Origin of the sequence: Vibrio sp. 10N.286.55.E10 (genome assembly GCF_002872555.1) — a bacterium.
Lineage (GTDB): Bacteria > Pseudomonadota > Gammaproteobacteria > Enterobacterales > Vibrionaceae > Vibrio > Vibrio crassostreae.
The window spans coordinates 1-115343 of sequence record NZ_MCSD01000018.1; the positions used below are offsets into that span (position 1 = coordinate 1).

The window sequence follows — 115343 nt, forward strand, 5'->3', positions numbered from 1 at the left end:
GCGTTTAATCAATTGAACGTCGGCGATAAAGTCGAAGAGACCTTCACTGTATCGTCTATTGATGGCACAACGTCAACGATCAAAGTGACGATTAACGGCACTAATGATGCCCCCGTCATTAATGCTCAATCTCACTCCGTTGTTGAAGGAGGTAGCCTCTTAAATGGACAAATGGTTGGGCACGACATTGATACAGGTGCGACATTGATTTACAGTGCACCGCAGGTTGATGGCTTAGTTCTTAACCCTGATGGTAGCTACAGTTTTGACCCCAATCATGCCAGCTACCTGTCGTTAGCATCGGGAACAACAAAAACACTCACAATTCCTGTAACCTTGACCGATGAACACCACGCTAGCAACACCCAAAACCTTTCGATCACAATAACAGGTGCCAATAACTCTGCGACGATCAGCGGTGTTAGCACAGGTGATGTCGATGAAGGACATGGCAGTTATGGCGATAGGTCACCAGACTATGCTCATCCTGGCATGGCGAAACTAGGGCAAGATGCAATAACTGCTGATGGCAAGTTGGATATAGTTGATCCTGATAGTGGTGAAGCCCAATTTGACCCTAAAGGCGGCGCTTGGAATAACTCCTACCATGGCCAATATGGCCACTTATTATTAAACAGTGATGGAACTTGGCATTACGATGTAACAGTGGGAGGTAGTGATTGGGTTGGTAATAAAAAAACAACGATTGGCACCACTATAGATCAACTTGGTGAAGGGCAAACTTTAACCGACACCATCACTATACAATCTAAAGATGGCACAACTCACGACATCGTAATTACTATTCATGGAGACAATGATAGACCTTACTGCTCTTCAGAAGTACAACTCAACTCTGGCAAAGAAGACACTTCGCAAACACTCACAACGAAAGAACTTCTTTCGAATACCATAGATGTAGATAACAACGATGCTGGCATACTTTCTATCGCTAACCTTCATTCTAACCATGGTTCTATCCGCGACAATCATGACGATACTTACACCTTCACACCTGCCAAGGATTATAACGGTCAGGTTCACTTCACTTATGATGTGAAAGATGCACATGGTGGGGTAACTGCTACTGGTGCAAATATGAATCTGCAAGGTGTAGCAGATAAAGCGTTAATTGGTGGACAACATGTTGGAGATATTACTGAAGACCATCTTACCCCACACCTAGCTCAACTGACTGTTCAGGGCCATTTAACTGTGGTGGACCCAGATGGTGGAGAGGCTCACTTTACCTCTGTAACAAAGATTGATGACCCCTACAATACAAATCACGATGGGCTTATTCTCTCTCCCAGCGGCGCTTGGCATTATGGTGTAAATAATTATTTAGTCCAACATATGGCAGAAGGAGAGACAAAGGATATTGTCTATGAAGTTTCAACAGTAGATGGAACCAAACAGCTCATTACGATTACCCTTCATGGAACAAATGACAACCCAGAACTGCTCTTTTCTGGCTACGGTAATCTAAGTGGCGGACCATCTCCTATCACAACAGATGAAGATAAAGCCATAACCATCTCCGTGGATCGTTTTATGTCAGCGAAAGATATTGACCATGGTGATACATTGCATCTTGAGCAATTGCATGTCGATCATGGAACTGCTGTTTTGTCACCTGATGGTAAGAGTGTTATATACACGCCAGAAAAAGACTTCAATGGGCAGGTCACCTTTACCTATGCAATTATGGATAATCATAATGCACAAGCGATAGATACTGGTACGGGAAAAGCCGCACTATCGGGAATGATACTCACGGTAAATGCTGTGGATGATGTAGCTGTAATAACAGGTACCGACACCGGTAGTGTGACCGAAGATATCGACCCATATACACCTGTAAGTTGGCTGCCAAATATGATTCATACCACAGGGCAGCTAAGTATTAGTGATCCAGACACAGGTGAAGATCATTTTGACTTTAAAAGCTTTATCAAAGTAGCATCTCACCCTGAATGGGCCCCTTATCAAAGCCAGCTGGGGGGTAAGTTAAGCATCGATAAAAATGGCAGTTGGGAATATGTCATTGATACAACTAAGCCCAATATCCAAGTATTAGGCGATGGCGAGAGTTTAGTTGATCGGGTGCTTATTCATTCAAGTGATGGCACCCAACACACGATTGAAGTCACTATCCATGGTACAAACGATGCCCCAGTCGTAACACAAGCAACACTGCTTCCTGCTGGCGTTGAAGATACACGCATGACCTTGACCGCTTCGCAACTGCTCGCCAATGCAATAGATATCGACAACAATGATGTGGGTTTATTGACGGTGGCTAACTTGAATGTTGATCACGGTTCCGTTCATCTTAACCCTGACGGCACGTACACCTTCACACCTGCCAAGGATTATAACGGTCAGGTTCACTTCACTTATGATGTAAAAGATGCGCACGGCGGTGTTACGCATACCGGAGCGAGTACGACACTTGCGGCAGTCGATGACAAAACCATTATTTCTGGCATTGATCATGGTGTTGCAACTGAAGATGTAGCCACTCTTGTTTATACGAATTCCCATATTATGGATGCTGTAGATTGGCAAGCGCTACAAGTTACTGATGTAGACAGCCCTAATACTCAAGTCACTGTCGAATTTGCAGGCAAACAATACACATGGAATATAGGCAGTGACCTAGATGTTACGACTCCCTATGGCAAATTCCAGTTCCATACTATCGCAAGTGGATCTCACAAAGGTGAGCATTCTTGGAGTTATATTGGCGACAATTATAATGTTCACGTTCAAGAATTAAAGCATGGTGAATCATTAACCGAATCTATAAAGCTAATAGCAACCGACGGTACTGAGTTTCCTATTACGGTTAAGGTAAACGGCACAGAGGATGGGATCATAATCGATTCCAAGTCAGAACTTGGCCATGTCGTAGAAAATGCCCAAACAGGTGCTTCAGTTTCCGGCAACGTAATAGCCCACGATGTCGACCTTCACGATACGGTGAGTTGGACACAAACACCAACAGCAGGCCTTAATGGCCAGTATGGTACGTTCCACCTAAGTGCAGATGGACAATGGCATTATGACGTTGACCAAAGTAAAGCTACAAAATTAGGAGACGGTGACGAGTATTGGGAACACTTTACAGTTGAGGCAGTATCTACTGATGGTAGCCATGTATCGAAAAGCGTATCGGTTGTTGTACATGGCAATAATGATGCACCAACCGTTAGTGGTGAGGTCTCTTTACCTTCAGGTAAGGAAGATACTTCAATACATATTACACAAGCTGAATTAATCGCTAATGCGACAGATGTTGATACTAACGATAGAGGTTGGTTACACGTTGAAAACTTGACTGCAGACCACGGTAGCTTGGTATCAAATTCAGATGGCAGTTTTACCTTTAACCCCGACCCTAATTATAACGGACAAGTGCACTTCACTTATGATGTTACTGATAGACACAGTGGCTCGGTGTCTACTTCAGCTTCTATTATGTTAACAGCGGTAAATGATGCGGCGATAATTAGCGGTGACACTTATGTTGTCTCAACGGAAGACCATATTATTCCTCATAATGATGATGCTACTTATTTTCCTCAAAGAGTTCAGGGACAGTTAACAAGTAATGATGTTGATAGAGGCGAAGCCAATCAATTTCTACAAAGTACTCTGACAGGAGCTTATGGCCATTTAATAATCCATAAAGATGGAAGTTGGTTTTATGAGCCTGCACCTTCCAAAATTGGTTTTTTCAATAGGCTCGGAGCTCAAGACCATATCACTGAAATTTTTACCGTACATGGTATTGACAGTACACCTCAGCAGGTTCAGATACAGATTAATGGGAGTAATGACAAAGCCACAATAACGGATGTAATCGTAACTGCAGTCGGGAATATGAGTCACACAGCTGTAACTGAAGACAACTCGATTGACATCAATCATAATAATTTAGAAACCTATGGCCTTGTTACAGTTCGCGATGCTGATAATAAGGGGACAATCCATTCTGAAGAGGAACTCAAGGCTGAAACGGTGACAACAGTCCATGGTGGCATTTTTACCGTGTCAGGTCACGATTGGAAGTATAGTATTGATAAGGATGCTTCAGTCGTTCAGCAGCTCGGAAGTGGCGAACAGTTAGTTGAAAGGCATATCGTGACTTCCTTAGATGGTACTGCTACCCATGAGGTGACTGTTACGATAACCGGAACCAACGATGCACCGGTTCTCGGTGTCAACCAAGCATCATCGACTACAGGTACATTAACAGAGACTGATGTGGATGTTACTGACTCTCATACCTTCTCTGTCGTGAGTTCTGCGGGGCAATTCGGTTCACTGTCCGTCGATCCAAATACTGGTGACTACATCTACACACCAAATACGTCTATCACAGGAATGAGTTATAACTCTGCCACCAACTCCTATCATGGTGTGGACGTGTTTGAAGTAAAAGTCAGCGACGGCCATACTGAAGATTCGAAATTCATCACCTTTGATGCCTCGGGACATGTCACCATGTCACCAACGGGTGGTCTAGTCATATCAACGACGGTACCTCAACAACCTACGGTAACCGCGACGCAACCAACCTTGTCTTCAGGCACTAACGTCGCGCCAACGAATACGGTGACTCTGGATCTTGCATCAACAAGCGATTCTGGTTCATCAAACACCGACAACCTGACCAATGACACGACCCCAACGATTACCGGACATACTGATATTCCGTATTCACAAGTGACGATTTACGATGGTTCAACACCGGTTGGACACGCGGTGTCAGATGCTTCTGGCCAATATAGTGTTGCAGTAAGCGGCTTATCGGAGGGCGATCATAATCTATCCGCCAAAACACTGGCCCCTTCGTCAGTGCTACCGGCTACCTCTTCGCTTCTTTCCGTCCACATAGATACACAAGTACACGTCGGTATTCAAACAGACCCAATTACTGCCGATAATGTGGTTAATGCTCAAGAATCCAACAGCTCCATTGACATCACCGGATCCGTTTCTGGCGATTATAATGCAGGCGACATTGTGACTTTAGATGTAAATGGGACACAGCATACTGGCGTGGTCGATGCAAAAGGACACTATTCAATTGCCGTCCCTGGCAGTGAACTCATTGCTGATGCTGACCAAAAAATAGAGGCATCAGTAGCGGTAACAGATACCGCAGGTAATAGCGCTCATGCCACTGCAGATGTTACTTACCAAGTCGATACACAGGTTAGCGTTCCTACGATTACCTTTGAAAACGCAGGGGCAGACAACTTATACAGCAAAGCTGAAATCGCCCGAGGACAGGCAAACACGATCACAGCAACCGTTACGCCTCCTGGTGATGCCAAAATCGGTGAGCATCTTGTCGTTAACGGTCAGGATCATGTATTAGATGCTCATACTCTACAGCACGGAATACAAATTGAAGTTCACCCGGGTTCTAATGTACAAGCAACAATGACTGACGAACACGGTAATACCGCAGGTAGCCAAGGTTTTGCTGCAAGCGCTATTCCTGAACCGATCATTGTCAGACCGCCATCAGGAAGCCACCAAGTGTCTGGCACACTTGGGGTACCACCACTGTTACCATCTTTAACTCCGGTACCAACAGCACAAAGCGGTTGGCGAATCCATTTACCGAATGGACAGTATGTAACAAGCCATCAAGGACAATATGGAACTTTAACCATTGATCCTCAAACAGGCCAATTGCATTACCAAGAGCAAGCTCAAGTTCACACCGGACCACATGGCAGCACTTCAGGTATCGGTCAACATGAAGATAAATTTGAAGTGGCACTGCAAGGGACAAATCAAGATGAAGTAGTCGCCCACGTGAATATCCAGATACTCAGTCATGGTCCAGGAGGTAGTGGTAAGCTGACAATTGGAACCGAGGTGGTTGATATGACGATCACTCCTGTCGTCCATACATCACACCCTGCTCCACCGCCGCCAACTCCAGTTCAACATGATGAACCAGATATGACTTCCCAGTCGGATGTTATGGTCACGCAAAGCGATGACATTTATCTAGATTTAACCCAGCAGACCCATCAAGAACCAGATCAGAAAACCAGTCATCATGGTGCAGCCGCTTATCTGGATGCCCTAGGCATCAGCCCCGATGCGACATCGACAACGGTTCACGATCAGCCAGCGGATATGGACATCGTGCTTGCACAAGTCGACCAACAACATACGGTAGATTACGATCAAGCGCATTTAGATATGTCGGATGCACTTGAACACCATGATACAACCAATAACCATAACCAAGATGATGAACACCATCATCACAACGACGTAGATGGACTACCAGACATAGATCCAAATAACTAATGGTTGGTAGTTGGTCATTAGTGAAGTAAAACAAAAGGGAGCACGCTATGTGCTCCCTTTTTAATAGTTGTTTCTTGTATCATTCTGAACAAAGAGACGATTGTGATTCTTTGAGTTACCTTTCACCAAATGCAACACTGATATTGGTATAAATTGGCTTCCAAAGATATTGGAACACCGACTTCTCGCCCGTCGTGATATCTACCTCCCCCGTCATACCCGGCAGAATTGAAAAGCTCTCAGGATTATCACGGAAGTACGGCGTTTCAACCGATACCACAACCTCATAGTAAATCTCGCCTCGCTCGCTTTGACTGGTGGTTGGTGAAATACTTTCCACCTCACCTTTCAGCGCCCCAAAGCGACTGTAATCAAACGCGTCAATCTTGATTCGAGTCGGCTGCCCTACACTCACAAAACCAATATCTCTTGGCGATAAACGAGCTTTAAAGTCAGCTTTCCCACCAACAGGAACGATTTCAACCACAGTGCCACCTGGCTGAATAACACCACCGTTTTGGGTGCTTGGCAGGCTTTGCACCAAGCCTTGTAGCGGTGACACCAACATAGTGTTCGTCAATTTAGCCTGGCTTGAACGAACTCTGGCATTCAATGCTGATAAGTCAGATACTGCTTTAGAACGATCGTCGCTGACTTTCGCCTTCGCCTCTGCTAAAAGCTGTTCAATTTTTTGCTCTGTACTGTCTGCTTGCTTGATTAACACAGCTTTCTTACCACGAGCTTCTTCGATTTTCTGCTCTATGCTGGCCAGCTTTTGGCGCATTTCAAGCACACGTAAGCGTGAAATGTTGCCCGATTTATAACCCTTTTCTAGTATATTCAACTCTTGCTTAGTCGCATTTAGCTCTTTCTCATAACTCGGCAAGGCCTTTTCTACACTCCGAAGTTGCTCTGCAATTTGCTCGCTCTCTTTCTCAAGCACCACACGTTTTTGGAAGTAGAGGGCTTTCTGCGCGTTCAGTTGAGCTTTTTGTTGGCTAACAATCTCAGGATAATCGACCTCGAACTCAGCAAGGTTAGGCTCGCGTTGCTCAAGCAACGCATTCATACGTTCCACACTGGCTAGAAGCGTCACTTGTTGAGACTTCAATTCTTCAAGAGCGGTACGTTGGAAAGTGGCATCAAACTCAACAAGTGGCTGACCTTTCTCAACCAACTGACCTTCTTTAACGAGAATTTGCTTTAATTTACCGCCAATCGCGCTTTGTAGTACCTGTTTTTCGCCTTCAGGAATCACAGCGCCTTTGGCTTTTGCAATTTCATCAACTTGAGTGACTACAGACCAAGTGGCAAAAGCAATAACACATAAGGCAACCGACCATGTCGCCAATGCCAATGTACGAGCCGTATTTTGTGATTCAACAAGTTCACCGTAGCGCTTGCCCTTCTCGATAGATTGTTTAGTCATTAGCGACTCCTTGCTTAGACTCTGATTGTTCTTGTTGGGCTGCATTTTGTTGAGCAGACGCCTCTTTTCCTTGGGAAGCTTGAGGTTCTGAAGACTGCTCCGGCTCTAATGGACCGGCATAAACCACTGTACCTTCATTTAATACCACCACTTTATCGGCAAGCTTGATTAAATCCGGGTCGTGGGACGTGTAGATCACCGTTGCTTTTCCTTTTTTCGACTGCACAAACTCACCAAATATACGTTTAGCATTTGGGTGAGCATCAGGCACAGGATTATCCATTAAGAACATTGGGTAGTCATAAACCAGCGCTTTCGCGTCAATGAGGATCTGCGCGACGCTGCCAGACAACATGTCAAAAAGACTGTCCGGCTGAATACTGCTGATGGAAGTATCGAGCCCGCCTGATAATGTCTCGAACCAACGCTTTCCGCCGACCATTTCAATCGCAGAGATCATTTTCTGATCTTCGACTTTATGACCGTCGTTTAGCCACTCTCGAATACTCAGCGTAAGCAAATCAGGATAAGCTGCTCGAATGAAACACCAGTGGCGATAGAGCTGCGGGTCGTATTGAACGAGGTTAACGCCTTCAAGCTCGACCATGCCATTTTGGATAGGTTGTAAACCAGACAATACTTCGATCAAGGTTGATTTACCGCTTCCTGAAGGGCCAGTAATCGCAACAATTTCACCCGCTTCAATATCAAAGCTCACACCATTCAAAGCGGGGCGACTCTGTTTAGGATAACGCAGTGTCACTTGGTCTAATTTCAAGTTAGGCGCTACCACAGGTAACGGGTGATGCTGGTAACTGAATTCACGCTCGGACGGCTGAGACAAGATACGGTTCACTTGCAATTTGGATTGATTAAAGCTGTTAAAACGCATCGCACTGTTTGCCAACACCTGAGCGGGACCCGTCACTTTAGATATCAACATCATTGAAGCAATCAAACCACCGGGTGTCATCACTTGTTCGAAAATAAGTCCAATACCTAAGCCCATGACAGCCAATGTTGAGCCCACTCCGATAAAGTAATAAATAGAGGTGTAACGACTTTGCAGAACTGCTTGATTGAACGTCACTGTAGAGGCAAGCAGATTGGCCTTTTGAAAACGTTGGATCCAGTGCTCTGAAAACCCAGCACTGCGAATAAAGGCAAGTTTGGATGACAGTTCATTGGTCATGTTTTGACGATTCGTACCTGCTACCGTCGATTGCATTGAGCACTTACTACTCGAACGTATCGCACGTTTAGCTAATAGGTAATACAGAACCAAAGAGACGATCGGAACCAGCACTAACCACCCGCCTAACACACCAATTGCGAGTACAAAGATTAGAATGAATGGCAGATCAAACAACGCATTTCCTAATGGTCCTGATAGCACACCTGAAATACGCTCCGACAACATCACTTGGTTTTGCTGACTAGAAGATGCTGTTTGCTGATTTTGAGCATAGCTATTTCTTAGCAGACGCTGCACGAGGGATTGGGATATCTCACGACTCACTCGGTTGGACACTGAAGCAAATACTCGGCTACGCAATGTCCTTAACCAACCCATCATTACAAACAACAACGCCGCGCCAATGGCGATACCTTGCAGCTCATGCCCTGCATCACCACCAATCACATGGTCATAGATCGACATCGTGATGAATGGAACAGCAAGTGCAAATAAGTTAGTGATAAAACTGACCAACAGCAATTTAGGAATGATATGACGAAACGCATGTAACCGTTCGCCAACCCAATCAGGAGAAGCTTTCTCTAGTGGTGGGCCTTCGATAACAATGCAAAACTGTGGTATATCGGCAATGTCTTCATTGGCATCAAAAGCAATAAACTGTTTCGATTCTATATGACCAGAGACCAGCTCATGTTCACCAAGTACCAGTAAGACCAATTTATGTTCACCAACTTCATCTAGGTTGGCAACCAAGCGATAAGGCAGTGCAAGCCTGTCGAACAAGGCAAACATATCGTCTATTGATTCAATGCCATTCTCATCGACCCATTGATGTGCGAACAATTGGATATTCGCATTCACTTCCAACTGCTTGAGGACGGAAAGACTCTCGGTTTCTAAATGGTTCATCACCTCTTGTCGACCATCCGTATCTGCACGGTTGCTAGCATCTAAACGATTCATACGACGGCCTCCTGATTGATCTCACTTTGTTCGGTAATAGCTCGACTTTTCACTGTAATTATTCGATTAGCTAAATCTCGAAGTTTCAAATGGTAGCTCACCATCAGTATCGTGCGCCCTGCCGTCACTTCTTCTTCCAACACCTGAGCTAGATTTCCAAGAGCGTCTAAATCAAGTGAAGAATCAGGCCTTTCTAACATGATTATGGGTTTATCACTTGCCAATTGAGCCGCGATATTGAGCATTTTCACGTTACCCATACTCAACAAAGAAGCACTCGTATGGCCAATTTGTGTCTCGAGCCCATCGGGTAATCGAGTAATCTCTTTGGTTAAACCCAAACGCTTTGCATAGTCACTGGCGCTTTGCGTTTTCTCAGGGTCAAAGCCACATAAGTTATCAAGAATGGTCCCCGACACCAGTTGTCCTTTAACGCCACAGTAGGCTGCAATGTTGCTTACCGATGCGATTGAAACGGCAGCTCCGTTAATGAAGCACTCACCCGCTTTTAGATCATCAATACCTGCAATCGACGACAATAAATGACTGTTGGTGTGGCGATCCTCACTCTCTAACAATACCAACTCACCTTTATTCAGTGTGACATCTGCATAAGCAAGTTCACCGTATCTTTCGACGGTCGCTTGCTTAATTTCCAGCGTCTCAAAGTCAGATAAAGGGGTCTCAGGTTGCTCAGAATCTGAAAACTCAGATAGTGACAAGTCATTCAATTTTTCTATTGCCTGATTGGCACTGTGTATTGAATTAAGCTTGATTCGAACCCCAACCAGTGCACTCAAAGGCGCAACCGCTCTGCCCGATAAGATAGAACATGCCGCCAACCCACCTGTGGTTAACTGACCATCCAACACCCACAAGCTCCCCGTAATCACCAGTAAAACTGACGTCGCTAATGCAGCAAGCTGAATACATTCTTGGGCGAAGGCGTTCTGTTCTTCTTCTCTCGCTTTAGACTGAGAGCGAACATTATTGAGGGATTTGAACTGATTGAAGATTCGAGACTCAACGGCCTGGCGTTTGATTCCCTGAATGGTTTGGCTTAGTAAAATCAAGAACGCTTTTCGCTCCTGCTCATCTTGGGAAGCCTCTTCACTTAAGCTTTTAACGCGAATAGAAGATAACCAAACGATTCCAAGAGTAATCAGCCAAACTGCCAAAGGTATCGCCACCAGCTCACCACCGATGTAAGCCACCAAGCCCAAGAAGATCAATGCAAAAGGCAAATCAATAAAGCCTGCAATCACACCACCGGAATACCAATCTTTGACTTTTGATACTGAGCCCAGCCCCTCTTCCACGCCGCCAACACCAATGTGGCGAAGATGGCCTGATGAAGCCATTGTTACTCTTTCAACCAAGGTTTGATAGGTCGCTTTCTCGGTATTGCTGGCCGCGGCTGACAAAAGCCAAGTACGCACAAACCGGATTAATGCTTCCATGGCAACAGCCAACGCTGCACCCGCCAACAACAAAGTGGCAGTACCGTAACTTTGGTTAGGTAAAATACGATCGTAAATTTGTAAAACCGTTAACGGAACGGCGAGAGAGAGAAGATTTATGAGTAAAGAAGGCAGTAGGACTTTCCCCACCACCCCTTTGTTTTTCATTGAACTTGCGGGCATACACAATCCTTATCCATGCTTATGAAATAAGATTGGTACACCATGTTGAGTATTGCAAGGTAACGGACTGATTTAACGTGTTTTTCAATATAAATATGACACAGATCTTTCTACACAAATCTGTGGCTATACCCGTACCTTAAAAACGCACCTTACAAATGCTCGTTACAAGTGCTCCTTACAAACAATTGTCGTAATCCGTTATCGCCTGCTTTAACTTTGAAAAGTCTGGGTTACATAAATACGGTTTCAGCGCTTCAAATTTATCTGAGGGCCACTCGTATATTTTGAATGAAATGAGCTCGTCAATAACGGACTCATCAAAGCGGTATTTGACGACTTTAGCTGGAGAACCACCGACAAGGCTGTAGGGTGCGACGTCTTTAGTCACCACACTATTCGCTGCAACTACAGCGCCTTCGCCAATCGTCACACCGGGCATCACCATCGCTCGCATGCCTAACCACACCCCATCTTCAATGTGAGTATCGCCTTTGCCAATGTAGGCGTCGTCGATAACATCCACAAATGGATACAGTGAAAACCAATCAACTCTGTGTGTATGGTTGCCGCCCATTAAAATCACAACCTCTGCGCCAATACAGACATAATCACCGATATGGAGTTCGTCGATTTCCCATCGAGGCTCCCACTGGCGGCTGACTTCGTCGCCGTGTAAATAACGCACTACCGATTGTTCAAAACCGTTATCCCAGTAATCGCTGTAATAACTGTGTTGACCTTTTACATGAATATTGGGGTTGGTTACGACTTCATGCAACAACTCGAATTTGGACCAATGCTTCTTTTGCATTTTTACCTCTGAATGATCTATTTAGTTTTATTCGTTAACTATCAAAATGTTCGACGATGCAAATCCAAGGTGCACAAACTAGCACCCCCATAAACACAGGGTTCACCGGGATAAATAGTGAGTATCACGCTTAAATCATAGCAATGCCGCTAAAACTAAAGAGGCGTCAGTGGATTCGAGGTTGCTTAAGAAGAGGAAGTAGTTTCAAAGTTTGCTCAGTTTTTATCGATAACTTGGTTGGATAATTTACAGGTGTAGTGTATCTGTTTAATCGCACCCATTTGACAGTCAGATGTGATTAATAAGGTTTCAAATTTCGTTTCATAGAATACGGAATGAATAGAGCCTGTGCGATTACACAGGATCAAACATAGGCTCGGCTATAAATTTCGGCTCACGCTTGGAGCTAGGTTCAGCGATTACATACGAGCAAGCTGTACTTTTCTGTCTTTATTCACGACACAGAAGTTGCCACGCTTAGTTCGGCATTTTGAACATCTTTCGCACTCAACAGGGCTTCTGTCCCCTTCTTTCCAACGCTTTACCAAATGTGGTTCAGAAAGCAGCGGCCTTGAAAGCGCGAAATATTCAATACCTGTGTTGTTTGCAATCGCTTCGATAGCATCAAAATCCGTTAGACCACCAACCGTGATAACTGGGATATTAACGTCTTGGCTGATCGCATGACCATATTCGTGGAAGTAGCCTTCAGCTTGAATAGTAAAACCATCGTGCGACTCGCCAATCATAGTGTCTGCCTTGCCATGAATATTACCTGATACGACAATGCCATCAACGCCGACTTGTTCAAGCTTTTTACAAACTAAGCGCGTTTCGTCGAAGGTGACACCACCTTCAAAAAACTCCGAAGCTGTAAGCTTAACCAAGATAGGGAAATCATCACCCACCAGCTTGCGCGTCGCAGTATAGATCTCTAACAGAAATCTCATGCGATTCTCTAGGCTACCGCCGTATTCATCTTCACGTTGGTTGTAATAAGGGCTTAAAAATTGATTAATCAGGTAAGTGTGAGCAGCATGAATCTCAACACCATCAAAGCCTGATTTTTGTGCTCTCAATGACGCTTGAGCAAAGGCATCAACAATGTAGTCAATCTCGCGTTTGGTCATCGCTTTGCCTAGTGTTTGAGTTCCTTTTTCTGGAACCTCACTTGGTGCGTAGATCACTCGCTCGCCAAGATCATGCGTGGTCTTTGTGCCACCGTATGCCAATTGCATGACGATTTTAGAGTCATTGTCATGAACCAATTGAGTGAGCTTTTGATACTCTTCAATGAATGAGTCGTTATACATGCCCATCATGCCCGCATTCGGCTTTTCTTCTTCAACGATGTTCGCGTAACCCGTCACGATCAGGCCGACTTCACCTTGAGCCAACTCTTCGTAGATAGCGTACAGTTTATCTGTCATATGCCCGTCTTCGGTGGCCATATTTTCCCACGTTGCACTTCTCATGAAGCGGTTCTTTAGTGTCATCTTGCCAATGTGGGTTTCTGTAAACAAAGTGCTCAAGTGTCTTCCTCTCAAAATCGTATTGCGCGAGTTACCCATTAAGCATGGGCACTGATTCAGGCGGATACTACAGAGAATAAACTAGGGAAAACTTAATCTAGATTAAGAGAGCGCCACTCTCATCTGAGAAAAAGGCAGAAAGAGACAGCAAAAGAATAGAAAGGCAGGAATTAGAGAGAACAAAGGAAGCAAACAAAAGCCGCTTAGTTTAGCTAAACGACTTCAGGGATTTATAAGCTTATAGCTTTATAGCTTGAAGGCTTTACTAAAAATCAGACTTAACAGCGTTATCCATATTGAACCGTAGGATCAACACACTGATAGATCTGCCCAATGCTCGCTTCATTGGTTAACAAGGCTTCAATAAGGCGCGCCACTTCTTGTCTGTAAATCACACCATGAACTTCGACTTGCTGGGACAGCTCACCGTTGCCAGTCTCCTCGCCGTCTAACAAGCCACCCGGACGTAAGATGGTGTAATCCAGAGAACTCGAGGTTAGCCAAGCTTCGGCCAACGACTTTTCACGAACCGCTGCGCCAAACCCTTTTCGAGATCGCTCCGACAAATACTGCCAAGAGTCACCACAACCTAACGACGTTACCAGCACAAATCGAGCAATACCATTGGCTTCAAGCGCATCAGTCAGATGTCGGTGTCCAATGTAATCAACGGGAATGTCAGCTCTGAAGCTGCCCATACTAGAAACGACCAGTGTCGATTTAGGTAACTGAGCGACCACAGATTCAACCTGTTCTTTATCGGTAGCATCACAACGCAGTGTGGTGATACCAAGTTCAGCCAAGCGCGTGTTCTTCTCTAGGTTTCTCGCAATCGCTATTACTTGATAATCTTGTTTGTGAAAATGCTCAACAATTGCAGCACCCAGCCCACTTCCTGCTCCCCATACAACGACCGTACTCATAAAAAACCTCATAATATTCATGTTGTAGTGATACTAACCAGACAATTTAAACCGTTCCTTTATCGAGATCAACAAATGAGAATAAGTCTCAATATTGTTTTTATTTTTTTGCTGGCTCTCACTAATCCGCTCAAAAGCACGTCCACTTATCATAATTAGACATTGGTTAATTGAATTGCCCAAACATGTCTACTAAAGTAATTTTAATACAATGACTTAGTCTCGGTGGTTATGAAAAAAGAACGCATTCAATACTCTTTCGACGTGTGGTTATTTATTCCTGATGAAGACAAACTCATCATGAATGATGAAGACGTGATCATCGACAATCGCTTGTCCAAGCTACTCAACTTTTTCTGCCAAAATCCTAAGATCGTATTCTCACGAGATGAGCTGATTAATGAAGTCTGGAATGGCTCAATCTTGACGGATCAGGTGATCACGCAAGCTATTTTTGAACTGCGCAAAATACTCAAAGCGGCTGAACGACATTCAATGGGACACATCATCACCGTGCCCAAACGCGGTTATAAACTCGATGTTGATGTCCACAAAACCATCTTAGTACCTGCAAGTGTCACCACAAATACCGTATCAGTTACAGACATGAATCATGCACCTAATGCTTTTGGTTCCTTTCCTTCAACTCAATCAGACGCACCAGATACATCGCCAGTTTTGGATGAGGATAAAAAACAACAAGTCGAACCAAAAGCAGAATCGGTTACTGGTGAGAACCTAATAAGCAATCAAGGCTCAGAGGCCAAAACCGTACTCGAAGAATCTGAAGAGAGTTCAATCGATGCAACCTCAGAAAAACCTGCTTCACAAGAACCTATTCAGCCTGTTGATCAGCAACCTAGCGCTTCGAGACCTAGCGATTCGAGCTATGTCGATCCAAGCCATACCGATTCGAGTACAGCACAGTCCGTTCAACAGTCACCTGTAAATAAAACAGCTAACGACAAACAAGCGCCTATCGCAGAAAATAAACCTCAGAAAAGAACGTCTCGTGCTGTTATGTTTGGGGGCGCTATAGTTATTGCGCTTGGACTTATTTGGTGGACGTTAAAACCGACCAGCCCTACATCGGACGCCTTCGATTTGAGCAGTTTAAATACCGCCGCTAATGAATCAAACCAACCACTCGCTGACTCAAATCAATCAACGGAACAAAATCGTCTTAATCAAACAGTAGACAGTCAAAACCTAGATGCCCACAAAGCACACGAATCTGTGCACTACTTATCTTTAGAACCTAGATATATCTACGTAAGTATCGATGACAACTTGAAGACGGATGCCTTTAAACGTGGGATCATTCATAAATTAATGAGCTACTTGACCACCTATCGCGATTTTCGTGTCGTAGTCGATGAAACCTTGGTGCCGAATTCAGCCAACGTGATCAGTTTCAAGAGTGAAATTGATGGCGACAGAGAATACCTTGATATCACCTACTTCAACCGAATTTCTAATTTCAGACACCTAGGTCGAGATTACCTGATTGACCCGGCTTCACTCCACACGACCATGCGTTCAATGCTCGATGATCTATTGGATTCATTTAATTTGGATATTCAAAAATCGATATTGAAGCAGCAAATCTCTGAGTTACCCAAACAAGAAGAAGCCTTAAAGCTCACCCTTGAAGCGCTCGGGCTCACCTTCATGACGTTAGACAGAACCGACACCTTGTCTAAGATCGCCCAAGCCAATGAGCTAGAACCCGACAACCACTTCGTTATGTCGAACCGTTACATGTATGAGCTTGCCGACATTTTTATAATGAGATCGAAGAATAAGAATAAGAATAAGCAGGTTGAAGCGCTCAATAAGAAATTCAAAAAACAGTTACTCAATGCTCAGAACAATGCTAACTCTTATCGAGTCTATGACGCGTTAGCAGCCTACTTCCTCACTGAAGATAACCCTGACCAAGCCGAATACTATCTAAGCTTGATTCCGAGGAATGAATACAGTGTGATGTCTATGATTATCTTGGCAAAAATTGAAGAATCTCAAGGCAACCCTTCAATGGCGGAAGAGTACTACTATGAAGCGATATTAGAATCTGGCCACCCTGTGGTTTTGAAAGTCGCTCAAACGTTGTTTTTCAAAAGTAACATCACCGAGATTGAATCCAAATTGGGTATCAATCAATGATTAACAGCTCTTAACTATTGGCTGTTAACTATTAACTATTGGCCGTTAGCTATTAATATAGAAAACACACCGCTTACTCAGGCGGTGTGTTTTTGGGTTCTCACAGAAATCGTTAATCGCTCAATCGTTGATAAAAAAGCGATAACCGCTATAAGGCATTGGTTAGCAGAATACCCACACCAATCCTTTCACTGTTGTAGTCATAATCAATCAAGCTTTCTCCATAGCCTTTGTAGTACTGGACATACCCTTGAAGCCGGCCATACAGAGGAAAGCTGAGTGATGTCTGTATTCCACCATACCCGGTTTGAAAGTTGTAGCGACCCAATGCTGAAACCTCAAAACCATCCCATTTGTAAGCGCCAGACAATTCATAGTGACCCAAATAGTCTTGAATATCAGGGTTGTCATCGCTACTGCTCGACTCAGGAATTCGGTACCAAGGCTGGAAATAAACCGCAAAGTCATCTTCGGTATACCCTAGCCCAACATAAGCGCGGTTCCAGCTACGACTAAGCTCTGCCGTTCGTCCGTTAGATTCATGCTCTAAACCCAAACGCGAAAACCAAACACCATCAGCTGACTCGATGTTCAAAGGCGTTTCGTAAAAGATCTCTGGGCGATAGTTAGTCTCTCTAAATGGTGCCGAGATATCAGAAGAGTACGCCTGCCAAAATGATTTGAGCGTAAAACCAAAATAGATTTTGTCCGCTTGATTAAAAACACCATCATCAACCACTGGAATTTTTAAACTTAACTGCAGTTTGATCTCTTCATCGCTGAGGTCATCCGCTTTACCTCCGAATCGCTCATCCCCATAGGGCTGTGTATTCACGTTGGTCATATGAGTCACTGGCAAAATATAGTTCAAACGATAAGGCGTTATAACAAACGGGTTATCTTCAGTTGTGTACTCCATCTTCAATCGCGGGACTTTAGACTCCAGTGCACTTTCGCTGATGGAGTCTAAACCGTCTTCGCTGGTTTCACCCGACAACTTATTCTCGGGTGTTTTGTTTGATGTAACGGCTTCTTGGGATGCGCATTGCTGCTTTAACCACTCAATACTTTGTTGATTGGTTGCTTTGGCCAATGAAGACAAAATACATTGCTCATAGCTTGCTCGTTCATCAACACCGCTAGTATTGGCATACGCTGAAGCATTCACAGCGAGGCCGATAACCAGTAGAGCAAGCGTGTTTTTGTGTCCAGCTAGCCTTTCACCAACCCCAAGGCGTTTACTAGCGCTGTTCTGTTTACGAGATCGCATGACTCTACCCTTGGTCTTTATCTTGGTAAGTCACTTCAAACGCAAAGTCGACCGCTTGCTGAGTAATTTGCTCAACGTTTTTATCAAGCATCTCGATGGTGATTTCTGATTTGTCGTTCTCAAGTACGCCATTATCGTTCACGACGAAAATACGGCGACCAATGAGCTGAGATGAATCATGATCTTTCAGATCCACACTCGCCAATATACGAATAGAGCGATCACGAGTACCTGCCGCGTATTTTACAGCGCCGATAACCGAACCTACTGGGATAAACTCAGTCACACGCATGTCTTCAGGAATGTCATTGATATCATATAACTTCACGCTAATATCAAGCTCCTTGTTCTCCAAAACTACGTTCTTGTAGCCCTGTAATTTCTCAGCCAACTTCTCATCCATTTTCTTATGGATCTGTGCTTTAAATTGAGACTGAACCTCCTTTGATACATGCTGATCAACACCCGAGCTTTTCATGCTAACGGTTGTAAATTCAAATTGATTAAAGTGAAGTGACGCGCTGTCTTTCGCTATCCAAGAAACGCCTTTCCTATCATCATCAAACTGGCTATCAATAAAATAATGGTTTGAGTCGACGCTCTGGATTTCTTGTTTATCTGGCATGTTGCTTGAACAGCCAGCAGTGAATAAAACGAACAATGGGAATAGGTAATGTAGTTTCATGTGAACCTCTAGTTTTCTAAATTTTGAGTGCACGAATCCCTGAGCGATAAGGCTCATAAAATGGGACTCGTGTTGATTAAACTTCTATGTGTATTGGCCGCGTAACGTTAGCAGCCAGATAACGGACTAAACTTCTTGCTCTTGCCCGCGGTGATCCGCAGCCAAGTAGGTATATATCGTTGGTACCACGAACAGGGTGAATAATGTGCCCACCGACATACCCACCGTGATGACCAAACCAATCGAGAAACGGCTTTGAGCACCGGCTCCGCTTGCAATGAGCAGTGGTACAACACCAACAACCATGGCTGCGGTTGTCATCAATACTGGTCTCATTCGAACGGTAGCCGAACGAATGGCCGCTTCACGTCGGCTGCATTTCAATTCCTGTTGCATTTGGTTTGCAAACTCCACAATCAAAATACCGTGCTTACTAATCAAGCCTATCAAGGTCACCAGCCCCACTTCGGTGTATATGTTGAGCGTATCAATGCCTAAATACAGTGGCATCAGGGCGCCAAAGATAGACAATGGAACACTGGTTAATACCACTAGTGGGTCTCGCAAACTTTCAAATTGAGCAGCCAGAACCAAGTAAATAATCACAAGAGCAAGGAAGAACGTCGTAACCAGTGAAGAGCCTTCTTGTAGGAACTGTCTCAATTGGCCTGAAGTGTCTGTCGTATAAGACTTAGGCAATATCTTCGCCGCCCCTTCTTCCATCACTTTATAGGCTTCCCCGATACTGATTCCCGGCATCATTTTCGCTTCAATCATGGCGCTGTTAAGCTGTTGAAACTGATCCACTTTCGATGGCTGCACTGATTGGCTAATTTCAATCAATGATGCCAGCGGTACCATCTCATTGGTGTTAGAGCGCACGTGGTAGTTCTTCAAATCATTCCAAGAGTTACGGTTCTCGTTAGGTACCTGAGTGATAACTTGGTAGCTGCGCTGATCCATCGAGAAGTAATTCACGAAGCCTTCACTGATAAAGCGAGACAACACGGTACCGATGTCTTGTGCGTTCACGTTCATCTGAGCCGCTTTATCGCGGTCGATGCGAATCTCTACTTGTGGCTTATTAAAATTCAGGTCGTTTTGCACATAGATGAACTTGCCACTCTTCTGCGCGTACTCTTTCAGTTTTTCAGCGTACTGATAGAGTTCTTGATAAGAACCCGTTGGCGTTTTCAGAACCATTTGGAATGGCAAGCCTTGCGGTGTACCTGGTAAATCTGGTGGAGAGAAGGTATACACCTGCAAGCCCGGTAATACAGAACTCTCTTTTTCGAAACGTTGCATTACTTCTTTTGCCGTTGCGTCACGCGAATCCCAATCTTTCAATACACCCAAACCAAAGAACGCATTGTTGTTCATGTAACCGTTATCTAGCATGGTCATTTCGACTTCATCGTTCTTGCTGATAGAGTCAATAAGAGCCGGAGTAAAGTGGCGAATGTAATCGGTATTCGCTTGTGCAGGACCTTGCCCCATCACAATCATCACGCCCTGATCTTCTTCAGGTGCCAGTTCAGATGAAGTATTCATAAACATGAACACCAGACTGATCATTAACGTTCCTACCACTGGCCAAATATAAACACGGTTGTTCAACACATGTTCGAGCACTTTTCGGTAGCGCTCTGTTACGCCTTCAATCACTGCATCGATCTTCTTAACCAGTTTTCCGTCGAGAACCGATTTATTAAGCAGTTTTGAACACATCATCGGCGTTAGCGTTAAGGCGATGAAACCCGAAATTAGTACTGAACCCGCCAAAGTGAATGCGAACTCAGTAAACAGCTTACCGGTGAGTCCTCCCATGAAACCAATCGGCGCATACACTGCGGCCAATGTAATGGTCATCGCGATAACCGAGCCTGCAATTTCACGAGCACTGTCTATAGCAGCCTTAATTGGGCTGGTACCATCTTCTAAGTGACGAAAGGTGTTTTCCACAACAACGATGGCATCATCAACCACCAGCGATATTGCTAATACCATGGCAAGCAGCGTCAACAGGTTAATACTGAAGCCCATGCTCAACATGAAGAACATAGAGCCAATCAATGACAAAGGAATCGTTACAAGTGGTATCAACATCGCTCGCATTGAGCCCAAAAAGGCGAAGATAACGATGACTACGATCAGTGCGGCTTCGATTAAGGTTTTTGCTACTTCATCAATTGAGGTTTCGATAAACTTAGTCGAGTCATAGATTACATCCGCTTTAATACCTTCAGGTAAGCCTGCTTGGATCTGTGGAAGCAATTCGTAAATGCCTTCAACAACGGTCAATGGGTTAGATGTTGCCGTATTACTGATCGCCGTTGATACGGTAGTCACACCATTGAATTCAACGTCTGAGTCATAGTTTGCTGCGCCTAGTTCAACCGTCGCCACATCTTTTAAGTGCACCAGTTGCCCGTCATGCGCTTTCAAAGCCATGTTCTTGAAATCGTCTACCGAACTTGAATCGGTATGAGCGTTAATATCAACTTCGATATAAGGGTTTTGCAACTTGCCCGCCGCACTCACAATGTTATTTGCACGAAGCGCGTTTTGAACATCTTCAGCCGTCAGACCATATGAAGCCAGTCGTTGAGGGTTCAGCCAGATTCGCATTGCAAAATCTTCTTGCCCCAATATGTCGACCTTTGACACCCCTTCAACAGTAGAGAAAGTCGGCTTAACCACACGGCTCACATAGTCCGAGACTTGCTCCGTCTTCAATGTGTCACTCGAAAATGAAACATATAAGATCGGCGATTGAGACGTCGATTTAAGAATGCTCGGGTCCAATACACCCGACGGCAGCTTATATTTCACTTGCTGCACGAGAGACAAAATTTCGGTCAAAGCACTATCCGACGGATACCCTAGCTTCAAATAAACGGTAATCACGGACTTACCCAGAGCACTATCCGATGTCATGTAATCAATGCCCGCTGTTTGAGCAATTTCTGCCTGCAGTGGCTGCGTCACATACCCTTGAACGCTGGATGCACTGGCACCTGGATAATTCGTTGTAATGGTAATAACGCCCGTTTCAATTTCTGGATATTGGCGCACTTGCAGTGAGGTAAAAGCTTTAAGACCTAACACCAACAGTACAAGGCTTAATACCGTAGCCAAAACTGGACGTTTGATAAATACATCAGTAAATGTCATGGGAGTTTCCTAGTTACTTTGCTTAGTACTTTTATCAGTAATCAACGGATGTTGGTTATTAACCAGAACCCATCCACTATTCTTGAGTTGGTGTTGGTTTGAAGTCACAACAACATCCCCCTCTTTCAAGCCCGAAACCACACCAACATAACCGCCTTGTTTGGGGCCGACTTCAACAGTGCGCTGCACAACCTTGTACTCGTAAAATGGTGATGCATCGTTGCTCGAATGTTCGCTGGCCTTTTTAGTCGACGTATCCAACACAAACACGGTGTTTCCGTATAAGGTGTAACTGATCGCAACAGAAGGTACTGCCACGATAGTGTCCGATTCTGATGTGATTAACGTAGCGTCGACATACATACCCGCCTCTAACGGCACGGCTTGGTTAGCCATGGCTCTCAATTCGATATTGTGCGTGTTGCTGTCTGAGCTCGGTTCAATGGCAGAAATCGTGCCGTGAAAGACTTCGTCGTTCGTTGCTTCTGAATAAAATTGTAAATCTTGCCCTACCTTCACATCGTGTAAATAAAGCTCTGGAATAGAGAAATCGACATATTGCTTTGATTTGTCTTCCAGCTCGACAATCGCTGTGCTTGAATTAATAAAGTCACCCACATCGATATTACGAATCCCAACGCTGCCAGAAAATGGCGCTTTCACTTTCATGTAGTCAATTTGCGTAGCAATATATTCCAGCTTTGCACCTTCAGCATTAAATTGAGCTTGTAGCTTATCAACCGAGTTTTTTGAAACACTGTTATTTCTAAGGAGCAATTTATTTCTCATCAATTCGACTCTAACCAATTCAACTTTGGATAGCTGGCTCTTATAGTTGGACTTCAATAACGCATCATCCAATTTAACAAGAACATCACCCTTATTTACTTGCTGACCTGAAGTAAAGAGAATTTCTTTTACTTGGCCTGACATTTGGCTCGTCACATCAATAGATTGATTAGAATGAATGTTACCAATGACTTTTAAACTTTTATCCCAAGTATCTTGATTTACTTTTTCCGTTGTTACAGATATAGCTGGCAATTTAAAATTAGCGACCTTCTCTTTGATCATTTCACCTTTTACATAATGAAAGCCAAATACAAAAGACAGTAATATAAAAAGAGCTGACCCGACAATAACGCCTTTATACTTACTCATGTGTTCACCTTGTTTTTTAAGTCTGGTCATTCTATCTATCGACACTGCCAATAAATCAAACTCATATAACATCCACCCAATCTTATATAAAATAAAAATCAAACCTTAAAAATCAAACACTTAATATAAAAATACCAATCGGCACTCAATTTTTGTTTTATTGCTATTTTATTTGAACATGATTTATCTATTTTCTCGATCGATATAATTCTCATCGTTCCTTAAAAAATAAACGAGTTAACTATGTCGAATCAAATTAATCACACTAAAGTCGCTATTAAAGAAAAGATGAAACGTATATATGGAGAAGATGTTACCCATAAACATAATAAAGACCATTTAGAATATAGAGAACATCAACCCTCTCATTCTGGTCAACATGGTGGCGACCCAGAAGGTCATAAGCATTTAGTCAATCACCATTCTGATGGTCATCATGATAAACATCACAAAGATAAAATGCATGACCATAAAAAATCATCGCGACTTCATCATAAAAAGTAGAAGACTGGATGAAGTTCAGATTATTAAAAATAAAGCATTAGATCAGTTCATCAACCAAATGTTTATTAATGCTTAATCAAACGTTAAACCAAATTAAAAAATGAAATAGCGAGTCAATGATGATGCTATTTCATTCAAGGATTACTATGTCATTTATTATTGAACAACTTAGAGACTATCCGTTTATAGCGCTCTTTTTATCACTCGGTCTCGGTTACTTAATTGGTAAAATTAAAATCGGTAAGTTTGAATTAGGTGGAATCGCAGGTTCACTGCTTGTTGCTGTAGCACTTGGTCAGATCGGCGGTATCACGATCTCTAACGAAGTAAAAAGCATCTTCTTTGCTTTATTTATTTTTATGGTGGGTTACAACGGCGGTCCGCAGTTTTTCTCGTCATTCCGCCTTTCATCGCTAACACGCTTATTCGCTTCGTTTGTGATGACGTTTGTAGGATTAATCACGGTTGTGTTGCTATCTAAATGGGCAGGACTAGATAAAGGTTTAGCGGCGGGCCTTGCGGCTGGTGGCTTAACACAATCGGCAATCATAGGTACTGCAGGTAATGCTATCGATCAGCTGAACCTAGCGCCAGATGTCACCTCAACGCTTAAAACAAACGTGGCTGTGGGTTACTCAATCACCTACATCTTCGGCTCTCTTGGTCCGATTCTAATGATGTCACTCATTCCAATGGTAATGGGTTGGAACATAACCAAAGAAGCGAAGAAGCTTACGGAAAAAATGGGCGCAGGCAGCAAGCAGCTAAACGAGGGTGAATTCTCTGCATTGAACCGCGTATCTTCTCGTGCTTATCAAGTGACCGCGAACTCTATGTTTGTTGGAAAAAGTGTTGTCGAGTTAGAAGAAGCATTCGATGCCGACCTCACAATTGAAGCTATTTACCGCTCACACGAAGACACAGAATCAACGTTAGATTTGGCGAAGAACCCTATTTTAGCGGCGGATGACAAAGTTTACCTTACTGGTCTGACTCAGGCATTTCCTAAAGTGACCTCGCTGGGTGTCGAACTCGGTGAATTTAGTGAAGAAAGCAATGTTGTCCAAACACAACAGAAGGTCGTACTCACGAATAAGAAACTAGCGGGTATTACGCTACGTAAGCTTCACGATGAAACGAACGCACGTATACGTCGTGGTGTTTATATCACTCAGCTATCACGCATGGGCCATGATATTTCGACATTGCCAGAAACTGAACTGCACATTGGTGACGAAATCACCTTAGTTGGACAAAAAGAAGACATAGCTAAAGTCATCAAAAAAATTGGCTACAACAGCCCACTGCCTAGTGTTACTGACTTCGTAACAATGTCTTTCGGCATGGTGCTTGGCTATCTGATTGGCGAGATTGGTTTCACTATCGGTGGTTCTCATATCGCTCTAGGTTCAGGTTTAGGTTGTCTGGTTTCCGGCTTACTTGTGGGCTACTTAAGAATGCGTACACCTCGTTTAGGCAGTGTTAACCATGGCGCAGCCAACTTTATGCAGACATTCGGCCTTGCAGTATTTGTTGCGGTTGTTGGTATTAATGCAGGCGCTCCAGCGCTGACGGCAATCAAAGAGAATGGCGTAACGCTCTTACTGCTAGGTGTGTTGGTCACTCTAATTCCTCAAGTACTGACGTTCCTATTCAACTACTACGTACTCAAAATCAAAAATCCAGTAGAAGCGCTAGCGGTTATCGCGGGTAGTCGCAGTGCAAACCCTGCATTCGCATCGCTACTAGAAAAAACACAAAACAGCACACCAGTACCGAGTTTCACGATGACTTATGCGGTTGCCAATATCTTCCTCACCTTATGGGGTCCGATCATCATCAACCTAATTACCAAAATTTCGTAATCAACACCGAATCAGCCAATTGATGATTCAACTTATTCATTAACGATTTAACACAGTAGCTAGCCAAGCAGGCTAGCTGCTCAAAGAAATTAACTCATTTATATATCCAAAAAACTTGGATCTTAAACAAATTTAAAGAGAAACGACTATGAAACGCACAGATGAAAAACGCCTAGAAACACTAAGCCCATTCGAAGTAAAAAACACACTGATCGACCTTGCTCAGCATTCACATGAGAAAACTATGATCAACGCTGGTCGTGGTAACCCAAACTGGGTCGCGACAGCGCCACGTGAAGCCTTTTTCCAATTAGGTATGTTTGCACTAGAAGAATCAAAATCGAATTTCTCAGGGTATGAAGGCTTTGGTGGAATGGGAGTTCAACAAGATATTAGCCTGCGCTTTCTTCAGTTTTGTGAAAAATACGAAGACCAAGAAGGTGTGCAATTCCTCATTGAAGCCTTCCAGTTTATTACGGATCAATATCAGGTAGACGGTGATGCGCTTATTTATGAATGGGTTGAGGGGATTCTAGGTAACAACTACCCAGTGCCTGATCGCATGCTCAAATATTCGGAACTCATTGCTCGTAAATACATCGAGCAAGAAATGGCAGGCTGTCAGCCGCTACCTGCTGGCAAATTTGACTTGTTTGCAGTTGAAGGTGGTACCGCAGCAATGGTCTACATCTTCAATACATTGAAGAGCAACCGCTTATTAAACAAAGGCGACACGATTGCGATTGGCGCACCAATTTTCACGCCTTACATCGAGATGCCAGAGCTTGAAGATTATTCACTAAACAAAGTGGAAATCATGGCAACAGAAGAGTCGGCGTGGCAGATTCCTGATTCAGAATTAGAAAAGTTAAACGATCCAAGCGTAAAAGCGTTCTTCTTAGTGAATCCAAGTAACCCAGCATCAGTAAGATTAAGTGACGAGACGCTCTTGAAGATCGCAGAAATTGCTAACCGTCGTCCTGAACTCATCCTACTGACTGATGATGTTTATGGCACCTTTGCAGATAACTTCACTTCGTTAGCGATGCTTGCTCCGAAGAACACAATTCTAGTGTATTCGTACTCTAAGTATTTTGGTGCTACTGGCTGGCGTTTAGGCGTAATTGGCGTTCACGAAGACAGTAACTTCGACCGCATGATTGCAGATCTCCCGGAGCAAACCAGAGACACATTAACAGCACGATACCAAGGCATCTCCCTTGAACCGAGTAAGATTAAATTTATTGACCGTTTGGTGGCTGACAGCCGTGCTGTCGCACTGAATCATACTGCTGGCCTTTCAACACCTCAGCAAATCCAGATGACGATGTTCTCGTTGTTGTCATTGATGCAAGGTGGTGAAGAATATAAGCGCTTGGCTAAGCAGATTGTGCGTCGTCGATACAATACTTTGATGCAGAAAAACCTAGCAACGCCAATCATTGCTGAAGGCGATAAAACAGGTGCGTTTTATTATGTAGAGATTGACCTGAAAGAAATCGCTCAAACAGTTCACAGCGAGGGCTTCTTCTCTTGGTTAGAAGAAACCTACGAACCGCTAGACTTCTTGGTTCGCCTTGCAGAAGAGCATGGTGTGATTGTCATGCCGGGCGCAGGGTTTGATGCTCCAACATGGTCACTACGTGTGTCTCTCGCGAACTTAGAAGAAGAGCAATACGCCAACATCACGAAAGCGATGAATGAGGTAATGCAAAGCTACGTAGAGCGCTACCAAGCGACTTGCTAACATCGAACAACAGCTAAAAAGCTCATAGAGAAATGATAAAAGCTGAGTGTAAGTTCACCGACTTAGGTTGGCCTACACTCAGCTTTTTTATTTATGGGGAAACGAGTTGAAGCTTAGTTGAACTCATAGGTGTAAGAAGCACCGACACTGTTATTTTCACCGAAATCGTCCTCAGCAAAAATAGTGAAGAAGTTGAATGATTGAGCATCACTCAATTTGTAGCTTGCGCCGACGCCAGCCCAATAGCCGGAGTAATCATCAGACCCCATTGAACCGCCACCGAAGCCCATGATAGACCATTCATCCGTAATCGTTTTTAAACCAAACGCACCAATGTAGCCACCGTGTGTTGAACTCGGCATCAATACATAGTCAGAGCCAACGTTATCATCATCGAACACCGCCACTTCACCATCGTTATAGCTGTAGCCAGCCATCGGGAAGATTTGCCATCCAAACGGCTCAATATCAAAATAACTCAACGGAACAAATGTCCCGATACTGTAGTTATTCTTATAAGCATCGTTGTCGTATTCAGAGCGGCTAAAGTTGAAATTGACGATGCCCAAAGGTAATAACCATGAACCACCCACTCGCCACTCTTCGCCGTCCGCGTTGACACGAGCATTGATCATTCGAGCTTCATCAAGCCCGATAGAGCCTGAGAACTTAAGCTCTTCGTTATAAGCAACGCCGGCTTTGGTCACGATTTTAGTCGGATCATCTGGATGCTTCTCTTCAGCCAAAGCATCCGTTGAACCCAGTATTACCGAAGTAACAATTAATAAATTACGTAATGTCATTAGAATGTCGCGCTAACGCCAACAAAGTGAATGCGGCCATCGAAAGAACCATTCAACAAGTTCACCTGTGAACCTGCCAAGTTTCGGTTCATATCAACTGAACCTAAATCTGCGTATTCATAGAAAACGTCAATTAAGATATCATCCCAATAGGTAGATGCTCCTACCGAGTAGCGGTATTGCTCGCCCACTGGAAGGTCAACCCATTGCATTGAAGGATCGTCTTGTGGTGACGTTTCGTAAGAGAAGCCTGCTTTTAAGCGCCAATCAGAGTTAAGTTGGTAATCCGCACCTACTGCAAACTTCCATACATCATCCCAATCACGTTCGATTGGAACGCCGCCTAAGTCAGTTGCTCCGAAATCTAATACCGTTTCGTCCCAAGCACTCCAGCGGTGGAATTGAACGCTTGCCAAGAGATCAAGTTGAGAATTCAATGCATAACTTGCACTGAAGTCAATGATTTCAGGAAGAGCAATATCTGTAGACAAAGAGTTAGCAACATTACCTAAACCTTTCACTTCGTTATTAAACTCGTGTTCTAGCTTAGAGCGATAACTGGCACCTAACTTGAGTTTATCTGTAGGCGTGTACATTACACCTAGGTTATACCCGTAAGCCCAATCAGTATCTTGCTTAGCTGTAAACCCAGAAGTCGACTGCTCGAATGCAGCCCAACTCAATTGAACGCCAGCACCCACTGACCACTGATCATTCAGCTTATAACTCAGTGATGGGTTCACTTGCATTGCGGTCAGGGTAATGTCTTCTAGAAGTGCAGCACCCGCCCAATCACTGCCGTAATCAAGGCTTGAACCACCAACAGCACCCAGCGCAATACCAAGGTGTAATTTGTCTGTGACTTGGTGAGCATGGAAGGCACCAAATGAAGGCATGACTGAATGAGCTTTGCCGTCTGGATTACCATCGTTGTCTTGATATTTCATCTCAAGATCGAACGCCATGGTGTTGATGGTCGTTTTGCTCTCGCCCATGTGAGACATAGTGGCAGGGTTAGTCCATATCGCAGCAGCAGAGCGAGTATAAACACCGTCACCAGCACCAGTAGTACCAGCATTGGCAACGACCGCTTCTTGCAAAAACAGGCCACTTGCGAAAGCATTTAAGCTAGTAAAAATTGCGGTGGCAGCTATAGAGTAAGTAAAAGTTTTGTTCATCAGATTGCTCATTTAGCCTTAGACATTAAATTGTTCTAAGGTTACCGCAAAGCCTCATAAACAAAGGGAATATCCATTATTCCTGTACAAACGCTATTTAAACTTTCTGGCGACGTATGGTCGTGGGTTATCTCGATGAATTTCACGTTGAGCAGCAATCGCTCGGTTCTTACCCAAAGCGACCTTTATCTGATACCAAGTCTCGTAGAACACAGCCATGCCTGGGCTTGACCACCAAGTCTTGTTATAGAGTTTCTTATTAGCAGCGACAACATCTGGCGACCGATTCGCACATTCCAGAGCCAAAGCATAAGCTTCAGCGTAAGGGTCTTCGGCAATCTTGGTCACCAATCCATATTCTTTCGCGGTTTCGCAGTCGATCACTTTGGCCGTCATCGCCATTTCTAGGGTGTGATCTTTTCGCATCAGCTCTCGAAATGCGATGGCGCCTCCCATATCAGGAATCAAGCCCCACTTTGCTTCCAATATTGAGAAGTTCGCATCAGGGCTAGCAATCCTAAAATCACCACCACTGACTAATTGCAGACCACCTCCCCAACAACGACCATGAATCGCAAAAATGACAGGGCATGGAATATCTCGCCAACCCAATGAAAAACGTTGTGCAGCATTAGGCAATGTCGGTAACCATTTAAACAGCAGCTTCATCGCCCCAGATTTACTGGTTAAAAGGGACTTAACATCAAGCCCTGAACAAAAATCAGGCCCCTCGCCCTTCACTATTACAGCACGAATCTCAGTGTTCTTTTTCAGCTGAGTCACCATGTTATTCACGCCTTGGAACATTGCCATATCAATAGCATTGAGCTTATCGGGTCGATTCAACACAACCGTCGCAATTTGGTTTTCATCGATAGAACAAGTAATACGATCGAGGTTTGGCATGGCGGCTACCTTATCAGTGGTCAGACCTTTAGATTATACATTTTATTAACATATGCCAAACTTGCACATTAAGAAGCGAGACCTGCGTTGCTTAACTCCCCCCCTTTACACAAACGACTCCTACAAAAAAAGCAGTGATGGATCGCTCCATTCACTGCTTTTTATTCGTAGCTTTGGTTGCCAATAGCTTTGATTACCAGTGGTTTTAGGACATTAGCAGAACCTATGCTGTTCGAGATTTCAGTAATAAGAATATGAAATAACTGCCACCAATAATGGAAACTAACGTCCCTGCCGCAAGTTGCGCTGGGAACACCACCACTTGCCCTAACCAATCAGCAAATAACATCAATGCCGCACCAATCAAAAACGATAGAATGATCTGTTCACGAACCAAACGAGCACCAACCATCACCGCGATATGTGGAGCCAATAGACCAACAAAGGCGACCGGCCCCATGGTGGTTGTGACCATCGAACATAACACCGCGACAATACACAACAGAGCCACGTAAGCGATGTTGATGTTCAGCCCTCTGGCACTCGCGAACTGTCGTCCAGTCGCAATTAAGGTCACCCAACGACTCAACAGCAGAGCAACACCAATACAAGCCGTTATCACGACAGCCATTATAGTGGCAGACTCAGGCTCCACACGGTAGGTAGACCCTGCTAACCAAGCCAATAATGTGTATTTCCCCTCACCCACTCGTGTTAAAGAGAATTGCACCAAAGCTTCCAATACCGCGGTCAGCGAGATACCTGTCAGAATTAGAATAGACGGAGCAAACTGATGCTTCTTGCCAAGGAACAGCAATAAACAAAGCGCAATCGCACTACCTAAAAATGCAACCCACGGGCTTAGTGAGTGAATCGAATAGCCCATGAATAAGCTACTGAAAATCAACGCCAGAACTGCACCCGCCGACACACCAAGAATGTCTGGGCTTGCGAGCGGGTTGTAGACCAATCTTTGTAAAATCACACCCGCCACCGCTAAGCCGCCACCAGCGAATATCGCGGTTAACATTCTCGGCCAACGAATAGACCATTCAAATGCGTCTGGGATAACAAAGTAGCCCATATCAGAAGAAGGCTGTGACAATGCACTCAACGCCAACAACCCGAAAATCATTGTGCCCAACAAGAAGTAAGCCAAAGATGAAATAGACTTCGGACCTTTAGGCATTGAGAAAAACAACTGATCTTGAGCAGACATTTGCTTTCTCGCAATAATGATCAACGCAGGAGCACCAATCACTGCGGTTGCCGTCCCTGTTGGAATCATGTCCAAAGACCATTGCGCCAAGAAGATCGCCAAGCTGTCGGTGACACAAAGTAATAGCGCGCCTAATACACAACTCGCGATGAGTTCAGATTTAGCCTTTAGAAAACCTAGATGCCTAGCGATGTTCGGAGCAATCAAGCCGATAAAGCTGATCACGCCCACTGAGGTAATCGACACTGAAACCAACCAAACGCCGATTGCCATTAGCACAAAGAAGGTCGTGCCAATATTGAGCCCGCGCGCCGCAGCCCCTTCAGTGCCGATGGAAAGCAAAGTCAGAACTCGCGGAGCTAAGAAGAATATGGCAAAAATCGGCAACAGCTTAGGCATCAACCAAAGCACTTGTTCCCAGCCATTTTGCCCTAGGTCGCCCGCTCCCCATACAAACAGATTCTGTGCGTACTGGTCGTTGAGTAGAATAATCGCCGTTGCAAATGCCCCTAGCAATAAGTTGACCGCCATACCCGCCAATACAATCGGTAAACCGCTCATATTTTTAATGCCAACAATGGAGACAATCAGACCCATAGCAAGCAGCGCGCCTATCAGCGCAAACCAAACCGAATATTGAGCAACCAACATTGGCGCGACCACGTTCAGAATGACCAGACCAAGCCACGCCCCTGATGATGTACCGAGTGTAAGTGGAGACATCATGCGGTTCTGCGTTAACTGTTGGAACAAACTACCGATAGTGCCAAGTGTTCCACCAACCAAAATCGCCATCACTAAACGAGGTAAGTTGACATAAATTAATGCCATCAACTCGAATGAATCGTCGACCATTTTATTGAATGTAACGATGTCACTGATCTGTGAGACTTGCTGAAACAACTCACCGATAGGGCCAAATTCAGACTGGCCTAACCATAAATGAATAAGGGCGGCGATAAATAACACCGCCCCCATCATCAAACCACTGGATTTCATTACTGCTCCGCTAACGTCAACAACGATTGCGCCATCGCTTCTGCGTTATACAAAATCGACATAGCACCGCCGTAGCTCCAACTTGCTGCTACAGGGCTAAATTGACCATTACGAACGAAAGGCATGCTCTTCCAAACCGGAGAACGATCTAACTTGTCTTGATATGGGAAAGGTTCGAAGTAAAGCGCAATACCACCCTTAACATTCTTAAGCTCGGTCATACGCTTTTGACTGATGCCCCACTGACTCGCAGGAAGATCCATCGCATTTTCAAAGCCTAGCTGCTCAAGCGCATATTGCGGAATCGAGTTATCACCGTATATGTAAACCGAAGTCGTGCTCGCAAAACGGAAAGAGGTCACTTTCGGCTTGTCGCCCGGATACGCTTTATCTAGTTCAGCTTTTAAAACCTCAAGACGTTCGTCCATCGCAGCCAGTTTGTCGTTCGCTTGCTCTTCTTTACCAAGCAATTGGCCTATCTTCTTGAAGTTATCGATAGCCGCCGCCGCATTGCTATGCTGTTCACTGTACGTCTGGTAGTAAAGCACGGGCGCAATTTCAGAAAGTCGTTCCTGAAGATCTTTCTGAGGAGAAGCGATAAGAATCACATCAGGATTTAGCTTCTTCAAAGCAGAGAAATTAGGCTCAGTTCGAGTGCCAATATCGGCCACGCCTTCTGGAATCGCAGGTTGAACAACCCAATCTGTATAGCCAGCGATATCAGGCACTGCCACTGGTGTTACACCGAGTTCAATCACTTGTTCAGCAATGTCCCAGTTCAGCGCAGCCACTCTAACAGGCTGAACTTCAAGGGTTTTAACACCCTCACTGTCTTCAACTTGAAAGTTGGCCATCGCTTGAGCTGATAACAACAAGCTCAATGAGACAATGAACGAACTCACTTTAGGAAAACGAGAAGTAAAATAGTTGGCTTTCATATAATCACTGTCACTTTTTAATTGTTTATTTAACGACAAAAGCAGCCTACACAGGCTGCTTAGATTTATGTATTCAAATGAATTAGAACTCGTAGTTAACGCTGAGCTCTACAGACTGCTCAGCACCGAACCAACAGTTCGATTGGTCGTAACAGGTGTAGTACTCTTCATTAAACAGGTTGTTAACCATCAAATTAGCCGTTGCACCAGATAGTGTGTCGCTTGCCTCACCTAAGTCGTAACCCATAGAGATATCAACGACAGTGTAAGACGGCACTTTCCCTTGAGTATTGGTTGCATCCATCTCCATGTCACCCATGTAACGAGCGCCAGCACTCCAACGCGTACCTGCTAAAGCACCACCGTACACATAGTAATTACTCCACAAATTCGCAGCGTGTGTAGGTACGTAGATTGGTGTCGTTCCTTCAAGGTCAGGGTTTGCATCTTCCGTTACTTCCATATCGACGTATGTATAGCTCGCGTTCACATCCCAATCTTCCGTGACAAACCATCGGCCTTCAAGCTCCAAACCTTGCGAGCGCACCTCGCCTAGCTGAATCTTAGAACGGTATGTAGGATCTGATGGATCAGCAGCAATTGAGTCTTTCTTAGTAATATGGAAATAGGAAGCCGTAACCTGTTGCGACATATCTGGAGACAAGTATTTAATACCCAGCTCGACCTGTTCACCTAGCTGAGGTTTTAAAGAGTTGCCATTAATATCAGTACCTGCCGCTGGCTCAAAGCTCGTCGCGTAACTTACAAACGGAGAAATACCATTATCTAGCTCATACAAGGCACCTACACGATAAGAGAACTGGTTATGTTCAGCTTCTTCTTTTCCATCATAAGTTGGGTAAGAGCTATTTTTATCATCGCTCGCCTTGAACATGTCGTAACGACCACCAGCAAGTAGAACAAGCGCGTCGTAGCGTACTTGGTCTTGGAAATATAGTCCTAGCTGCTCGGTCGTAATGTCGTGAGATTCACGGTAGTTCTCTTGAAGCTGACTTTTATCCAAAAGGTCAGTTTTCGGATTGTAAGCATCAAACCCATAGAAGCCCGCATTCGCAGTGAATTCTTTGTACAGAGAATCACCTGTTAGCTTTAGGTAGTCGACACCGAATAGTAAATTATGCTCTAAGCCACTAATTTCTAGGCGACCTGAAACTTGGTTATCGATAACAAAACTCTGTGAATCCTCATCCGTACTGTAAGCATTTCGAATTAAACTGCCTGTCGCAGGGTTGAAATTAGTCGCGGTGTGGTAAGTATTCTCCTGGTACAGAGATGCATCGGTATAGCGAGCGTTCTGAAGAAAAGTCCAATTATCGTTGATTTGATGATTGATCTTATAGCCTAACATCAAGACTTCACGTTCAAAGGTACTCCAGTTCTTGTCACCCATGGAGACAGATGGATCACTTGCCTTCAGCACTTCAAGCGGCATTGCGGAGTTAGTACCCATTGACGGATCATTTTGATAGTAAAAGTTGAAGTTAATAAGTGTTCTATCAGAGACCTGCCAATCTAGTGAAGGAGCAATCACATAGCGCTCTTCTTCGGCGTGATCGACTTGGCTGTCTTGTTTACGAGCGAGTGCTACCAAGCGGTAAGAAAAGTCACTGTCCCCCAATTGACCTGTTGTATCAATTGACGCTTCCATAAGGTTTCTTGAGCCAGTAGATACTCCTACTTTTGTAGCCCCGTCTTCTTGCGGCGTCTTTGCAATCATGTTGACCATACCACCCGGTGGCATAGCTCCATACAACACAGACGTAGGGCCTTTAAACACTTCAACTTGCTGAATCGCAATAGGGTCTATTTGAGGTTGTAAGTTCCAACCAGTAAGGAACGGAAGTACCAAACCATCGTAGTAGCTTTGGTTATTACTAAAGCCACGAATCGAGAACGTATCGTACATCGTTACTGATGCGCCCTTCTGCTCGGTTACAACACCCGGCGCGTATCTAAGCGCTTGGTTGAGGGACTTCACACCTCGTTGATCTAACTGTTCTTCATCAATAACGGTAATACCTTGAGGCGTCTCTTCTGGCTCAAGTGCCGATTTTGTTGCGGTATTACGATAGGCTTTCCCCATAATCGTGACAGTTTCGATATTCGAGTCTGCCGCTGTAACGGTTTCTTCCGCCAACGCTTGCGCTGAAAATGCAGTGAGCAACGCTACTGCCAATGATGAATACTTAAAACGAGTGTGAGTGGTCATGATTCCCTCGGTACCAATGCTTAACATAAATAATAATAAATCTCATTTGCATTGTATGTATCTAGAGATGGGATAATTAACAATTTGGTGCAAATTAAAAAAGAACTTGGCCTAATTTTAATAAAAATCGGCCAATTGCTGATTAAAAACACAATTGACCTTATTCAGTGGGAGGTTTATAGAAAGAGGTTTCGTGGGGATATGATTACGATTTAATAATAGGAACCCAGTACTCCATTTCAGCATCTGATGCATGGGCTTGATAGCCAAATGGGTACACTTCGAGTTCATAGCCATCGACACCACGATAACCAGAACTCGGCAGCCAGTTAAGCACAAACCAGCTCAAGGTATGTCGCAAGTTTTCAATCGGCCCACAATGCTTAACCACAGCATAAGTTTGCTTAGGGATGGTCAGCACCTTCAATTTATCGGATATGATGCTTGGTAATTGCGGGATGGAAATTCCGTCGTGAAGCTCAACACCGGCCCAATAGTGGATGTTGGTGCCATCAAAACAAGACTGAGTAAGATCAACGACGCCAATAAACTGAAGCACATTATCATTTGGAATCGTAACTTCCTGTTCCAAGCGAGACCAAAGTTGAGGGACTTTCTCTGCAAAATCTTGTGTTAGTGAAAACAAGCCGCTGATTTCTGATGTTATGCCTTTAACAAGGAAAGACTCTCTTTCGTCAATACGAACTTCAACAAAACTCAGAGCGCCTTTTTCTTCTGCGCTGACAGTTTCAGACACTTGTATCGGCTTTCTTAGCCCTACTCTTTTGCCCGCTTTTCTATATTGGCTTGGGCTTGCCCCAAACATCTGCTTAAAGGAACGACTAAAACTAATTTCTGAATTGAACCCAAGCCCGAGTGCAACATCGATGACACGCTCTCTTCCATCAAGTAGCTCTTCTGCTGCCTGACTCAGTTTTAGCTCTCTCACATAGTTAGCCACAGTAAGCCCCGTTTCGGCTTGAAACACTCTTTGCAGTTGCCAGCGAGACCAACAGCTTTGCTTTGCAATATCTTCTAGAGATAACGCAGAGCTAAGGTTCGCATGGATATAAGCTAGAACGCGGCTGATACGGTCAAATGCAGGAGTGTTCATAGTCACGCTTTTATAATCTCGATAGTGGTAACAATTAAGTCGATACAGGAATACTTTTTAACATTTAAAGCGACTTTTATCACTTAATAATGGCCAAGGCGCACTCAATTTATAAATCTTTTAAACCAAGAGTTCTCTGAAGAGATGCACCATTTTGTATGGTTATCGTCAATGAGGTTCGCTATGATAACGCAACTGATTCTCATTTAATGGTTTAAAATGCTTTCCCAGCTGCACAATATTGCCACTCGTCGCAGAGCCCCCTCCCTGCACCAGAAAATCTTCGCTTACTCAAAACAAATAACGCCTTATCTAAGCGGAAGTTATGGCTCTCTGAGCAGCAAAAGCATCGCAATGACAAACGATAAGAGCCATATCGAGATCAAACGTGTTTACGATGGATTAGCGGAAAATCACACAGAAGCAGGCAAAGCTTATTGGTTAACCCGAACTTGGGATCTAGTTTGTTGGCAACCTATCTATGTGACCTTCGTTTCTATCTACGGCCTTCACTCGCTGCCTGATATTAAGAATATCGGTCAGTTTAGGTACAAAGAGTTCGTCACAGGATACCGATTCTTTAATGGTGATCATCAACACGGCTCACCTGAGGAATTGATACCTAAAGCGGGCGAAGCCATACTTGCACTTACTGAGTTTTATCGCAGCCAAATAAGTGAATGGACACGCATCCGCCCAGGCTTTACTAACCATTTGCTGGCGGATCTACTGTTAGGCAGTTTGATCAAATTGCAGCAGCATGAACCGAGCCTGACCAACGACTACATCACAGCACAAGCTAAGCTTTGGTTAGAAGCATGCCAATTACCTGAAAGTCACTTAGACAGCCTCAAGGTCGATGCCGATTCAGGAATGCTTAAACTGATTAGAGTCAGCTGTTGCTTAGTTTACAAATGCGATTCGGGAAAGTATTGCGACGATTGTCCAAGACACCCCGATAACAAAAAAGCAGCACAATAACACCCTCTATTTTTAAAGGCCAATAACGCTCATTTGATTCCATTGAGTCGCTTTATTGGTCTAGACACAGGACTGACATGTTTCAGCTTTCAAACATCAAAATTGTTCGTGATGAACGAACCATTCTCTCAATTGAAGACCTTGCGATTCCGACCAATGAACTGACTGTCGTTCTTGGCCATAATGGTTCAGGTAAATCTACACTCGTTAATTTGCTATCAGGGCAGATGTCACCGGATCATGGTAGCGTTGAACTGGACGGCACTTCTCTTTCTTCACTAAAAAGCAAAGACTTAGCCAAGAAGATTGCGTATTTGCCACAAAAGCTCCCTGCTTCTGCTGGCTTAACGGTGGAAGAGCTGGTTCGTTTAGGGCGTTTCCCATGGAGAGGCGCGTTAGGTCGTTGGAATTCAGAAGATAAGTCGATCATCCGACAAGCAATGGAAAGAACCGGTGTTACTGAATTCTCACAAGCATTAGCGGATGACTTATCTGGTGGTGAACGTCAACGAGCGTGGGTCTCTATGTTGCTGGCTCAACAGTCACCGGTATTGATCCTTGATGAACCGACTTCTGCATTGGATGTTCATCACCAATTCCAACTGATGAGTTTATTGTCTGAACTGAACAAAAATGAAAACGTTGGCGTTATCGTGATTCTGCACGACTTGAACCTTGCACTGCGCTACGCGACGCACATCGTTGCTCTGAAGAAAGGTCAGATTGCATTTGAAGGCAGCGCCGATAAGTTACTCGATGAACAGGCTTTGTCTGCACTGTATGAGTCCCCAATTCGACTTATCGATCATCCAGTTCCAGCTAAGACAGCTGCAAGCGAAAAGGTCGCCGTTGTCTGCGAGTAACCCGAAGAATCAAAGTTAAGTGAATGAGGTACTCATTCTTTGGATAACTCACCAGCATAACGAGTGAAAACAGAGTAAATGTTTCCTTAAACTTAAATCAACACAAGCTACACTAATACCACCTCATGAAATCAAGAGACTTCAATGAACACTTATCACCGCATTCTATGCTCTGCTTTGGCACTTGTTGTGTCCAGTCCTATTGCCTCAACGGCGGCCTTCGCCTGGCAAGCTGAGAAGATCACAGACGGTCTCGTAATCCCATGGGGCCTAGCTTATGTCGATGACGACTCTATGCTTCTCACAGAAAAAGCCGGCGTTATTAAACACGTTAATTTGAAAACAGGTGACCAAAGCACACTATTCAGGCTGCCTGATGTTTGGGCAAAAGGTCAAGGCGGCGCTCTAGATATTACGTTTTCACCCTTTGAAGAAGACAAACTCTATGTGACGTATAGCAAAGACATCGACGATGAAGGCGTAACCACACTCGCTTCCGCTGATTACAAAAATGGTGAAGTGTCTAATTGGCAAGATGTGTTTGTTTCGAAGTCGAGAACCGATACTGGGCGTCACTTCGGGAGCCGCATTACGTTTGACGATAGCCACCTTTACTTTTCTATTGGCGACCGAGGGGATCGAGATAACGGCCAAAACACCATGACGCACGCAGGTTCAATATTACGATTAAATGCCGATGGAAGCACGCCAAGCGACAACCCTTTCACAGATAACGACAAGGTTCTCGACGAGGTTTGGAGTTTCGGTCACCGCAACCCGCAAGGGCTTTTCTATGATTTCCCAAGTCAAAAGCTTTGGTCTATAGAACACGGTCCGCGTGGCGGTGATGAAATTAACTTAATAAAAGCAGGAGCTAACTACGGATGGCCAGTCACATCACACGGTAAGGAGTATTGGGGCCCTATCAGCGTTGGCGAATCTGAAACCAAAGAAGGCATAGAAGCGCCTAAAAAGGTCTATGTTCCTTCAATCGCTCCGGGCAGTTTGATCGTCTACCAAGGTAACAAGTACCCAGAATTACAAGGCAAGCTGTTGGCAGGGGCACTAAAACTTACCCACATCAATATCGTCACAGTTAACGGGCAAGGTGAGGCAATCGAGGAAGAACGCATTTTAGAGGACTTAGGCGAAAGGATAAGAGACATCGAAACTTCACCAAACGGAGACATCTTCTTCAGCACCGATAATGGTAATCTATACCGCTTGAAAAAGTAGTGGCGACACCGATACAAACAGACGATATTTGATAATGATTTTATAAATAAAGCCGTTAAATACAGGCCCTCAAGTCAATTTAACGGCTTTCTTATCACAAAGTAGAATGTGCCAAAACAGTGCAACCACTCTAATTTTGTCATCAAATTCACCTAGGTTTTTCACAAAAACGACAAGAAATCACCATACAACTGTAACTCCATGATATTTAAGGAATGCAAAGTTTGACTACCCCCAAGTTTCTGCAACCTTTCACTATGGATTCGATTGACTATCCCCTGATTTGATTTAGACTCCATTTCGGCTAGAAAGAAAGTTCTTTGTATATAAACATTTCGTTGGATTACTAGTAACCCCGTTGTGTTGTACGCAATAGCAATAAACTTTTCCACGCTATCAGTGCCACAATTGGCTCACTATAAAAATTAATTTTAGGGATAACATCATGTCTAACACAGTTACTGGTACAGTAAAATGGTTCAACGAAACTAAAGGCTTCGGTTTCATTCAACAAGAAAACGGTCCAGACGTATTCGCACACTTCTCTGCAATCACTGGCGAAGGTTTCAAAACTCTTGCTGAAGGCCAAAAAGTTGAGTTCGTAGTATCTCAAGGTCAAAAAGGCCCACAAGCTGACAGCATCAAAGTACTTTAATTTAGTATTTTAAAGCTTTCTAAAAATAGCCAGCCTCTGCTGGCTATTTTTTTACCCGCTATTCAGAGATTTAAGGTAATATTCCCCTTCACTATTTCTACCTAAGACACCCTCTCAATGGCTCTTAAACCGACAATCTATAAGTTTCGTATCTCTTTAACTGATATGAATCGCGACTATTACGACTCTTTTAATCTAACGGTTGCACAACACCCTTCGGAAACAGAACAGCGAATGATGGCTCGAATCATGGCTTTCTGTATCAATGCCTCTCCTGAACTTGAGTTCACCAAAGGGTTGTCTAGCATTGAAGAACCCGATTTATGGCAGAAGTCGTTAGATGATCAAATCCTAGAATGGGTTGATGTCGGCGAACCCGATCCAGAGCGTGTTAAGAAGGCAACTCGTCTATCGAAATCAGTTCGCGTATTCAGCTTCAACACTAAATCAAATGTTTGGTGGGAACAGAACAAAGGCAAATTCGGTTATCTAAAAGCTCAAATCGTTCGTCTAGACAACGATGGTATTGAGCAGCTTGCAGCGATGACACAACGCACGATGGATCTTTCTGTCATGTTGACAGGCAACTCTGCTTTCGTTAATAGCGATACACAATCAGCAGAAGTCACATGGGAAGAGCTGCAGAGTAATGACTGAGCTTCCAACCAGTAATCAGCAAAAGCTTGAAGCAAACCAACAAGCTAAAACCAGACTTCACGTTTGTTTGAAGGAGTCTGGCTTAGACTCAGTAACTGCGATTGCGACAGGTTTTGAGAAAGAGCTAACGTCTTTTATTGACGAAAATCATGCCCTGTTTAAACACGCTTGCGAGAACAAACCGGACAACTCTGCACGTCAGACGTTGCTTGGTCTGCTAACTAAAGTACATATCGATGTAAGCTATCGCTTTGAAAGTAATAAAGAAGCGAATGAGGCGATGCAAAATGTATTCGATAATACAGTGGGCACTGAACATAGCGACAAGTTTCAAAACTCTAACGCCCAACAGTTAAAACTAGTCACGCATTTGTGGTTATTCATTCAAGGACGACTAGGAATGGATTACAGCCTAGCCAATGATCATGCTGCTGCGACCGCAACATTACTGTCTCGCCTTTCGAGAAATACTGATGACGAGATTCGAGTCGAGTTCATGGGCAGCTTTTATGATGGCTTGAACCTCTATCAAGCTGAGAACAAACCATCAGGTTTTGTTCATCGCTTTAAGCGTTTGTTTAATCTTACTTAAGCATTCCACCAGCAGTTGTTTCTAGTTACGCTCTATATTTTCGATAGAGCGTACTTTTCCTCTTCAGCCCCAAAAGATTCCCTATTACGCTCGTTCCTCGCTTTAGGGAATGACGAATATGACTGAGTCGCTCACTCTGCAAGATCGGCAGCGCGTGCTTCTAAAAGGCTGACAATAGAATACAAACTGAACCTCCACCCTCGTATTTTCCCTTATGAGCAAACCGATCTTCTCCGTCATCCCCAAGAAGGAGGAACGACTGAATCGGGGATCTCATACAAAATCAGAAAACAGCGCAGACAAACAGATTCCTTACTCGCTCCTTCTTCACTCTCGGTAATGACAACATTCGCAGTCATGCAGTTAACTTTATTACAGGCACAAAAAAGCCCCGCAGGAAGCGAGGCTTAGAATATTTTTAACGAACATCAATTTACAGAGGCTAAATCGCGTCCATCAAATAACGCAACGTATTAACGTAGGCCGTGTAAGAATTCGTGGCGCGTTGCTGGGTTTGATCTGAAGATACCACCCAATGCGGTTGTCGTCGTTTCGCTAGTTGCGTCCATTACACCACGTGATTTCACGCAGTAGTGAACCGCATCCATGGTTACAGCAACATCATCGGTTTCTAATAGCGTTTGCAATGCAACAAGGATCTGCTGTGTCATGCGCTCTTGAACTTGCGGGCGCTGAGCAAAGAATCGAACAATACGGTTAATCTTTGAAAGGCCGATGATTTTCCCACGCGGGATATAAGCGACCGCTGTTTTACCATCAATCGTCACTAAGTGGTGCTCACAAGTACTGGTCACGGTAATATCTTTTACACGTACCATCTCACGAACGCCCATCTTGTTTTCAATTACCGTAATTTTAGGGAAATTGGCGTAATCCAAACCAGAGAAAATTTCATCCACGTACATTTTAGCAATACGTTGTGGTGTTTCTTCCAAACTATCGTCTGTAAGATCAAGTTCAAGGAGAGTTAGAATCTCACGCATATGGTGTTCGATTCGTTCCTTTTTCTCTTCTCGGCTAACCTGATTAGGACGCATTGGTGTCTCTAATCCGCGGCTTGCTAGCGCATCTTTAACCAACTTCGCTGATTCGCTAAGACCTGACATTGAACTTCCTCTTTTATTGCCCCTTCTGGATGGCAAACAAGGATACTCGGAATTTTGAATAAATACACCCATATTTTAAGGGAGGTCATTATTTACGGGGGTTAAACTATGCTAAAGTGGCTGCAATTTCGTTGGTAAATAGTATTAATTTGATCATTATTGAATCACTGCTGCCAACCACCAAATCAAAATAATAACGACCAAAGGATTTCAATTATGGGCTGTTGCGACGCTCCCGGCTTAATGCCAATTGAAGAAGCACTAGACAAGCTGCTATCACCAATCAAACCAATCCAAACGACTTTATCTCTGCCTCTTGCTGAAGCATTAGGTTATGTCCTTGCTGAAGATATTCTTTCCCCTATTTTCGTACCTCCCTTTGACAACTCAGCAATGGACGGCTATGCACTGCGCTTAGCAGACCTTGAAAACGGTAAAATGCTGCCTTTAGCGGGTAAGTCTTTTGCAGGTCAACCTTTTGAAGGTGAATGGCCAGCAAATACCTGTATTCGCATTATGACTGGCGCAAAGATCCCGGAAGGGTGCGACGCCGTAATCATGCAAGAAAACACGGTTGAAACTGACGCTGTCATTGAGATTCAACAAGACGACATCAAGCTGAACAATAACATTCGTCCTACTGGTGATGACATCAAGCAGGGTGATATCGTACTTAGCCGCGGTGAACGTTTAACACCTCGTGATATTCCAATGATTGCTTCACTGGGTGTAAGCCACGTTACAGTACTACACAAGCCTAAAGTCGCGTTCTTCTCTACTGGCGATGAACTAAAACCATTAGGCCAGCCTCTTGAAGACGGTCAGATCTACGACAGCAACCGCTACGGCATTAAACCGCTGATTGAAGCGTTTGGTTGTGAAGCTATCGACCTAGGTATCATCCCAGATTGCCCTGCAACGCTTAAAGAGACGTTCGAGAAAGCACAGCAAATAGCAGACGTGGTTGTGACTTCTGGTGGCGTAAGCGTTGGCGAAGCTGATTACACGAAAGACATTCTTGAAGAACTGGGGCAAATCGGTTTTTGGAAACTTGCAATCAAACCCGGTAAACCGTTCGCATTTGGTGAGTTGGATAACGCGTGGTTCTGTGGCCTACCGGGTAACCCAGTATCAGCGATGATGACGATGTACGTACTGGTTCAACCTATGCTGGCTAAGCTTGCGGGTCATACCGCGTGGACAGCACCAGAATCTATTCCTGCTATCACCAAGTCTGCATTCAAAAAAGGCCCAGGCCGTACTGATTACCAACGTGGCATCTACTCGATTGAAAACGGTCAGTTTGTCGTAGAAACAACCGGTAACCAAAGCTCTGGCGCTTTCCGCTCAATGAGTTTAGCAAACTGCTTTGTGGTACTAGAGCGCGAACGCGGTCGTGTTGAAGTTGGTGAAACGGTTCAGATCCAACTGTTTAACTCGACGCTTTACTAACGAGGCTCACTGATGGAAATACTGTCTGACACAGAGATGCTTCGCTACAACCGCCAAATCATCCTTAAGCAGTTTGATTTTGAAGGCCAAGAAGCGCTAAAGCAGAGCTCAATCTTAGTATTAGGGGCTGGAGGCTTAGGTTGTGCCTCTGCTCAATACCTTGCGACCGCGGGGATTGGTAAGCTGACACTGATCGACGATGATATTGTCGAGCTTTCAAACTTACAGCGACAAGTCCTTCACGCCGATGCTGACATTGGTAAGAAGAAAGTCGATTCTGCCGCTGAGTCGCTGCAGGTATTGAACCCTCATCTGACAATTGAAACTGTCGACCACAGGCTTGATGATCAAGCGCTTGCAAAGTTGATTGAAACTCACTCTCTTGTTCTTGATGCCAGTGACAACGTCGAAACACGTAATCAGTTGAACCGCCTATGTTACGCATCGAAAACACCATTAGTCTCTGGTGCTGCGATTCGAATGGAAGGTCAGATTAGCGTATTCACTTATCAAGACGCCGACGCGCCGTGTTATCAGTGCTTGAGTGCTCTATTCGGCAACGCCGCACTAAGCTGTGTTGAAGCGGGTGTAATGGCACCTGTTGTTGGCATGGTAGGCGCGGCGCAAGCTCTAGAAGCGATTAAGGTGATTGCTAAATTCGGGCAACCAAAGCAAGGCAAGCTTTTGATACTCGATGCGATGTCGCACAGCTGGCGTGAGATGAATTTGATGAAAATGCCTAATTGCTCGGTGTGTGGATAGACTAAACCATCCTCCTCTTATCGAGAGCCTAAGCCTTGACTATAAGTCAGGGCTTTTGTATTCCTGAAGTTTAGCTTCTACTCAGGGTTATCAATTTGAAATAATTATTAAGGGATTAGTTTCATTTGAATTCTCATTTTGAGAAAACAACAAGAACTTGAATTATCAAAAATAAAAACATATAAAATCATAAGCTTAAAAATGGCACATTACTTGACTAAGTATCTAGACCTTCCATCACAAGGATGTAGATATGAGAATTACAACGTTAAGTTTGCTATTAAGCGCGCCACTGGTCGCCAACGCAGCGCCATTCGATACTTGCCCGAGTAAGGCATACCTCTTTCAATCCACCCCTGTGGAAGTTTGGGGCGTTAACCTAGTGACTGGTTCAACGACCCTTCTCGAAGACGACACGGGGATGAACGCTAACATCAATGGTGTCGGTTTCGACTTCGAAGACAGATACATCTACGGTTATGACACCACTAACAAGCGCTTGGTGCGCCTAGGCAAGGATTTCCAAGCAGAAGTCATCAACACCAGTGGACTGCCGACAGACCATACCTTCTATGTGGGTGACGTTTACGATCATGTTTACTACCTGTACCGCACTGGTAAAGGGCTCTTCACGGTTGATCTATCACCTTTGGATTCTGATCCAAATGCGACAGTTACCGTTAACAAAATCGCAGGCAGCCCAGCAACAGTGAAATTAACTGATTTCGCTTTCCACCCAAGCGATGGCTCTCTATATGGTATCGATAATAACTCTGGTGGCTTATACAGCTTCAACCCTACAACTGGTGCCGAAACCTATATCGGCGACACCGGCGAGTTAGGTACGTTCGGTGCTGGCTATTTTGATGTCAATGGCTACTACTACGTATCGCGAAATCAAGACGGTAAAATTTACCGTATCAACCTGTCTCCAGACAACGCTGCCAATATCGCGGCAGGTATTGTTCCAGCCGTTGAATTTGTTTCGAATGGCCCAGCTTCTGGTCAAAACGATGGTGCTCGTTGTGCCAACGCACCTGTTGTTGATGAAGATTCAAACATCGACTTCGGTGACGCGCCAGACAGCTACCTAACTCTACTAGCGAGTAATGGTCCTCGACATGAACTCGATGGTGTCACATGGTTAGGGACAGATGCACCAGATGCAGATCTGGATGGATACGTTTCTCCACAATCGGATGAAAGCGTCGGCATTGATGACGAATGGACGAATGGTGGTATCGGCTTCGTAACCGCACTTGAAGCTGGCCTCGATTCGAAAGTAATTATTGAAGCTTCAACAACGGGCTATCTTTCAGCTTGGATAGATTGGAACCAAGACGGCAGCTTCGACGGCGCCAACGAACAAGTCTTTACCGATTACTTATTGGCGGCCGGTGAGAACGACTTATTCTTAAATGTCGATATTAATGCCTTAACGGGTACCACTTGGGCTCGATTCAGATTCAGCCAACAAACTAACCTGAGCTACTTTGGTGGTTCTACCTCTGGTGAGGTGGTCGATATTCAAGTCGATGTTCTTAATGATGGCGCAACGGCTCGTTACTTCCCAAGTGCTTCTGGCTACGCCACCCTAGCGTATGAAGACAATTGGCCTTATAAAGCCGACTATGACATGAATGATGCCGTTATCATGTATCGCATCACTGAGATCTTAAAAGACGGTAAGGTTGTTAAGTCTACCATCGATGGTCGCCTAGCGGCTGTGGGGGCAACCTACAAAAATGGCTTTGCGATTCGCCTACCAAACCTTGCACCAAGCTCGGTAGATACCGTTAACTCATACATGAAACACAATGGCGTATTCACCGATTTAGGTATGGAAGACGGTCGTAGTGAAGCTATCTTTATCGCCGCTGAAGACTTGTCTGAAAAAGCGAATACTTCATGCGCCTTCTACCGTACAAGCAACGCTTGTAAAGAAGATGAACAGTTCGCATTCCAAATCGGTATCAACTTATCAGGCGACGGTGTGAGTACTGCGTCATGGACAGACATGCCTTACGACCCCTTCATTTTTGCAACACCGGGCTACTATCACGGCGACAACCTACCGATGCACCCAGGGCGTAGTTGGGAAGTTCACTTGCCAGACCAAGCACCAACCGAGGCCTTTGACACTGTGAACCTATTTGATTCTGGAATCGGTGTTGATGATAGCGACCCAGCAACAGGTAAATATTTCAAAACAGCAGAAAACCACCCTTGGGCACTGATTATCACGTCAACAGAAGAGTGGGAATGGCCACAAGAATACGTTGATATCGTAACTGCTTACCCAGAGTTTAAGCAGTGGGCAGAGTCAGGTGGTGACAATAACCAAACTTGGTACACATCACCAGCAGACAACCAATGTTACGAGCCATAAGGAGAGACGTCATGAGTATCAAAGATAAACCTAATCGCGAACATCATAACGTTGAGTTGAGAAGCAACCTCTCTAAGGAAAATAATATGTCTGCACAAAGCTCTTGGAACATGAAGAAAACAATGACCGTAGTTTTAGCTACAGCCCCACTCCTACTAGCAGGTTGTGGTGGGGGCGGAGGTGGCGGTGGTGGCAGCACGGCTTCTCCTTCACCATCATCACCGGCGACACCTGCAACGCCAGTAACTGCAACGCCATCACCGTCTCCAGTAGCCAGTGCAGCAGCGGAACCAACTTACACTATGAGTGATTTAGTGGTACCCGATGGTTTTGATTACAGCTCTGTAGAGCAGTTTGATATCGACATCGACATCAGTAGTATTTCAACAGACCGTTCATTTGTTACCGTGTATAGCCGTTTTAGTGCTCGTGACGACTCGACATTGAAACCAGACTACTCAAGCAAAGTGATTGCAGGATCATTAAACAATGGTGTGTTCGCCTCTAACTTCTCTAGCCCAGTCAACCACGATTCACTTCTTGTTGAGATTTGGTTTTACGATGGGCAGCCACCTCTACAAAAAGTAGTATCGAGCAGCAACTCTCAGATCGTGTGGTAATGAAAGTTTAGCTTCGAATATCAGCAACTAAAAGTGAGCAGCAATGCTCACTTTTTTAATCGCCCCACACTAATAACAGCGAAAATTATCTGATAGGCGTTCATTCACTTTACTTCGAATCTAACTTATATTTTCAAGATAACCTTCAAAGACTTACTCTCATGAAACAGTTAAAAATAGGTCTACTTATATTAATGTGTGGTGTCGGCGTATTAGTTGCTCTTACCCATTTCCCGTTAACGTCACAGACGGGGCAACGTATTGAAGCCAAAGTGATTTCTAACACGCTCACTCAGTCACTAGACGGACATAGGCGCTACCTCACGGTTGAAACTCAAAACAACGAGATATTTCGCGTTTCCATTCCACCAACAACAGACTGCCCTCTTGATTCTGTGGTCGCGCTTGATACATTAAACAATCAAATAACCGGACAAAGCAGCTATCAGTTCATCCACTGTAGAACAGCGCCTTAGTCGTCGATATAACAACAAGAATGGATATAAGAAGAATGACTCAGCCACTCATTTCACCAGAACAACTTCAACAACGTTTGCTAGAAGAAAACAACATTATAATCCTAGATGCCAGTATCGAATTTCAGATCCCAAGTGAGTCAGAAAAGATCAAAGGACAAATGATTCCTGGGGCTATTCGTTTTGACTACAATAAAGACTTTTGTAACAAGCACACTTTGCTTCCTCACATGTTCCCGACCGAAAAACACTTCAACACTCGCGCAAAAGAAATTGGCATCAATCAAGACAGTACGGTTGTGGTTTACGATAACTCAGGAACCTTCGCATCCCCTCGTGCGTGGTGGATGTTTATGGCAATGGGACACAACGACGTATACATCTTAGATGGCGGTTTGCCAGCTTGGATCGAAGCCAGTTACGCGACCGAGACTGACTATCGAACCGAAGTAAAAGTGGGTGATTTTGAAGGCAATATTCAAGACAACTATTTTGTTACTGCTCAGCAGATTGAAGGTTACTCCACTGCCAAAAGCGCAAACATTGTCGATGCTCGTTCTCAAGCTCGCTTCGATTCAGAAGTTCCTGAGCCACGTGAAGGCTTACGTAGTGGCCATATACCGAATTCGATTTGCCTACCATTTGCCCAAGTGCTCGATAACGGTAAGTTAAAGCCTCAAGAAGAGCTCGTCGATATCTTTTCAACGTTGCAATTAACCCCTTCTCAGCCGATGTTCTTTAGTTGTGGTTCTGGAGTAACAGCCTGCATCATATTATTAGCCGCTAAACTGGCCGGATATTCAGGTGAAATGGGCGTTTATGATGGCTCATGGACTGAATGGGGCGCTAACGAGAAATTACCCATCACTGTGACTAAAAGGTAATTCAACTTCGCTTAATGCCACTGTTAGAATATACTGCGCATGCATAAAGAGCTTACTCGTAGTGATGACTTAACGTCTCACACAGTAAGCTCTTTGCTTTGCGGTAATGCTACGTCGTTTGAAAACAAATCTGGATTTACTCGGTTGCTTTTTAATCTATAGCGATTTATTGACCATAAACCGTGATTAATCTTGGGTAAATCGTTATCAATGTGGTGAATAATAATATTTCACTCAAGAATCTCTGCTCGTAGTCGTTACACTATTTAATCATTGATACTGTCATCATTGATGTTTGTATCTTTCGTTGCACGAATCACGCTGACGACCCAATAGTTTGTCACTTGCACTCTGTTAAAAGTAGTAACCAACAAAAGGCATCTCATGGCTCTATTTAAGAAAAATATCTGGTCGCTGTACGCGTTGATCGTACTACTGACCCTGATACTTTTCGCCGCGTTGGGCGTAACTAAATGGCAAGCCAACAGAGATGACTTCACCCAACAACAACATATCCAAGTCGAGCTTTTTTCTAGCTCTGTAAGCTCACTCTTGACCAGTCAAGAGGCACTGCTTGAAGTGGTTGGGCACCAACTCGCCCAGCAGTCTGACTTCACTCGTACTGCCTCCATTCAAATTCGACCAATACTGGATAAACTGCTAGATACTCACCCTGTGATTGCAGCGTTTGGCTTGTTGAACACCGACGGTGACTACCTCTCGATCAGCTCAAATCTCCAACTTGCGAATCAAAGGAACTTGCTTCAATACGCGCCAACGAAAGACTCCTTTTTAGACGCCCTATCAAGCAGTAGCATGGTGCTTGGCCGTACCTATTTTCAAGAGTCGTTGAATAGCTTGGTTATCCCGCTGAGAAAATCCATTTCGATCGATGGTAATAAAATCGATGCAGTAATGACCGCAGGGCTGCGGTTAGACGCCACGATCGTATTTGAAAATAATGCTCACGCCGGAAGTTTCAATACACTAAGCCTGATCAGAACAGACAGTTATCGCCAGTTTTATTCGAGTGATATCGAATCTGAGAGTGCATATTCCTCTCCAGTAGGCAAAGATGTCCTACAACGTATTGCACGGACCTTTACCGACCACTTCGGAATCAGCGTGCAAGAAGCGATGAATGGGCAAGAAACCTACTCTTTTGTCGTCGACGATGAACAATACCACTCTTTAATGAGCGCAAAATACATCCCAAACTACAAATTATGGGTGGTTGGACGCACGGATCTAACTCACGTTGATAGCATATTTATACAAGAGTTCAGCATTCTTTTCGTTGCCTTTATTTTTCTTCAATTTGGTTTCTACTTTTTGGTTAAGTCGATTGCCAAGAATGAACAGCGCACTCGTAGCCAACTCATTTATCAGGCTAACCATGATCCATTAACCTCTCTACCAAACCGCTTGTACATGCGTAAAAATATTGGTAAATGGATTGAGGATGAGTCAGAGCAGTTCTCGCTGTTGTTTATTGATATCGATAACTTTAAATGTGTCAATGATACCCACGGACACGACTTCGGCGACAAGGTGCTCAAACAAATAGCTTTGCGTTTGATGCGATTCCGATCTCGACTCAGCCTCTTAGTACGTGAATCAAGCGATGAGTTTTTGTTCTTAACGCCATTGTCGAATGAAGCTGAGGTAAAACGACTCGCCAAGCGTATTATTGAAGTACTTTCTCAACCTTATGAAGTTGAAAGCGCTCAGTTTTTGTTAGGTTGCAGCATCGGCGTAGCTCGTTTCCCTGAACACGGGAAAGATCTAGACAGTTTATTACGTTCTGCCGATATTTCGATGTACAAAGCGAAACAACAGCAAAACTCATACAGTATTTTCACAACGGAAATGCAAGATGCGCACCTCTACAAAATGAAAGTAGAACAAAGGCTACGCATCGCTATCGAGAAACAAACGCTGTTCATGGTTTTTCAACCGCTAGTTCGTGCAAATGAAAGTATTCATGGTGTAGAAGCACTCGTTCGCTGGATTGATGACGAATTGGGTTTTGTACCGCCAGATGTCTTCATACCGGTTGCTGAGAACACAGGCTTAATGCAAAAACTGGGTACTTTTATTATTGAGTCCAGCATTATGCAGATCGCCCACTTGCACAGAACAACGGAACAAAAGATCGGGCTGTCGATCAACATATCAGTTCGTCAGTTTTCTCATCAATCTTTCTCTGAGCACCTGTTCGCGACACTAGAAAAGTATCAACTCTCTCCTAGCTGTTTAACGCTAGAAATTACAGAGAGCTTGTTCATTGAAGATGTAACTTTAGTGAAACCGACTTTTGAAGCCCTCAAAGAGAAGAATATAAAGATCTCTTTAGATGATTTCGGTACTGGCTATTCATCACTGAGTATGTTGAAAGCACTCCCTATCGATGAACTTAAGATCGATAAAAGCTTTATTGAAAATATTGCGGTGGATCAGCAATCATTAACTATGGTTCAAAACATCATAGCAATCGGCAAGAACTTTGGCATGGTGGTATTGGCTGAAGGCGTAGAATCAAACGAACACTTCGCGATTCTAAAGGCGTGTGGATGTGACTTAATGCAAGGCTATTACTTCTCTCGCCCTATTCCTTACGATGAGCTGTGTGAGTTTTTATCTCCAGATTTAGCAAAGGAAGTCGAGCTGACAAAATCCGAAAGTTAACGAGTAGCGTCACGATTCAAACCTCTAGACATTGGCTGAATCAAGCAGATGGGGAAAGTAGATTTACATCTATGCTTCCCCAAAAACCATAGATGCATTTAAAGCTCACTCAATCTGGATTCGGTAAATTTTGGCTCCATAAGTCACTCTCTATCTTTTTTTGATATCCGTACGCAAACAACTTTTGCATATACTCTAGGCTAAACGAGTTAAGGTTATCTTTCGAAAAATCATCGTCTATGTAAGCAAGATGAAAGCCAATCTGATTTCGCTCACTGTAATTATAGATATGTTCTATATCACCAATACTTTGCCGGCGAATCAAAATCGATAAAGCACGGTAAGAGACTGACGCTAAACCATTTTCCACTTCTTCGAATTCTGGCTTCAGGAAACCATTACGTATGACGTAGATGTTCCTTTTTACGTCTCTTGACGTTGACGCCAAAGGTGTTTGAAAACCTTGAGGAATGAGAAACACTTGTCGTGACACGCCACCATCTACATGCAACTCATCTAGCGTTCCTCCTTCATAAGGCAACACAATTCGAGTCGCAGGGAACAGGCCTGGTACAGCACTACTCGCGATAATAATATCTTGAATCAAATACTGTGCTTCAGGCGTACCGATCTGCGCTATTTTTCCAATGTCCCAAATTGCCATTTTTTGATTATCTAAACTGGTTGTTGCTATCAGCAATAACCGCCCTTTACTTCTCTCAAGAGCAAGCTGATTAAGCATAGTGACATCGACAGCGTGACGCACTTTGCGTTCAAAGCCACTCACATCCACCATTGAGTTACGAAAAGGTAACTTAAAAATCGAGTTACGCTTAAACATCTCTTCAGCTGACGTTCTCGTATAGTAGTACTCTAGTGCTTGATCGTAATCACTTCCTAAAAAGGCAAACACCGACACAATTGCACCGGTTGAAACTCCCGTGACCACGTCGAACTCGGGTCGAGTACCGCTTTTGGTCCATGCATTCAAAACACCAGCAGAGAAAGCTCCATCAAACCCGCCCCCAGACAAAGCAAGATGATTCACCTGTCCAGACAGGTTACTGTGCTCAACTAATGAATCTATCGCGTTATCGATATCGTAATTATCAGCAGAGTTGACAGACTCATCCCAAAATCTCAACCCAGGAGTATTAAGGGGATTTATCTGCTCAGACTTTAAGGAGATGTTTCGCTCAGGGGTTTGCGCGCACCCAGACGTGACGAGTATCAGTAACAGCGTAATAACTACCGCATAATGTGGCGTCATTATCGTTTCTCTTTCAAACTTGGGGAGTTATCTAACGCTTTATATTCAAGTATTTTTTGCATCAACAAAATAAATAAAGCGCTGACGACAACTGCAATAAAAATTGAACTAAACCTATATAAAATAGAAAAAATAGCGTCTTGCTCACTTGGGGTTAAAGCAGTTGTCAAAGGTACCGTTAATGAAGCCATCCCGGCAGAGGCAACGGCAGATTTTAATTTACCTTGTGTGTGCCAATAACAGAATGGCCCCATAGCAATTGTGAATAATAACCAATACAAAATTGCATTTTCGTACCATGGTCCAAGAATCAATTGCACAGCCAATCCTGTAATACAGCCCAGCGCTGTACCAATCACTCTCACTTTGGCCATTTGCACTGCACCTGAACAAGTTAAAGGTGCCAAAATTACAAGTATTGATGCGTATGCAGCCGATGAGTCATAAAGATCAACAACTTGAAATACGATAAAAGACAGCATCACGACAACCCAAATCACCATGATTTGCGTTGCATCGTACTGAATAGGCAGTGCTGTTTCTTCTGGCTGTTGGTTCTTGTCTGTCGCGTCCGGGAATAACCAATATGCCATAGAGCAGATAACAATATTCATAAAGCAATACACGCCAATCGTGATTGATATTTCTTCTATATCGATAAAGTCGTAACTACTTAGATGCAATAAAATAGATATCGCAATCAATCCCATATACCCGATAATAAAGGTTTGTTTTTTTGTCATCGCAATACATTTAAAGAGAAATACTCCCGCTACAGCGATCAACAAAGCAAAGGGATAACTTCCGAAAGCTCCCCATAGTAAATTAGCCTGAATTATTGACCAAAGTGCACTAGCCGCAATGATCAACAACAGAGGTAGGTTCAAGCTATCACTTAGGCTAAGTATAAAAAGGGGCAGCAGAATCGCCAAAAAGCCCAGTTCCCAGCCCATACTCATACTTATGGCTAAACCGAATGAACAACCAAACCATATTCGAAACGTCTTCATCGCGACCGCCTAATAGATGAAATGAAACCAGCTAACCAAACGGATACGCATCTTAGCGACAAACCCCCAAAAGCGATTATCGTTTGAGTACAAGGCTAACGTCGCTCTAGAACCAACAAATAGTGGGCTCGGCAACACACCGTCACTCTGTAGATTAATTCTTGTTCGTTGCGCATCGCGTACCCAACGGTTATTCCCTTCAATTTGAGTTAACGTACCGTTTGGGGTTTGGTGAGCGGAAGCAACACCTAAATCTCGGCTCGCGACGCGATAGTCAAATATCTGTCCGGGATGAGCATCAAACGTAACAAGCGCTCGATAGCTTTCTTGAACATGCGCCACAGACTTTTCTCTAAAATCAGCCGCGACCCACATAGAACCATCAGATATTAATGTAATCAACGGCATATTGGCTGTCGCCATTGCTCCAACTTCTAAACGTAGGTTAGTAACGACACCATCGCTTTGTGAACGTACTGTGGTATTCATTAAATCAAGCTGTGCTTGCTTAACTCTATTTTCAGCCAGCAATACATCAGTTGTTGGCTGACCCGCTTCTCCTAAACGAGCGACCAAAGTGCTAAGGTTATGCTTTTCAATCTCAAGTACCGAGCTTGCAACTTGGTACTGTTTAAAAACATTGTCTAGATATGATGCCGACACTGCTTGATTTTTGGCAAGCTCGGCAATTCGTAGATAGTCTGTTTGTGCATTTTTATAACTGGCTTCGGCCCTAGATATGCTCGCTATCGCCATCTTTTTCTGAGCATATAAAGAACGTTCTTGTTCTTTTGCCGCTTTCAATGATAACTCAGCTTGCTCCAGCGCTATTTGGTATCGACTCGAGTCCAGTTCGAATAGCACGTCGCCCTTTTCAACCACCTCATTGTTCTCAACGAATACTCGTATGACTCGACTTGTCACCTCTGGCGCTATCTGCACAACTTGTCCATAAACACGTCCTTCTGTTGTGAAAGGAGCTCGACGATCCGCGATAATTAAATACACAAATAAGACAACAAATACGCTACCCAAAATTTTCATAGTGCGCTTAAATACTTGCTTTTGCTTCATGCTACATCCTAACCGAAAAGATTTTTGTGCAATTATAGTCATAATAAAATCTATCTGGTATGCTCATAAAGAGCCCACACTTGAGCTAAAAATAGGACAATGAAAGCAAGTTTTGACGATATCAGACTATTTTCCCAAGTCGTACTTCATGGAGGGATCAGTGCTGCAGCTAAGGCAAATAATATGCAGCGCTCAAAGGTCAGCCGCCGCTTAAAAGCGTTAGAATCCTCTCTAGGTACAGAGCTCTTGATTCGTACCACACGGAATATTGAACTAACTGGGGCTGGGAAGCACTTGTACGAATTGGTGGCTAAGCAGGTTTATCACATTGAGCAGGGAGTCGAAGCGTTGCAGGAAAGTCAGCGGGATTTCAATGGCCTATTGCGCCTAGCCATTCCGTCAGCTTTGATGAGTTCTAGTATTTTTAATTCCACTATCGAAGACTATTCAGCACAGTTTCCCAATGTGCAAATCGAAATTGAAAATTACCAAGATTCCGTGGACTTAAAGCGCCAGGGGCTTGACCTACAGATACTGCCTAATACCGTCGAGATCATCGACGATAGTTATGTTCAGTTTAGCTTGCTACATTATGGCTCAAGGCTCATCGCGACCAAACAGTACCTTGATAGTCATCCCTTCTGCGAAAGCTTAAATGACTTAAAGCTCCATCGTATTTTGTCCAATAGATACAGCGCTGACTTTCTTGATAAGTCCATTCAAATCCATTTAAAGTCCGACGATCTAAACCTTTTACTCAAGTTAGCGTTACAACACCAAGGGATTGCCTTTCTTCCAGATATCTATCTAACGCGATCAGGGGATGAATCCAACCTAGTACATGTTTTGCCAGAGGTTGTTTTCCCTAAATTAAGTTTGACCATGATCTACCCTTCCGCGAATTCGTTATCGAAAAAAACTCGCTCATTTATCGATCTGTTTAAGCTAAATCTAGAACAGAGTATGGCAGCAAATTAGTGAATCAAGCAGCGGGAAGGAAGTGATGTTTGTGATGTCATTAGAATTGTAGTGTCGTTGCTTTATAGAAAAAGGGAGTCGGTACTGGCTCCCTTTCATTCAATGACGATTATATTCTAGCGACTTTCATTTAAACTCAGCATGCTTCATTTGTTCATCTAGGTTAAGCACAGTCAATGCGTTACTTACACTAGTCGCAATCACGTCAACCACACCTGTTCTTAGTGCACCTAAGAGAGCTAATGGCTTACTGTTCTCTGCTGCGATAGCAATAACTTCCGCTATTGGGCGAAACTCCTCTAAGCCTAAGCCTATGACTCGATCACTCATTACTGTGTTTGCTGCTTTGCCGTGTACATCAAAAAAGTCATAACCCGCGAAGTCACCTACGACACCTTGTAATAAGCGAGACTGAACAACTTCACCCGCAGTAAACCAACCTAAGTCGACCATATAACTGTTTTCACTCATATCACCAATACCGACCAAAGCAACGTCTGCTTTTCTGGCTAGATCGAGTGTTTGCTTAACGGTACTGTTTTCCATGAATGCGGTTTTTTGTGCTTTGTTTTCTGCATAAGCGGGCGCATACAAGGTCTCAGACGAGCCGCCGTATTTTTTGGCTAACTGCCTACATATATGGTCGGCATTAAACATACCGCCTCTTGGGTGAATACCGCCGATACCACACACGAACTTACAATCACGAGGAGTAATTACACCAGTATGGTGAGCAACAGAAGATACGTTACGACCTTGGCCTACTGTCACCACCATGCCGTTTTTCAGTGTACTGGTTAGGTAGTTAGACACTAAACCTGCAACTTGAAGTCGCTGCTTCTCTTCGTTCGGTTGATCTAGTGCCACGAGCGCACGTTTCACACCAAAGCGCTCAATCAAGCGTTGTTCTATCTTGGCACTGAATACTGGATGGTACTTCACGGTGATCTCAACAATACCCTCGTCTCGGGCTTGTTTGAGCATTCGACCAACCTTTGCACGAGAGATAGAGTACTTTTTGGAGATCTCTTCTTGTGTCGCGCCATCCTGATAATAAGCTACCGCCACTTCAGTGAGGAGATCAGTGTTTTCTTCGGAAACATCTTGGATATTCTTACTCATATACCACGCAACCTATATTTAACAATTATTTTACCTGCTTTGAGAACAAATGTTCGATGCATCAGCAAGTGATACACAAGTTTACACCGTGAACATATGTAACAACAAGGAACATTTGTTCACAGTGATAGCCTTGGTTTTATTGTTGATTAATTCACCTCTCCATGCCCGTTAAACGTTTGCCTGCATACCCCATGATTACTAGAGCGAAATATATTTGACTGAAGTCACCATACAGGACTATTTACCGTTGACTTTGGTGCTAGATCGGATAAATATGGCTACATCATTTACTCATCGAACGATCAAATGTTCTGTGCAAATGTTCGTTCGGAGAAAAATTTAAATTAATGTAAGTTTGGCTCACTGGTACAACCATTGAGAACTTCATTAGTTAGCTTGCAAATGCCCACACCTCTCCCATTAATGAGGTGTTATGCGATACATAGGATGATCAAAATGAGCAATAAATTAGAGCAACTTCGTAAACTAACAACTGTTGTAGCTGACACTGGCGATATCGAAGCTATCAGCAAGTACACTCCTGAAGATGCAACAACTAACCCATCTCTAATTCTTAAAGCTGCTCAAATTGCTGAGTACGCACCTCTAATCGATGCTTCTATCGAATACGCTAAAGCGCAAAGCGATGACAAAGCACAGCAAGTTCAAGACACTTGCGACATGCTTAACGTAAACATCGGTAAAGAAATCCTGAAAGTTGTACCTGGCCGTATCTCTACAGAAGTAGATGCTCGTCTTTCTTACGACATGGAAGGCAGTGTTGCTAAAGCTCGTCAACTTATCAAAATGTACAACGACGCTGGCATCACTAATGACCGCATCCTTATCAAACTGGCTTCTACTTGGGAAGGCATCCGCGCAGCTGAAATCTTAGAGAAAGAAGGCATCAACTGTAACCTAACGCTTCTATTCTCTTTCGCTCAAGCTCGTGCTTGTGCTGAAGCTGGCGTATTCCTAATCTCTCCTTTCGTAGGTCGCATCATGGACTGGTACAAAGCGAAAGAAGGTCGTGATTTCCAAGCTTCAGAAGATCCAGGTGTAATCTCTGTTTCAGATATCTACAACTACTACAAAGACCACGGTTACAAGACTGTTGTTATGGGCGCAAGCTTCCGTAACATCGGCGAGATCCTTGAACTTGCTGGTTGTGACCGTCTAACTATCGCACCTCAACTTCTAGCAGACCTAGAAGCAGCAGAAGGCGAAGTAGTAGAGAAGCTAATCGACTCTAACGGTACTAAAGAGCGTCCAGCCGCGATGACTCACGCTGAGTTCCTATGGGATCACAACCAAGATGCAATGGCTGTTGAGAAGTTAGCTGAAGGCATCCGCAACTTCGCCGTTGACCAAGGCAAACTAGAAGACATGATCGCAGCTAAGCTGTAATCACTCTTACCAATTACAAATAGGGGAACGTTCAGTTCCCCTACTTTTATCAATTTTGTTTTTCTTAATTTTTATTCGGAAGTTCTTATGAATCGCAAACATCTAGCTAACGCTATTCGTGCTCTAAGCATGGACGGCGTACAACAAGCAAACTCTGGTCACCCAGGCGCACCTATGGGTATGGCTGACATCGCTGAAGTACTTTGGCGTTCTCACCTAAACCACAACCCAGCAAACCCAGAGTGGGCAGACCGCGACCGTTTTATCCTGTCTAACGGCCACGGCTCTATGCTGATTTACTCTCTGCTTCACCTTGCAGGTTACGAGCTTTCAATTGAAGATCTTAAGAACTTCCGCCAACTGCACTCTAAGACTCCAGGTCACCCTGAGTACGGTTACGCACCAGGTATCGAAACAACGACTGGTCCTCTAGGTCAAGGCATCACTAACGCTGTTGGTATGGCTATGGCAGAGAAAGCGCTAGCGGCACAGTTCAACAAAGAAGGCCACGACATCGTAGACCACTACACTTATGCATTCATGGGTGATGGCTGTCTGATGGAAGGTATCTCTCACGAAGCATGTTCTCTAGCGGGTACGCTAGGTCTTGGTAAGCTAGTTGCTTTCTGGGATGACAACGGTATCTCTATCGATGGTGAAGTGGAAGGTTGGTTCTCTGACGATACACCTAAGCGTTTCGAAGCTTACGGCTGGCACGTAATCCCATCAGTAGATGGCCACGACTCTGACGCTATCAACGCAGCGATTGAAGCAGCTAAAGCAGACCCTCGCCCTACTCTAATCTGTACTAAAACAGTGATTGGCTTTGGTTCTCCAAACAAAGCAGGTACGCACGACTGTCACGGTGCACCATTAGGCGCTGAAGAAATTGCAGCAACACGTAAAGAATTAGGTTGGGAGCACGGTCCTTTTGAAATTCCGTCGGAAGTTTACTCAGAGTGGGATGCGAAAGAAGCAGGCGCAGCTAAGGAAGCAGCGTGGAACGAGAAACTTGCAGCTTATGAAGCAGCATACCCTGAGCTGGCAGCTGAATTCAAACGCCGCGTAAACGGTGATCTTCCTGCTGAATGGGAAGAGAAAGCAAACGCAATCATTGCTGACCTACAAGCTAACCCAGCAAACATCGCTTCACGTAAAGCGTCTCAAAATGCTTTAGAAGCATTCGGTGCTATGCTACCAGAATTCATGGGTGGCTCTGCTGACCTTGCGCCTTCTAACCTGACTATGTGGTCTGGTTCTAAGTCTCTTGAAGCAAACGACTTCTCTGGTAACTACATCCACTACGGTGTACGTGAATTCGGTATGACGGCGATCATGAACGGTATCGCTCTGCACGGTGGTTTCGTACCATACGGCGCAACCTTCCTAATGTTCATGGAATACGCTCGTAACGCTATGCGTATGGCTGCTCTGATGAAAACTCAGAACATCCAAGTTTACACACACGATTCTATCGGCCTAGGCGAAGATGGTCCAACTCACCAACCAGTTGAGCAGATCGCTTCTCTACGTCTAACGCCAAACATGAGCACATGGCGTCCATGTGACCAAGTTGAGTCTGCTGTTGCTTGGAAACTAGCAATCGAGCGTAAAGATGGTCCTTCTGCACTTATCTTCTCTCGTCAAAACCTTGCACAGCAAGATCGTGACGCTGAGCAAGTAGCTAATATCGCTAAGGGTGGTTACATCCTGAAAGATTGTGAAGGCAAACCTGAGCTTATCCTTATCGCAACAGGTTCTGAAGTTGAACTAGCGGTTAACGCTGCTGCTGAACTAACGGCTGAAGGTAAGAAAGTACGCGTAGTATCTATGCCTGCAACTGACGCATTTGACAAGCAAGACGCGCAGTACCGTGAGTCTGTACTTCCATCTGACGTAACTGCTCGTATCGCTGTAGAAGCTGGCATCGCTGACTTCTGGTACAAATACGTTGGTTTCGGTGGCAAGATCATCGGTATGACAACGTTCGGCGAATCTGCACCAGCAGGTGAGCTATTCAAGATGTTCGGTTTCACTACTGAAAACGTAGTAAACACAGCGAAAGAGCTTCTAGCTTAATCTTGAATACACTGTCTCGCCCTCAAATGGGTTGATGCATACAGAAAGCCCCGCATGAAAATGCAGGGCTTTTTTGTATCTTTGCGCCTTTAGCCGCTAAAACGTAAACCGCGCCCCCACTCGAATCGTATTCTGCTTTAGGTTTTTGCTATAAGTATGGTCATATCCAGCATCGACAGCGAGCCAAGAAAGAATATCAACTGAATTCACAATCCCGAAATTATTTAGACCATGTTGATGGGTATCTGAATAGCGATAAAAAGGTTGCAGTGACCAACGATCATTGAGTGAAACGACCGCCCCCGCCTCACCAATAAAACCCTCATCGTAATTTTTAATGGTCTCTCGATCACACGGATCCCAAATGGTGTCATTACGGCACGAAGAGCGCCTTTCCGGCCTAACCCAATTCACACCACCAGAGGCATAAAGCTCAACCTGTGAAGTAATGGGCTGATACCAGCCCAACTGAATAGACAAATCAGACAGTGTCGTTGAAGAGCGTGTGGTTGCTGACGAGTCGAAGCCGACGAAGAAAGTATCGTTTAAGGCATAGTTCCCGCCGACATAGCCACCGTAAAGCTGCTTACTCCCTGAGTTATTGTAAGCACCATCAAAATAATCTTGAAAACCATCGTCGCTCACCCTCGTATTCTGATATCCCGTATAGAGATAATTTGATCCTTTAGAGGCTATACAAGGAACACTAATAAAACTTAAGCAAATGGTGGTAACAATAAGGGGGCGCATGCTGATGCTCTGTCTTTTGATTAGAATATGAGAAGTGTAACTTAACCTCAATTGAACGGTGTTTTATTTTTGTTTCAATTTTTTACAAATAGAAGTCCCCACTTCCTTTTTGTGCAAACCAACACCATCTGTGTATACGCTTAGCCTCTTACATTTACTTAAAGAACTAAAAAGTGCCGCAATATAGGATTGTATAGAGTAATTAATCAACAATGGTAACGAGATGCTTAGAAGACTATTCACTTCATTTACAATAATGCTTGCCTGTAACAGTGCCAATGCAGCTTTTTTCGAAAAAGAACTTTATACACCTTTAGCTGAAGCTTATTCTTCTGATAAATCGATAGACAAATACTTCTCATTGACCTGTAACCCGTGTTGGAACATGTCGACATTATTCGAAAAGAATAGTCGACTAAAAGAGCTAGAAATCAACCGTATTCATGCAGTTTTTGATGATCTGACTGAAACTTCGGCAAGGCTCTACTATACAGCTAAAGTGCAAGTCGACCCGGTTCCGCATGCTTTGCTTTACGAACTATTTGCAATCGTACAATCAACTGGTGAATTGAAACTTTCGGATGCTGATTTATTATTTTCGGATTTTAAATTGCTCAATACACAGCAGTTGTCAGAAGATCAGCTCGTTGAAGTCGAATCAATGATCCACGACTCTATAAATCTAACAGAGACCGCCCGAATCTCGGCAATTCCTGCATTTGTCGTCAATGGCAAATTCAGCGTAAATTTATCGAACCATCGTTCTATTGATCAGTTTATCGATACACTTAACCGTCTAAAAGACGCATAACGTATAGGGTTCTTAGGAGGAAGTACACTTCCTCCTAGCAGCAAGACTACCCTCTACGAATCACGAGTGTGACTTTTCCTCCAACGTTACTGTTTGAAAGCAAAACAATCCCATCTAAAACCTTCGTCAACTCAGATATGAGTATTAATCCAATACCATATCCTTGCTGTGATTTAATTTCCCCTAGCGTCCCCGCATTGAACGCGCTGATGATTTTCTCTTCTATGCCACAACCATCATCGCAAAAACGTAGTACGTCATGTTTGGGATAACGAGCTAAAGAGACCGTGATTTCTGTTTTTGCATGCTTCAACGCATTCGAGATAATGTTGAGAAATACAATTCTTACGATAGCGCTATCTGTCTGTACCAACGTATCACATCCATATGTTGTCAACGTTTGATGTGAACCAAGAACATTGTTGAACGATGATAGAATAGTTTGCAGGTTAACTTGTCTTTTTACCGCTTGGATATCTCCGTTCATCAATTTAAACAAATACAAACTGCTCTCACATAAGGTGTTCAAACTATCAACTTGAGTGGCCAATTTCTTTGTCAGATACTGATTATCACCTTGTTCATAAAGGAGCATATCACTAGTCAGTTGAATTGAAGCTAGCGGGGTACGAATGTCGTGTGGCAAAGATGCATAAATAACTTTTTGTTTGTTTATCAAGTTACTCAGCGATTCTGCCATGATATGCTGGTTATCGATTAAGTTACGAATAGGTTCAGGACCTGTTCTACAAGCGCGACTCGCAAAGTTTCCTTTCATATACTCGGTTGATAATCGCTGCATTTCTTTCAAGCCATTCGACCAGGTCCTCAGTGATATCAAGAGAACTAATAATGTGCATGTAACCTGTAACAGACCATCAAGTAAACCTAACCACCTAAGTCGCTTAACATGTGCGTCATCCTGATATGCTTTACTGTTAAATGCACCGAGAATAAAACGGTCAGTATCGTAACGTTTTACAATTGTATGAATGTCGCCTTTCGATTGGATTTTGTCAGTATCAGAAACGACATCACACTGAAATCGCCAAACATTATCTGCACCAATTTGCCGGCTCTGATCATGTTCAATAAAACCTTCAATAACCATTTCAACGCGTTTAAGGTTGAGCTCACGTTCTGCATCTTTTTTCAAAGGCAGAATAAGGCTAAAAGACAATACCGAACTAATTAAATAACCTATAACAACAGATGCAACGATTTGAGACAAAAAAGCATTCATAACTTGCTCACTGGATGTGCTAAATAAAACCCTTTAGCTCTTCGATTTTTAATTAGCTGGATCTCGGGTAAGTAACGAAGTAACTTTTTACGTAATGAAGAAATACGCATATAAATGGAGCGGTCTTCGACATGGTAACTAAATCCATGAATCTTCTCGAAAATATCACTAACCATCATAGGCATATTGGCATCGATTAAAACCTCAACTAGTTCGTACTCTGAAGGGATCAAGCTAACAACAATGTCGTTATAAATAAGAGCTGAATCTTGCTCGCGCAAGTAGAAGTTGTTTGAATCACAAGAGATAGTTACTTTTTTGTCAACCGCACTTAGTTGACGCTTGATACGCTCTACCAACACATTACTGCGAATAGGCTTCGAAACGTAATCGTGCGCCCCTAAAACGAGAGAATTCGTTTCGCATAATTCACTATCATTGGCTGTCATCATGATAATCGCAGACGGTATATTTTTTCGTTTTACTTCGCTTAGGATTTCCAAACCAGATTGCCCGGGAAGTTGTATATCTAACAAAATTAACCTAGGCTTTTTCGATTCAATGTGCTCTATCGCTCCTTCTCCCGTCGCTAAAGAATCAACGTTAAACCCCTCAACAATTGACAGTAAGTAACTGAGCATTTCTCTCAACTCGTTATCGTCTTCAATAATTAATATGTCTAACATTTGACAGCCTCTTTTTATGCCTACTAAACAACTTAAAGTATACCTTAAAGTAGCTTAGGCTTCTTTAAGCCAATGTAAGACAGCCTTTGGATTATGCTGCGTCGTTACTTGATTAGTCTTTAACTCGATTACTATCGATACGAATACAAGCGATGTAATTTGATGTGAATAATAATTTGACGGGGGTCATGTCAATTGAGTAAAGAAATAACTTTTCCTGCTAGTTTTAACTTGCTATCAACAACAGATTTACATAGCTATATTACTTACGCCAGCGACAATTTCTGTACCGTTGCGGGTTTTAGTTATGAAGAACTAAAAGGGCAACCACATAACTTAGTTCGTCATAAGGATATGCCAAAAGCTGCATTTAAGGATATGTGGTCACATTTGCAATCCGGAAAATCTTGGATGGGGCTCGTAAAGAATAGAACTAAAAACGGCGATTATTATTGGGTGGATGCATATGCAACCCCAATAAAATTGAATGGAAAAACTGTGGAGTACCAATCTGTTCGGCTAATTGCAGATCAGGAGAATATTTGCAGAGCTAACAATATATACAAACGCCTAAATAATGGAGAAAAGATAAAAAGATTATCACTACCAAAACTAAAGCTTTGGCAAAAAATAACGCTATCAAATGCTCCAATATTCTTAGCTTTGGCCTACGCAACACCGGTGAATTATAGTTTAGCTTTTGGACTATTTACGCTCTCTATGACGTCAACTTTTGCTTTAACAAGAAGACTAGATAAGTTAACAAAAAGCGCACAGAAGATCTATGACAACCCTCTAGCACAGCTAATATATACCGGTTGTCTAGATGACGTTAGCCAAATTGAACTTGCACTGAAAATGCGTAAATCAGAGTTAAACGCCGTAGTAGGAAGAATCCAAGCCTCCAATACAGATACACTCAATACTGCGAAAGATAATATGACTGCTGCAAATATTACATTGACTAATATTAGTGAGCAAAACGATCAATTATCACAAACCGCAACCGCGATCACTGAAATGGGCAGTGCGATTTCAGAAATTGCTGAGAACGCGTCTAGCACATCGAGGAACGCGGAAACTTCTATAGAGTCAGTAGACAAGTGTAAAAAAGCAGTCAACGAAACAGCACAACACATATCACGCGTCTCTGATGAGTTGACTCAAACATCGAGTTCTATAATCAAGCTAGTCGAAAAGCTCGACAGCATAGACGAAGTCGTGGACTTGATATGTAAAGTTTCAGAACAAACAAAACTGTTAGCTCTAAATGCTGCAATTGAAGCTGCTCGCGCAGGAGAACATGGTAAAGGGTTTGCGGTGGTAGCAGACGAAGTGAGAACTCTTTCACAGCAAAGCCAAAATGCAACCTTAAAAATCACCACTCTGACATCTGAAATTCAAAGTCAAACCCGTAAAGCCGCCATGTTAATAGATGACGCTATTGATGCATCCAGCTCATGTATCGAGGCTTCTGATGAGACGGAGAGAGAGCTTAATGATGCATTACTAAACGTGAACAACATATCTGACAGAAGCATTCAAATTGCAACCGCTATTGAAGAGATGACGTCTGTTAGTCACGAAATGAACCAGTCGATACAACAGATATATGACAAATCAGTAGAAAATCAGCATGCTGCCGAATCTAGTACCAAGTCAAGTGACCAACTGACTCAATATCTAGAAGATCAACAAAACTTAGTGGCCCAGTTTAGGCAAGTTTAATACAGCTAACAAAGCTCAATACAAGTTTTTAACCCTAACATTTAACCATAATAATCACCATGCCAGTAGGTAGCGAACTCTGACTCATTGGCATGGTGGCCTTATCCTAATAAATAATACCTCCCCAGTAGGTAGCGAACTCTGACTCATTGGCATGGTGGCCTTATCCTAATAAATAATACCTCCCCTTCCCCAAAAGTTTGGCAGACTTAGGCTAGACAATGCCCCGGTCGGCGTGAAATACGTTAAACAACACTGAACCTAATCCAAGCATGTACATAAGTAAGCATCGCTATACTTCGAAATAGTTAACCAGTTGCGTCGTTACAATATTCCTCGACTATTTGAGCTATGCAAAACTTATTAACACAAAACTCCCCAAATAGGTCAGAAAAGCTAAGGGTTTTAAATGAGTACCTTAATCCTCAAAATTACAGAGATGAATAAGAACTTTGGACGAAGGCTTGGTGTCTAGGAAATCACCAGCTAGTTGATTTGACGACTTTTCAATCGGGAACAGGTATCTAATACTTGAAGCGGGGGCACGTATTTACGGAAAAACTAAAAGGTAGATTGAATAATTTTGACAGTCCCTTCTACCTCGAGGCACAAACTAATAACTGCCAAACTTAGCCGTCTGACAGTCAAAAGAATAAGCAATATATCTTTCATAGACTAGTGCTATCTAAGGCAGATAACCTATTTCTGATGACTAAGAATTATGGCAGCTTTGATACTTATACTATTTTATCTTTATACATCCTTACATCAACCTGGGAAAGAGCTTCTCTAAGACAGGTATTATCTTCTTTTATAACTAAACTTCCCATAGAAACATCAACACACATTTCTATACCTTCAACAAATACACGAAAAGATTTAAGTTCAGAGACTAAAGAGCTCAGACCTGGTGATAGTCGTTTGGCTGTGAGTATAAATTCGTCCCCTCCGATACGATATGCTCTCCCTGGCCATTTCGTTGATATAATTTGAGAATACTTCTCTAAAACCATATCACCAGCTTCATGACCATATGTATCGTTAATAAATTTAAACTTATCGATATCGGCATATATGATTACTGAGTTTTTTATTACTTTGGAATTTGACTTACGATAAAGGGCTCTACGATTACCCAAATTAGTAAGCTGATCGGTTGTTGCTTCATGATACAAAGCAACAATTACAGAAAGCATTAGTAGGCCAGTAATCACTATCATCGATATAGCAAACTCGATAAATTTGTTCATTTTTATCATGGAGGCTCGCCAATCCTTTCGGTCACTAAACTTGCTAATGACTTCTGGAAAATCTACTATCTGCATTGCCTCTGAAAACAGCTTAGCATAAACTCGACCTTGTTCGTTGTTTTGAAAAGCTATCGCAACTCCATAATCTATTGGAAGCTTAAACCTATTAACGATATCAATCGGAAGCTTGTAGCCTGTTTCATACATAAGCTTGTTGTAATTAATCGATCCAATTGGCAAAAAATCGATCTCTCCTGCAACCAAAGCTTGTATCAGTGCCTCTTGACTTTCATATAAATACAGTTTTTTGCTGGTTAAGAATTTATTGAATAGTTGTTCGAAGAAATCTCCCCTAACTACACCAATACGTTCGGAAGTTAATTCAGATAGAATAATATTTCGACCCGACTGATCTAACTTACCAACGAGGTACATCTCAGGGTAATAATATATCTCGCTAAAACTAAAAAGACGGCTTCGACTATCATTGACTGCCATACCAGATATCATATCAATTTCTTCGTTTAACAAACTATCATAGACGCTTAGCCAAGACTCATCGACTTCATTATCAAACTGACATTGAAAACCAAGCAAAGTACATGCTTCATTTATTGCAGTTTTACTCGCGCTGGAATCTTCTATTAAACCATCGGTCTCTAAGTCTTCAGCTTTATAGCGAATGGTAATGGGCGAAACTATATTGTGAGCAATCACTGATTTGCGTAATCCAGAGATACGAGCTTGCCTTTCTTGCATCTCAATAATATTCGATGACTGAGACAAATAAGAGCCGTTCTGTATAGCGAGATTAATATCAGAAATAAGCCTACCTTCACCCTCTTTTAGACCAGCAAACGCAACAGGTGGAACAAACCAAGAGTTGACCGTTCGATCCGCATAATAACCTTGAGACAGTAGTTTTTCTAAGTGCTCCATACTTCCTAAGACAACAGCATTATCTGGGTAGTGGAAACTCGTCACAAAACCAAGCGTACGATCATAAGTTTTCATGATAATGCGACTACTTGAGTTCCGTAATTTAAGTAAGCTTGCATAGACACTATCCTGTTCGATCCAAAGCTCGGAAACATTAACGCTGTCTATTGGAATTTTGGTATAAACATACGAATAATCAAAAGAGTAAGGTAAAGAAAAACGAAATCGTTCAGTTAACTTATCAATTACATGAATATTAGAAATGAGGTCGATCTCTTTGTTCTCTAGAGCTGAAACTGCTTCTTCATTACTTTGAAAGGTCACTATTTTAAACTCGACATTCATATCTTTTTCAAGTTTGCTCAGCGTCTGAGATACGACAATATCTTGCCCTAGAGAACCCACCCTAACAACTTTTGCGAGTGTAAATGTTGAAAATAAAAAAAGAAATAAGGCTAAAACTATTCTATTCATAACACACACAAACTTTATCTATTGCTTTCGATGATTTTGACGTTAATAGGTTATTAAGTGCAGACAATGACATCGGCCTAAAAAAATAATAACCCTGAACAAGACATGGCCCTAATCGGTTCACAGATTTTAATTGCCTTTCAGTTTCCACACCTTCTACTATAGCGACCGCACCTAATGTTTTTACAATCTGTGTTGTTAACATGAAAAGCTTGCTACCTATCTCAGTATCAATATTATTTGTCAGCGCCCTATCTATTTTGACCTTATCAAACTTGTATTTAGACAAATAACCTAAGGAAGAATAACCGGAGCCGAAATCATCCAACGCAATCGACACTCCTAACCCTCTTAGCTCAGCGATCTTTGCCACAGTTCCCGACTCATCACTAATAAGCACATCCTCAGTAATCTCGAGTGTTATCTCAGAAAAAGCAACGTCACTTTTTAAGACAATACCTACGAAGTTCTTTATAAAACTATCGGACAAAAAGGTGATTGGAGAAACGTTTATTGCGATATTCTCAAGTTCATTATCAAGGGGGATGTCAATTTTTTTGAAGTCTAATAAAGCTTTTTCAATAACCCAAAGGTCTAAATCGACAATCATCCCTGTCAATTGAAAATCAGTGATAAAAGTAGGAGGTGTGATTTTTCCCTCGTGTGAACGATGACGAAGTAATGCTTCAACTGAAACTATAGAGAATTTATTTTCAGAACAAATTGGTTGATAGAATAGCTCAAACTTTCCTGTAGACTGCAATCGTTCAATATTTCGTTGTGCCTTTATCGATTTATTAACCTGACCAACAACATCTCCGACACCTAGAGCCTGCCTACTATCTTCATAGTCGAAAAACTTGTCACTTGTCATATTAACACTTGAATAAAAGGTTAAATTGCTAATTCTTTTAAAGAATGGAAAGTATATAATCACGCCGATTGTAAAGTTTAATATTTGCAACAACATTTCATTTGATAGCCACCCATATAAATGGAACGTATTATAAAACGTTGGCAGCATCCAGTTATAATTATCAATAACAGGTTCGATTACTCCTAAACTTAAAAAATAGTAAGCTATTAGAGCTTGAACTATAGGTATTAATATGAAGGGTACCATCATGAATGGATTCAACATAATCGGAACACCGAAAATAACAAGTTCATTAATATTAAACATGCCAAATAAAAGTGATATCGAACCTAATGCTTTATACCTATAGTTCCAACACAAAATCATACAGATGACGAGACTCAACGTACTCCCCGAACCGCCCAGAGCAGAATACTGGTCAAGAAAACTAGTCAATACTAATGATCCTTGCGGTGCATATAGTTCATATTCCCCAATGAAATTTGCTCCATTAATTCCAAAAAACCAAGTAATATTTTTAAAAAATAGATATAAGGCAATTTGTAAATACTCAGGAGCAACCCATTCATTTGAGTTTAGGACAACTTTAGCACTGTCTAAAGCGAGGCAAAGGAATTCGTAAACAACTTCAAAACAAAAAATAAAACTGAATATCGCTAATAGTGTCCAAACTATAAGGTTTACTGTTTGTTGTACAACGAGTGGTAAAGATTCACTCTTAAAAAATCGTTTCTCACTTATCCTTTTCAAGAGGTTAGCCACAAAAATAGGCACAATAATTGATAAAAAAACAGAAGATGACACAAATGCTTCGAAAAAATTATCATCATGTTTAGTTAGCGAGACAGCTTTTATTAAAATAAACATGGTCGAAAGTGATGGTGTTATAACCATTGCTCGCGACAGTTTATATTTGTTACTTAAAAACAAAGAGAAATAAACACACAATAGAAGAGGATAAACTTCTTGTATTACATGTGAAGATGAGTACAAAAACGAAGAAACCGTTTTATCGCCATATGATGATGTAGCGTGAGCAAGTAGTGAAAGTAACCCAGATATAATTGGAATAGGTATCAGAGTCACCATGACATTACATATGCCTAGAAATATTTTATTTTTTTCTTGATTCATAATAGATTAAGCCAAAAATTCTCAGTATTTTAAGTTGAAATCGCTAACTGTCATTGGCTTTCCTAATAGCCAACCTTGCCCAAAGGTTACTTTTAGTTCGTGTGCAATTGCCAAATCATTTCTGTCTTCAATTCCTTCTAAACACACAGTACTTTCTTTGCTTTTTATGTAATTTACAATTTCTTTTATATGATTATATCCACCTTCGTTTTTTCTCAGTATTTCCAAAATACTTCTATCAATTTTAACCGTGTCAAAGTGTATTTTATCTAGTACTAACAACGACGAATTACCTGTAGAAAAGTCGTCGAGTGAGAATTTTATTCTAGATATTTCTCGCACCTCACGTATAAATTTTTGAACAAGGTCGAAGCACTCTCTAGTCAATGTTTCTGTTATCTCAAACTCAAGATTATCTAAATCATTGTTAACTGAAATCAGAGATAGTACTTTCTCTCTAAAGTCATCACTAGCAATACTTGTTGAACTAACATTGACAGAAAAGTTCACATCAAACCTGGATCTTTCGTTGATATAGTTAATTGTTTTCTTAATCATAATATAATCAAGCATATGAATTTTGCTCTGCGACTCTAATATTGGAACAAATATTTCAGGTGAAATAGTCTGATTTCTAATGCTTAATCTAGCTAATACTTCGACACCATACAGTTCACTGTTATCTAGCCTTATTTTAGGCTGAAGATAACAATCAAACTCTTCATTAATTAGACACTCATTGATTGAATTTTCTATAGCTCGATTATCCATATAACTCTTAGCTATTTGAGAGTACTCGTAATGGCAATAATTTTTGTTTTTTTCAGCACTGTTTACCAGCATCGCAGAGCTTGATAATTTAATATCAGAGCAGCAGTCCCCTGTCGTTTCTTTTATACCCACATCTATAATTAGGTGATACTTTGAAATTTGACGAGAAACTTCATCTATACACTGATAAATCAACATATCATCATGACAGTCGACAAAAATAATAATGGCATCATCTAGGTATCTAAAGGCTTTATAGTTAATACACTTAAAAGGGGCAAGTTGCTTTGTAAGTAGAGCTAAACTATCATTACGATGCCTAGATAAGTCATTTACATCATCATAATTGTTATTCACCCTTATAAATAAAATATGACTATGATTCTTCTTTCTATAAAATAGATTGATCATTCTCTTATTGTATAATCCATTGATACCGTCGGAGAAATAAATTTTTATTCGATACGCACAAAGAGTCAAAATCAATACTAACGATATGATATATGTCATATACATTTTTTTTCGTTCTACTAATTTACCCTGCGTCGCCTCTTCAATCATATATGTATTAGCCACATCTTCTCTATCAATAAATCCTGTAATTTTAGCTGTGCCAATCAAATCTGATATAGAGTCATAAATAACTCTAGAGTATTTCATATTTTTAGGTATTGCGAACACAACAGACTCATAACCAATCAACTGATTTTTATATTTTTCATAGCCTAGGTTAGCCATAGCTAAATGACCATCTAAATCACCAGCTATAAATCCATCAACCTCCCCACTTTCAAAACCCTCAATCAAATCATTCGAGCACTTATAAGATATCGTCTCTATACCGTATTGATATGCTATTCGCTCGTTTCGTTGCAAAACACCTACACGACCTGTTTTCTCATTGCCGTCTAATGTAAACAGATTCTGCTTTAACAAACCTATGCTCTCGGTTACATAATAACCCTGCAATAGATCTTCTGAATAAATTGTAAGACGTGATAATTTATTACTTTCTAGCTCGCACTCTTCATCGTCACACTCTCTGGGTTCTATGTTAAAAACCCCCATTTGATTCGATAAATATTGATATTTTGACAACACGGAGACATCATTATCGTCGTGACTAAAAAATGGCCTTACATCGACATCTACAATTAAATCCAATTCAACCAATTTACTATTTTGTATTTCCTGTTCTAAATATATATCCCCGACATCCGATAATGCCGAGTTAAAAGGATCTAATAAAATATCAGCGTATTCTTTTATAATTCCAACATGTATTGATTTATTAGACGTAATAGGTGCCTTATGTGGATATAGTTTTAATAAACTTGTGTTACCCGCTACAAAGATTGGTTTGCTATAAAGATCCGATATGCTTTCTACATAGTAGACCTTATTACGAAGGCCAATTGAATGTAAGTAGCTCTGTGCGTCCTCTCCCCAAGTTGAGCCTTTCAACGCATATACTTCATCGCCTCTTTGAAAACCTTCTTCAAAGTCTAACTTGCTATATATGAAAACAATCTCATCACGGATAGGGTTAGTGAATGAGAAAGTATCTTCTCGCCGTTCATTTTTGGATAAGTCGAATACCGCATGAACTGCACCTCTTTTTGCTAAGTCTAAAAGTTCACTTAATGGTGCTTTTAGTAACTCTACTCGTATTCCTGGTGGTAAATATTTCTCTAAGCTATCCAAATACTTTTCGTAAACTCGCTTTTTACCTGTATCACTCACATGCTTATCGGAAGCGCTGCCTGTGATGACCCCAACTCGTAAGGTCTTAAAGTCTTCATACACAGTTGGAGTCTCATTGAAAATATTCGTGGCAAAACTCTTACTCATCGAGAGCACGCAATATATAAATGCGAACAACACACTTTTATATACATACGATTCGTTCATTCGCATCTAACAGATTCCGGTATGGATAAAAATAACTCATAACCTACCAAAGCCCCCCCCCCTTAAATACTAATGTTACTTAAGGAAAGTTAAGTAAAAAATTAGCTCTCGGAAGAAGAAAGGCTTACTGATCCTCGACGACTGGGGGATGGAAAGACTGCCTCAAGAGCATGCAGGTCACTTGTTAGAAGTTCTTGAAGACCGCTACCAAAACAGCAGCACAATCGTCATCAGCCAACTACCCGTAAAGGAGTGGTACAACATGATCGGCAACGCCACCATCGCTGACGCTCTAATGGATCGGCTGGTACATAATAGTCATAGAATAGAACTGGGAGGAGAATCAATGAGAAAACTGGCGCAATCCGAACACTTAGAGTAAAAATAGGGAAAGAGAAAAAGTGCTGGTTCAGGTGTTCGGAATAAACCGAAACAAGCGTTCGCAATCACCGAAATACGCAGTATGCCTGAAACTCAGTGTATTGTTTAAGTATTGTTCAACATGGGGCAGCCATGTCTTCTCACTTAATTAAGCAACAAAGCCGGTGGAAACAGCAAAACTGAATGGTCTAGAGCCGTACCAATACTTACACACCTTTCTTACTCAGTTGCCATACGCAGAAACCGTGGAGCAAATCGAGGCGCTGCTACCTTGGAACATCAAAAACGATTAAATCATCACTATTATCCGCTCACGACCTGCTGAGTATTGAGCGGATACGTCATTAACGTGATGTTGCCAAACTTGCGATGAGTGAGTCATAAATTTCTCCTTGTGTAATGAAAGTAGTCATTATCTACCATGGAGATCAGGATAGAATTATGCGGAGAATTGAGCGCTTACAGCATAGAGGCTTAAGATTTTGTCATCCATCGACTGGAAACGAGTTTGATGCTTACGAACCAGCTTTGGTTCAAGGCTTGACTCTCGGTCACGAGGAACGTCTATAGGCACTTCACCATCATCAGTGAGAATCGACTTGGAGGAGTACCCATTACGGGAGTTAGAACTAGGTTTAGAGGAGTGTTTTTCGTAACCAAGGTGCTCATCAAGCTCGACATTCAATGCCGTCTCAACAGTCACCTTGGTTAACATTTTGCGGAAGTCATCAAGATCAGTTTCTGTCTTAATTGACTTAGCTGCTTCACGAGCAAAAGCTTCAAGTGCTTTCTTATCCATACTATCCATCCTTAGCCTTTAAGGCTTAAGTTTAGACAGTTACACAGAATTTAGGACAGTCTCCTCTACCGCGTTTGCCATGTTGGCCTTTGCAATACAACGCTTCAATGATTGAAAATATTACTGAGCCTCTTTTCCACAAGGCTTTATTATACTCATTCCCGTTTGTTATCTTCTTTTTCGATTTACCCGTAACATCACTATATATCGGCTCAGCTCACCGTATTGAGGAAAGGTTCAACGAATTTAGTTAACAACGCCAGTTTAGACAGTCACACTGAATTCAGGATATTCTCTTAAAAAGCTGGTTGGAAAGATGATTAATCGCCTTGATTCTTCTTTGATATATAAATCATATCGAAGCATGCTCACGCCCTGATTTGTGAGCGGCTATCTTTCACTTTTTTAGTTGGACAATGATAATCATGTGAGAATTTCTCATTTTTTCTTCATGCTAAGAACGTAATTATCTAAAAACGCTCCCACTGAGATAAATTCTTTTTTCAGTAGTTAACGTTCGTTCCCGCCCTTTGGGAAGAATAAATACTCGTTTGATTTCGTCCCCCTTCTTTTGAATCATAAAGCGCTTTGTCTGCTTTTTCTATTAAATCCTGAGCTGTTTTTACTATATCAGTAATCTCACATAAACCTAAACTTATCGTAATTTGAATATTATGCTCTTTTGTCGATATGAATAATGATTCTATTTTTTTCCTCAATCGCTCAGCTAAGTTGTGAGCCTGTACGGTAGAGGTATTTGGCAAAAACACCACAAATTCTTCCCCCCCATAACGTCCAGCGTAATCAGATCTCCGAGCGATTTCCTGCACTGTATGCGAGGTTTGCCGAATAACTTCATCACCGACGCTGTGGCCGTATATGTCATTTACTTTTTTGAAATGGTCAATGTCAAACATTACCAAAGTAGCCGTTTTGCCCATTGTTTTACATCGGTGAAACTCTTCTTTCAGGCAACATTCCCAGTATGCACGATTATAAAGGCCTGTCAGCCCATCTATCTGACTAATTTTTGATAACCGAGTGTTCGACTCATTAAGATACAACTTACTTTTAGCAGTATCAGAAACATCATTGACCAAAATACTAATATGAGATATTTCTCCGCTTAACGAAGTTAGTGGGGTAATAGAGATATCTTGATACATTACAGATAAACCATTAGATACTGGTGAGTAGTTGTTAAAATTGAACAAAAATGGACGATTTTCCCAACTTGAAAAGGTTCGAGATTGTACTGATATTGAAGAGGAAACTTTTGTACGCAACCACTTCTCTGGCAAATCTGGGAAGATATTAAATAGATTCTTCCCCATGATCTGTTCAGCACTAACTTTACTGTATGATTGCATAAAAGAATTCCAGATACAGACATTATAATCTAGGTCAACAATTAATAAGCCAGCATCGACATTATCAATCACCTGCATAATCCGATGAAATTCATCCATTCCTAACGTGATCTTTGGCATTATAACATCTCCATTAATTGCTTTAATTTATTAACAGAAGCTGAATCCATAAAGAACAAAACATCAGCTTCAAAATCACTTCCACCAGCTGAGTAACTATATTCAATAGTAAATACATCGGATTCACCTTTCGTGTCGTTAAAGTTGATATCACGATGTAACTGCTCAATAAATACAGGCTGACGTAATGAGAATTGAGTTGCAAGTTGTTCTGATAATGAACTTAAGAATGAAGAAACAAGTAAATGAGAAATGAAATGAAAAAGTTCATTGCTCGAAAAGTTAAAGTGAAGTTGGGCGCCAGCTTTTTTCAAATCTCTTCCTCGTAAACAAACTAAAGCTTCACCATGAATCCCATCACCAACAAACCGCTGTGCGATTGCAACAGAATTTTCACGATCAAGTACATCATTGATTGTCATCTCTAATGCTCCAGTACTCAAAGTACCTGCATTAGGGATGGGCATGTTAACAAATGAGCTAATATGCTCAGCAACAAGTGCAGCACCACGTCCAAGTGCAATGTTTGCAAGCTCTTTTAGTTTTGAAGTGTAGCTGACATCATCAACTTTCTTTTGGCCAACATCTAATGTTATTCCCAGCTTAGAGACAACCCCGGCAAGTGCGGCTCTATCAAATGGTTTTTTTATAAAACTGAATGCACCCAATTTCAAACAACGCTCAATTGATTTTCTCTGAACATCACCAGAAATAACGACCGTTTTTATTGGGCTGTTTTGATTATGAAGGTGCTCAAGAACTTCAAAACCATTCATAATCGGCATGGTTAAATCTAAGAACATCACATCAATTGGTTCCCGATCAATAACCTCCAAAGCCTCTCTACCATGCTCCGCAAAAAACAAATCATCTGAGCTAACTTCCGTTAAACTACGAGAAAGCGACTTTCGTGCAAGAACTGAGTCATCGCAAATAAGAATTTTCATTGAATAAATACCATCTAAAACTTAGTCTTCTAAAAGTAAAAGCCTCGAGTTTAACTCCATCGTGTGTGCCATCTACCAACGATGTGATTCTCTATCGACAAAATTGGCACTGTACACATCATAATCGTCGCTGCAGCACCTTAAGGGCTGCCACTTTCTATCAAAAGATATTATTCTCGAAGCTATCCGCTACAACCTCGCTTACGCTATTGAAGCCAACTCAGCCCCAATCAGTATAACGATGAGCTGACACTCACGAGTCAAGCTGTCGTATTGGAGGAACTCTAAAACGGTCTCCAATCTTAGTTGCGCACTTCAATGAGCTAGTAACGCCTCGTTGACAGGTAACATATAACCAATTCATAACATTTTCAGGGAAGTGACAAATCACCATTTTTGTCAACTTCCCATTATTTCAATAGGTAGCCAAGCTACAGACAGGTTAAGCTATGAATTTAGTCGACATTACCTGTAGATGTCCAAACTTCTGCTCGTCTGTTCTCTGCTCTTCCCTCTGAACTCTCATTAGAGGCGATCGGCTTGCTCTCACCAAAAGAACGAATAACCAAGCGATTCTTCTCTACACCATCAGCAACCAAAGCATTTGATGTTGTAAGTGCTCTTTGTAGCCCCAAAGCTTGGTTGTAGCCTTCATCACCAGTGCTGTCTGTGTGCCCATCAACAGTGACCGAGTTGCCACTAGCCTGCAATTCGCTAGCTAATTGAGTTAAGGCTTTGCTGCCCATTGGCGTTAAGTTGTGTTGATCAAACCCAAAGTGAAGACGAGCCAATAGCCCGTGTCGCTCTTGGTTACTTATCCAAGTCTTACATTCTGATTGATCCATGCCAAAATTTGACTCATTGGCCAAAGTTTGTCTCAACTCATCGTTATTGGATTTTTGTTCTATTTGTAAAAAACCCTGCCTATGCTGCGCGATACCCACAATATTATCCACCGTTACACTATGTTGAGACTCACTAAATGCTCTATCACAATAAACGCTTATACCTTTTTCCGCGTTGGCGGGAAGGCTAGCTTGTAAGGCCAAAAGTACAATGGAACTAGCCATTAATTTTTTCATCTTTACCTCTAATATAATTTAGTTGTACCGCTTGTTTTGTTTGAGCCTTTACGGATGAGTTCATCTATCTTTGTAACCAGTTCATCTACGTTATTGACATCAATGATATCTTCGTTAGGGTCAACCACGCAATGTTGAAAGGCGTCCTGTACAGATGCATTAAAGTCTATCCCAACAACGCCTATGTATAAGCCAGGTATCTCCTGCCTTGCTTTGTCACACATGCCTACGGAGACTAAATCTCTAAATATACCGTTATTTGGGCTTTCTACTCCATCACTAAGAATAAGTAACATCTTGATTTTATTCTTGTAAGCATTTTGTACTTCTTGGTCAGCATTTTGGGGTTTACCATCATTTAGAATTTGAAGCCCTCTTAATACCCCTTGGTAAGCCGCTGTTCCGCCCGCAGGCCACATATACTGAATCTTGTCCATCTCAGCCAGATTATTAGTCAATCGTATATTATAAAATTGTTCGGGCTTCTCTGTACCATGCCATCGAAGTAGACGTGATCCTGATGCATTATAGAAATTAGATTTCAAAGCCGATTTGTCGGTAAATAAAGTTGACACAGTTTTATAAAAGTCAACATACGCATAATTATCGGCTACCGGGGCACGGTAAGTGACAACATTCATTATACGCTTAGCATATTCGTGATTATCTTTTTTAGGGGCAGGGCAATATGCTGGTGACATTGCACAATTTTGTACCTGATAATTGGAATACCTACTCCAATAATCCCAATCCACATCATTGTAGGAATAGCGGGATAAATCAGCTCTGTAATAGTCATGATAACTCAACTGGCTGGTTACATTAGCTCTACTTGCTGAGACGAGTTCCCTCGTTCGAACATTAAAAGGAACAAATCCAACTCGGTTAAGTAACTTATCTCCGGTGGTATCTACACCTGGTTCATCACATACCATCGTCAATTCACCGTCAACAAATTCCTCCCTAGTTGAAGTACAGAGGATCTTATTAGATATTTTATCAATCGCGGTTTTTAAATCCTCGATTTTTGTATTTTGGTCATCTCCCCATCTATGACTCATTGAACCAGAGAAATCCGCCACAAATACTAAATCGATGTAGTTACTACCAGAGTTAATACCATGCTTTCGCGCAAGAGAACGCCCCGCTAAAACTTGCTGCTCATCAAATGAAGGGATAAAACGGCTCGCAAACCAACTATCATGAGTTGTCTTTGCATTAACCGTATATTGGATATATTCAAGAATCCCTGCTCCCTCATCTTTCGGTTGATGAAACCTCTGGGTAGAAAGATTCGTTGACTTGATGTCTCTCACGTAATTTTCGACATATTGAATCGCTAACCCGCGCGCAAGATCAGGCTGATCTTCAATGGTCACCGCTATCGCCGCCGCCTCTGCGGAGTCTCTGAGCCGACTGGTCTCTTGTACGTAGCGTGTGCCTTCAACCGCCCAAAAGGTCACTCCCATGATAGGAACAAGTAATAAGCCCATCCATACCGCAGCAACCCCTTGTTGTTTTCGAAGGCTGGGGTGCTGGAGATTGATTTTCCGTTCAAGCTGCATTTTCATCTCCTTATCTCCCCGGCATGATTGAAGAAGAGGTAATCTTGACGGAAGTGCTAGTACCGCCGTTAAAGAAAGGTTTGAACCAGGAGCTTTCTTCTTCACAAAGGCTAACGCGGTATAAAGGGTAAACAACACCTTTATCTACCGGCGCTAAATCCGCATGATCAATAATTGAGTCGGTTTGACAGTTTAAGCTTCTGAACTTACTACTACTAAACTCAGCAACATTATTGTTGTTGGTTAACGACTCTATCTTGATGGCAACATTGTTAACGGGCGTATTCAGCATTCGACTTGCAACTTTCACCATATCTCGTAATTCTTTCTGTGTAACGGAAACGTTTTGCCCGGCTAGCACATCGCCATCAAAGTAACGAGAGCGTTCTTTGATAATATTCACCAAAGCAAAACTCGATCGATCAAGCTTTGCGCGGGTAAGTAATTGATTGCTCAAATCAGCAGCAAAAAGGTAAACACCCCAAAGTGCGATCAGTACAAACAGTAATTCAATGGTAAAAGAGCCCTGTTGACGAGACGCGGAGCAAACACGTTGTTTACAACTCATCATCTTTCCAACCCTCATGTTCTAAATTCAAAACCATGGTACGAGAGATATCTCTATCTGCAGCACCTGCTAACATAATGACCGGCGTGTAGCGGTAGGTTATAGTGATTTCGGCAAGGTCATAGTTGAAGTTCAAACTTTGCCCAGCGTGTCCTCTGTTCGCCACGAAATCATCATAGTTTTTAAAATACCTTCCTTTGATCGAGAAACGTGAACCGTCAATTAAGAAGCGCCATAAGTTGTCATCATCTTCAATTAAGGTTCTGAACCTTTTCTCGTACTGCTCGTTGATCCCTTTACCCTCATAGATCTTGGCGTTTCTGATGGTTTCTCTAAGCGAGTACTCGGTCATGTTCACGACGTAGATTCGATAGCTCGACTCAAAAATTGCGAAGGTTGCAAAGAACAGAACCAGAGCACCCAATACAAACTCAATGGCAGTGACTCCCTTCTGCTTATTAAGGCGCTTCATTAGACGCTCCCGTTTGAGTGAGCTCGGCGGTAATAGCCTGAATTTCTTGCGTCGAAAAGTCGTCTTTTAGTAGTTTTTGGGCTGAGTTGACTTTGTCCGTTTTCATCAATGCTATCGCCAAGTTTGCTTTGACGATCTTATTCGCGGGATCTTCTTTCAACACCGGAGCTAACGTTTCAATCGCCTGATGATACTCACCATTAGCTATCTGAATCATCGCGATATTATTCTTTATTACAATGTCGTCGTAGCCACGTAAGCGAGCAAGACTCAGCTCCTGGTATGCTTTTTCGTACTGACCTATTTTTGCATATGACACACCGAGTAATACGTGGATTTGACCGGAATTGTTTCCGGCCTCAACCGAATTTATATAAGAGGAAATAGCACGGCCAATGTCATTTTTATCATCGAAAACTTGGCCCTCTAGCTGATACAAACTTGGGTTAACGATGCCCTCTTGATGAAGGTGTTGAACATAGAAATTTGCCGATTCGATATCACCTTTGTGAAAGTATGCCCAGGCCAGCCTCTGTTTCACAGCTGGATCTTCCGAGCCCTGCTCCAACTGGTATTTGTAATGGCTGATAAGACCATCGTAGTTTTTAACCTTCTCCATATTGGTCACATCAGCGTGCAGTTGTTCTTGCTCAGTAGGTGTCGATTGGCAACCCGCTAACAGGCTTAGCGTTAACAACATCAAATAAGTGCGCTTTTTATTCATTCGACCGGCCCTCTAGATACTCAATGTCATTTGCATGATGCTCGGTGCAAGAATCAAAATGACGATTGGAAACATGATAAATAAGATTAAAGGCACACTCATTTTGGCAGAGAGCTTACCGACCTTCTCCTCAACCGTAAGCATTTGCTCTTTACGCATATCCTCAGCAAGGTCACTGAGTATTTGTGCGACGGACGTTCCGTATTGCAAGTTCTGAATAATAGTCAGAACAAAACTTCTCACCGCAGGGGTTGGAATACGCTCCGAAAGGTCATTCAAAGCCTTTTCGATACCATGTATTTTACCTGAGTCAGATGTGCGCTTAATTTGGTAGCAAAGGTCAGAATCGAACTCTGCAAGCTCTAGAGCCAAATAGGCTAAACCAGCCTCTATAGTCATACCGGTTTGTACACATACTGACATCATGTCCAAGAGGTAAGGAAGCTGTGAGGAGGTTTTTCGGATAAGTATCTTACGGCGCACTTGCAACAAAGTATCTGGAAGTACAATTACAGTAATTAAAGAGGTAATCGCGACCAACAGTTGGTTACTCGAAGTCATGTCTCCCATCAGAATCAAAATAGAGACCAAAACCAATACCAATACCTTCGCGGGAAAATAGAACTTCGCCCATTTCGTGTTGTAATATCCCGCTTCGATCAGTTTCTGCTCGAGCTCATCATGATGCTCCTTGCCAAATCTAATGAAAAATCGATTCAAGCGCGAAGGCGGTTTAATAGCATCAGTCGCTAGATAATTCGCTAATTTCTGTCTGCGCTGTTCGGCCTGTAACGACTCGATGATCAAAAAGAGCAGCGACAAAAACAGCACAATAAGTGCAGCTAGTATCATCATGCGCGAACACCTCTTACTAATAACCAAACAATAAATAAGCCGATAAGCTCACTGCCCAGCACATAAAACAACACGACTCTCCCCTCGGGATCATGAAGTACAAAATCAACATTAGACGGATTGATTTGGTTAAGAATAACCATAAAAACCATAGGGATAGCAGCAACTATCTTGGCTGATATTCGGGCTTCCGAAGTCATTGCCATCTTCTTTTTTTCTAACGTTCTAGCATCGACCAACACACGAATTAATCGAGCCAACACACCTTTAAGTTGTCCGCCTCGCGCAATATTGGCTCTAAGCGTTACAGTAAAGAATAAAAACTCTGAATACGGGTAGTTTTTACACGAGCGTTTAAGTACTACTTCCGGAGACTCACCTAACTTAAGTCGGTCTCCCATCAACTTAAACTCACGCCCGATAGGATTGTGCATCACTTCGCCGACATAGCTAATGGCGTGCATTAAACTGTCACCCGCCGTCACGGCACTCATCAGAATATTCAACGCGTCAGGGAAGGTATTTTCGAAATCTCGGCGCCTTTTAGTCACCAAGAAACGATAGCCGAAAAAAGTAAAAACGAGAGCTAACACAGGTACACACCAAGCTTTAGTCATCGATAATAGATTTATCACGACGTACCAAGAGACGACCAAACTACCCATGATGTATAAAGCGATATACAAGGTTGAACGCGGCCCCAACACCATCAGGGTAGGTGAAATAGTCTCTCTAAACCTGTGCCAAACCTGTCTCCCAACTAATGATTTCACGTTAATAGCGTCAAAACTTTCAACTTCTACGTCTTCAATATTGAAGAATTGATTGACTTTTTTTACCTTTGAATCTCGGATCAAAAGAAGTAAAAGAGCGAACAGGATCAATGAAATCCAAAGCATGCTAGACTCCCTTGAAGGATTCGATAAGCTCTTCATAAAGCCCAAAGAATTTCGCTTTTTTCACTAACTCAGAGCGCTGCATGATCCCATTGGTGACAAACTCCCCTTTCACATTTTCGCCGAAAAGAGCATCGTCGTGCCGAAAGCCATAAATCTCTTCCATCACCACGCTATCGCCTTCAAGTCCAACAATTTCCGATATACTGGTAATTTTGCGCGTGCCATCACGAAGCCTATTAACTTGCACAACCATCTGAACGGCACTCACGATTGTTCTTCGAATCGCATCTAACGGCTGATTCAAGTTCGCCATCATCACCATTGATTCAACACGGGCAATTGCATCTCTCGGCGTGTTCGCGTGCAGTGTAGACATAGACCCATCGTGGCCGGTGTTCATCGCTTGCAACATCTCAAATGCTTCCGAGCCACGACATTCACCGAGAATAATTCGATCAGGACGCATACGAAGCGCGTTGATCACCAAGTCTCGCTGAGTCACAGCCCCAGTTTGTTCAACACTGGAGGTTCGCGTCTCAAGTCGAACTAAGTTAGGTTGTTGCAGACGCAGTTCAGCGGCATCTTCAATCGTGACGATACGTTCATCTTCCGCAATGTATTGAGACAAAGCGTTCAATAAGGTTGTCTTACCGGAACCAGTACCACCAGAGATAAGCACATTAATACGACAGCGAGACGCTATCATTAATACTCTCGCCATATCAGGTGACATCGAACCAAAATCGATCAAATCATCAAACCCGATATTCTGCTCTCTAAACTTTCGAATAGAGATCGATGTGCCATCCAGCGCAATCGGTGGAATCACGATGTTCACACGGCTACCGTCATCTAACCTGGCATCAACCGTTGGAGAGAGTTCATCAACGCGTCTGCCTACACGTGAAACGATACGCTTAGCAATAGCCAACAACTGCTCTTCATTCACAAACGAAACTTCGGACTTTTTGACCTTGCCATGTCGTTCGAAAAAGATGTTATTGGGCCCATTAACCATGATATCGGAGATAGACTGGTCTTCGACCAGTGGCTGCAAAGGACCAAGCCCAAACAGCTCGTCGATAAGGCTTTTCACTAAACCAGATTTCATCATCGATGTGATGGGTCTCTGGTAGCTATTGGCTAATAAGTCTACTGCCGCTTGTATCTGTGATTCTAGTTCTTTGCGGCTCATTTTCTGAACCGCTTCGGCGTCTAGCGCTTCAAAAATTTGACCACGAAAGGCGAGATATAAGTCTTTATTAGAACTCATTTAACACGCACCTTCTTTAACCAAGAGTTCATCGCTTTCTGGTCGATCGGCTGGCCATTAATAAGTTTGACCAACTGCTCCATAGAGTGACTAATATTTCGGTCGTGTTTATGTCCTCGCTTGCCATCAATAATGATGTGCGCAAGCGACTTACAATAATCAAACTCTAGATCAACACTCATTCCCAGATACTTATTAAGATCCGACTTTTCCAACACAAAAGAATTTTTAGGACGATGGTAGTTAGCGACCATAATGATGCGAGTACGCGACGACAAAGTCAGCTGTAAGCTCTCTATCTTTTCATAGAGCCGCTTAGCATTTCTCACCGATGACACCGATGCGTCAAACACCAACACAACCACATCAAAATTTTCTACCAAGAGTTGTGGTTCAACTTTGAAGTCCACAGCCCCAGAAAAATCTTCAATAATGAAGTTGGTGTTTCTCGCCAACAGTCCACATAAGGTTTGGCTATAATTAAAAATATCACTTGGGCTCTTCTCACCATCAATCGCTAATAAACGAAGATGCTTACGAGCATTAAAGAGGTAGCTCAATGCACCCTCTTCGTCCATTTCGTGTAATGGCGTGGTAAACTCATCAATGGTTCGCGGCATAAAATCTTTTAGCCCAAGCAAAACATCAATATTAGTACCAGCATTTTGATGGTCGACAAGAATCGTATCTGAGCCTTGTGTCGATAACAGTGACCCAAGCTCAGTAGAGATAAACGACGCGCCCACACCACCTTTGCTACCAACAATAGCAACGTGCTTTGCTTTACGTTTCTGGCTTACACCAGAAAAGGTTTTGAGGTTCTTACTCACGTGAGTTAAGAAGTCCGCAAATTCTTGTTTATTCACCGGCCAGAAAACGTAGTAGAACCCCATCTCTTTAAGAGAGCGAAGCGTTGAAATAGCATCTTCTTTACCTATAACTACCACGCCTTTATGAGTTGGTAGTTTACTAGCGAAAGCTTTTGCATCTTCTACAACATTGCTCGACTCATTAAGCTCAAGAATCACAATATGACTGCTTTGTTGCTCGGTAACTTTGGTTAATCCGGCCGTTGTGTTTACGCAAGCTGGCTCATCCCACCCTTCAAACAGAAATACTTCTTGAACTAGATTCAAACACTCTTGTGATTGATAAAATAACGTACACCCTGCCACACCGCTCGAGGTTGTCAGAACTGGCTTGGCCTTAGTTGCTAACGCTTTTGTCAAATCAAACATTATTGTTCTCCTACCAATCTTGATTTGTGCGCCACTTGCTTCAATCTCATCGACTCAACAAAACAGTCAGACTGCCTCAAATTGACATGTATTTGGGCTGGCTTGCACGTTTGTGTCTTCAAGCGCGTTAGCGTTACTTTGATTCCTAGGTCACTTGGCAACGACTGGGCATACCGATAAACAACTCGTTGTGGTGTGATAATATGCGATGGATACTGTTTAAAAATACTCTGCAGCAGCTGTTTGTTCGCAGCTGACTTATAATCCACCACATAGGTAGCCTCTTTATCGACCGATTCAATTTCCTGTATCAAGTCACTAATCTGCTGAGCTGTTTTATCGCGTTTTTTAATAACAAACTCAAAACTATGGTGCTCTTTGTAAACTAGAGCTTCAGCACCTTGACCAACGAAATACTGTTCAGAAACACAGCCAAACAGTGAGGTAGAGAACAAGGCTATCAATGCTAATTTCTTCATTGGATAAACCCTCCTTGCGACAGCAGACGAATTGTTGCATCAGACGATGTCACTTCCTTACCATCCCATTTGATGTTCAACCAACGTGCCAATGTCGATGTCTTCTTAATGTACGGAAGTTGAATATCTTTTGGCTTCATTGGCTCTACTAGATTTACAGTAGCGACAATGACCAATTCGGTACGTTTTCTTTCGGTGGTTGCTTTTCTGAACGCGGCGCCAAGAACTGGAATATCACCAATAAATGGGATCTTTTGCATTTTTTCCAAATCAGCGCTGCTCATCAAACCACCCAGAACAAAGCTATCACCATCGGCCAGCTCCACCGTTGTCATTGCACGACGAGAAACAAGCTGTGGCACTTTGATACCAGCGGCTTCAACATAACCCTCAACTTCACTCACTTCAGGTGCCAGTTGCATTCGGATCTTGTCTTGGCTCAACACTTTGGCCGTTAGATCCAGCTTGATACCGAACTCTTTGAATGAGATGTTGACGTTATTATTGGAAGACATGATTACAGGTACTTCCCCGCCAACCAGAAAACTTGCAGACTCACCGGATAATACGGTTAAGTTCGGCTCAGCCAGAACCTCTGCGATCTGGTCATTTCCTAACGCTGTAATTAAGGTAGTGAGATTAGCCGCATCGAATTGGTCAAAAACAAATTGCCCGACACTTGAACCTACCGTGCTCCAATCAGAACCGATGGTTTGTCCAAACGATTCTGTCACTTGCGCGACCGATATTTTGACGTTCACCTGCTGAGTCGTGGCGACTTCAATTCGCTCGATGATCCCTTGCCACGTCATATTGCGAGCAAACACCATGCTTTCAGACTCTTCATAATCCGAACTGTCGGATTTAAATTTTAGCTTTTGTGTTTTGTCCCATTTCTCCATTTTTTCTCGGTCTAGTAACGTCGCGACCAAGCGATAAATATCGTCACGCGTTTCTTCTGAATCAACGATACCACTCACTGCAACTTGCTCACCTATTGACTGAACCTTTACTTGAGCGTCAGGAAAATGGAATTTAAGTTGTTTTCTGACGTCCGTTAAGTTCAAATCAACAATAATACGGTCGGATAGCAGCACATCGTTATCCACTCCATAGACAATCAATCGCGATTGGCCCACACTGTTCGCAAACACAACAAGAGTGCTATCGTTGATTACCTTGTAATCGACGATGTTAGGGTTGTTTATGAACACTTGACCGATTGGTGTTTTAAGTTGAATGTGTTGGCCATCATTTAAAGTGATAGAACGATCAGCAGCGAAAGTGTTTGTTGTTGAAAGTAAGCCAAACAGCGTTACTAGAATGGAGCCAAACAATGCTCCTTGATGGATAATCCTCATCACAAAGCCTCTCTTGGGTTGTTCTCATTACCACGTAACTCATTAACTCCTGTGTAGTTATCAATGATGTTACGCACCTCGGCAAACTCAGGCTGACTATAGGTTTGGCTGCGATAAATTTCGATGTGCATGGTTCGTTGTGCAAGGGCGAGTTTGGGTAGATCATCCGGGCCTACTTCAATGACAACCGTCATTAAGCCAGCTTCTTCACTTGGAGAGCGAGCAGTAATCGATCTATCCCCTGTGTCATCATTTCCGATATTGAGCACCTTGACATGTTTCAAAAACATCGACGCCTTAACTCCGCGAAAACGCTTCGGCTTATCTAGGTTGCCAGCCAAATTGGCATGAGGAGAGCTCACCGTAAGCACATCGACAAAAGACCCCGGCCGGATGTAGTCATTAATCAAGTTTTTATCGCTAACTTTCAATGGGTACAATGTCATGTTCTCGGTAACGAGAAGATCGATGTAGCCAGGTCTACCAGGGCTCACTTGATATTCAGGTAATACCACATCACCAGAGCGCAGGTTTCGATTTAATAGAATGGAAGGCGAGAAACTGATTTGTGTATCTTCTCTGACACCAAGTTTTAGTGCTTCACTAAGAGGCAATTGTTGTTTAACAACGTCTTGTGCATTGACTGCATGCCCTTTTTTAAGCGCTTCAGTTGCAATCCACACTCCCACATGTTCTTCGCTTTTTTCTACGACCACTTCATCAGCAGTGTTCGGCTCGGTTTCAGTCTTAAACAAATCGACAGCGCCTAATGCGCCCACGATTAAAGCAGCGATGGCAACAAGTAATACCAGTCGTGATCTCATAATATTCTCATTTTTTGAGGTTATATATATGGCGTAGATTTGGTTAAAATAACCAAATAGAATCCGATACTGATAGCCACACCGTACGGAATACCTTTTTGATCATTCAACGTTTTTTTCGCTAGTATTTTGTTAATCAACTTTGTCTTTACGAGATAAAAAACAACTAAAATCCCACCAGACAAAGCCATCATAACGAGTGCCCAAACTAGATCATGAACAGGAATGGTAAGTGATAAGACAGATGCATATTTAATATCACCAGCACCAATCCAAATTAGCTTATAAAGAACAAGCCCTATACTTAGCACAAGTAGAAAGCTGATCGTTTGAATGTCTAATGGGGATAAGGAACACTGCAAAAGCAGCAATACGTATAAGGCGTTATTTTGTATTTTTCGGTAGAGAAAGTCAGTGGCTGACACATATATAATCAATATCGCCAAACCTACTAGATAAAATTCATGACTAAAAATAGGGACGCCACATAGTTTGAGTAAAATAATTTCATTTTATAGCGAAAATAAATTATGCCAGACATCTTTAACATGGTACTGGCATAATGATTTGCTATATTAAACTTCCTAGCGAATAAGATTTATTATGACTTATCACTTGCAGTGTCGATAGCAGTTGCTACTTGTGCGAACGCACCCTCAAGCTTGCCAATGAAACCTGTAGGGCCCACAGCTGTAGTTACTAATACAGCCATTGCAACAGCAATCAGGCCATATTCGATCGCAGTCACGCCGCGTTCATCGTTTTTAAATGAATGGAAAAAATTGCTAGCAGACACGTATGCTTTAGTTAACATTAGATCTTTACCTATACAGTTGAATATCAATAATTGACTCGCTTTGAGCAAGTTAATCATCACACTAAAATTCAAGAATTAGCACATAGCTAAGTTAAGCAAGTTTAAGGCAAGAGTTTTATCCTAATTACTGAATAGCCAACAAACTGAATGTTATAAACATTAAACTCCTTAATACTATGTAACAGATAAATAAAAGCCCCGCTAAAAAGCAGGGCTGAACATTTACATTTTGTTTAATTTTGACATTTTTAATAGAGATTAAAACTTAATACATCGCTACTTTTCTTCAAAACGTTTAGCTAACTGATAGAACTCGTTTACTTGTTCTTTAAGCTCTGTCGAATGATCCTTCACAGAATGAGTGGCGACCAAATTCTGTTCTGCAGTCGACGCGATTGATTGCATGTGAAGATTCACCTCACTCGAAAGAGTCCGTTGCTTATGGGCGGAGTTTTCAACCGACTGCATCAATTCATTCATGGATTGCATCAGGTTTTCAACGTCAGATAAACGCTCTGCGCTCACCTTCGCCACATCACCGCACGCATCGGTCTGCTCTCTGTTCGCCAAAATATCTTTCTGCCAACCTTCAATGGTTGTGAGCATGGTTTCAATGCTCTCTTTGATTTGTACTGTCGCATTAGAGGTGCGCCCAGACAGCGCACGTACTTCATCAGCAACCACAGCGAAGCCTCGACCTTGTTCACCCGCTCTCGCCGCTTCAATTGCTGCGTTGAGTGCCAACAAGTTGGTTTGCTCGGCAATTCCACCAATCTCTTCCATAATCTTGCTTACGCTCTGCGCTTGGTCGCTCAGTTGGTAAGTCGTTTGCGTCGCCTTTTCGGCCTGAGAAGCTAGGCTCTCTAAGTTTTGATGAGTTTGATTAATGCTCTCTTTAGCGCCGGCACAGGTTTGCAAAGTCACATCAACAATCTGGTGCGCTTCTTCAGTACGAGAAGATACCTCGTTCGCGGTGACTTCAACCTCTTCCGTTGCTTCACGCACTTGTAGAATGTCTTTTGTTTGTTGATCTAATGCTTCTGATACTTCAAATGATGTGGCATTCAGATTATCGGCTAAGTCCTGCAGCGGTTTCGCAGAATCGGTCATACGACCGAGTACCGTGCGAATTCGAGCAGACAAAAGTTTTAAGTGAAAATCGGCCACGGAGAATTTGCTGTTACCTGAATAAACAAGGCGGCTCACACTGTCGAATTTCGACTGCAGTTTTTTCAGCTGTAAAGGAGTATCAATCAGCTCTTGTCGGAAAAGCAGAGCTAATGCTGAAACAGGCAGCAAGCTAAGAAGCCATTGGGATACCTGCCCTACTTCGACAAGGTTTGAAATCAGAGGCGCAGCCAGAGAACCCAACAACACCGCATAGCGAACACTATCACTGATCTGCAATGACCATTGGCGGCCAGATTTCTCAGCCTTCAATAAGCCTTGGTAGGCCTTATCTGCAACCTGCACCCACTCGTTCTTCGGTTTAACACGAACAGACTGATAACCACTCACCTTGCCGCTCTCGTAGATTGGAGTAACGTAAGCATCGACCCAGTAATATCCACCAGATTTAGTCTTATTTTTTACAATCCCGCGCCATGCCTTACCTTGCTTCAGATTAACCCACATATCGGCAAACGCCGCTTTAGGCATATCACCATGCCTAACAATATTGTGGTGTTGCCCTAGCAATTCTTGTTGGCTGTATTCTGCGATGCGACAAAAAGCATCATTACTATAAGTAATCACGCCTTTAAGGTCGGTGGTTGATACGAGTTGTTCGTTTTCGCTGAGAAGCGTTTCACGAGATTGAGAAGATGAGCTGACAGTCATTATATTAACTTTTGTTAATTATTATTTTAGGCGAGGAATATATACAATTATTAAAGTTATGACAAAATGTGAACATCACATTTTGTGTAAATGCCTGCTATTTAAACAAAAATAAGCCAGGTACCTCACAAAGCTCAATGCCTCACGTCTCTTCAATCTAACGATTACGACTCATCTAAGTTCACGGCGGTACTAAACTTCACAGTTCTCATTGACACAGAGGTGTGGAACTTACGAATGTTCAAATCTTTACGCAGTACCCGCTCAACAAAATCTTCATAAGCTTGAATGTCTTTGACCGTAACAATCAACATGAAGTCAAAGCTGCCTGAAATTTGGTAACACTGAGTCACTTCCGCAGCCTTCGAAATAGAGTAGCGAAATATCTGATAGATGTCCCCTCGATCTCGCTCCATTTCTACAGACACAACCAAAGTCATCTTACTGCCTGTAAGCTCAGGATTGATGATAGACACATCACCGACGATTACGCCCTCCTCTCTCAAGCGCCTTACTCGCTTTAAACAAGCAGGTGGTGACAAGCCAACAACCTCAGCCAGCGCCTGATTAGGAATTCGGTTATTCTTTTGAAGCTCTACGAGAATGCTTCGATCTATTCGGTCTATTTCCATAATTTCTTAGAACCACAACTTTGTGACTTATAATTTTCAATTCTACGACAATTAAAAAATTTCACGCAACTTCACAAAGCAATTTCAAAATTATGATCACAGCAATCGCGATAAGATCTTCTCATACAACATAATCGAACAATGGTCGTAACAATGAAATTCACTTATCAATTCTTTAAAGAACTCCTTAAAGAAATTTTCGATGTCACCTCGACGCTTTTTCGAATCATGATTCCAATCATCATCGTTATAAAGGTAGTTGAAGAGCTCGGCGGCATCATGATTCTTAGCGAATGGCTGAGCCCAATAATGGAAAGTGTTGGCTTACCGAAAGAAATGGGGTTGGTATGGGCAACCACCATACTCACTAACATCTATGCAGGGTTGATTATTCTCATCAGTTCCGATGTTCCCCTTACTGTCGCTCAAGCCTCAGTATTAGGCAGCATGATGCTTCTCGCCCATTCATTGCCAATTGAAGGCGCAATAGCGAAAAAAGCAGGCGTAAGCTGGCTTGCCACCTTATCAGTCAGAGTCGGCGGCAGCTTGGTATTGGCATGGCTACTGAATCTCAGCTATCAATACGGAGATTTACTCAACTATCCAGCAACCGTTTTATGGCAGCCAGAAGTATCGTCAGATAACAGTTACATCGGTTGGGCTATCGAACAACTCAAAAACTTTGCAGTGATATTCATGGTGATTTCAGCACTGCTACTGTTACTTAAAGTTTTAAAGGTTCTTGGCATCGAGAAGTTAATGGCTCTGCTGCTACGACCATTTTTAAGACTACTAGGCATCAGCAAAGATGCGACCAATCTAACCATCATAGGGATCACGCTCGGTCTTTCGTTCGGTGGCGGGTTATTGATCAACGAAGCAAAGAAAGGACATATAGCCGCAAGAGACGTGTTTACCGCCATTATGCTACTCAACCTGCTCCACAGTTTGATTGAAGACACCTTGTTGATCTTGCTGATTGGGGCTAATTTTTACACCATATTCTGGGGAAGAATCGTATTTTCAGTCCTCATCGTTGCTTTAATTTCGCACGCTATTAAACGTGTCAAACCAACGATTTGTGAGCGTTACTTTTATCGCGACGTATCCCAATCATAACAGCGAAAACTCACCTTAAACCTTTTAGCAAAAGAGCCGACACACAGGCTCTTTTATCATCAGCTTTTTCACTACCCAACTTGTTCGCCGCTCCAACCCAAAAATTTGCGTAACATTGCGCCCACAAGCGCTTTCACCTCTCCTCAATCGAAGAAATCGTGATAATTCGAGTGAAAATAATTTAAACACGAATAATCCATCATTGGGCTGACAATAAAATTCACTATTCTTATATCAACACAAAGTATAAAGGTATTTTTATTACTATCTAAAGCCTTACCTCTATTAACACGAGAGACAATAACCATATTATCCACACTGATACTTACTATTAAAACAATCAACTACAAATTCACCAAAATGAAATAAATAACTGACAATAAGATAATTATCTAAGGCTATTTGATATTAACTCTTAATGTTGAAAATAGGATAGACAATAACTTGTAAAAATTTACAGTTTGATTGGTTAATTTTATAAATATATTTTGTTACACAATCGAAACAAATGGCTAATTATAACAATGTCACATAAAACAATGGCTTTAATGGTTCTGTCCTTATCCTCACTGTCACAGGCTTCCACTATAGAGAATGATGAACCATTGCTGAAGTCATTGATTGAACAAGGCATTATCTGTCCCGGCTTAAATTATAAGGACAACCAAGAAGCTTTGCGTATCTATCTCAATGCCAAAGCAAATAAGAACCATCAGCCTAATTTCGATTTAAATAAAGATATAAAAAACCAACGTCAGGTAAATAAAGCACCAAAAGAGTGCATTAGACCAATATCGGTGAATAACACCGGTGAAGGAAGTTGATATTAATATCGACATGGAAATATAAAAAGGAAATGTAATGAAGATAATGAGAAAGACGTTGCTGGCTTCAGCAATGATTACTCTATTTAGCGTCAACAGTTATGCTAAAACACCTATTGATTTAGGTGTTGTTAATGAAGATAAGCTAATTGAAATGCTAGTAAGACAAGGCTTAGTTGATGAAAACGCTAGCGATCAAGAAAAACACAGCGCCCTTGATCGTTACCTAAAAAGTAAAATCAATTCGGGTTTTAAAGGTGATGCGCAATTTGGCAAAAAAGCCATGGAGCTGAGAGCAAAGATTCTAAAAGCCATCGAAAAAGAGTCCGGCGTCAAAAAAGCGAGTGTTTTCGCACTGGAAGTGGGTACCAAGCGCACGGACAAAGTGCTCGCGCTGCTTGTCGACTTCCCTGATCTAAACTGGGACGATAACAAGCTCACTAAAGAGCACACGCAAATGCTCTACGAGAGCTACAACCCAGAACACTACCAAGAGTTACTGTTTTCTGATTCAGGCTATACCGGACCAAATGGTGAAAACTTAATCTCGATGCGCCAGTATTATCAAAGTGAGTCAGGCGACAGTTACAGTGTGGCGGGTCAAGCCGCAGGTTGGTATCGAGCTTCTAAGCCAGCAGCTTTCTACGGTGGTAACTCCCCGACAACGGATAACGACCTAAATGCTCAAGAGCTCGTTCGCGAAGCCCTCAACCAGTTAGCTCAAGACCCTAGCATCAACCTCGCTGATTACGATATCGAAGATCGTTACGATTACGATGGTGACGGAGACTTCCGTGAGCCAGACGGCGTAATTGATCACCTAATGGTGTTCCATGCCTCTGTAGGTGAAGAAGCCGGTGGCGGTGTGTTAGGTCCTAATGCAATTTGGTCTCACCGATTCAACCTTGGGCGCACACATGTGCTAGAAGGCTCCTCTAGCTCGCTTCCAGACCGCTTTAATGGCCAGTACGCGGCGTTTGATTACACGATTCAACCGATTGACGCAGCAGCCGGTGTTTGTGCTCACGAATATGGCCATGATTTAGGCCTTCCAGATGAGTACGACACACAATACACGGGTAAAGGTGAACCTGTTTCTTATTGGTCTATCATGTCTTCAGGCAGCTGGGCTGGTCAAATTGGCGGTACTCAACCAACCGCATTCAGTTCTTGGGCAAAACACTTCCTACAGAAGTCTATTGGTGGTCGTTGGATTAATGATGACCAAATCTCAATTGATGACCTGGAAGACAATCCACAAATTTACACCCTGTTCCAAACGACAGATAACTCTCGTCCGAACATGATTAAGGTCGACCTTCCAGAGAAACAAATCGAAGGTTTGAAACCGTTCGAGGGTGAGTACTCATTCCACTCTCAAAAAGGCGACGACCTGAAAAATAGCATGACCCGTAAGCTGGAAATCCCGGCGGGCGATTCTGCAATGCTTACCTTCAAAACTTGGTACCAAATCGAGAAAGACTATGATTTTGCTCGTGTCCTTGTGAACGGACAAGCCATCGCAGGCAACATCACTTCTATGGATGACCCCTACAATACCGGCCTAGTTCCTGCGGTTGGTGGAGAGTCTGACGGCTGGATTGATGCTGAATTTGATGTTTCTCAATGGGCAGGACAAGAAGTCGAGCTTTCGTTCGAGTACATCACCGATGGCGGCTTAGCCATGGAAGGTTTCTACTTAGACAACCTGAGCCTTGTCGTTGACGGCGGCACGGTTGCGGTAGATGACGGCGAAGATAACTCTAGCTTTGCGCTTAATGGCTTCAAATTGAGCAATGGTTTCCATCAAGCTCAACACTACTACCTACTGCAATGGCGCAGTCATATGGACGTGGATGAAGGCTTAGCGAATATCAAGCGCATGGGCCAGCTCATGTCGTTCGATCCAGGTCTGATCATTTGGTATGTCGATGAGTCGCTCACTGATAACTGGGTAGGCAAGCATCCAGGAGAAGGCTGGTTAGGTGTGGTCGATGCAGACCAAAATGCCATGATTTGGCAAAACTCAGGAAAAGTCGCTCAAACACGTTACCAAGTCCGTGATGCCGCGTTTTCACTGAAAGACCATACTCCTATGCGTCTTGTGAACAGTGACAACGATGTGCTTCAGGACACAAGCCTAGTGGGTACAGCAAGCTTCTCTGATGATCAAGATTACACATCACCACAAGCTCCTGATTCGGGTCGTATTTTGACTAAGTTTGGCTTGGTGGTAGACATTGTTAACCAAAGCGATGTCAACGAATACGGTGTGGTACGTCTGTCGAAAGTAAGCCAACACAACATCGCGCCAACAGCGAACTTCGAACTCAATACAGATGGGTTGAACGTCTCAGCTCGCAACTTCAGTTCGGATCAAGATGGCGAAATCATCAGCTACCTATGGGACTTCGGCAACGGCGTAACAAGCAGTGAAATAGCGCCAACGTGGACTTACGAGCAAGCCGGTGATTACACGGTGATCTTGACTGTTGTCGACGACAAAGGTACCACAGGTTCGTTCAGCTCTGTAGTGAGTGTTGAATCTCCAAACGCCCTACCGGAAGCAAGTGCGAAGTACATCCACTTGGGACGCTGGGTAACCATGTGGTCAACAAGCTCAGACAGTGACGGTCGTATTGTTGATACTGAGTGGACGCTTCCAAATGGAAAAGTAAAACGAGGTCGCACATTCACTTCTATCTTCCCTTCATACGGGAAACACGAGGTGACCTTGAAGATAATTGATGACCAAGGCGGGATCACGACTAAGACCATTATGGTCGACCTATAAGTCGCTTCCAGCTCAAATCATTGAAATAAGTACGTAGACAATAACGTGCGTACTGATAAACCAACTTAAGTACTGCTGTCTTTGGCATGAGTCAGGACAGTAGTTTTAAGAAAACGTTATTATTTAAGCCGTAAGCAAAAGCCCTACCGTCATCGGTAGGGCTTTTTATTGGTCTGTGCTTCGGAAAAGCTAGCCTAACGCTCTGTTCAAATGAAGAGGTCTATCTCACCCAAGCAGGTGACAACTACTCACACCGGCTGCTTTTGAATGCGAGATTTACGTGCGCTAAATGCAAACAATAAAATAACGGCTAGCACAAATGGCAATACGTAGATATTGAGGTTTTGCCAGCCCGCAGTCGACTCTAACCAACCAGAAAGCAACGCCGTTACTGTCACACAGCCAAAGACAACAAACTCATTAAACGCTTGAGCCTTCGCTTTGTTCTGCGGTTGATAAGATTGACTGAACAAACCGGTTGCCGCGATGAACATAAAGTTCCAGCCTACCCCGAGTAAAACCAAAGCCGCTCGGAAGTGCCAGATTGATTCGCCATGAATGTTGATAGCAATACAAACAACGAACAACACCCCACCCGCCAAAATCATCATTCGTGAACCAAACTTCTCAATAAGTGAGCCAGTAAAGAATGCCGGGACAAACATACCCAACACGTGCCACTCAATCACACCGGCGGCTTTAGTAAAGTCGAATCCACAACCGATCATCGCCAATGGTGTAGCCGTCATCAGAATATTCATCACCGCATAGGCAACCATTGCTGCAAAGACGGCTCCGACAAAATTTGGAGCCTTCACGATTGCACTCAAAGAATCCGACTTCGGTGCTTGGTGACTAAACGACACTTTAGGGAATTGAATGGTCTGTAAGATAAGGAGTGCTAAAATGTTTAAGCCAATCAATGAAGCGAACGCACCAATATATAGGCCATCTTGCGACCATTGTTGCGACATAATCGCCAAGTTCGGCCCTAATACCGCAGCTAAAACGCCACCAGCCATCGATATAGAAATTGCGCGATGTCGTGCATTTTCATCACACACTTCGATAGCAGCGAAACGATAAAGCGTACCAAAACCAATACCTATCCCGAGCAAAAATGTGGCGAAGCAAAACAAGTAGAAATGCTGCTGAGATAAAGCGTAGGTAGCAAGGCTTGCCCCTGTAATGCCAACGACATTACCAATGCTAAACCCTCTCTTTCGTCCTAGCTTACCTGAAATTAAAGACGCAGGAATCGTGGCAGCCATTAAGCCTAAAAACTGAAGCGCAACGGGCAAAGTAATCATGCTGACACTGGGCGCAATCTGTTTTCCTATCAAGCCAATCACGGAAATCAGTAAGATATTCCCTGTCATTAATAAGGCCTGACACAGTGACAGTAGCCAAACATTTCTATTCATCTTCGTTCCTAAATATGAGCACGGCTGATCACTAGACCAAATAACCAACAAAGTCTCAACACTTTGTTACAAAAAATGAAACTCACCTGCTACCAATGTATTGCTTTAAAGCCATCTCCTTTTGGATCTTCAACGATATCGAATGCGTCGCTTTCTATATTTTCAATTCATTCTGGATTTGCATTTATCATTAACGGAGATAATAATAATTTTCTGTTATTCACTAGCACTGTTTCAAAAAACTTCGGCATTAAGAGGCAAGTATGATTAATCCACTTTGGCTCAACACATTTAAGACTCTGGTAGAAGTCGGCCATTTCACCCAAACGGCTGAAAAGTTGTACATGACTCAACCAGGTGTTAGCCAACACATCAAAAAACTTGAGCAAGCATGTGACTGCGAGCTACTCTCTCGAGAAAATAAGAGCTTCGAGCTGACCGAGCAAGGTCGGATTATGTATCGCTATGCACTCAAATTAGAGAAAGACCAAGAAGACCTTTTCGAATCACTTAGTTTTGATAACCCTTACTCTGGGCAGTGTCACCTATCCTGTTCAGGCTCGCTTTCCTTACGCTTATATCCCAAGCTTCTTGAGCTGCAGCAGCAACATCCAGATCTAAGCATTAATCTAGAGGCAGCGCCGAATAGAAAGATATTGAATGACCTGCTGCAAGGCACGACTGATGTCGGTATCGTGAGACACTCACCGAACGACAGCTATTACCAAAGCCAAGTTATCGGCAAAGAAGCATTGTGTCTTATCGTGCACCACAGTCATGCCGACCTTGAGATCACGCCACAAACGCTGCATGAGATTGGCCTGATTGCTCACCCAGATTCTGCGCATTACCTCTCTTTGTACTTTGACCTGTGTGGTGATAAAGAGCTCGCGAACATCAACATTAATGAGATTCCGAAATCAGGCTACATCAACCAACTTCATCAGATACTGCTGCCCGTATCCAAGGGATTAGGGTTTACCGTGTTGCCAGCTGGTGCCGTTGAACATTTTGCTGAAAGAGATAAGTTGCACGTCGTCCCGCCAAAAGTAGAAGTTGAGGAAAAGCTGTACTTAGTCCAAAAGCGAAACCGCAAGCTCCCTCATCGATACAACACCGTGATTGATTTAATCAAACAGAATGTCAGCAATTAGGTTAGTGCACAGATAAACAAAGCCTTTAACCACGATAGTTAAAGGCTTTGATTACTAGCAAAAGGTTTTGGTTCTATGGCTGTGAAGCGCTGAACACCTCAGTGGCACCTTCAAAATCGTAACTCTCTAGCAATCTCAGCACCTCTTTTAAAGCACTCGAGTCAGGGTGTTCAATGAGTAACTCCGAAACGTATTGAGTCGCATCGTTATCGTAAGCCTCGAGAAGAGATAGCAGCTTAGCGATTTGCTTGGGATCTAACTCAGAAGAGTCCGAAGTTTCACCTGTATCTTTGTCTGCCGTGACTGCGCATGGTTTGCCAAAATCGCGCTCGACCGCTTCAATTAACTCCGTTAAGCCAATTTCGCCATGCTTAAGATCTTGCTCCACGCATGTCCTATTATGAGCTCGACTTTCTAAGTCACTGAGTAATTCAGCGAGCCTCTGCCCGCCAATTGAAGCCGCCATACTTTTTAGGGTGTGTAGATTCCGCTCTAACGTCACCCACTCTTCTTGCGCTAGATTATCGAACGCCTCAGACAGCATCGATGGCGCCCCTTGGCAGAACCTATCTAACACCTTATTTTGCAAGGCTGTGTCGTTATTGGTGAGCTGCTCAAATCGAGCTAGTGAGAAAATAGGCAAGCCAGAGTTGTCAGAAACTGATTCATCAACTAATTTAGGCGCAGGCGCTTTACCTTCAATCAACACCTCAGGCACGATGTACTTAGAGATCAAAGACGTCGCTTTATCAATTATGATTGGCTTATCCAAGAAATCTGTTACGCCTGCGTCTCTTGCTCTTTGTTTCGCATCACTAAACACGTTGGCCGACATCGCAATAATAGGCACAGCTTTATTGAATTCACGGATCAACCTTGTAGCCTCAAACCCATCCATAATTGGCATTTGCAGATCCATAAAGATCATTTCATAGTCATTATTCTGCGCCAACGCCAATGCCTCTTTTCCGTTTTCGGCAAGGTCGGCATCTAACTTAAAGCGACTAAAGAAGGCTAACGCAAGATCTTGGTTTAACTCATTATCTTCCACTAGCAGTATCTTCTGACCTTTAAACTCTATCTGATAATCCGATTGCAATTCTTGAGCTTTAAACTTAGCGAGTTCTTCATCCGTCGACCTTGCAAGTGTCACAATAAAAGAAAACTCACTGCCCTGCCCGAACTCACTCTCAACCGTAATTTGGCTACCCATCGCGTTAACAAGTTTCTGGCTAATATTGAGCCCTAACCCTGTGCCACCAAACCTGCGCGTTGTTGTTGTGTCTGCTTGGCTAAACGCTTGAAATAGTTTGTGGAGGTTCTCATCGGAGATCCCAATACCGGTATCCACAACGCTGACTCTCATGGTCAAGTTGTTATCATTCGATTCCATTACATCGACGGTTAACGTGACGTTGCCTTTTTCGGTAAACTTAATCGCATTACCTATCAGGTTAAGTATCACTTGGAACAATCTGAGTGGGTCCCCCATAAGAGGGGTATCCAGTTCTGGGTCAACCGACATCGACAAGTTGAGCTGCTTTTCAGCAGCTTTCGATTCCATCAACTCAATCACATCTTGAAACGTCGTTAGTGCATTAAATGGAATATTATCGATAAACAACTGCCCGGCTTCTATCTTGGACAAGTCTAAAATATCGTTGATTATGCTTAACAGAGAGTGCCCTGAACGGTGCACTTTTTCGATATAGTTGCGGGCTGTAGGGTTAGAGATTTCCCCAATAGCTAAATAAGACAGACCAATAATGGCGTTCATTGGCGTTCTAATTTCATGACTCATATTCGCCAAGAACTCTGATTTCGCCTGACTTGCCTGATTCGCTTTCTCTTTTTCCTCTGCCAACTGCTCGTTCAGTCGCTTCATTTCAGAAATATCGAATGCCCAAAATAGCGTTGCGATTTCACCATCAAGCTCAAACAAGTAATAGCTAACAAGTGCGACAAAACGAGTGCCATCTGACTTTCTAAGCACTAACTCTTTGTTCACGACTTTTCCGTTTAGCTTGAGCTCTTTATGAATGTCATCACGAACTTCGAGAGAATCATGAATAGCAACTACATCGATAGACGAGAGTTCCTTATTTTCAACGCCAAACAAGCGTTTTGCTGTGTCATTCGCATAACGACATTGCTCATCAGACACCACAGCAGCGGCAATTGGGGAACTATTCAGCATGCTATAGAGTTGGTCTTGTGCTTTTTTGAGTGCCTCTGTTGCTTGATTGGCTATGCTAATCTGCTTAGCGAGTTTTCGGTTCCAGAAGACAATCAGCAAAAGAATCACTAACGAAAAAGCGGAGATGGTGTAAACCAGATGATAGTCAACTCTTTCTATCGCTTTTGGTGCTGCCCACTTCGCTGATATCTTTTGATGCTCTTCTGCAGAGATCTTATCAATGGCTTTATTCAAAATAGAAAATAGAAGAGGTTCCGATTTAATCACATGTAAGGTCGGTGAAAGGAAAAAGTCGAGTCGGCCGATAATCCCAATATCTCGGTGTCCAAATGAATCGATCAAATAGTTTAAGACATCGACCGTATCGATCATTCCGTCTAAGCTTTGATCATCTAGCAAGTTCAACCCCTCTGCGGTTGAATCAACAAATACCCACTCAACGTTTGGATACTTCTTTACTATCGCCTCAGTATTCGCTGCATTTCTTAAAATACCAATTTTCCATCCTGTCGCTTCATCGAGCACCAGACTGCTCACCTCTCGTCTTGATGCAAGTGCCAAACGGCTTGAGAAGAGGCTATTTACCGCTTTGACATTCTCTCCCAACGAGCGATTTTCTTGCGCAGCAGAGACGAGTTCAACTTCTTGATGATCAACTAAACTTCGAGTCTCTGACCAATTAGCAACATCAACATGCTCAATGTTCAAGCCTGTTTTCTGCCCGATGAGTTCCAGGTAATCATCAATCATACCGATGTACTCCCCAGTACTAGAGACAGCCTCATACGGGAGTGAATTAGGGTCGATACCGATTCGCACCGTTGGATTATTTTTAAGCCACTCCCTCTCCTCTTCACTTAAATTTAAGATCTCTCCCGTTAAGTTATTTGCTTGATATATCTCTGCAATATACCGCTTAGCGGGTTCACCAAACGAATTGAACTGCTCTATATCTGGAAAGTAAATATGGTTTCGCTGTTGAGATCGAGTGTCAAAGTAAAAGGTCATGGAGCCCGAATTAGTAATACCACCTTTCGTGCGGTAGCTGGCGACTTTGGTCACTGATGCAAAATGGGAGGTATTGCGCTTCTCTCCAAAATCATCAACTAGGTTACCTATGTACCAGGCTTTAATTGGGCGATTATTGTTGTCTGCTTGGGCTGTGATCACCTGAAATGAACTGTCTGTATCAAATACTTCAAAGAGCTCAGACAAGTCGTCAAAGCGGTCATTTACGATAAAATAAGCCGAGATTTGAGCAATAATACTCGCTTTCTTCAGAACCTGGCTTAGGTCACTCTGGATATGAGTCTCAATGATTTGGTTTAAACCATCATCGACTTGCTTAAGGTTGGCCACCGCAGCGTTAAAGCGGTCTCTCAGTTCTTCACTCTTAAAATCGACATAGATTGGATACTCCACTCGGTAGTCATCGTGTAATCGAAGCTCTGACATTTCAATAAAGCGAGTATTAGTAATAAACCACTCCAGTACTCGCCTCTCGACCATTAAGACATCTACGCTCTGTGCTCTTAACTGTGCGAATGCAGACTCTAACGTACCGATATCTTCAACTCGTTCGATATCAACTTCCTTAGAAAGCATCTCTATCGAGTTTTTTATGGGGGAGGTGTCATCAAACAACAGTGCACCCAGAGACAGGCCTTTCTGAGATTTAAGATTGAGTTGGCGCCTTGCCAGCGACACAGGGACGAATTCAACGTTAATAACACTATCACTTAAAAAGTGGGCATCCGGATCGTCAGCCTGAACGCCTGAGACAAAAGAGATCGAGTTATTATTATCAATGGCCTTCCTCGCGGCACTCGGCGGAAGCGTGACAACGTCACCTAACTTGTAGCCCATGTCATTCAATGCGCGCTGTATAATGTCGTGCTCCAAGCCAACAGCGGTACTATCTGGATACATGTAAGGAGGATTACCAAAGCCAAACACGCCTTTAAGTGGAACCCGATAAGGAGACGCATCTAGCCACTTAGATAAAATCTGGTTCTCTTTGTGAACATCAAAAGTATTTATCTGTTTGTTGAGTAGAGTTAGGAGTTCTACATCGCTGCTACGAACCACCATAGTGGCCTGTATTCTTTTCCAATGCTCTAACACGTAGTTAACAGCTAAGTCATGAACGCCCACTTTCTTTGCAAGGTCCATAGTGGTAATGGGTTCGGCCACAATCCCTTCAACTTGACCTTCACCTAACGCCCTGACCGCATCGATAACGTTGTCAAAATCGACGCGCTCGATAGAACTTAATTGAACACCCGCTTTTTTTAAGTCAATGTTTTCATTAACCATAGCAATTCGGCGCTTATGGTTTTGGTCCAAACTAACGGTGAGTTTATTATCAATAGGGACAATCACAGCAACCTGATAAGGGATATATGGGTCGCTGGAAATAAAACGCTTTCCTTCACTGGGATCAAACTGCTGGAAAGGAAAAACATCACCTCGACCATCAAGGAGCGCGGCTTTGGCTTCACTGCGCGAGCTTACGCTAATAAACCTCACGTGAACGCCAAACCGCTCTTCAAGATCCTGTGCCCAGTCTTTAATAATGCCCGACACTTTTCCGTTGTCGTCAAGGAACGAGTATGGGTAATGGTTAGTAAGGGCTATAAAAGTCACTGAAGGCTTGTTGTCTAACCAACCCTCTAGCTCTGCATCAGTCACTTCAGAGGCGCTAACGGTGTTAGCAAACACTAGACCAGTCAGCAACCATAATGTGAATACATAGAACCGAATGAACAGATTACTCATCTTTAAATCTTTCTTTAATCGCTAAAATCTTAGGTAAGTTTTCAAATAACAGCTCTACTATCCTAGGGTCAAAGTGTTTACCCTTTTGCTCTTCAAACAAGGCCAGCGCTTCATCAACGCTCCAAGCCTTTTTATAAGGCCTTTCTGCTGTCAAAGCATCAAATACATCCGCAACCGCAGCAATGCGCCCGACCAGAGGAATCTCTTCGCCCGCTATTTGATTTGGGTAGCCGCTGCCATCCCATTTTTCGTGGTGATATTGCGCGACTTGAATGGCCATTCGCATCAACTTAGAGTCACTCTGCCTGCCGAGTATCTCTACGCCGTATTCGACGTGTTTTTGCATGGTGGCCCACTCGTCCGGGTCTAATTTACCCGGCTTAAGTAACACACTGTCAGGGATACCTATCTTGCCAATATCATGCATGGGTGCAGCATCACGCAAGGTTTCCGCGTCTTCGTCTGTCATGCCCAAGGCTTTGGCTAATATTTCGCAATAATGGCTCATGCGCATAACGTGCATGCCCGTTTCATTGTCTTTGAATTCAGCCGCCCTACCCAAGATATTCAGCGTCTCTAGCTTACCTAGATTGATCTCTTGGGTTTTCTCTTTTACCTGACTAAACAACGCGCGTTGTTGGTCATAAAGAGAAATATGGGTTTTTACACGCTGAAGTGCGATTTCTGGGGTAATGGGTTTCGTTAAATAATCAACAGCACCTAAAGACAACCCTTTCACTTCAGCTTCAGGATCCATTTTGGCGGTCACAAATATAATCGGTATATGCGCGGTATTGGGTTGAGCTTTCAGTTGACGGCATACCTCGTAACCATCTATATCAGGCATCATGATATCAAGGAGAATTAAGTCAGGCTGTGGCACCATCTTCGCTATTTTGATACCGATAGTACCGTTGATCGCGACCTTTACTTGGTAAGTATCTTTGAGAATTGCAGTTAGCACATCCAAGTTACTTGGGGTGTCATCTACGACTAACACTATAGGTTTACGACTCATTGACACCTCGTATAAAAATCAAACAGTTATAATCATAGTGTAGATGGGTTTTCGCACCACTCAACATGAAAATGACAAATGATTGTTAAAAATGAAGAGTAGATCTTCGAGTGACGTCAAACTAACGATTTGAGTCTAGTTTGATGTCAAAAATTCGGCAGAAATTAATGTCTAACACAAGAGAAAATATGCTCTCTTGGACATATGAGCCAAACGAAAAGAGCTCCTCATAGGGGAGCTCTTTTATTGAACAGTTAGAAAACAAACAGCTTTGATTATTCAGTAGCCTAACGACCTGAGTAATACATACAGATTCGAACGCCATCGAACTCGCGAATCTCAAATGGGATCTCGTAGATAGACTCCATCACTGACTTTTCAACCACTTCAGAGACCTTACCCGACTTAACCACTTGGCCTTTTTTCATCGCGACGATGTTATCTGAGTAGCATGAAGCAAAGTTGATGTCGTGAATTACAATAACGACCGCTTTGTTAAACTCATGCGCTAAACGACGCAGCGTCTGCATGATTTCGACAGAGTGCTTAATATCTAGGTTGTTCAGTGGCTCATCTAAGAACACATAGTCCGTATCTTGCGCCACAACCATTGCGATGAACGCCATTTGACGCTGACCGCCACTCAACTCATCAAGGTATTTGTTTTGAATATCAGTAATGCCAAGGTGCTCGAGCGCAGTGTCGACGATCTTATGGTCTTCGTCTTTCAAGCGACCTTGTGAATGTGGGAAACGGCCAAAACAAACCAATTCGCGAATCGTAAATCGCATGTTGATGTTGTTCGACTGCCTTAACACAGCAAGGTGTTTTGCCAGCTCTTTGGTATCCCATTCAGCCAGTAGCTTGTCGCCAATAATGACTTCACCGGCATCACTTTCGGTTAAGCGACTCGCCATAGAAAGCAGTGTACTTTTACCCGCACCATTTGGGCCAATGATAGAAGTCACTTCTCCTTTCGGGAACATGGCACTGGCATCATCCACCACAAGTGTCTTGCCATACTTCTTACTCAAACCTGTTAATTTAATCACTACTTACTACCTTTACTGAATTCTGGTGCGTAACAACAAGAACATAAAATACAAACCGCCGACCAAGTTAATGACCACGCTCACAGTGGTTTCAAACGCCATTACTTTTTCGATAAACCATTGGCCTGAAACCAATAGAACGACCGCTAACAAACTGCTCGCAATGATAAGCACGCGATGTTGATAAGATTTGAATATCTGACGAGCTAAGCTCACGGTGATTAATCCAAAGAACAGCACAGGGCCAACCAAAGCCGTCGATACCGCGACCATCACTGACACAATCACCAAGGTAATTTGAGTCAGTCGCTTGGTGTTCACGCCCAAGCTTGTTGCGTTATCGACACCAAGCCAAAGCACATCAAGCTTAGGCGCTAACAACCACAGGCCAAGCAAGCTCAAACCCAATGGAATAAGGCTGAGGTAAACCAGTTCACCTTTCACGTTGTTGAAGCTCGCGAACATCACATTTTGCAGCACGGCAAACTCGTTCGGATCAATCAACATCGCCAAGAAGTTAGACAAGCTCGAGAACACGCTGCCACACACGATGCCTATCAGAAGCAGTGTGAATACGTTGTTTCGCTTGCTCTTAAAGTAGAAATGGAACAGAGCAAACGAGAACAAGATCATCACAGTCACAGACATCGAAAAGTTTGCGATTGAATCAACCACCCAGAAGCTAGCACTGCCAAACACAAACAAAAGAACCGTTTGAACCAGCAAATACAAGCTGTCAAAGCCCAAGATGGAAGGGGTTAGAATTCGATTATTCGTGATGGTTTGGAAAACCAATGACGATGCAGAAATCGCCACCGCCGCCAACACAATCGACAGTAGTTTAGGTAATCGCAGAGACAAGAAAAACTCGTAGTTATCCCAAGTAAGTCCCTGCCCCACAAATACTGTGGCCATACACAAAGACGCGATAGCCAGAATCGCAATTTTTACTGAATCACGCATTCGACTTGTCTCTCATGATTAGGTAAATAAAAATCAAGCCGCCAAAGATGCTGATGACCATTGAGATTGGAATCTCATAAGGAAAGATAACGATTCGCGCTAACAAGTCACAAGCCAATACCAAGATCACACCCCAGTAGGCTGTCCAAGGCAGAATCTTCTTCATGTTATCACCCATCATCAGCGACACGATATTCGGCACGATAAGGCCAAGGAATGGGATAACACCAACAATCATCACCACCGAAGATGCACAGATCGCGACAAGAGCAACACCAATGAAAACGATCTTTTGATAATTGAGGCCGATGTTTTTTGCGAAGCTTTCACCAATACTTGCCGCACTGAACTGACTCGCAAAGTAATAAGCCAACACACATGCAGGAATCGCGAGGTAAAGAATTTCATAGCTGCCTTGCAATACACTCGCAAAGTTCGCCATCGTCCATGCCGACATGGTTTGTACTAAATCGTATTTGTAAGCAATAAAGGTTGTTAGAGATGAGACAACGTTGCCATACATGATGCCAATTAAAGGCACCAACACCGCATTCTTAAACTTGAGGTGTTGTAAGAAGCGAACCAATAACATGGTGCCTAACACCGCAAACGCAAAGATAAAGCCTAAGTAGCTCCATTGAGCGGCATTACCCAGCACCAGAATACCGACGATGTAACCCAACATGGCGCAATCAATCGTGCCCATCGTAGAAGGAGCAGCGAACTTGTTCTGAACAATCTGCTGCATGATAAGGCCAGAAACACTTAAACCCGCCCCAGCTAGCACGATCGCGAACAGTCGAGGTATCCGACTAACAACATAAATGGAATTGGCATGTTGGTTACCATTGAAGAAGTCACTAAAACTGATTTCAGCGACCCCAATCATCAACGACGTAACGCATAACACAACAAGAAATACAGCAGCGGCAATGGGTTTCAACATAGAAATAATACTAAAGGTAGGGCTCTTTGAGTCCGTATGAAAAGTGAAAAAGGGCTTATAAGAACGTTCTTATAAGCCCGAAAATCTGATGATTGGTGACTATTGAATCGTGCGTTCAATATCACCCAACATTCTGTGAATCGCTGTCACGCCACCACCCGCCAAATACCAAGCACTTGAATCAAGGTAAACGATGTTGCCTTGCTGCGCTGCAGGTGTCGCCGCAACTAATGGGTTATCAAACAGCTGTTGTGCGCGACCTTCTGACTTACCAATCGCTTTTTCACGGTCGAGAACATAAAGTACTTCAGGTTTTGCATCGGCAATGTATTCGAACGAGATTAAGTTACCGTGTGTACCTTTAATTGGAACCACTGTCGCACTCTTTGATTCAACGTATCCGAAGTCATCAAAGATGATTGAGAAGCGACTACCTTTGTTGAACATCGCAATGTTATTGCCGTTGTTCATCAGCATCATCGCAGTGGTTTCGCCAGACGTTACTTTATCGTTTACCGCTGCAATCGAATCTTGAGTCTCTGTGATGATCGCTTCAACTTCATTTTGTTTATCAAACAGTTGACCTAGTGCACGCCAGTTTTCTTGAGCGTCAGCCCAGTACTTATCGCCCTCAATAGAGAACATGATCGTCGGAGCAATTTGTGCCAACTTGTCGTAGACCTTTAGCATGCGGTTTTCAGCAATGATAACGTCAGGCTTCAACATGTAGATAGCTTCAAAATCAGGTTCGCTCAACGAGCCAGTGTTTGCTGTCGTTGCTTTGTAAGACTCTAGGTAATCAGGCATAAGGCTATGAGGTGCGCCGACTGGCTTGACACCAATTTTATCTAGCACATCCAAGCTACCAAAACCAAGAACCACGACTCGTTGCGGCACTTCATCAAACTGCGCTGCGCCCTTCACGTGTTCAATAGTCACGGTTTCCGCTTGAGCGGTCATCATGAATGATGATGCAAGAACGATGGCAAGCCCGCTCAATAACTGGCGAACTGAATTGATTGTTTTCTTCATGTTTCTTCCTTTGCCATTGAGACAAACCACCACTCATGACAATGAAAGTCAGATGACTCATAGGTGAGCATGGGGCCTACACAACGGCTAAATAACGATAATTTAAAGTCTGTCATTGCTTCGACGACAAACCTGTAACGCAAGTGAGAATTATTATCAATTATATTTGCGTTAAATTAGCGACACAACAACTTTATTATTCAGAAACGTAAAAGTGAGTATTCATGTTTTGCGTAGTCAAGAGAAGTATTAGGAATCAGAAATAACAAAAAGACGCGAAGAGGAAAATGAGCATTAATCTGGAGAGGAAAATTGATGGCAAAAAGTGACCAACTGTTCTGTAATCATAACGCTTAACCCAAAAGCTACGACTTACAGTTTACAATGTAAAGCCTAAACATAACAAAGGCTTATGTTAAGATTAATCAAGCTAGCAATGAAAAGAACTAATTACAAAGAAGACGAAGCGGCGCAAAGCCAAAAATCTGTCAGATATCATAGTAAATATCCTAACCGTCGCTCATTTAACCTTCAGTAAGCGATGATAAGTCACTCAAAAATATTTTTTAATTTAATTGAAAATAGGGTTGTAATTTTAAAAACTAGGCGTATAGTTCGCCACCTGGCTCTAATCTATAGAGCTGTTAATGCTAAAGTAAGTCCAAGTTCCACATAGACAGTTCTCGATTCCCTCGTTACACCATCTCTGCGTCAGCTTTCACCTAGATAGTCATTCAATAGCTTCTCAATTAGATCCCACTACCGTTCTATTCGTCATTTGCTTTCTTTTTAGCGAATTCAAGATAGAGCGACTACTTAAATACAAATGTAATAAATACAAGGCACAGTTATGTCACGCAGAACAACACGACAAACCCATTGGTACCAACTATCACGCGAAAAAACAGTCAATAAACTAAAAGGTAATAAATGCTCAAGATTAAAATAGACTTACACAAAGAAGAGATTTCATGGGTCACCGAGATTCGACAGCTCAATAGCGATATACTCCACCGCCACATATTGCCCAAGCTACAACATCACAGTTATCTCATCGACTTTGAATTTAATGAACGAGAAAGCATCGGAACTATCGTTTCAGGCAACGGAAACACCCTAGGACATTTCACACTCCTATAGCATTTCCCAAAGGCGACAAAAAGAAACATCGCCTAGCTCCAAAGATATAAAAGATGTCACCCTCAATTCGCTCTAGCAGAACAAAATAGAGTAGAAGTAAAACAGATCAGAAACCTAGCCCTTTTTGCATTTCACACGCGGCTAACGCTAGCTAGGTTATCGTGCTTCTATTGAAACCAACTTATATCGAACTCTGAATCACCAATGAGTCATTATCAGTGCATTCATGGACTAATAAGTTAACGGTATCGACCTTAACTTCTGATCAAGAGTATATAAGTGTTCTGCAGCTTGCATGTGTTGAGGGTAATCACTGAATTTCTCACGATTCTCTTCATTCATCTTACATGTCTCATCCACCAGCATTAACTTCCAATACAGCTTTGTTGTATGCAGCATCGCCAGTAAAGGTTTGAATACCTCTTTCTCATAAGCTTGAATCAACTCTTCAATCAACTCGTCACGTTCGTCTTCACTTGCGATTGAACCCTCGGTTGCCGACAACACTTTTTGATACTTCAGGTTTTGTTGCAGCTTATCCATAACCGTTTGGTTTTCTTCCGCTAACTCAACAAGTTTCGACTTAATGATATTTATCCAGTTCGCTTGGCTCAGTACTGTGTCATCAACGTTGGTAAAGTCTTCTCTTATCTGTCGTTCCACATCTTTTTGAGCTTTCTTTAAAACCGCACGCACCTTTTGGAAAGGCAACTGATATTCCTTACTTAGCTCGATAATCAGTTTATGAAAACCACCATTGGGCAGGTGTAAGTTTTCCTTAAACGTCGCCATTGCAGCTTCTTGCTGTTCGGTAAGGTGAGTCATTCTGTTTCCTATTCTTTATCACTTATGGTGCTGAGCCCGGGATCATACCACTATTACCCTCGCTTTTTCGGTAACTTGCTCAGTTACACCTAGGTACGTACTTAATTTCTCTCAACTCGTTATCTTTTGACTAGTTTTCACACTACTTGGCATGAAATGGTAAATCTCATTCGGGGAAAGTTCGTACATTACGCGCTCAGGGTATATCGCCAGACAGGAGTCGTTACTTACATATGAAAGATAACAGCCAGAAGTGAGAAAACACATGACCTATTCAGAATTCAAAGAATCCGATTTGCATAAGTGCGTGAGTATTGGTGCAGAAGCAATGTTATCAGTCGCTAAGTTTGCCTTTAGAGCCTCGACCCTTTTATTTCAATTTTTCCGTTGGCTTGTCGTATCGGCCTATTCTTATGTGATGAAGTAATTCTATATTGGAGTCGTTGTTTTCATTACGACTTATCCAAATACCCAAAAGCGCGCCCTATTAGGTCGCGCTTTTTTTGTGCCCAGTTTTATACCTAGCTTTATGCCAAAAACCCGAGGACATTTGATATTGTCAGTGGCGCTAAATGGTAAAACTGATAATCGAATAAAAACCATACTACACCTGTTCCAACAAAACAGACTTCTAACTTATACAGGTACTAAAATGAAAAAGATTGCACTTAAAATTGTAGGACTAACGGTTTTGGCTTCTGCGCTAACGGGTTGTATCGGCAGTAACGCCGTAACAGGGAAAGTGATGAAATTTAACGTTGAAGTTGTCGATAACCGCTATGCTCGTGCAGGTGTAAACTTCTTATTAGCGCCTGTATACGGTATTACAACCGCAGCCGACTATGTCGTATTCAACTCACTTGAATTCTGGACAGGTAAAAACCCGATCAGCGGTTCACCACACGTATTTGATACAAAAACAGATACTCACTTCAAAGTAAACGATGAGCTAGACCCAAGCCTTAAAGAAGCCCCTGTAGGCCCAATTTCAAACAATCGCACTATTGAAACGGGTGAGATGATTATGATCGACGAGAATACGGTTCAAATGGACATCGTCTATACATCTGGTGAAACGGCTACTCTAACGGGCATCAAAGAGGGTCAAAACGTTAGCTATTACATGGATAGTCAACTTGTATCGCAAACGACTATCGCTGAATTAGAGAAGATTCAAGGCACTGAAGCTTAAGGTTTGTAGCTCACACTGAGTTCAGACTTAAAGAGACTTTGAAGCTCATAAAATAGAAGAAGCCCGGCGATTGCCGGCTTGTTTGTATGTGCTCTATTATTTGTAAGTGTTCTATTGGGACTGAGACTGTGCAAGTCGAATGCTCACCAAACTCGCCACCATAATAGCCAAATAGAAGCTGCCGATAATGGATTCCATAAACACAAAGAATTGAGCAATAGGCAGGGCCGGTGATATGTCGCCATAGCCAACCGTGGTCAAGGTGATAAAGCTAAAGTACATCGCATTGAACAAGTTGGTTAGCCAAATTTGCTCTTCTAACCCATTAAATGCATTAGGGAAGATCTCTAAAATCAACAAGTAGATGGTCGACCAAGCAAACCCTAATAACAAGTAGATACAGATTGACCCGATAATGTGATTGGGCGTCACCGTTTTTGCTTTCATCACCTGTTTTAACGCCGAGTAAATGTGTGAAAACAAAAATACAGCCAACGCTGATAGTGTCACTATCGACAGGTTATAGCCTTCCAAAAACGAAAAAACGCCAGACACTAAAGCCGTAATCAATAACAGTCCATACCAAGAGCGATACAAGGCTCGCTCTTTATGAATACCGACAATTGAACTCGCCAGAGTAATGATGATGAGAAATAGTATTCTTTGGCAAGACAATCGGCGCAAGCATGATTTCTTCTGGAATTTCAAAGGCCGTAACGGGTCTCTGTGTATAAAATTGAGCAGTGCCCATTTGTGGAAGAGATTGAAAACATTCGAGATCGCCACTTTGAATGCCAACCTCAGACGGCTTCCAACGTCCTTGCGTTAATACTGAAAGTAGCTCGTTTATGAAAATGACAGAGAACAATTCAGCGAACTTAAACCAAGGCGCGTTCGTAAATGGCTTCTCGCGAACAAACCACCACTTACCACCTGCGTATTTGGTATAGACATGAGCCCCATTGGATACCAACTTTAACTGTTCACCAAATTGGTCTAACGCACTTTTCAATGAATCCTGCTGGCTTAGCTTAACCACAAACCTTGGAACATAAGTTTGCTTGCAAAAGCTCCACATAAACAACGAGAACTCCTCTCTCGACGCCGACTCCCCCATAATCTTGACCACATTTTTTATGGTGGTCTCTGGGAGGTAATCGTAATGGTCATTGCTGGTGAGAATGTCATTGGGGATTTTGGCACTGCGTAACAAGGTGTAGATTTCACCATCGATATGTTTGAACAGTTCCGCAAACAGCTCTACTTCCTTCTTATCAACCACTGTCATTATCTGAGAAGTATTTGGCATCCTTTCCTCTTAATCTGTTCTTTCAAGAACTCTAATTATCACCTTCTTTAAGATAGCAGAACAAACGACGAGTTACCTAGGCCTACTAACCGAATGTCTCTGTCAAAATAACGAATAAACAAACGGTTAGTAGTTAAACACGTGTTTACTGACTTGGTAGATTACTGAACGGCTAGATCCGCTCGGCGTACCCCTAATGCTCGGACATGATCGTAAATCAGATTAAACACAAACGCGTAAATGGTAATAAAAATGGTCACGCCGATATCCATCAAAAATGCCTGCCATAACCCCACATTAAGCAAGTATGCCATCACAGGGATCGTCGCTATCAACAAGCCAGCCTCAAATAGCACGACATGAAAAACACGTAACTTGAGTGAACGCTTGGATTTTTCACCCGTGAAATAACGATCGAAAATACGGTTAAAACAGTAGTTCCAAATCATCGCGATGGTCGCAAAAACTATCATGGTTCCTGATAAGGCATTTACATCGTGCTCAGTAAATATCGCTAAACCTATAATTGACAGTGTGACAGCCAATACTTCAAATAATACAGAGTGAAACACTCTTTCTAAGGTACTCATACATTCCTCTAAATAATCTAATGCGTGTTGGATTAGCCGAGATTATGTCACCGGAAACAATAAGAGAAAGTTAACAGCCATCACGATTAGTGATAACTTAAGCATGAATAACCCATTTTGTATTGAGCGAGAGATAGCATGTACAGTTTTGAGCAACTAAAAGTCTTCGTCACAGTGTGTGAAAGTGGCTCTTTCTCTGCCGCCGCACGCAAGTTGAAACGCGCTCAATCCGGCGTCAGCCAGTCGATCGCCAATCTAGAAATCGCCATCGACCAAGAGCTGTTTAACCGAGAGAAAAACATCCCCGTTTTGACCAATACAGGTAAAGCGCTATTGCCTGTGGCTAAGTCGATTCTTGACCAGCAAAAGTATTTCGATCAAAAAGTAGAATCCCTGACACAGGAAGATGAGCACGAACTGATCATTGCCATTGACGAAAGCATCATAGATACAAATTTCATCAAGATAATCAGCTCACTAGCCGATCAGTTTCCAATCACACACTTCGATATCATTATCACCTCAACCTTTGATGTTGAAGATCTAGTAAGACGCGGAAAAGCACAGATTGGCATCATCTACGCGGACGGTGAGCTTAAGGTTGATATGGATTTCTTCTTGCTGGGCCAAGCGCGTTTCCTAACCGTTAGTTCAGCCACTCACGAACTGAGTCACATGTCCGTAGTACAAGACTCAGACCTCAAGCACTATCGCCAATGTGTGCATCGTAGTTCAAAACAGCGCGAACTGTGGTTCACCTACGGTATTAGCTCGATGCTTTGGTATGCGAACAACCACAAGACCATAGTTGATCTCGTTGAACAGAACGTCGGTTGGGCAAATGTGCCCGAAATGATGGTGATGGAAGGCATTCAAAAAGGCGATCTTGTGGCGTTGCCTGTCTCACACGAGCATGGTGGTTGGATTACTCCTGTGGGTTGTTTAGTTTCTCGCAGCCACATCAATGGCCCAGTTCTCACCAGCCTTATTGAGCAACTTAAGGGACACTCACTGCAATACAATCAATGGCAGGCAA

85 protein-coding genes and 5 pseudogenes (1 of these 90 running past the window's edge) are annotated in these 115343 nt (G+C 42.9%); 32 read left to right on the forward strand and 58 right to left on the reverse strand.

Translation table 11 applies throughout. From position 1 onward, the window contains the following. Positions 1-12: 12 nt before the first annotated feature. Positions 13-6345, forward strand: coding sequence for a VCBS domain-containing protein (locus tag BCV39_RS12060; protein WP_241902303.1), 6333 nt, complete (start codon positions 13-15; stop codon positions 6343-6345). 115 nt (positions 6346-6460) lie between these two features. Here BCV39_RS12060 and BCV39_RS12065 read toward each other — a convergent pair whose 3' ends face one another. From BCV39_RS12065 to BCV39_RS12090, 6 genes are all read right to left on the reverse strand, one after another. Then, on the reverse strand, positions 6461-7774 hold the full coding sequence (locus BCV39_RS12065) for an HlyD family type I secretion periplasmic adaptor subunit (RefSeq protein ID WP_102432362.1): 1314 nt from the start codon (positions 7772-7774) through the stop codon (positions 6461-6463). Then, positions 7767-9935, reverse strand: a complete 2169-nt coding sequence (locus BCV39_RS12070) for an ABC transporter transmembrane domain-containing protein (RefSeq protein WP_102432363.1) — start codon at positions 9933-9935, stop codon at positions 7767-7769. Before BCV39_RS12070 ends, BCV39_RS12065 begins: the two co-directional genes overlap by 8 nt. Beyond that, a complete protein-coding gene (locus tag BCV39_RS12075) occupies positions 9932-11578 on the reverse strand; it encodes an ABC transporter ATP-binding protein (RefSeq protein WP_102432364.1) in 1647 nt (548 codons plus the stop codon). The genes BCV39_RS12070 and BCV39_RS12075 overlap by 4 nt, the downstream gene beginning before the upstream one ends. A gap of 178 nt (positions 11579-11756) precedes the next feature. Then, positions 11757-12392, reverse strand: a complete 636-nt coding sequence (locus BCV39_RS12080) for a CatB-related O-acetyltransferase (protein WP_102432365.1) — start codon at positions 12390-12392, stop codon at positions 11757-11759. A 419-nt stretch (positions 12393-12811) separates the two neighbouring features. Then, the gene (locus BCV39_RS12085) at positions 12812-13924 is read right to left on the reverse strand and encodes an NADH:flavin oxidoreductase (RefSeq protein ID WP_102432366.1); all 1113 of its coding nucleotides are present in this window, start codon (positions 13922-13924) and stop codon (positions 12812-12814) included. Between the two features lie 287 nt (positions 13925-14211). Further along, complete coding sequence (locus BCV39_RS12090; RefSeq protein ID WP_102432367.1) at positions 14212-14847, reverse strand: SDR family oxidoreductase; 636 nt, start codon at positions 14845-14847, stop codon at positions 14212-14214. A 231-nt stretch (positions 14848-15078) separates the two neighbouring features. Here BCV39_RS12090 and BCV39_RS12095 point away from each other — a divergent pair, with 231 nt between their 5' ends. Then, complete coding sequence (locus BCV39_RS12095; RefSeq protein WP_102432368.1) at positions 15079-17013, forward strand: winged helix-turn-helix domain-containing protein; 1935 nt, start codon at positions 15079-15081, stop codon at positions 17011-17013. A gap of 148 nt (positions 17014-17161) precedes the next feature. Here BCV39_RS12095 and BCV39_RS12100 read toward each other — a convergent pair whose 3' ends face one another. From BCV39_RS12100 to BCV39_RS12115, 4 genes are all read right to left on the reverse strand, one after another. Beyond that, positions 17162-18283 (reverse strand): phospholipase A, encoded by a 1122-nt coding sequence (locus tag BCV39_RS12100; protein WP_102432369.1) that lies wholly within the window; start codon positions 18281-18283, stop codon positions 17162-17164. A 4-nt stretch (positions 18284-18287) separates the two neighbouring features. Then, on the reverse strand, positions 18288-18968 hold the full coding sequence (locus tag BCV39_RS12105; protein ID WP_017081484.1) for a DUF3313 family protein: 681 nt from the start codon (positions 18966-18968) through the stop codon (positions 18288-18290). A gap of 126 nt (positions 18969-19094) precedes the next feature. Next, positions 19095-22142, reverse strand: a complete 3048-nt coding sequence (locus tag BCV39_RS12110) for an efflux RND transporter permease subunit (protein ID WP_102432370.1) — start codon at positions 22140-22142, stop codon at positions 19095-19097. A 9-nt stretch (positions 22143-22151) separates the two neighbouring features. Beyond that, positions 22152-23375 carry an efflux RND transporter periplasmic adaptor subunit gene (locus BCV39_RS12115; protein WP_017094760.1) on the reverse strand — a complete coding sequence of 408 codons (1224 nt, stop codon included), beginning with the start codon at positions 23373-23375 and terminating at the stop codon, positions 22152-22154. A gap of 171 nt (positions 23376-23546) precedes the next feature. On the opposite strand from BCV39_RS12115, the gene BCV39_RS12120 reads away from it, so the two are divergent. The 3 genes from BCV39_RS12120 (at position 23547) to BCV39_RS12130 (ending at position 27419) form a co-directional block, all read left to right on the forward strand. After that, entirely contained in the window at positions 23547-23807 is a 261-nt protein-coding gene (locus BCV39_RS12120; protein ID WP_017081481.1) for a hypothetical protein, read from the forward strand. 146 nt (positions 23808-23953) lie between these two features. Then, positions 23954-25672 (forward strand): aspartate-alanine antiporter, encoded by a 1719-nt coding sequence (gene aspT, locus BCV39_RS12125; protein WP_102431690.1) that lies wholly within the window; start codon positions 23954-23956, stop codon positions 25670-25672. A gap of 148 nt (positions 25673-25820) precedes the next feature. Further along, positions 25821-27419 carry a bifunctional aspartate transaminase/aspartate 4-decarboxylase gene (locus BCV39_RS12130; RefSeq protein WP_102431691.1) on the forward strand — a complete coding sequence of 533 codons (1599 nt, stop codon included), beginning with the start codon at positions 25821-25823 and terminating at the stop codon, positions 27417-27419. Between the two features lie 113 nt (positions 27420-27532). Here the strand turns inward: BCV39_RS12130 and BCV39_RS12135 are convergent, their stop codons facing one another. The 7 genes from BCV39_RS12135 to BCV39_RS12165 form a co-directional block, all read right to left on the reverse strand. Continuing rightward, complete coding sequence (locus BCV39_RS12135; protein WP_102431692.1) at positions 27533-28222, reverse strand: hypothetical protein; 690 nt, start codon at positions 28220-28222, stop codon at positions 27533-27535. Next, positions 28222-29400 carry an outer membrane protein transport protein gene (locus tag BCV39_RS12140; RefSeq protein ID WP_102431693.1) on the reverse strand — a complete coding sequence of 393 codons (1179 nt, stop codon included), beginning with the start codon at positions 29398-29400 and terminating at the stop codon, positions 28222-28224. Before BCV39_RS12140 ends, BCV39_RS12135 begins: the two co-directional genes overlap by 1 nt. Before the next feature lie 93 nt (positions 29401-29493). After that, positions 29494-30306 carry a crotonase/enoyl-CoA hydratase family protein gene (locus tag BCV39_RS12145; RefSeq protein ID WP_102431694.1) on the reverse strand — a complete coding sequence of 271 codons (813 nt, stop codon included), beginning with the start codon at positions 30304-30306 and terminating at the stop codon, positions 29494-29496. A 223-nt stretch (positions 30307-30529) separates the two neighbouring features. Continuing rightward, a complete protein-coding gene (gene fhuB / locus BCV39_RS12150; RefSeq protein WP_102431695.1) occupies positions 30530-32524 on the reverse strand; it encodes a Fe(3+)-hydroxamate ABC transporter permease FhuB in 1995 nt (664 codons plus the stop codon). Continuing rightward, entirely contained in the window at positions 32524-33462 is a 939-nt protein-coding gene (locus BCV39_RS12155; protein WP_102431696.1) for an iron-siderophore ABC transporter substrate-binding protein, read from the reverse strand. Before BCV39_RS12155 ends, fhuB begins: the two co-directional genes overlap by 1 nt. An 82-nt stretch (positions 33463-33544) precedes the next feature. After that, a complete protein-coding gene (locus BCV39_RS12160) occupies positions 33545-35692 on the reverse strand; it encodes a TonB-dependent siderophore receptor (RefSeq protein ID WP_102431701.1) in 2148 nt (715 codons plus the stop codon). Positions 35693-35897: 205 nt separating this feature from the next. Next, a complete protein-coding gene (locus BCV39_RS12165; protein WP_102431697.1) occupies positions 35898-36806 on the reverse strand; it encodes an AraC family transcriptional regulator in 909 nt (302 codons plus the stop codon). A gap of 219 nt (positions 36807-37025) precedes the next feature. On the opposite strand from BCV39_RS12165, the gene BCV39_RS12170 reads away from it, so the two are divergent. From BCV39_RS12170 to BCV39_RS12200, 6 genes are all read left to right on the forward strand, one after another. Beyond that, positions 37026-37787, forward strand: a complete 762-nt coding sequence (locus BCV39_RS12170) for a siderophore ferric iron reductase (RefSeq protein ID WP_102431698.1) — start codon at positions 37026-37028, stop codon at positions 37785-37787. Positions 37788-37864: 77 nt separating this feature from the next. Next, positions 37865-38650, forward strand: coding sequence for an ABC transporter ATP-binding protein (locus BCV39_RS12175; RefSeq protein WP_102431699.1), 786 nt, complete (start codon positions 37865-37867; stop codon positions 38648-38650). Positions 38651-38794: 144 nt separating this feature from the next. Beyond that, entirely contained in the window at positions 38795-39886 is a 1092-nt protein-coding gene (locus BCV39_RS12180) for a PQQ-dependent sugar dehydrogenase (RefSeq protein WP_102431700.1), read from the forward strand. A 445-nt stretch (positions 39887-40331) separates the two neighbouring features. Next, positions 40332-40541 carry a cold-shock protein gene (locus BCV39_RS12190; RefSeq protein WP_004737278.1) on the forward strand — a complete coding sequence of 70 codons (210 nt, stop codon included), beginning with the start codon at positions 40332-40334 and terminating at the stop codon, positions 40539-40541. Between the two features lie 117 nt (positions 40542-40658). Next, entirely contained in the window at positions 40659-41198 is a 540-nt protein-coding gene (locus tag BCV39_RS12195; protein WP_017631131.1) for a YaeQ family protein, read from the forward strand. Further along, on the forward strand, positions 41191-41790 hold the full coding sequence (locus BCV39_RS12200) for a hypothetical protein (protein ID WP_048659986.1): 600 nt from the start codon (positions 41191-41193) through the stop codon (positions 41788-41790). The genes BCV39_RS12195 and BCV39_RS12200 overlap by 8 nt, the downstream gene beginning before the upstream one ends. Before the next feature lie 473 nt (positions 41791-42263). On the opposite strand, the gene folE is transcribed toward BCV39_RS12200, so the two are convergent. Then, positions 42264-42917, reverse strand: coding sequence for a GTP cyclohydrolase I FolE (folE, locus tag BCV39_RS12205; RefSeq protein WP_048659985.1), 654 nt, complete (start codon positions 42915-42917; stop codon positions 42264-42266). Between the two features lie 216 nt (positions 42918-43133). On the opposite strand from folE, the gene moeA reads away from it, so the two are divergent. From moeA to BCV39_RS12240, 7 genes are all read left to right on the forward strand, one after another. After that, positions 43134-44369: a molybdopterin molybdotransferase MoeA gene (moeA, locus tag BCV39_RS12210; protein ID WP_048662565.1), complete on the forward strand. Its 1236-nt coding sequence runs from the start codon at positions 43134-43136 to the stop codon at positions 44367-44369. Between the two features lie 12 nt (positions 44370-44381). Next, complete coding sequence (moeB, locus tag BCV39_RS12215) at positions 44382-45131, forward strand: molybdopterin-synthase adenylyltransferase MoeB (protein ID WP_048662564.1); 750 nt, start codon at positions 44382-44384, stop codon at positions 45129-45131. Positions 45132-45384: 253 nt separating this feature from the next. After that, on the forward strand, positions 45385-47520 hold the full coding sequence (locus BCV39_RS12220; protein WP_102432964.1) for an LruC domain-containing protein: 2136 nt from the start codon (positions 45385-45387) through the stop codon (positions 47518-47520). An 11-nt stretch (positions 47521-47531) separates the two neighbouring features. Beyond that, the gene (locus BCV39_RS12225) at positions 47532-48140 is read left to right on the forward strand and encodes a hypothetical protein (RefSeq protein ID WP_102432963.1); all 609 of its coding nucleotides are present in this window, start codon (positions 47532-47534) and stop codon (positions 48138-48140) included. 161 nt (positions 48141-48301) lie between these two features. Continuing rightward, entirely contained in the window at positions 48302-48616 is a 315-nt protein-coding gene (locus tag BCV39_RS12230; protein WP_102432962.1) for a hypothetical protein, read from the forward strand. Between the two features lie 35 nt (positions 48617-48651). Continuing rightward, positions 48652-49500, forward strand: coding sequence for a sulfurtransferase (locus BCV39_RS12235; protein WP_102432961.1), 849 nt, complete (start codon positions 48652-48654; stop codon positions 49498-49500). Positions 49501-49884: 384 nt separating this feature from the next. Then, entirely contained in the window at positions 49885-52188 is a 2304-nt protein-coding gene (locus BCV39_RS12240; protein WP_102432960.1) for an EAL domain-containing protein, read from the forward strand. 109 nt (positions 52189-52297) lie between these two features. On the opposite strand, the gene BCV39_RS12245 is transcribed toward BCV39_RS12240, so the two are convergent. The 3 genes from BCV39_RS12245 to BCV39_RS12255 are packed head-to-tail and all read right to left on the reverse strand — an operon-like array spanning position 52298 to position 55542. Next, positions 52298-53458, reverse strand: coding sequence for a patatin-like phospholipase family protein (locus BCV39_RS12245; protein WP_065676218.1), 1161 nt, complete (start codon positions 53456-53458; stop codon positions 52298-52300). Further along, positions 53458-54468, reverse strand: coding sequence for a DUF2955 domain-containing protein (locus BCV39_RS12250; RefSeq protein ID WP_048659976.1), 1011 nt, complete (start codon positions 54466-54468; stop codon positions 53458-53460). The genes BCV39_RS12245 and BCV39_RS12250 overlap by 1 nt, the downstream gene beginning before the upstream one ends. Positions 54469-54477: 9 nt before the next feature. After that, positions 54478-55542, reverse strand: a complete 1065-nt coding sequence (locus BCV39_RS12255; protein ID WP_102432959.1) for an HlyD family secretion protein — start codon at positions 55540-55542, stop codon at positions 54478-54480. Positions 55543-55641: 99 nt separating this feature from the next. Between BCV39_RS12255 and BCV39_RS12260 the strand changes: the two genes are divergently transcribed. After that, entirely contained in the window at positions 55642-56520 is an 879-nt protein-coding gene (locus BCV39_RS12260) for a LysR family transcriptional regulator (RefSeq protein ID WP_102432958.1), read from the forward strand. A gap of 126 nt (positions 56521-56646) precedes the next feature. Here the strand turns inward: BCV39_RS12260 and BCV39_RS12265 are convergent, their stop codons facing one another. Then, complete coding sequence (locus BCV39_RS12265; RefSeq protein WP_050644258.1) at positions 56647-57642, reverse strand: sugar-binding transcriptional regulator; 996 nt, start codon at positions 57640-57642, stop codon at positions 56647-56649. A 459-nt stretch (positions 57643-58101) separates the two neighbouring features. Between BCV39_RS12265 and tal the strand changes: the two genes are divergently transcribed. Beyond that, the gene (gene tal / locus BCV39_RS12270) at positions 58102-59052 is read left to right on the forward strand and encodes a transaldolase (protein WP_102432957.1); all 951 of its coding nucleotides are present in this window, start codon (positions 58102-58104) and stop codon (positions 59050-59052) included. Positions 59053-59139: 87 nt separating this feature from the next. Further along, on the forward strand, positions 59140-61131 hold the full coding sequence (gene tkt, locus BCV39_RS12275) for a transketolase (protein WP_102432956.1): 1992 nt from the start codon (positions 59140-59142) through the stop codon (positions 61129-61131). A gap of 96 nt (positions 61132-61227) precedes the next feature. On the opposite strand, the gene BCV39_RS12280 is transcribed toward tkt, so the two are convergent. Next, positions 61228-61881: an outer membrane beta-barrel protein gene (locus BCV39_RS12280; protein ID WP_102432955.1), complete on the reverse strand. Its 654-nt coding sequence runs from the start codon at positions 61879-61881 to the stop codon at positions 61228-61230. 223 nt (positions 61882-62104) lie between these two features. Between BCV39_RS12280 and BCV39_RS12285 the strand changes: the two genes are divergently transcribed. After that, complete coding sequence (locus BCV39_RS12285) at positions 62105-62692, forward strand: peptide permease (protein WP_133146458.1); 588 nt, start codon at positions 62105-62107, stop codon at positions 62690-62692. Between the two features lie 46 nt (positions 62693-62738). On the opposite strand, the gene BCV39_RS12290 is transcribed toward BCV39_RS12285, so the two are convergent. Both BCV39_RS12290 and BCV39_RS12295 read right to left on the reverse strand, forming a co-directional pair. Next, positions 62739-63935 carry a HAMP domain-containing sensor histidine kinase gene (locus BCV39_RS12290; RefSeq protein WP_102432953.1) on the reverse strand — a complete coding sequence of 399 codons (1197 nt, stop codon included), beginning with the start codon at positions 63933-63935 and terminating at the stop codon, positions 62739-62741. Beyond that, positions 63932-64621 carry a response regulator transcription factor gene (locus BCV39_RS12295; protein WP_102432952.1) on the reverse strand — a complete coding sequence of 230 codons (690 nt, stop codon included), beginning with the start codon at positions 64619-64621 and terminating at the stop codon, positions 63932-63934. Before BCV39_RS12295 ends, BCV39_RS12290 begins: the two co-directional genes overlap by 4 nt. 195 nt (positions 64622-64816) lie before the next feature. Between BCV39_RS12295 and BCV39_RS12300 the strand changes: the two genes are divergently transcribed. Then, entirely contained in the window at positions 64817-66349 is a 1533-nt protein-coding gene (locus tag BCV39_RS12300) for a PAS domain-containing methyl-accepting chemotaxis protein (RefSeq protein WP_102432951.1), read from the forward strand. A 737-nt stretch (positions 66350-67086) separates the two neighbouring features. Here the strand turns inward: BCV39_RS12300 and BCV39_RS12305 are convergent. The 3 genes from BCV39_RS12305 to BCV39_RS12315 are packed head-to-tail and all read right to left on the reverse strand — an operon-like array spanning position 67087 to position 73645. After that, the gene (locus BCV39_RS12305; RefSeq protein ID WP_102432950.1) at positions 67087-69012 is read right to left on the reverse strand and encodes a GGDEF domain-containing protein; all 1926 of its coding nucleotides are present in this window, start codon (positions 69010-69012) and stop codon (positions 67087-67089) included. Then, positions 69005-71023, reverse strand: coding sequence for an EAL domain-containing protein (locus tag BCV39_RS12310; RefSeq protein WP_102432949.1), 2019 nt, complete (start codon positions 71021-71023; stop codon positions 69005-69007). The genes BCV39_RS12305 and BCV39_RS12310 overlap by 8 nt, the downstream gene beginning before the upstream one ends. A 21-nt stretch (positions 71024-71044) precedes the next feature. After that, positions 71045-73645: an EAL domain-containing protein gene (locus BCV39_RS12315; RefSeq protein WP_157937180.1), complete on the reverse strand. Its 2601-nt coding sequence runs from the start codon at positions 73643-73645 to the stop codon at positions 71045-71047. Between the two features lie 175 nt (positions 73646-73820). Between BCV39_RS12315 and BCV39_RS12320 the strand changes: the two are divergent. Together BCV39_RS12320 and BCV39_RS12325 are read left to right on the forward strand one after the other, a co-directional pair. Further along, positions 73821-74087: pseudogene (locus tag BCV39_RS12320) on the forward strand (ATP-binding protein); the annotation flags it as partial. Between the two features lie 163 nt (positions 74088-74250). Then, positions 74251-74379 (forward strand): annotated as a pseudogene (locus BCV39_RS12325) (transposase domain-containing protein); the annotation flags it as partial. Positions 74380-74549: 170 nt separating this feature from the next. Here the strand turns inward: BCV39_RS12325 and BCV39_RS12330 are convergent. The 19 genes and pseudogenes from BCV39_RS12330 to BCV39_RS12420 all read right to left on the reverse strand — a co-directional run. Beyond that, positions 74550-74885: pseudogene (locus tag BCV39_RS12330) on the reverse strand (transposase); the annotation flags it as partial. A 503-nt stretch (positions 74886-75388) separates the two neighbouring features. After that, positions 75389-76375, reverse strand: coding sequence for a diguanylate cyclase (locus BCV39_RS12335; protein ID WP_102431310.1), 987 nt, complete (start codon positions 76373-76375; stop codon positions 75389-75391). Continuing rightward, complete coding sequence (locus BCV39_RS12340; protein ID WP_102431311.1) at positions 76375-77322, reverse strand: response regulator; 948 nt, start codon at positions 77320-77322, stop codon at positions 76375-76377. Before BCV39_RS12340 ends, BCV39_RS12335 begins: the two co-directional genes overlap by 1 nt. Before the next feature lie 455 nt (positions 77323-77777). After that, on the reverse strand, positions 77778-78404 hold the full coding sequence (locus BCV39_RS12345) for an OmpA family protein (protein ID WP_102431312.1): 627 nt from the start codon (positions 78402-78404) through the stop codon (positions 77778-77780). A gap of 8 nt (positions 78405-78412) precedes the next feature. Continuing rightward, positions 78413-79969, reverse strand: coding sequence for a TadE/TadG family type IV pilus assembly protein (locus tag BCV39_RS12350; RefSeq protein ID WP_102431313.1), 1557 nt, complete (start codon positions 79967-79969; stop codon positions 78413-78415). Positions 79970-79979: 10 nt separating this feature from the next. After that, entirely contained in the window at positions 79980-80537 is a 558-nt protein-coding gene (gene tadF, locus BCV39_RS12355) for a tight adherence pilus pseudopilin TadF (protein WP_102431314.1), read from the reverse strand. Then, on the reverse strand, positions 80527-81009 hold the full coding sequence (locus BCV39_RS12360; RefSeq protein WP_102431315.1) for a TadE family protein: 483 nt from the start codon (positions 81007-81009) through the stop codon (positions 80527-80529). The genes tadF and BCV39_RS12360 overlap by 11 nt, the downstream gene beginning before the upstream one ends. Further along, entirely contained in the window at positions 80996-81733 is a 738-nt protein-coding gene (locus BCV39_RS12365) for a tetratricopeptide repeat protein (protein WP_102431316.1), read from the reverse strand. Before BCV39_RS12365 ends, BCV39_RS12360 begins: the two co-directional genes overlap by 14 nt. Before the next feature lie 12 nt (positions 81734-81745). Beyond that, positions 81746-82588 (reverse strand): type II secretion system F family protein, encoded by an 843-nt coding sequence (locus tag BCV39_RS12370; protein ID WP_102422951.1) that lies wholly within the window; start codon positions 82586-82588, stop codon positions 81746-81748. Next, positions 82585-83487 (reverse strand): type II secretion system F family protein, encoded by a 903-nt coding sequence (locus BCV39_RS12375; RefSeq protein ID WP_102431317.1) that lies wholly within the window; start codon positions 83485-83487, stop codon positions 82585-82587. The genes BCV39_RS12370 and BCV39_RS12375 overlap by 4 nt, the downstream gene beginning before the upstream one ends. A gap of 1 nt (position 83488) precedes the next feature. Then, on the reverse strand, positions 83489-84760 hold the full coding sequence (locus BCV39_RS12380; RefSeq protein WP_102431318.1) for a CpaF family protein: 1272 nt from the start codon (positions 84758-84760) through the stop codon (positions 83489-83491). Continuing rightward, the gene (locus tag BCV39_RS12385) at positions 84757-85998 is read right to left on the reverse strand and encodes a P-loop NTPase (protein WP_102431319.1); all 1242 of its coding nucleotides are present in this window, start codon (positions 85996-85998) and stop codon (positions 84757-84759) included. Before BCV39_RS12385 ends, BCV39_RS12380 begins: the two co-directional genes overlap by 4 nt. Further along, on the reverse strand, positions 85998-86477 hold the full coding sequence (locus tag BCV39_RS12390) for a hypothetical protein (protein WP_102431320.1): 480 nt from the start codon (positions 86475-86477) through the stop codon (positions 85998-86000). The genes BCV39_RS12385 and BCV39_RS12390 overlap by 1 nt, the downstream gene beginning before the upstream one ends. Continuing rightward, positions 86474-87838 carry a pilus assembly protein N-terminal domain-containing protein gene (locus tag BCV39_RS12395; RefSeq protein ID WP_102431321.1) on the reverse strand — a complete coding sequence of 455 codons (1365 nt, stop codon included), beginning with the start codon at positions 87836-87838 and terminating at the stop codon, positions 86474-86476. The genes BCV39_RS12390 and BCV39_RS12395 overlap by 4 nt, the downstream gene beginning before the upstream one ends. Beyond that, on the reverse strand, positions 87838-88662 hold the full coding sequence (cpaB, locus tag BCV39_RS12400) for a Flp pilus assembly protein CpaB (protein WP_102431322.1): 825 nt from the start codon (positions 88660-88662) through the stop codon (positions 87838-87840). Before cpaB ends, BCV39_RS12395 begins: the two co-directional genes overlap by 1 nt. Before the next feature lie 20 nt (positions 88663-88682). After that, a complete protein-coding gene (locus tag BCV39_RS12405) occupies positions 88683-89138 on the reverse strand; it encodes a prepilin peptidase (protein ID WP_102431323.1) in 456 nt (151 codons plus the stop codon). Between the two features lie 125 nt (positions 89139-89263). Beyond that, entirely contained in the window at positions 89264-89476 is a 213-nt protein-coding gene (locus BCV39_RS12410; RefSeq protein ID WP_102431324.1) for a Flp family type IVb pilin, read from the reverse strand. Positions 89477-89755: 279 nt separating this feature from the next. Then, positions 89756-91318, reverse strand: a complete 1563-nt coding sequence (locus tag BCV39_RS12415) for a PAS domain-containing methyl-accepting chemotaxis protein (protein WP_102431325.1) — start codon at positions 91316-91318, stop codon at positions 89756-89758. Positions 91319-91482: 164 nt separating this feature from the next. After that, entirely contained in the window at positions 91483-91950 is a 468-nt protein-coding gene (locus BCV39_RS12420; RefSeq protein ID WP_102431673.1) for an Lrp/AsnC family transcriptional regulator, read from the reverse strand. A 153-nt stretch (positions 91951-92103) separates the two neighbouring features. Here BCV39_RS12420 and BCV39_RS12425 point away from each other — a divergent pair, with 153 nt between their 5' ends. From BCV39_RS12425 to BCV39_RS12435, 3 genes are all read left to right on the forward strand, one after another. Then, positions 92104-93069 carry a hypothetical protein gene (locus BCV39_RS12425; protein ID WP_102431672.1) on the forward strand — a complete coding sequence of 322 codons (966 nt, stop codon included), beginning with the start codon at positions 92104-92106 and terminating at the stop codon, positions 93067-93069. A 524-nt stretch (positions 93070-93593) separates the two neighbouring features. Beyond that, a complete protein-coding gene (locus BCV39_RS12430; RefSeq protein WP_102432304.1) occupies positions 93594-93893 on the forward strand; it encodes a hypothetical protein in 300 nt (99 codons plus the stop codon). Positions 93894-93930: 37 nt separating this feature from the next. Then, entirely contained in the window at positions 93931-96687 is a 2757-nt protein-coding gene (locus BCV39_RS12435; protein ID WP_102432282.1) for an immune inhibitor A domain-containing protein, read from the forward strand. Between the two features lie 248 nt (positions 96688-96935). Here the strand turns inward: BCV39_RS12435 and BCV39_RS12440 are convergent, their stop codons facing one another. Next, positions 96936-98111 (reverse strand): MFS transporter, encoded by a 1176-nt coding sequence (locus BCV39_RS12440; RefSeq protein WP_102432283.1) that lies wholly within the window; start codon positions 98109-98111, stop codon positions 96936-96938. A 263-nt stretch (positions 98112-98374) separates the two neighbouring features. Here BCV39_RS12440 and BCV39_RS12445 point away from each other — a divergent pair, with 263 nt between their 5' ends. Then, a complete protein-coding gene (locus BCV39_RS12445; protein ID WP_102432284.1) occupies positions 98375-99265 on the forward strand; it encodes a LysR family transcriptional regulator in 891 nt (296 codons plus the stop codon). Between the two features lie 73 nt (positions 99266-99338). Here the strand turns inward: BCV39_RS12445 and BCV39_RS12450 are convergent, their stop codons facing one another. From BCV39_RS12450 to BCV39_RS12475, 6 genes are all read right to left on the reverse strand, one after another. Next, entirely contained in the window at positions 99339-104240 is a 4902-nt protein-coding gene (locus BCV39_RS12450; RefSeq protein ID WP_102432285.1) for a transporter substrate-binding domain-containing protein, read from the reverse strand. Then, entirely contained in the window at positions 104233-105258 is a 1026-nt protein-coding gene (locus BCV39_RS12455; RefSeq protein ID WP_102432286.1) for a two-component system response regulator, read from the reverse strand. Before BCV39_RS12455 ends, BCV39_RS12450 begins: the two co-directional genes overlap by 8 nt. A 287-nt stretch (positions 105259-105545) precedes the next feature. After that, the gene (locus BCV39_RS12460; protein WP_102300158.1) at positions 105546-106310 is read right to left on the reverse strand and encodes an ATP-binding cassette domain-containing protein; all 765 of its coding nucleotides are present in this window, start codon (positions 106308-106310) and stop codon (positions 105546-105548) included. 12 nt (positions 106311-106322) lie between these two features. Beyond that, positions 106323-107273 carry an iron chelate uptake ABC transporter family permease subunit gene (locus tag BCV39_RS12465; RefSeq protein WP_102432287.1) on the reverse strand — a complete coding sequence of 317 codons (951 nt, stop codon included), beginning with the start codon at positions 107271-107273 and terminating at the stop codon, positions 106323-106325. Next, positions 107266-108219, reverse strand: a complete 954-nt coding sequence (locus BCV39_RS12470) for an iron chelate uptake ABC transporter family permease subunit (RefSeq protein WP_102432288.1) — start codon at positions 108217-108219, stop codon at positions 107266-107268. Before BCV39_RS12470 ends, BCV39_RS12465 begins: the two co-directional genes overlap by 8 nt. 99 nt (positions 108220-108318) lie before the next feature. Next, complete coding sequence (locus tag BCV39_RS12475) at positions 108319-109251, reverse strand: ABC transporter substrate-binding protein (protein WP_102432289.1); 933 nt, start codon at positions 109249-109251, stop codon at positions 108319-108321. Between the two features lie 930 nt (positions 109252-110181). Between BCV39_RS12475 and BCV39_RS12480 the strand changes: the two genes are divergently transcribed. After that, on the forward strand, positions 110182-110391 hold the full coding sequence (locus BCV39_RS12480; protein WP_004731601.1) for a hypothetical protein: 210 nt from the start codon (positions 110182-110184) through the stop codon (positions 110389-110391). 231 nt (positions 110392-110622) lie between these two features. Here the strand turns inward: BCV39_RS12480 and BCV39_RS12485 are convergent, their stop codons facing one another. Then, complete coding sequence (locus BCV39_RS12485) at positions 110623-111216, reverse strand: hypothetical protein (protein WP_102432290.1); 594 nt, start codon at positions 111214-111216, stop codon at positions 110623-110625. Positions 111217-111868: 652 nt separating this feature from the next. Between BCV39_RS12485 and BCV39_RS12490 the strand changes: the two genes are divergently transcribed. Beyond that, positions 111869-112408 carry a DUF3332 family protein gene (locus BCV39_RS12490; RefSeq protein ID WP_102432291.1) on the forward strand — a complete coding sequence of 180 codons (540 nt, stop codon included), beginning with the start codon at positions 111869-111871 and terminating at the stop codon, positions 112406-112408. 111 nt (positions 112409-112519) lie between these two features. Here the strand turns inward: BCV39_RS12490 and BCV39_RS12495 are convergent. The 3 genes and pseudogenes from BCV39_RS12495 to BCV39_RS12505 form a co-directional block, all read right to left on the reverse strand. Then, positions 112520-113068: pseudogene (locus BCV39_RS12495) on the reverse strand (potassium channel family protein); the annotation flags it as partial. A gap of 1 nt (position 113069) precedes the next feature. Next, positions 113070-113696: pseudogene (locus BCV39_RS12500) on the reverse strand (AraC family transcriptional regulator); the annotation flags it as partial. Positions 113697-113878: 182 nt separating this feature from the next. Then, positions 113879-114307, reverse strand: a complete 429-nt coding sequence (locus tag BCV39_RS12505; protein WP_102432292.1) for a PACE efflux transporter — start codon at positions 114305-114307, stop codon at positions 113879-113881. A 138-nt stretch (positions 114308-114445) separates the two neighbouring features. On the opposite strand from BCV39_RS12505, the gene BCV39_RS12510 reads away from it, so the two are divergent. Beyond that, positions 114446-115343: the 5' portion of a LysR family transcriptional regulator gene (locus BCV39_RS12510; protein WP_102432293.1), read on the forward strand. The gene runs 5 nt beyond the window's last position; the window shows 898 of its 903 coding nt (coding positions 1-898); its start codon is at positions 114446-114448; the stop codon falls past the right edge of the window.

What these genes read in the sequence shown, in the direction of transcription:
- BCV39_RS12065 (WP_102432362.1), bottom strand. Translation starts at nt 7,774, where the DNA reads ATGACTAAACAATCTATCGAGAAGGGCAAGCGCTACGGTGAACTTGTT.
- BCV39_RS12070 (WP_102432363.1), bottom strand. Translation starts at nt 9,935, where the DNA reads ATGAATCGTTTAGATGCTAGCAACCGTGCAGATACGGATGGTCGACAA.
- BCV39_RS12075 (WP_102432364.1), bottom strand. Translation starts at nt 11,578, where the DNA reads ATGCCCGCAAGTTCAATGAAAAACAAAGGGGTGGTGGGGAAAGTCCTA.
- BCV39_RS12080 (WP_102432365.1), bottom strand. Translation starts at nt 12,392, where the DNA reads ATGCAAAAGAAGCATTGGTCCAAATTCGAGTTGTTGCATGAAGTCGTA.
- BCV39_RS12090 (WP_102432367.1), bottom strand. Translation starts at nt 14,847, where the DNA reads ATGAGTACGGTCGTTGTATGGGGAGCAGGAAGTGGGCTGGGTGCTGCA.
- BCV39_RS12095 (WP_102432368.1), top strand. Translation starts at nt 15,079, where the DNA reads ATGAAAAAAGAACGCATTCAATACTCTTTCGACGTGTGGTTATTTATT.
- BCV39_RS12100 (WP_102432369.1), bottom strand. Translation starts at nt 18,283, where the DNA reads ATGCGATCTCGTAAACAGAACAGCGCTAGTAAACGCCTTGGGGTTGGT.
- BCV39_RS12105 (WP_017081484.1), bottom strand. Translation starts at nt 18,968, where the DNA reads ATGAAACTACATTACCTATTCCCATTGTTCGTTTTATTCACTGCTGGC.
- BCV39_RS12110 (WP_102432370.1), bottom strand. Translation starts at nt 22,142, where the DNA reads ATGACATTTACTGATGTATTTATCAAACGTCCAGTTTTGGCTACGGTA.
- BCV39_RS12115 (WP_017094760.1), bottom strand. Translation starts at nt 23,375, where the DNA reads ATGTTATATGAGTTTGATTTATTGGCAGTGTCGATAGATAGAATGACC.
- BCV39_RS12120 (WP_017081481.1), top strand. Translation starts at nt 23,547, where the DNA reads ATGTCGAATCAAATTAATCACACTAAAGTCGCTATTAAAGAAAAGATG.
- aspT (WP_102431690.1), top strand. Translation starts at nt 23,954, where the DNA reads ATGTCATTTATTATTGAACAACTTAGAGACTATCCGTTTATAGCGCTC.
- BCV39_RS12130 (WP_102431691.1), top strand. Translation starts at nt 25,821, where the DNA reads ATGAAACGCACAGATGAAAAACGCCTAGAAACACTAAGCCCATTCGAA.
- BCV39_RS12135 (WP_102431692.1), bottom strand. Translation starts at nt 28,222, where the DNA reads ATGACATTACGTAATTTATTAATTGTTACTTCGGTAATACTGGGTTCA.
- BCV39_RS12140 (WP_102431693.1), bottom strand. Translation starts at nt 29,400, where the DNA reads ATGAACAAAACTTTTACTTACTCTATAGCTGCCACCGCAATTTTTACT.
- BCV39_RS12145 (WP_102431694.1), bottom strand. Translation starts at nt 30,306, where the DNA reads ATGCCAAACCTCGATCGTATTACTTGTTCTATCGATGAAAACCAAATT.
- fhuB (WP_102431695.1), bottom strand. Translation starts at nt 32,524, where the DNA reads ATGAAATCCAGTGGTTTGATGATGGGGGCGGTGTTATTTATCGCCGCC.
- BCV39_RS12155 (WP_102431696.1), bottom strand. Translation starts at nt 33,462, where the DNA reads ATGAAAGCCAACTATTTTACTTCTCGTTTTCCTAAAGTGAGTTCGTTC.
- BCV39_RS12160 (WP_102431701.1), bottom strand. Translation starts at nt 35,692, where the DNA reads ATGACCACTCACACTCGTTTTAAGTATTCATCATTGGCAGTAGCGTTG.
- BCV39_RS12165 (WP_102431697.1), bottom strand. Translation starts at nt 36,806, where the DNA reads ATGAACACTCCTGCATTTGACCGTATCAGCCGCGTTCTAGCTTATATC.
- BCV39_RS12170 (WP_102431698.1), top strand. Translation starts at nt 37,026, where the DNA reads ATGCTTTCCCAGCTGCACAATATTGCCACTCGTCGCAGAGCCCCCTCC.
- BCV39_RS12175 (WP_102431699.1), top strand. Translation starts at nt 37,865, where the DNA reads ATGTTTCAGCTTTCAAACATCAAAATTGTTCGTGATGAACGAACCATT.
- BCV39_RS12180 (WP_102431700.1), top strand. Translation starts at nt 38,795, where the DNA reads ATGAACACTTATCACCGCATTCTATGCTCTGCTTTGGCACTTGTTGTG.
- BCV39_RS12190 (WP_004737278.1), top strand. Translation starts at nt 40,332, where the DNA reads ATGTCTAACACAGTTACTGGTACAGTAAAATGGTTCAACGAAACTAAA.
- BCV39_RS12195 (WP_017631131.1), top strand. Translation starts at nt 40,659, where the DNA reads ATGGCTCTTAAACCGACAATCTATAAGTTTCGTATCTCTTTAACTGAT.
- BCV39_RS12200 (WP_048659986.1), top strand. Translation starts at nt 41,191, where the DNA reads ATGACTGAGCTTCCAACCAGTAATCAGCAAAAGCTTGAAGCAAACCAA.
- folE (WP_048659985.1), bottom strand. Translation starts at nt 42,917, where the DNA reads ATGTCAGGTCTTAGCGAATCAGCGAAGTTGGTTAAAGATGCGCTAGCA.
- moeA (WP_048662565.1), top strand. Translation starts at nt 43,134, where the DNA reads ATGGGCTGTTGCGACGCTCCCGGCTTAATGCCAATTGAAGAAGCACTA.
- moeB (WP_048662564.1), top strand. Translation starts at nt 44,382, where the DNA reads ATGGAAATACTGTCTGACACAGAGATGCTTCGCTACAACCGCCAAATC.
- BCV39_RS12220 (WP_102432964.1), top strand. Translation starts at nt 45,385, where the DNA reads ATGAGAATTACAACGTTAAGTTTGCTATTAAGCGCGCCACTGGTCGCC.
- BCV39_RS12225 (WP_102432963.1), top strand. Translation starts at nt 47,532, where the DNA reads ATGAGTATCAAAGATAAACCTAATCGCGAACATCATAACGTTGAGTTG.
- BCV39_RS12230 (WP_102432962.1), top strand. Translation starts at nt 48,302, where the DNA reads ATGAAACAGTTAAAAATAGGTCTACTTATATTAATGTGTGGTGTCGGC.
- BCV39_RS12235 (WP_102432961.1), top strand. Translation starts at nt 48,652, where the DNA reads ATGACTCAGCCACTCATTTCACCAGAACAACTTCAACAACGTTTGCTA.
- BCV39_RS12240 (WP_102432960.1), top strand. Translation starts at nt 49,885, where the DNA reads ATGGCTCTATTTAAGAAAAATATCTGGTCGCTGTACGCGTTGATCGTA.
- BCV39_RS12245 (WP_065676218.1), bottom strand. Translation starts at nt 53,458, where the DNA reads ATGACGCCACATTATGCGGTAGTTATTACGCTGTTACTGATACTCGTC.
- BCV39_RS12250 (WP_048659976.1), bottom strand. Translation starts at nt 54,468, where the DNA reads ATGAAGACGTTTCGAATATGGTTTGGTTGTTCATTCGGTTTAGCCATA.
- BCV39_RS12255 (WP_102432959.1), bottom strand. Translation starts at nt 55,542, where the DNA reads ATGAAGCAAAAGCAAGTATTTAAGCGCACTATGAAAATTTTGGGTAGC.
- BCV39_RS12260 (WP_102432958.1), top strand. Translation starts at nt 55,642, where the DNA reads ATGAAAGCAAGTTTTGACGATATCAGACTATTTTCCCAAGTCGTACTT.
- BCV39_RS12265 (WP_050644258.1), bottom strand. Translation starts at nt 57,642, where the DNA reads ATGAGTAAGAATATCCAAGATGTTTCCGAAGAAAACACTGATCTCCTC.
- tal (WP_102432957.1), top strand. Translation starts at nt 58,102, where the DNA reads ATGAGCAATAAATTAGAGCAACTTCGTAAACTAACAACTGTTGTAGCT.
- tkt (WP_102432956.1), top strand. Translation starts at nt 59,140, where the DNA reads ATGAATCGCAAACATCTAGCTAACGCTATTCGTGCTCTAAGCATGGAC.
- BCV39_RS12280 (WP_102432955.1), bottom strand. Translation starts at nt 61,881, where the DNA reads ATGCGCCCCCTTATTGTTACCACCATTTGCTTAAGTTTTATTAGTGTT.
- BCV39_RS12285 (WP_133146458.1), top strand. Translation starts at nt 62,105, where the DNA reads ATGCTTAGAAGACTATTCACTTCATTTACAATAATGCTTGCCTGTAAC.
- BCV39_RS12290 (WP_102432953.1), bottom strand. Translation starts at nt 63,935, where the DNA reads ATGAATGCTTTTTTGTCTCAAATCGTTGCATCTGTTGTTATAGGTTAT.
- BCV39_RS12295 (WP_102432952.1), bottom strand. Translation starts at nt 64,621, where the DNA reads ATGTTAGACATATTAATTATTGAAGACGATAACGAGTTGAGAGAAATG.
- BCV39_RS12305 (WP_102432950.1), bottom strand. Translation starts at nt 69,012, where the DNA reads ATGAATAGAATAGTTTTAGCCTTATTTCTTTTTTTATTTTCAACATTT.
- BCV39_RS12310 (WP_102432949.1), bottom strand. Translation starts at nt 71,023, where the DNA reads ATGAATCAAGAAAAAAATAAAATATTTCTAGGCATATGTAATGTCATG.
- BCV39_RS12315 (WP_157937180.1), bottom strand. Translation starts at nt 73,645, where the DNA reads ATGAGTAAGAGTTTTGCCACGAATATTTTCAATGAGACTCCAACTGTG.
- BCV39_RS12335 (WP_102431310.1), bottom strand. Translation starts at nt 76,375, where the DNA reads ATGCCAAAGATCACGTTAGGAATGGATGAATTTCATCGGATTATGCAG.
- BCV39_RS12340 (WP_102431311.1), bottom strand. Translation starts at nt 77,322, where the DNA reads ATGAAAATTCTTATTTGCGATGACTCAGTTCTTGCACGAAAGTCGCTT.
- BCV39_RS12345 (WP_102431312.1), bottom strand. Translation starts at nt 78,404, where the DNA reads ATGAAAAAATTAATGGCTAGTTCCATTGTACTTTTGGCCTTACAAGCT.
- BCV39_RS12350 (WP_102431313.1), bottom strand. Translation starts at nt 79,969, where the DNA reads ATGCAGCTTGAACGGAAAATCAATCTCCAGCACCCCAGCCTTCGAAAA.
- tadF (WP_102431314.1), bottom strand. Translation starts at nt 80,537, where the DNA reads ATGAGTTGTAAACAACGTGTTTGCTCCGCGTCTCGTCAACAGGGCTCT.
- BCV39_RS12360 (WP_102431315.1), bottom strand. Translation starts at nt 81,009, where the DNA reads ATGAAGCGCCTTAATAAGCAGAAGGGAGTCACTGCCATTGAGTTTGTA.
- BCV39_RS12365 (WP_102431316.1), bottom strand. Translation starts at nt 81,733, where the DNA reads ATGAATAAAAAGCGCACTTATTTGATGTTGTTAACGCTAAGCCTGTTA.
- BCV39_RS12370 (WP_102422951.1), bottom strand. Translation starts at nt 82,588, where the DNA reads ATGATGATACTAGCTGCACTTATTGTGCTGTTTTTGTCGCTGCTCTTT.
- BCV39_RS12375 (WP_102431317.1), bottom strand. Translation starts at nt 83,487, where the DNA reads ATGCTTTGGATTTCATTGATCCTGTTCGCTCTTTTACTTCTTTTGATC.
- BCV39_RS12380 (WP_102431318.1), bottom strand. Translation starts at nt 84,760, where the DNA reads ATGAGTTCTAATAAAGACTTATATCTCGCCTTTCGTGGTCAAATTTTT.
- BCV39_RS12385 (WP_102431319.1), bottom strand. Translation starts at nt 85,998, where the DNA reads ATGTTTGATTTGACAAAAGCGTTAGCAACTAAGGCCAAGCCAGTTCTG.
- BCV39_RS12390 (WP_102431320.1), bottom strand. Translation starts at nt 86,477, where the DNA reads ATGAAGAAATTAGCATTGATAGCCTTGTTCTCTACCTCACTGTTTGGC.
- BCV39_RS12395 (WP_102431321.1), bottom strand. Translation starts at nt 87,838, where the DNA reads ATGAGGATTATCCATCAAGGAGCATTGTTTGGCTCCATTCTAGTAACG.
- cpaB (WP_102431322.1), bottom strand. Translation starts at nt 88,662, where the DNA reads ATGAGATCACGACTGGTATTACTTGTTGCCATCGCTGCTTTAATCGTG.
- BCV39_RS12410 (WP_102431324.1), bottom strand. Translation starts at nt 89,476, where the DNA reads ATGTTAACTAAAGCATACGTGTCTGCTAGCAATTTTTTCCATTCATTT.
- BCV39_RS12415 (WP_102431325.1), bottom strand. Translation starts at nt 91,318, where the DNA reads ATGACTGTCAGCTCATCTTCTCAATCTCGTGAAACGCTTCTCAGCGAA.
- BCV39_RS12420 (WP_102431673.1), bottom strand. Translation starts at nt 91,950, where the DNA reads ATGGAAATAGACCGAATAGATCGAAGCATTCTCGTAGAGCTTCAAAAG.
- BCV39_RS12425 (WP_102431672.1), top strand. Translation starts at nt 92,104, where the DNA reads ATGAAATTCACTTATCAATTCTTTAAAGAACTCCTTAAAGAAATTTTC.
- BCV39_RS12430 (WP_102432304.1), top strand. Translation starts at nt 93,594, where the DNA reads ATGTCACATAAAACAATGGCTTTAATGGTTCTGTCCTTATCCTCACTG.
- BCV39_RS12435 (WP_102432282.1), top strand. Translation starts at nt 93,931, where the DNA reads ATGAAGATAATGAGAAAGACGTTGCTGGCTTCAGCAATGATTACTCTA.
- BCV39_RS12440 (WP_102432283.1), bottom strand. Translation starts at nt 98,111, where the DNA reads ATGAATAGAAATGTTTGGCTACTGTCACTGTGTCAGGCCTTATTAATG.
- BCV39_RS12445 (WP_102432284.1), top strand. Translation starts at nt 98,375, where the DNA reads ATGATTAATCCACTTTGGCTCAACACATTTAAGACTCTGGTAGAAGTC.
- BCV39_RS12450 (WP_102432285.1), bottom strand. Translation starts at nt 104,240, where the DNA reads ATGAGTAATCTGTTCATTCGGTTCTATGTATTCACATTATGGTTGCTG.
- BCV39_RS12455 (WP_102432286.1), bottom strand. Translation starts at nt 105,258, where the DNA reads ATGAGTCGTAAACCTATAGTGTTAGTCGTAGATGACACCCCAAGTAAC.
- BCV39_RS12465 (WP_102432287.1), bottom strand. Translation starts at nt 107,273, where the DNA reads ATGCGTGATTCAGTAAAAATTGCGATTCTGGCTATCGCGTCTTTGTGT.
- BCV39_RS12470 (WP_102432288.1), bottom strand. Translation starts at nt 108,219, where the DNA reads ATGTTGAAACCCATTGCCGCTGCTGTATTTCTTGTTGTGTTATGCGTT.
- BCV39_RS12475 (WP_102432289.1), bottom strand. Translation starts at nt 109,251, where the DNA reads ATGAAGAAAACAATCAATTCAGTTCGCCAGTTATTGAGCGGGCTTGCC.
- BCV39_RS12480 (WP_004731601.1), top strand. Translation starts at nt 110,182, where the DNA reads ATGCTCAAGATTAAAATAGACTTACACAAAGAAGAGATTTCATGGGTC.
- BCV39_RS12485 (WP_102432290.1), bottom strand. Translation starts at nt 111,216, where the DNA reads ATGACTCACCTTACCGAACAGCAAGAAGCTGCAATGGCGACGTTTAAG.
- BCV39_RS12490 (WP_102432291.1), top strand. Translation starts at nt 111,869, where the DNA reads ATGAAAAAGATTGCACTTAAAATTGTAGGACTAACGGTTTTGGCTTCT.
- BCV39_RS12505 (WP_102432292.1), bottom strand. Translation starts at nt 114,307, where the DNA reads ATGAGTACCTTAGAAAGAGTGTTTCACTCTGTATTATTTGAAGTATTG.